The sequence below is a fragment of the Candidatus Avelusimicrobium fimicolum genome (assembly GCF_021632165.1).
Taxonomy (GTDB): Bacteria; Elusimicrobiota; Elusimicrobia; order Elusimicrobiales; family Elusimicrobiaceae; genus Avelusimicrobium; species Avelusimicrobium fimicola.
On record NZ_JAJWTS010000003.1, the window covers coordinates 26,425 to 127,210 of the forward strand.

Here is a 100,786-nt window from a genome sequence, read left to right on the forward strand (position 1 = left end):
CGGTTATTTTTTTGTTCCGGGAGAGCGGGCAAACTGCTTTGCCCGCGTTAGGACGAGAACGCCGGAGCGATGTATGAGTTTTGCCGGACAGGCAAAGGCGAATACCGCGAGGCGGGGCCGCGAGCCGCGCACGTCAGTAAGCGGACTTGTGGCCGAGTAACCACCGGAACCAGATTTGAAACCGCCTTTTTTGAGGCGGTTATTTTTTTGTTCCGGGAGAGCGGGCAAACTGCTTTGCCCGCGTTAGGACGGAAAAACACCCACACCGCGTAGCGGGGGATGACTTTTTGCCTTTTTTCTGCTACTATACGAGTATGAACCTGTTTCTGCGCGCGATGTGTGTTTTATCGTTTTTCTTTTTTGCGTCAGGTCCGCTTGTGGCGCAAAGTGTGCGCGCGTTTGTGCCCCGTGCCTTTAAAACTCCTTTTAAAGTGCCTGTCCGACCGGTGATTCAGGTTCCTTCTTTTGTTTCCGTTCCTCCTGCCAAGGTTATTTCTATGCACTTGGATGTGCAAAAGGCAATATCTTCCAGTGTGTTGAAACCGGGCATCATGACACATTTATCTAATTGGCATATTAAGGATTTGCCCGGCGGGATCACGCAAATTTCTATTCCGCAGAAATATCTTTTATTGGCGGACTCCCACGCTGCTTCCCGCGCGGTGGCAATGGTCCAAAAACATAAAAAATTATCAAAACCACAAGCGCTCTCTTGGCTGGCAGAGCACCCCGAACAGGCCGCTCTTATTTATGGGCTTCCGCGCTTTACGGGGCAGGCGTATGTTATCCGCGATTTAAAAGCCGTCCAATGGCAGGAAAACCCGTGGGAGGAAAATGCCGCCCTGCGCAATACTCCGTATCCGGCTCCGCGCTACGCGTTTGATTTACTGCGTGGAATGCGGTTGCACGCTGACGGAGAAGATTTGCGTAATATCTTTAAAAACGGGCTTGACGTTAATAAGGCTTACGATTATCAAACCGCTTGGCCTGTGCTTCACTTTTCCCAAAATCCGGATTTTGCCGTTCGTTTTGCTATGAGCGAGGAAAAGCCTATTGCTATTATGCTACACGTTGGCGGACTCCTGCCCCCGCATTACCGCACTCAAAGACTGCACATACAGGAATTTACCACGCCCAAAAGTATCCCTACCAAGCGGATTATGCAAATAAGTGCCTTTTTAAAGGTGGGGAAAACACCTTGCTGGGGACAGTTGGATTTGTTGCCTAGCGGAAACTTTTTATTCCGCCCGTATGACACTTCTCTTACGAAAAGTGAAACATTTGTAGAGCGGGATTCTCACTTGCACGAAGTCCTTTCCCCGGACCGCATTCCGCGCCGTTCCAAATAAATAGCGTTAGGGTTTTTAGCATAAAATTGGTACAATATACACATTCGGGGCATGGCTCAAGTGGTAGAGCGCCCGCTTTGGGAGCGGGAGGTTCCCGGTTCAAGTCCGGGTGCCCCGATAAAGGTTTTTATATGTCCAAGCAGCGTTCCTGTATTCTCAATCTTTTGCACTCTCCTGCCGATATAGCGGAAGAAAATTTTGCCGACGGTATCCAAACGGTTACATCACTTGTTTTTAAAACATCTTTTCCCTTTTCTTCTCTTGTGTTGTCGGCGGGGTTTCGTTCCCCTGCGGACGGTTGGCTGTTGTTGGAAGTGCAGGTATGCGTCAAAGATAAATGGAGCGGGTTTTATAAGTTAGGGCTTCTGTCCGGCAAAATGAAGAGCAGTTTCCCGGCGCAACAGGATCATTTTGCCCGTGTGGCAACGGATGAATTGGTTTTATCAGTCCCGGCAGAGGCCTACCGGTTCCGTTTAAAGTTATTCGGCGGGGCGGAGATAACCCTGCTTGCCGCAACGGCAGTGGGGGCTTCTTTCTCGTATGATGAAAAAAGTGCCTCGCGCCTGCCGGCGGGTGCATTTGCTCGCGGAATAGAACCGATTTCCCAAATGGAGCAAAATCACCCGGACCGCCGCCGTATTTGCAGTCCGACATCGCTTTGTATGGCATTAAATGCGTTGGGCTTTAAAACCGCTTTAAAAGATTTGTTGCCCGAAGTCTTTGACCAAACGGCGGGCATTTTCGGTAACTGGGTATTTAACGTAGCCGCGGCTTCGTCGCGCGGAGCGGAAGCATATGTCCGGCGGTTTAGTGTGTTGGATGAATTGAAAGATTTTGTAACGGAAAAATCTTTGGTGGTGGCCAGTATCGGCTATAACCGCGGGGAACTCGCGGGCGCGGCCATAGAGCATACTCCGGGACATTTGGTCTTAATTAGAGGCTGGAAAGACGGTAAGGTTTTGGTGGCGGACCCGGCCGCTTTAAAACAAGATTTGGTTTTACGCGCCTATGATGCGCGGGAATTTGCAAAAGCGTGGCTGTGTAATAAAAAAGGCGCCGCGTATGTGGTGAGGAAAAAATGAAGAAATGTATATTGCTTTTGTTAGCCGTGTTGTTGGTTTCGGCCTGTGCCAAACAAGATATGAAAGATACCTTAGTAGTGGCGCATAAAGGGGAAATGGAATCCCTGGACCCGGTTTATTCTTATGACGGGGTAACGCACGGTCTGCTAATTAACGTGTATGACACGCTGTTGAAATTTGACGGAGCCTCGCTGACCGATTTGCTCCCGTCCGTTTCTGCGGCGGTGCCCAGCAAAGACAACGGACTCATTTCCGCTGACGGACGCACTTATACTTTTCCCATCCGCAAAGGGATTAAATTCCAAGGCGGGGAAGACCTGACCCCCGAGGATGTGCGCTATTCCCTGTTGCGCTTTCTTCTGTCAGACGTATCCGGCGGGCCGTCCAGTTTGCTGTTGGAGCCGATTTTGGGTGTGTCCTCCACGCGTAATGACAAGGGCGAAATTGTAGTTGATTTTAAAGAGGCCGCCAATGCCGTCCGCGTGGAAGGCGATAATGTGGTGGTAACGCTCAAACGTCCGTTTGCGCCGTTTCTTTCTATTGTGGCACGGTGGGGGTACATTGTCAGCAAAGAGTGGGCGGTATCCCACGGCGCGTGGGACGGTACGGAAGAAACGTGGAAAAAGTTTAATAACTTTGCCAAAGATTCCTCCCCTTTTTTTGCTGCGGCCAACGGCTCGGGGCCGTTCAGCGTGGCGCGCTGGGATATTGCCGCCAAACGCCTGACATTGTCCGCCAACGAGAATTATTTTGCGGGCGCGCCTAAATTAAAATTTATCCATATGCTGACCGTGGACGAACCTTCCACCTTGCGCCTAATGCTGGAAACGGGCGACGCTGATGTGGCGGAAATTTCCACCAAATTTGCGGAGCAAATTAAGGGAAATCCGGAAGTAACTCTGTACGATAATTTGCCCCGTTTGCGCACGGACCCGGTCATCTTTTTTACGCTTGATATCAATATGCAGGCCAATCCGGATGTTGGTTCCGGCAAGTTGGACGGCCAGGGTATCCCAGCAGATTTTTTTGCCGATAAAAATTTGCGCCAAGCTTTTGAATATGCGTTTGACTATGAATCTTTTTTAAAGGAATCTATGGGCGGCCGCGGGGAGCGTGCTATCGGTCCGGCTCCGGCTGGACTTGTAAAATACGACAAGAATTTTAAACAGTATTCTTTTGATTTGAAAAAAGCCGAAGAACTGTTTAAAAAGGCTTGGGGCGGAGAAGTGTGGGAAAAAGGTTTTAAATTTACCATTACCTACAACACCAGCGGGGATATGCGCCAAATTGCAAGCGAAATTTTAAAACGTAATGTGGAAAGTTTAAACCCCAAATTTCAAATTGATTTGCGCGGCGTAACGTGGCCGTCGTTCTTGGAGAAAACTGCCAAACGCCAGATGCCGGTGTGGGCGCGCGGTTGGGTGGCCGATTATGCTGATGCGCACAATTTCTATTTTCCGTTCTTGCACAGCCAAGGGCGTTATGCCCTTTCGCAAGGGTACAAAAATCCGCAGGTAGATAAACTGATAGAGCAGGCCGTTTCGGAAACCAATTTTGCAAAACGCAGTGCATTGTATAAGCAAGTGCATAACCTGATGCACGAGGACGCTATGCAGATTTACACCGTCCACCCCACGGGCCTGTGGGCAATGCGCAAAAATGTAAAAGGTTTTACGGATAACCCGGTGTATATGGGTATTTATTTCTATCCGATGTTTAAAGAATAGTTATTGGTGTGAAATTTGTGATTGCGCGCGGGGCGGGGATATATTTCCGTGCCCCGCTTTTATATGTATATTTGCTTTTCTTGTCCCAAAGTGTTATAATAACATTGCGGGGTAGAGAAGCCTGGTATCTCGCAAGGCCCATAACCTTGAGATCACTGGTTCAAATCCAGTCCCCGCAATGTTTTTTATGATTACCGCCCTTTCCGGGCGGTTTTTTTATGCTCATTTTTTATGTACAATAGAAAAGAATTGCATATAGGGTTTATGTTAGGAGGAAAAAATGAACGTATTTATTTTTATTGGCGGGAATAAAAACTTTACCGCCACCCGCCTGGGGGTAAAATTAGGGGAAGAATTACAGCAAAAAGGGTTTAAGGTTTCATTAGCCTGCGTAAAGGGTAAGTTGAAAGCCGGTACGGGTTTGCCCGTTTATGAATATGCCGCATCAGCCAAGCCAAAAACTTTGGCGGGTATGCTTAAAAAAGAACACGCCGATTTTGTTATTTCTTTTATGAATTTGTCCGGCTGTGCGGCGGCGCAAGAAGCGGGGCTGCCGTTTGCTTATGCCGAAAACGAGAGTTTTAAAGAGGATAAGCCGTCCAAAGACAAAAAGAGTTTGCTCAAAAAAGCCAAACAGGTTTTTGTTATTAAAACCTCGGATAAGCCTCTTAATAAAAAAACTTATTCCGGCCTGAAAGTACACGAAGTTACCAATCCTGCCGTATGGGTGGAACATTATAATTACAACAAGCCCGCCTGCTTTAAAAAGGAAAATAACATTGTGGCTGTGGGCAAATTGGTGAAGGAAAGCGGTTTTGATAACTTACTGAAAACTTGGGCGCGCTTGGCTCCGGCGCATACCACCTGGCACTTAACGATTGTGGGCGACGGCACAGGAAAGACGGCCTTGCAAAAATTTATTACCAAAAACCATTTGCAGGCCAGTACCGAAATTGTGCCCGCGCAAACGGATGTATATAGCCTGTTGCGCAACGCAGATATTTTTGCCTATCCGGCTTTGAATCCGGCGGAAGCCGATATCTTGCTAGACGCTATGGCGAGCAAACTTCCGTGCGTGGCGTGCGAGTCAGCCCCTGTTACAGCATTGGTGTCCAATGGTATTAACGGCCTTATCGTCAACGCGGGCGAGGAAGAGCCGTTTACAGTTGCTCTGGATGAGTTAATGGTAAATTGGGGCAAGCGTGTAGGCCTGGCCGTGGAAGCCAGCAAACTAAAAGACAAATATCCGTTTGAAGATTTTGTCTGTGCGTTTGCGCAGTTGCTTTATTAATTTGTGCCCGGCGGTTTTTAAAGCCGGGCTTTTTATAAGGAGTTTACCGTGCGTATTACTTGTGTGATAGGGACCTTGGGCGGCGGCGGAGCAGAGCGCGTAATGACGTATTTGTGCGCGGGGCTTGCCTCGCGGGGACATCAAGTAACACTGCTGACATTAGATGATTCGGTGCCGGATTTTTACCAAACTCCTGCTTCTGTGCTGCGCGTGCGGGAGCATTTGGGCGCGTTTAAAGAGTCCGGATTTTGGGGCAGTTTTCCCCGCTTGTGGCGTTTGATGCGCGCGGTGGCCGATACGCGCCCGGATGTGGTCATTAGTTTTATGACAATTAGCGTGTTAGCCGCCTGTTGGCTCTTACGCGTGCCGTATATCTATGCAGACCATTTGGACGTGCGGCACTTGGAATATTCGCGTAAGTGGCAGATTTTGCGTAATTTTTTATTAGCGCGCGCCAGCCGTGTAACCGTATTATCAGAGCGGGACCGCAAGTTTTTGGCAATGTATTTTCCCAAGTGGCGCGCCAGCGTAGTTTATAATCCCGCAATGCCCGCAGATACGCAAAAATATCCGCGCCCCGCTTTTTTAGAACCCGGTAAAAAATATGTACTGGCTGTGGGCCGTCTGGTTAAACAAAAAGGGTTTGACCGCTTGTTGCAGGCTTGGCGGCGCATATGCGACGATTTTCCAAATTGGCGTTTGTGCTTAATTGGCGGCGGTCCGGACGAAGCGGAATTAAAGGGGCTGGCGGATACGCTTGATGTGCAGGCCGGTGTGCAATTTGTTCCGCCCATAAAAGGCTTGGCGTCCGTTTACCAACACGCGGACCTATATGCAATGTCTTCCCGCGCAGAGGGGTTTCCAATGGTTTTATTAGAAGCAATGGCGGCGGGACTGCCGGCGGTCAGTTTTGCCTGCACAGGGCCGGATGTTATTATCCGCAACGGCACAGACGGCTTTTTGGTCAAGCAAAACCATACCGACCAACTGGCTGCTAAACTTGCCGAACTGATGGCGGATGAAGAAATGCGGGCCGCCTTCGGGGCGCAGGCGAAGTTGGTAACGGAGCGTTTTTCGCTTGCGAACTATTTGGATGCCTACGAAAAATTATGTAAGGAAGCCGTAAAATGAATTTTGAAGAGCCGCATATTAAAATCGGTTTGTTAGATTTAAAACAGTCTCTTAATTTGCGCGGAAGGGATAGCCGCGTAGTTCGCTGGGCGATGAAATGGAGCCGGGTCAAAAAAAATTGGCTTGCTAAATACCGCCACGGCGGACGCACGGTTCAACCGGGCGATAAGTTGCGCGTACTGTTTTGGTTAGCCGGAGGCCTGGGCGACGGGGCTTGTGCTCGGCGGCTGGTGCTGGCCTACCGGGAGCAAATGCCCCACGCGGAATTTTTTATTTATGCCCAACTGCCGGATGTAGCACAAACATTGTTCGGGGCCGACAAAAAAACGACTATTTTGACAGACGGTAACATTTCTTGGGCAGATTATGATTTGTCCGTTCAGGTGTGTTTGACGGCCAAATTCTGGTACGCAGATGCGGCGCGTATTGCACAGTTGGCTCCTACCTTTCTCCCGGCATTTGAGCGCGCGCAGGAAGCCCAAAAAAATTTGGGAGAACTGCTTGAAGACCCATTTTTGACGGAAACCGCTCTGGGCCGTTGGCTATATGCCTCTGGCGGGCGGCGGTTTGATTTGCTCTCTTATACGGGCGGGCTTGCCTTGCCGCACGAAGAAACGCGCCGGTTAAAAACGGAAACTAAAATTTTGGGAAAATACGGTTTGTCCGGTGTGTCCTATGTTACATTTCACGACGGTACCAGTTCTGCACAAGTTGTGGGGAAAAACCGCCCCACGCGCGCTTGGCCGGCGGTGCGCTGGTGCGAATTTTTCCGCTTGTTTAAGCGTGCATTTCCCCAAATTAAACTCGTGCAACTGGGAGGAAAAAACAGCCCGGTGTATGAAGAAGCCGATTTTAACCTGGTGGGTAAAACAACACTTTTGGATGTTCCGTCCCTCTTGCAAGGAGCCAAAGCGCATATTGATACGGAGAGCGGACTCGTCCAACTGGCCCAGTATTTAGACGTAAAAAGTGTCGTGATTTTTGGTCCGACGAACCGGGAATTTTTCGGCTATGCTAAAAATATTAATTTGGCCGCCGGACCGTGCGGCGGATGTATGTGGAGTACGCCCGATTGGATGTTTGCTTGCCCGCTGGGGCATAAGGCGGCCCCTTGTACCGAAGCTGTGCGCGCACAAGATGTATTAAAAGCGCTTAAAAAATTGCTGGGCCCCGCTAAAAGTGGTTTTTAAATTGTCGCGTAAAAAGAGTCCAGTCTCCGCTTTTCTTGGACAAAAACCAAAGTGATGCCAAAAAGATAAGTCCGCCGAAAAGAAGTGTAAAAAAAGCATGGGTGCGCGGCCCGAAAAACGCATATAAGGCCGATGGAAAAAGGGCCAAAATATTGACGGCCGTCAAGCGCGCCGCCGCACGCAGGGAATAGATATACTCTACTTGCGGAAAATGCTTTTTAAAGAGTAAATAATTAATAAATAAACTTACCGTACAGCACCCCGCTTGCGTGTAAGGATACGCATACGCCCCAAATATCTGCATCGTAACCGGAACCAACACAATAAATAAAATAATTCCCGTGAGGGCATAGGGCAGACTTTCCTTTACCTTTCTTCCCGCCGCCACCACATTGTTTTGCATTAAAATCGGCCCCATAAACCACATCATTGCCATTAACGGGCGCAGAAAGTTGGCGGCGCTGTGGGCGTCCTGCTGCGTGAAATTTCCGCGCTCAAAGAAAAGAGAAATAATCTCCGGCGCGTAAAAGCAGGTAAATACCGCTAGCGGCGTAAGCAAAAAAAGCACAAAGTGCTGGGTGGTTAAAAAATCCCGGTTTAGTTGGGTCCAATTTTTTTGTGCGGCACTTTCAGTCAGTTGGATTTTGGAAACATTGGTAACGCGGAGCGTAAAAATTTCGGTTGGAGAATCTGCCAGTTGGCGCGCATAGTTCAGCGCGCTTACCATTCCTGCGGAAAGACCGCTTAATAAATAGAGCGGAAGAACGCTGCTGATAATGTTCGCCAGTTCAATGGCTTGGTTGCTAACGAGGTTTGCCGTCAGTTTTTTGTGCCACCCGCTTGTGCCCCACGCGGTAAAAGACCAGTGCAGTTCATTTTTGAGCACACACAAAAAAACAGCCGCTTGCACCGCATTGGCTGCCAAAAAGCCGTATATCATACTCACTACACCGCAAGTGCGCCCCCAACACAGCAGACAAACAAGAGGCAGCAGGGCATTTAACGGGGTGAAAAGGGCGGCCGTAAAGCGGCGGTACATTTCCAAAACCGCGGTCAAATAGGCCACCAACAGTTGCAGACCGAATAATAAAAAGCCAAGCGAAATCAGTCCGCGTTCTGCGGTCAGTTGGGCTAGGTCAAAACGGGAAAGCAGTTTGCCAAGAGCCACCGGACAGCAAAAACCTGCCGCCGTTAATAAAACAGCCAGCAAAATATAAAAATATAAAAAGACATTTAAAAGCGCCCTCCCGCCGTTGGGCGTTTGGGTGTCTTGCGCCATTGCTTCCGGGATAATGACGGCGGCGTTCATCCGCTGTAAAAACGTAAGGCCGAAGCCCATTATCATAATGAGGTAAAAATAAACGTCGGTCGTTTTGCCCGCACCGAAGTAGAGCGCAATCAAAAGCGCGTTGGCAAACGATACCAGTTTCCACGCCAGAGTGGCCCCCACAGCCAGCGCGGCTCCGAAAGAATAAGAAGTGGGCTTAAAAAGATGAACCATATTTGATATTATAATAATTTAGGAGAGATTATCGTGAATACTGAATTTGAACCTGTTATCGGGTTGGAAATACACGTCCAACTCGGAAGCAAAACCAAGTTGTTTTGTTCTTGCCCCAACGGTGTGGGAGATGATACGAAGCCTAACACCGCTATTTGTCCCGTTTGTGCCGGGCATCCGGGCGTGTTGCCTGTGTTAACGGAGGGTGCCTTGGAACTGGCGGTACGCGCCGGGCTGAGTATGAATTGCAAAACGAACGAGACTTCTTCGTTTTCGCGCAAACATTATTTTTACCCTGATTTGCCCAAAGGTTACCAGATTACCCAAAACGAAGAACCGATTAATGGCGCCGGCTATATTGAGATTACGTTCGGCCCCAAAGAAAATTTACAGAAAAAGCGCATCGGTATTCACCACGCCCACTTGGAAGAGGATGCCGCCAAATCTTCCCACTTTGCAGACCACTCCTTAGTGGACTACAACCGTGCGGGTTGCCCGCTTTTGGAAATCGTGTCTATGCCCGATTTGCGCTCGCCGGACGAAGCATATGCTTATTTAACCGAAATCAAACGCTTGATGCGTTGGGTAGGTGCTTCTAACTGCGATATGGAAAAAGGCGAATTGCGTGTGGACGTAAACATTTCCTTACGCCCCAAAGGGCAGGAAAAATTCGGCACGCGCGCGGAAATCAAAAATTTAAACTCGTTTAAAGCCGTTCGCGATGCGCTTAACTACGAAATTAACCGCCAGACGGAACTTTTGAACGCGGGCGGACAGGTAAAGCAGGAAACCCGTCTGTGGGATAAAGAAGAATTGGTTACCAAGCCGATGCGTTCCAAAGAGGACGCGCTTGATTACCGCTATTTTCCGGAGCCGGATTTGCCGCCGGTGGTGTTACAGCACGACTGGCTGGAAAACGTAAAGGCTAATATGCCCGAACTGCCGGCCGCCAAGGAAGCGCGCTTTATGAAGGCGGGGTTGTCCGCTTATGATGCGGGGGTGCTGACAAGTTCCCGCGAAATTGCCGCCTATTTTGAAGAAGTGGTAAAGGGCGGGAAAGTATCTTTAAAGACGGCTTCCAACTGGATTCAAACGGATTTATTAGGTGTATTAAATGCCGAAAAGAAGGAAATCCAAGATTCTCCTATTCCGGCAGCCCGCTTGGCGGAACTGTTGGAACTGGTGGAAAGCGGAAAAATCAACCGTAAACAGGGTCGCGAGGTGTTTGACGAAATTTGGAAAACAGGCGAAGCCCCGGCCGCTGTGGTGCAAAAACGCGGTATGGTGCAGGTGAGCGACGAAGGCCAATTAGAGGCTTGGGCCAAGGCCGCCATTGAGGCCAATCCCAAAGCCGTAGCGGACTATAAAAAAGGCAACAAGGCCGCTATCGGTGCGTTGGTGGGCGGAGTGATGAAACTCAGCAAAGGCAAGGCCAACCCGCGCATTATCAGCCAGTTGTTAGGCAAATTGCTCGCGTAAGTATCCGCCTTAAAAAGTTTAAAAGCCGGCCCCTTTCCCGGGCCGGCTTTTTCTGTGGTCTTATCCTGGAAAGTTGAAGCACAGGGGCTGTTGTTATTAAATGAGGAATAGATTCTGGACAGAAACCTTCCAGAATGACCTTTATTGTAGAATAGCCAAATCCTCGGGGATGATGGGTATTATTCCAAATAGCAAAAATTAGCTCCGCACAGGTTTTTGCAGAGTTTTTTGCCCCTTTCACTTACTCCCATACATGCCGTTTTGCCACCCAAATTCTCTGTATTGTGGTCGGCATATGCAAAATAGTAGAAATATATCAGGTTGTTTCCGTCAGGATTAAAGGCGCCGTTTGCGTCGGCCTTCCCGGAACGGGTTAAACTATCCCACCCGGTAAAAGAGTCCGGATTTAGGTCCCAACGGCTTTTCTGACAAGTCATATCAAATTGCGGGTTTTTTGTTTCCGTACATCCCGGTATGGTAATGTCCAAATCGGCCCAGTAGTCGGGGTATTTTCCGGTGGAAAGGTAATAGAGTTCTATCATTTCGCTTAATTTTTTACCGATTATTTGCATTTCCGTAAAGCGGGCTTTATCCACCGCCAGTTGGTATTGCGGTACGGCCACCGCGGACAAAATACCAATAATCAGTACCACTACTAATAATTCAATTAAGGTAAAGCCTTGTTTCATTGTCTGCTCCCGTTTGGCAATAAAAAACGGCTGTTATAGATGAGCTACGCTAATAACCCAAGTAAAACAGCCGTGGCCTTCCGTTTAAATAAACGGAAAGCACTCGGCACAACCCGCGCGGGTAATTAGTCCGCCCGGATTGTGCCTATAACGTGCTGCTTTTGGATTAGCGTATGCCTTTGAATGTTCAAAAGCTTACCCCTTGCGGGGCGCCAAAAACAGATTCAAAATTGTAACGGGGCTTGCAAGGCCCGTATAACAGCCCTTCTCCTTGCCGTAAAGTTATGTATTTATTATAACAAATTTATCCTGTTTGCTATCCACAACAACTAACCCAAAACAAACTGTGCCAAAAGGCGCGTAAAACGCTACCATAAAAACAACCATAAATATAGCGCACAAGAGGGGGATTTTGTTTGACCCGGGGGTTTAAAAGTTGCTATTATTTATGTGTAGAAGTAAATACCTATTAGGAGAAAGAAATGAAAAACTTACTCAGAGTTGTTTTGGTTCTGGCCTTGGCCGCCGGCTTGACCGCCTGCAAAAAGAACGTAAAAGATGACGCCAATGCCGACCTGACTGCCGGTGCCGGTACCGAAATGGTAATTGAAGAAACCGAAACGGTAACGGAAGTTCCCGCCCAGGAAGTTTCTTTGGGTGTGGTGCATTTCGCTTTGGACAAATATAACCTGTCCTCCGATGCCCGCAAAATTGTAGAAGCCAACGTGAAAGCCATTAAAGCCGCCGCGTCTGCCGCTTCCTACCAAGTAACCGTAGAAGGTAACTGCGACGACAGAGGCACTATCGCTTACAACATTGCCCTCGGACAAAAACGCGCCGACGAAGTGAAAGCGTATTATGTGCGCCTCGGTATTCCCGCCGCTAACATTACCACCGTATCTTACGGCGAAGAAAAACCGGTCTGCTACGAAGCCACCCAGTCCTGCTGGGCGCAAAACCGCAGAGCCGATACGTTGCTGAAAGTCAACTAATCGCTTGTTTTGAATAAGGAGCCCGGACCCAAAATGAAAAATGTTACAAAACTACTTTTTATGGCAGGTTCGGGCTTTTTATTGTCCGGCTGCATCGCCAGCGAGCGGGATATGAGTACGCTCAAATTGCAGTTGCAGGAACTCAACGCTACGATTGTGCAAATGCAGTCTAACCAGGCCGAACTCGCCGGGAAAATGGACGAACTCAATAGCAATTTGTCCGCTTCCAACGAAAATTTGGCCCAGGTAGATGCGCAAATTAACAAGTTGTCGGCAAAATTGGACGATTTATCCGTTTCTGTCCGCACGGCGCCTGCCGTTCAGGCGGAAAAAGCGCAAACCGCCCAGCCCGCGGCCTTGTTGCCCTCGGATTTATTTGCCGAAGCAAAAAGCCACTTGGATAAAGGCGCTTACGAACCGGCAGCTATGGGCTTTAAACTCTATACTTCCAAATATCCGGACAGCGAAAATGTTGAACAGGCCTATATGTATATGGGTGATGCGTATATTGCTGCCGGGCAGACAAAATCCGGCGCAGTAGCCTATGCTACTTTGTTGCAAAAATTTCCCAAAAGCAAGTTCATTCCGTCGGCGCGTTTGAAATATGCGCTGTCCATTGTGCCTCTTGGCAAAAAAGACGAAGCCAAACGCTATTTGTCCTCTGTTGTGCAAGATTTCCCGGCTTCTCCCGAGGCTAAAAAAGCCAAAGCCGAGTTGGCTAAAATCAAATAAAAGCGTGTAACACGCGGTGCCTTTTATTCCTATGATGAAAAAACTGTTTTCCCTTTTACTTATTGCAGGGGTTCTTATTTCTTTTGCCGGGCGCGTAATAGCGGCCCAGCCCAAGACGGATGTGTATATCGGTATTACCTCGGTGGGGGATAAACGCTTGCCCGCTATCGGTATGCCGCCTTTCCGCTTTACAGATGAAAAAGCCCAGCCGGCCGCCGTGTTAGTGCACGACGTAATGCGCGCAGATTTGCTGTTTGCCCGCTATTTTGATGTTACAGAGGACGGACCGTCCTTTAATTCCCAACATTTAAGCCAACAGTTAAACCAATGGGGCGCCGCCCACGCCAGTTATTTATTGGCGGGTGATATTACCTATGCGGCACCGTATTTTACGATTAAAATTTACGTTTACGATATTTCCACCCGCACCGCCGTATTTGCCAAGGCTTTTAAAGGCACAGAAAGCAGTCTGCGCAGGCTGGCACATATCGCTTCGGACCAAATTGTTGCCGCTTTAATGGGAAAGCGCGGTATCGCCGATACCAAAATTGCTTTTGCCAATAATTCTACCCGCCACAAAGAAATTTATGTGGTAGATTATGACGGCGAAAATTTACAAAAATTGACCAACGATAAAAGTATTGCTATTTTGCCCCGTTGGTCTAAGGACGGCAAAATCTTCTACACCACTTATAAATATAAAAACCCGGATATTTTTGCGATTGACTTGCGCGCTGGGAAAATTGCCCCGGTAATTATCCGTGGTGGATTGTCGCTTATCGGTGGTGTTTCCCCCGACGGAAAGGCCCTGGCCTTTACCAGTTCCGGCGGAACTAACCCAAGCATTTATATTTATAATTTGGAAACGCACTCCAAAACCCGCATTACCAACAAGGCCTCGGTGGACGGTTCCCCGTCCTATTCACCCGACGGAAAATATATTACTTTTGTATCTAACCGCGCGGGCAATCCGCAGATTTATGTAATGGAACTTGCCACCGGCGAAACCCGTCCCTTGACGAAAACCTTTAACTGGTCCGACAGCCCCCAATGGTCGCCTACCGGGGAGTGGATTGTTTTCACGGGCCGCGAATCGCCCTATCACCCGATGGATATTTTTTTGGTGGACTTAACCGGCACGCAAATCCGCCGCCTGACGACCGACGCCGGTTCCAACGAGGACCCGACGTGGTCTCCCGACGGACGCTTTATTGCTTTTACCACCACGCGCAACGGAAAACGCCAGTTGTATATGATGGATATGGACGGCAGCGCGCCGCACCTGCTTGCGGACTTAAAAGGCGACTCTTTTACACCCCATTGGAGTTTTTAATTTGGTTGGAAAATAATCCAAAGCCCCGGAGCCACGCCAGCCCGGGGTTTTTTATTGGTACAAAAAAACCGCCCCCAGCCAAAGAGCCGGGAGCGGTTATATCACAGCAAATATTTATTACTTACAGACGGATACTTACAGACGGAAAGTCCCGTTTCCTCGCAATCGGCGTTGGGGTAATCCTCGCAGCAAACCTCTTTGGCGCCTTTGGGCAAAAAGAGGGTGTAAGAATCGTCCCCGTTTTCAAAGGTGGCTCTAATGCCGTCTTTGTCTTGGGAGTACCAGATATCGTTGATTTCCATATCTTCCATTTCGGCATTTTCGTCAAAGGCCTGCATCATAATAACGGCTTGACCTGCTTTGGTGGCAGGATTTTCCTGCGCTAACAACCCAAGCAACATCAAGGAACCCATCCCCACAATCAGCAAAAGGCTGATAATAGCCAGCCACCACGGGTGGGACGGCGTATCGGGCAGTTCATCTCCGGGCTGAAAGTCCGCACGGACGACGTAAGTTTCCGCGATATAATCGTGCAGTGCGCGTTTGCGGTTGGTAAGCCCTGCCATAATATAGCCGATGTAAAGAGTAATATAAGACAAGATTTTGGCAAAAGTGCGGCCCGTCGCACGTCCAAAACCGATGCGCCCGCCGTCTTTTCCGATTACCTTAATGCCCATAATGCGTTTGCCGAAAGTAGCCTGTTTGGCACCGCTTTCCAACAAAGCAAAATACAGCCAATAGCAGACCATAGCCAACACTTGGTACAAAAAATAAGTGGCAAGCAACATAAAAACCGGCCCGCTGAGAGCATCAGCGCCGGTTTGGCCGATTTTTACACCTTGCCAAACCATCAACGGAATACAAATGACGGCTGGCGGAATACTAACTAAAATAGCGTCAATCACAAAGGCGACGGCGCGTTTCCAGAACCCAATATATGGTGCGTTCATAGTTTTCTCCTTTTTATGTAAGCCGCTCGCATTTAAAATGCGTTTAACGGCCACAAATCCCTTATTTGCGCGGTTTTTTGTAGCAACGGCGGCAACGGGCTTGGTAAGCATCCGTAGTGCCTACTACAATGCGCTTTTTATCCTTGCTGATACGTTGCGTAAAACTGGCCGGGTTGCCGCATTTGGTGCAGACTGCCAGGTTTTTAGTAACGTATTCGGCCTGTGCTAAAAGTGCGGCCGTTACTTCAAACGGTTCGGCGCGATAGTCGGTATCCAACCCGGCTACAATTACACGCTTGCCCGCATGAGCCAGTTTGTTACATACTTCTACAATACCAAAATCAAAGAAATTAATCTCATCTATTGCGACAACCTGCGTGTCTTTTTCTACAAGCGGCAAAATTTCCGCCGAAGATTTTACACAAGTTGCCGCTACTTTGTTTTGGTTATGACTGGTGATACTGTCAATGCCGTAGCGTGTGTCAATCTTGGAGTTAAACAATTGTACCTTTTGCCGGGCGATTAGCGCAATGCGCACGCGGCGGATGAGTTCCTCCGTCTTGCCGGAGAACATACACCCGCAGATTACTTCTATCCAACCTTGTTTGTGATATATTAACGGATTAGCCATTTTTAATCTCTTAGATCTCTCTGCCCGCGCCACGGATACCAATAGGTGTCTTCCGGCAGTTGGGCTTGGGCGCGTTTGTCGCCCCCGCACAAAATATTAATGCGGAACGCAAACGATAAGTTTTTGTTTCGGTCGCGCACGGTAAATTCTACACGCGCATCGTGAAAATCACGCGAGACGCGGACGAGTTTGTTGAAGCCGACTAAACTCCCCCGGAACAATACGGCATCAATCCCCAAATCCGCCAACCATTTCCCGCTGGCAGGACGGATGCCCCAGGTGGTAGTAACGGTGTAGCGGTCGGAATTGGTTTCATATTTGGAGCCGGGGTCAACATAGTCAGCGAAATTGTTAAGGCCAAGCCCGATTAATTGGTTTTTATAGATAAAGTTAGACTGGGCGATAAAACTGACGTTTTTTTCCTCCAAATCGTATTGGTCCTGCACAAAGAAATTTACTGTGCCGTCCGGCGAGTTGTAGCCCCACTCCAACAAGAACGGTTCCACGCGGGATTTTAAGTGGTTCCAATTCTGTTCATAACCAAATCCGTCTTTTAAACTGTATGTGTAATCGGAGAGGTCAAACCCGGTTTTAAAGCGGACATAGGTATTGAAAGTCGGGCGGTAATAGTTGGTTAAATACAGGCGGTTCTTTTCAATACCTTTATCGGGCGATATCTGGTCAGAGGATATAGTGCCCGTGGAAAGGCGTTTGGTAAATTGATAACCGAAATCTGTGGTGCCCAAAAAGGTATGGGTCTGCATATTGAGTTCCGTGCCGATTCGCCCCACCCAAGCGTCTTTGCTGTTCTTATACTGCTTATCGGAAAACGTAACGGTCTGGTCGTAAAATACCTGCGGTGTAAACGTCAGCGCGCGGGAAAGGCGCAGGGATTTTTCGGTTGTCCACTTGGCGTGTGCTTGGCGCTGGTAAGGGCCTTCTTCATTAGGGATACCGTTTTTGTATTGCAAGGTAGAAGTGTTGTTAAAATCCATTTCCAAACGGTGCGCGGCCTTTAACAACGGGTCATTAAACGGCAGCAAGGTATATTTGATTTCCGGCAGCACGCGTTTTTCCGCCATAAATTCTTTTTTATTCCAATCAAAAATATCCTTTTGCTGGTAACTCACGCGCAGGGTAGAACGGCGGGTTTGGCGCGCCAAGGAGAAGTTTGTTTCCTGGTCCGGCATAAAGATATATGGGTTGCCGCGGAAGAAAGTGTCATAAAAATACGGGTCGGACACCGTGCGGAACTGCGTCTGGAACTGGTACAACGCGCCGGTGGGGTTGTTGAAATGGTCGGAGGAATCGTACATCTCCCACCAGTAGCCGCCCTGCACCCCCCAACGCTTTGTGCTGGCAAGGTCCAAATCGGCATTATCGGCTTTGTCGTTAATATAATACGCTTCGGCACTCCCGCGCAAGGTGTCAGACTGTACAGCCGTCAGTTCACCGCCAAAGCCAAAAGAAGACTTGGTATAGTAGTCCAAATTCAGTTTGGGGCGCAGTTGCAAAAAAGGTTGGAAAACGGTGGACGTCATAATACCAAAGCCTGTTTTGTTGCTTTGGGTAAACTCTACATAAGTGGTCCAGGGTTTTTGGGAGTCCAGCGAACGCCAAAATACAGGCAGATAAAATACGGGAAATCCGTCCAAACGCAGTACGGCATTAGTGCCAAACACGCGCTTTTGCGGCGAAACCGTTAATTTCCCAACGGAAAGTGTATAGTGGGGGTCGGCCTTATCACAGCAAGTTACGGTAGCCCCGCGTAAGGTTTGTTTGCCTTTTTGCGAGGAAATTTCCTTGGCGGACAGAATACGCAAGGGGGGGTATTCCGTAGAAATATTTTCAGCGGTAAAATCCTTGGTTGTATAATTGACGGAAATGTTATTTCCTTCCAATACTCCGCCCAATCCGTCCTCTACCTTCATCGGGCCGACAGATGTAATTTGTGTATTGGCTTGGTCCAGTGAAATGTTTTCACCCGTTACGGTACGTTTTTTACCGTCTTGTGTTTTTTGAATAACGGTTACATTGCCAGAGAGATTTACCTTTTTGCTATCAGGTTCCACGGTGGCTTTATCGGCCGTAAAATAGACAAAGGCCTTGTCGTCCGGCGCGGGCAAAACATTGTCTAAGCCCCACGCGGGAACGGCATAATGCAAGCAAACGAGCAGAAAGAAAAGAGAAAAGCGTTTCATTGTAAATTTTCTTTTTGGGCGTGGTAAATGGCATACATGGCCGCTCCCACTCCGCCTATATTGGGGTTTTGCGATACGAGCAGTTTTAAACGTTTAAATGGCGTTTTGAACGGCTGGGCATCCAATACGCGTTTGACTGCGGGCATAAAATATTTGGCCGCACCGGAAACACCGCCCGTCAGGACAATAGTATCTACGTCTAATACCAGCATAAAGTTGGAAAGGCCGACACCCAAGTAATACCCGGTGTCCTCCCACACTTTTAAAGCGGCCTTACAGCCCTTTTCGGCGGCGCGTGAAACGATTTCTATTTTAAAATCACTTTCTTCTTTTACCATTTTTGCCAATATGGAATCGGGGTAATCCACAATGGCTTCATAGACCCGGCGTTTAATGCCAATCGTGCCGACAAACGCTTCCAAACAGCCGCGCGCCCCGCACCCGCATAAGGGGCCGGTGGTTAAATCGGCAATTTTCGTGTGCCCGATTTCGCCCGCCGTACCATTGGAGCCTTGATAGAGTTCTTTGTTGATAATCATCCCGCCGCCTACGCCCGTTCCCAGTGTAACAACTAAAACATTTGTTCCTTGGCGTTTTAAATCGGCTTCGTACACACCCCAAGCGGCTAATGTGGCGTCATTAGCAATAACGGGGCGGATGCCGGTATGTTTAAACAGTTGTTCCGCCATCGGCCAGTCGGCAACGTCTTTAAATTTTAAGTTAGGGTTGTAGCGCAGCACACCGTTTTGGTTATCCACGTCTCCCGGCGCGCCCACGGCTACGGCTACTCGCTGGTCGGCAAATTCCTTTTGGATACCGTTAATAAAATCGCCGATTTGGGCAATAAAGCCTTTGGAACCCTTGGAATAATCTGTTTCAACTTTTTCTTTACGGAAGATTTCCCCGTGTTCGTTCATTACGAATAATTTAACAAATGTTCCGCCGATATCTACGCCTACGCCAATCATAAATTCTCCTTGCTTTCCGGGTGCGCGTGGTTATACACGCTCTTTAATTTTTCAAGCGATACGTGGGTATAAACCTGCGTAGCCGCTAAACTTTTATGTCCTAACATTTCTTGTAAACTTCTTAAATCACAGCCATTATTGAGCAAATGGGTGGCAAACGAGTGCCTTAAACTGTGCGGAGTAACTTTGCGCGCCAAGTGCGACCGGATAGCCGTATTTTTAAAAATATACGCAAGTCCGTCGCCCGTGAGCGGTTTACCGTTTTTGTTTAAAAAGAGCGCATCATCCGGCTGTGGATTTTTGCGCTGGGCCAAATAAATTTTTAACGCATTTAACGCTTCGTCCGTTACCGGTACTAACCGTTCCTTGGCTCCCTTACCGAACACTTTAACAAGCCCGTTAAAATAGTCCACGTCTTTTATGCGCAGGCCCGTTACTTCGCTACGGCGCAAACCGCTGGAATACATTAGTTCAAAAAGTGCCTTATCCCGCGCGGCAAAATGTTTGCTGTGGGCGGCGGTGTCTAACAAGCGGTCCGTTTCCGTTAAGGATAAAAATTTGGGCAACAGTTTTTGCCGTTTGGGCGCGGGCAGCAGTTTGAACGGGTTGCGCTCCAACTTATCCTGCGCCAATAAAAAGGCCGCAAAACTGCGCAGGGATGCAATCTTGCGCAAAACGGTATTGCGGGCCGGGGCCGCATGTGTTTGTAATGCGGCTAAAAAAGAACGGATATTTGCGGAAGTAAAATATTTTAAGTCATTTTGCTTCCGCGCTTTAAAAAAGGCCAAAAACTCTTGCAAGTCCGCCTGGTACGCACGGATAGTGTGGAGCGAAAAATTTTTGTTTTCCAAGCGTTTTAAAAACGCATTAATCCACTCTTCCATAATATTGCTTACCTCATTACTTTGCCTGGGCCGTTTTGGCCGCGTGCGCCTCTTTAATCTGTGCGATTTCCTCGGGTGTTACCGTTACAATGGTTTTGCATTTTGGGTAACCGGAGCAACCTAAAAATTCCCCGCGTTTGGAAGTGCGTAAAACCATCGGCTTGCCGCATTTTTCGCACAATCGGTCCGTAACAATCGGGCCTGTGGAAGCCACCTTGTGGCCCTCGGCATCCAAGGAATATGTATTTTTGCACTTGGGGTAAGCCGAACAGGCCAAAAATTTTCCTCTTCTGCCCGTGCGGATAACCATTGGCGCACCGCATTTGTCGCAGACTTCGTCTGTCTTTTCGGGTTGGACCTTTTCGCCGGAACTAGTCAAATTAATTTTGCCCTTGCACTCCGGGTCGCTGCAAACCAGATATTCACCGAAGCGGCTTCTCTTTTTAAGCATCATTTTTCCGCAAATCGGACATTTTTCGTCCGTTTCTTTGGCGGCGGGGCGTTGCATCCCTTTGTCTGCCTCGGTCAGTTCCTGTTTAAAATTGCCGTAAAAATCAGACAGTAAATTTACCCATTTTTGGCTGCCTTCGGCTACTTTATCTAATTGTTCTTCTACTCCTGCGGTATAGGAAAGGTCCATAATTTCTTTAAAGAAATCTTTTAAACTGTCCGTAACCGTAATACCCAAGTCCGTGGCTACCAATTTACTGGTTTTGGGTTGGCGCGCAATATATTTGCGGTCCAAAATCGTTTTAATAGTTGGTGCGTAGGTGGACGGACGGCCGATACCGTGCTTTTCAAGCGTTTTAATTAAACTGGCTTCGTTATAGCACGGCGGCGGGGTGGTTTTATGGTCTTTGGTTTTAAGGTCCAGCAGGTTGAGTTCGTCGCCCTCAGCAAGCACCGGCAGCAAAGCGCTGGTACCGGTATCGTCGCCGGAGGATTCATCATCCTGGTCTTTATAAATGGATAAGTACCCCGGAAATTTGACCGTGCGGCCATTGGCGCGGAGCGTGCATTGTTTTTCTTCGCCGGAGGCGATATCAATGGAAACAGTATTAAAAACAGCATCAGCCATTTGGCTTGCCACAAAGCGCAGCCAAATCAGTTCGTACAGTTTGTACTGGTCGGCGGTTAAATAAGGCTTCATGGCTTGCGGTGTGCGGCGCACATCGGTAGGGTGGATAGCCTCGTGGGCTTCCTGTGCGCCCATTACTTTGCTTTTGTAAACGGGTTGTTTGGCAGGAACAAAAGCCGGGCCGTATTTCTCGCCGATGAACTTTTTGGTTTGCTCCTGCAACAGTTTTGAGACGTTGAAGGAGTCCGTTCTCATATAGGTAATAAGACCGATAGTCTGGCCGGAAATTTCAATGCCTTCGTAGAGATGTTGCGCCGTCATCATTGTTTTTTGGGAAGGGAATCCCAATTTGTTGTAGGCATCCTGCTGCATAGAACTGGTGATAAAGGGTGGTTTCGGCTTTTGCTTAACCTCCTTCTTTTCCACCTTGGCAACCACATTGGGGCCTTTTCTTAACAGGTCCGAAAGCGGGGCCAATTTTTCCGGCTTATCAAAAACGGTAGTTTTAACTTTATAATCTTCGGCGAAAAGTTTATAAGTGGTGGTTTGTTCCACATTTTTGCCCTGCCATTTGGTTACGCGCGCCCAAAAAGACGGAGCGGTGTTGGGCTTTTCAAACTGGGCGCCGATAGTCCAGTATTCCTGTTCTTTAAATTCGGCTATTTCTTTGGCGCGTTCAGCCAGCAAACGCACCGCCACAGATTGCACGCGTCCGGCGGATAAGCCGGAGGTAATTTTCTTCCACAGGAGGGGGGATAATTTGTATCCCACAATGCGGTCCAAAATGCGGCGCGCCTGTTGGGCATTGACGAGATTGTCGTCAATTTTACGGGCGTGTGCAAAGGACTCTTTAATGGCTGACGGCGTAATTTCGTGAAAGAAAATACGTTGGTAACGGTCTTTGGGGAGTTTTAACAGTTCTACTAAGTGCCACGCGATGGCTTCGCCCTCGCGGTCAGGGTCAGTAGCGAGATAAATTTCGCTTGCATTTTTGGCGGCGGCGGTCAGTTCCGCAATCAGCCGTTTGGCGCGTTCCACCGGTACATAAGTGGGATTAAAGCCGTGTTCAATATCTACACCGATATCCTTGGAGGGTAAATCGCGCACATGCCCAAAGGAACTGCGCACAATAAAATCGTTTCCTAGAATTTTGCTGATGGTTTTCTGTTTTGTGGGAGACTCCACAATAACCAACTTTTTACCTTTTACATTGGTGCTTGCCATAATTCACTTCCTTATAAAGTGTTAAAATTTGCTTTTACTGTACAGGCCGTTTTCGCAGGCCAAAAATCCTTTTACTTCCAATTCAAATAATAATGAGGCCGCTTCCGGCACGTCGGCATTTATTGCTTCGGCGATTTGGTCCAAACTGGCCTGTCCGCCGCCTACGGCGGTCATTACCGCGCGCTGCCGGGGTGTTAAATCTTCTTCCGGCTTTTGGGGGGAGTCGTCTTTCTTTTCAAAGAAGCGGCTGTCTAGCCCGAAGCGCAGTTGCTGTGGTATATAGTCTAGTATATCTACAACAGAGGTTACAACCCCTGCCCCGTCTTTTATTAGGTTATTTGGTCCGCCGGACTGGGGGCTGTCTATGGGGCCGGGTACGGCTAAAACGTCCTTGCCCATTTCCAGGGCGAGTTTAGCGGTAATCAGCGCGCCGGACTTAATTTCGCCTTCTACCACTACAACCGGTTGCGACAGCGCGGCAATAATGCGGTTTCTGCGCGGGAAATGAAAGGCATTGGGCGGGCGGTTAAACGGCAGTTCGCTGATGACGGCCCCGCCGTGTTCCAAAATGGCTTTTTCCAAAGCGCGGTTTTCGGGCGGATAACAACGCCCCACCCCGGTACCGATAACGGCCACGGTCGGCTTTTTAAGGCGTACGGCAGCGGCGTGGCACTCGCTGTCCACTCCCCGCGCCAGCCCGCTGACAACCGTTACTCCGCAAGCAGTCAAATCTCCCGCCAGTTTGGCTGCCACGCGGCGGCCGTAAGGGGTGATTTTGCGCGTGCCCACCATCCCCACGCAGGCTTGTTCCGGCGGGGGGAGTTTGCCCAATACATAGATAACGAGCGGGGCTTCTTTGATATTTTTTAAAGATTGCGGGTATTCTTCATCTTCCGGTACGAAAATATGTCCGCCCAAAGCGGCTGTTTTGTCCCACTCTTCTTGCGGGTCTAAGGCAAAGGCAGCCTGCAACAGATGGTTTGCGGTAGAAAGGTTTAAATTGGCTTCTTGGGATAAGGTTTGGGCATCTTGGCGCAAAATTTCCTCGGCAGACCCGAAAATTTCAATCAGCCGTTCCAGCCAATCGGCACGGAAGAATAAAAAAGCATTTAGGCGGATTCTGGCCAGCCGTTCGGCGGCGGAAACGGACGGATTCATATTAAATATCGGCCACTCCTTTGCGGTCCAACGGTCGGTATTGCATTACTTCTACCAAATGGTTGACTTCAATATTTTCTTTACCGTCTAAGTCGGCAATCGTGCGCGCGGTTTTTAAAATTTTATCCAAACTGCGTGCGCTTAGCCCAAACTTGCGCATAGCGGTTTCCAAGATGGCATCCGCGCCGGCAGGAAGCAAACAAAATTCCTTAATTTCTTTGGGCGTCATAAAGGCATTAGCCGTTGTGGCGGAGTTTTTAAAGCGGTTTCGCTGAATTTCGCGCGCCTTTAATACGCGCTCTCGGATTTGGGCGGAGGTTTCTCCCTCACTCTTTTTATTCCAGTCGGAATATTTAACAGGATTTAAATTGACGGTTAAATCAATACGGTCTAACAGCGGCCCGGAAATGCGTGATTTATAACGGTTGACCTGCATTGGCGAACAGGTGCAAGGCTTTATCGGATCGCCCAAGTGCCCGCAGGGGCAGGGATTCATCGCCGCAATTAACGTAAAGCGGGCCGGATAAGAAACGGTTTCCTTGGCGCGGGAAATGGTTACGCGGCCGTTTTCCAAAGGCTCGCGCAAGACTTCCAAGGACGAACGGGAAAATTCCGCAAATTCGTCCAAAAACAAAACGCCATTGTGCGCTAACGAAACTTCACCCGGGCGCGGAGTGGAGCCTCCGCCGATAAGAGCCACGTCCGAAATGGTGTGGTGCGGGTCCCGGAACGGGCGGCGGGTTAAAAGGCGGCTCTTGCCCATTAAGTTGCAAATGGAGTAAATTTTGGTAATTTCTAAGGATTCTTCTTGCGTTAGCGGCGGTAAAATACCCGGGAAGCGTTTGGCGAGCATACTTTTACCTGTGCCCGGTAGGCCAATCATCAGCACATTATGACCGCCAGCGGCGGCGATTTCCAAGGCGCGTTTGGCAAGTGCCTGCCCCTTTACTTCACTGAAATCCAATTCCGCTACGGGGCTTTCTTCCTCTTGGGGAACATAGGACAATTTTACATCCTGTAAGGTCAGTTTCCCTTCCAAATATCCGGCTAATTCTTTTAGTGTGTGCGGTGTGATAAACGGCGCGCCGGATACTTGCCCTTCCAATACGTTTTGCGGGGGAATAACAGCGGTTTTACCCAGTTCCTTGCAAGAAATGAGCATTGGGAGCACACCCGCGCACGGCCGGAGGGAGCCGTCCAAGGCCAGTTCGCCCAATACAAGTAAGTCTTTTATTTTGGCGGCGGCATCGGGCGAAAGTTGTTCGCTGGCCGCCAGGATGCCCAAGGCAATAGGTAAATCAAATTGTGTGCCGCTTTTGCGCAATTCTGCGGGGCTTAAATTAACGGTAATGCGTTTGGTGGGGAAATCAAACCCGCTGTTGCGCACGGCGGCTACCACGCGCTCCTTGCTTTCGCGCACTTCGGCATCAGGCAGACCAACCACGGCCAAGGTAGGCATACCGGGGGCGATATCCACTTCTACGGATACCGCAAAGCCTTCTATCCCCTTAATGGCTCCGGTGCATACATTGGCCAGCATAATCAGTTAAAACTCAGCACGATGGCATTGGGTGTAATGGTAACCACCGTGAAATTAATATTGTATTTGCGGATAATTTTGGCGGTTAATTCTTCCGGTGTGCCAATATTAGCCGATACTTCAAATTGCGCCGCCGAGTTGGCATAGCGTATCAAATTGTAATCCTCAATTTCGCGCAGGTCTTTTAAAATATCCTGTACCTGTTTTAATCGTTCAATATTTCCCACATCTTTGACGGTTAAATTAAATACTTTGGCGGAATTGATAGCCGCATTAATGGGTTCAACCAAGCGTTTGGCGGCTGCTTCGCACGCGGCGGAAATGGACTTTTGCGCCGCAATATCGTCCAGCGGGTCCAAACCGCTTAGTTGATCGGCCCCTTCTGCCACTACGGCATAGTTATTGGTGGCAAAGGTTTTAATAGCCGCACGCGCGCGGTACGATTTAAAAGGCGAAGCGGTGCCGGGCAAGGCGGAGATAGGATTGGTTTCTACGTCTGCCACAATCACAAAGCGTGCGCCTTCGGTACGGGCTTTATCTATAACCGAGTTGGGGTTTTCAATATTGTTTTGGCTTAAATTGTCGCCGTTGATTAAGGCAAAGGGTTGATTCTTTAAGGCGCGGTAAACAGCCTGTTTGCAATCTTGTTTAAGGGAGATGTCGTCGCCCACCATTTCGCGGGACGTAACCAAAATATTGGTTTTTTTGGCAAAGGAATCGGCTTCGGACTGTTTTATGATATCGCCAATGTCTTTCACCAACACCATTGCTTTGATTTTGGTGTAGTATTCATCGCCTTTGCGGTACGATTTGGTAACGTGGCTGCGACGGATGAAACCGGCGGTTTTGGATACGATTTTGTCCTCCACTAATTGCGCCTGGTCCACGGTAGTAGCCGACGAAATAAATACACCCGCCACCTTTTCCACGGCAGACTTTTGGGCGGCTAAAATACCGTCTTTTTTCATTTGTCTTAAATTATTTTCGTTATAAGGAACCAACGATTCGGCTTCCACATATTCCCCTTCTCCTTTGGGGCCGATACGAAGCGAGCCGCACGCCGATACAAAAAAAGTGCAGGCTAACAGCAGAAATAAAAGTTTCTTCATTATTTTTTGCCCTCCGGGTCCAACCCTGATGCTTTCAGGCGCGCTCTGTCCAAGCGCATAATGACGGCGCAGCCGCCGTCTTCCATATATTCGGTGGAAATAAGTTCCATTTGGCGGATAACGCCCTCGGCGGACGAGTCAATCGTGCTGCCTACGGACACGGCATCCACCACTTGCACATTGGATTCCAAATTAGCGCCGTACAATACTTCCGTAGCCCGCTGGTAGGCGTGGGCGATGGCGGCCTCGCGGCTCATAATGCGCCGCTGGGAGTCGCTTGTGTGATTGGGATTGGCGGCCCCAAATCCGCGCACCCACAGATAATTATTATCTAAAAGGGTATCGTTAAAGGCAGGGGCAATTGCACCATTTTTGACGGCGGATTTCATTGTGCCCGCACAAGCACACGCAAAAAGCGCGGCGGTGCAAAGCGTTAAAAGTTTCTTCATAAATTACCTCAACAATTCAGAAATTACCTTTACATAAGTGCTGGGGGCTTTGGTATCTTCGTAATTGATAATCCCACAGCGGATGAGCATAATTTCCAACATATGCGTAAGAATATCGTAGAAATTCTCGCGCACGGACGGGTCGCACACTTGGAGCGAGGGCCCTAAAATGACCGCCCCTTTTAATTTTTTGTTATCGCATAAGTTGGCGATTTTAAAGGCGGATGAAATAATGTTTTCCGTAGCATAAGAGGAGCGCACGGCAATATCAAATCCGCCGGAAATACCCAACTCTTTGGCGCGCTGTTCCAGGCAGAACACCATCCAATTCATCAAATGGGAACTGTTTTGCGGGTAGAAGAAGCCAATGCGGCCCCACTCGCCGTTGCCCACGGTGGATAAAGTAGTAATGCTTTCTATGTCGCGGGTTAAAATTTCGCTTGTGGCATCTTCGCCGTTGGTAGCCAGCAGTTTTTCAAAAATGGCGGCCTGGGAGCGTTCCGATTCCGGCAGATTAGGAAAAATTAAATTTTCCAATACTTTTAAGCGGCGGATGCTGCGCGTAACGGTGCCTAATGTCATATGGGCTCCGCCAAAGAAATCGGTTACTTGGGCGTCGTTTAAATCTACTCCGTTTTCCAAGAGCATTTTTTTAACGATTTTTAAATGTGCGGAACCGCCCGCCGGCTTTAATTCCGAAATCCAACCGGAATCCAATCGGAAGCGGATTAATTCTTCTAATTTTTCCAAACTTTCCGGCGGGTATTTAGAAGTAATTACAATTTGCTTTTGCTCGCGCAGAAACTTGTTAAGTAAGTTGGAAATATGCACGCGGTTTTGCTCGTTAATGGCCAATAGATGGATGTCGTCAATGAGAAGCACCTTTACGCTGCCCATAAACTTGTCAAATTTTTCAATGTTTCCTTCCATTACATAGCGTTGAATCCCGCGCGAAAGCCGCACACCGTTAGTCAAAAAGATGTTCTCCTGTCCGAATTTTTTAGAGAACGCATATGCCATAGCGTTTAAAAAGTGCGTTTTGCCCGTACCCGTTGCACCGTGCAACACCAAGGGGTTGTAGAGTTTACCCGGGTTTTCAATGACGGAAATGGCCGTCGCATGCGCAAAGCGGTTGACGGACATTACCATATTTTCAAGCGTGTAAGTGGGCACCAACGGTACTTCCAAGGGCCAATTATGCTTTTTGATTTCCGAGAGCGGAATTTCAATAGAGTGGTCAATGGTTTTGGTCTTTTCCAAAATAGTTTTGCCTGCTGCCGGGGCGGGCATAGCCGGTTTGGGCTGATGAACAGGCTGCTGTACCTGAGGCTGTTGCGGGCGCGGCTGCGGCATAGCCGGGGCCGGATGCACCGGGGCAACAGGCGCGTGCGGCACAGGCGTATGGGCCGGTGCGGGAGTTGCCGGTTCGGTATTTAATTTGCGTCTAATGCGAAAAGTGGTTTTTTCTGCGTTATGTTCTTCCATAATAGATTCCCCCGGTTTTACCGGAACAAAAGGTGTTTGTACGGCCGGCGCGGCGGTCTGTTGCGGGCGCGGAGCCTGCGGTTGGACGGGAGCCTCGGGGCGCGGTTTGGGCGCGGCGGGCGGAACGGTTTGGTGGAACGACTTTTCGTACTGGTTTTGCATTAGTTCGGTGTTAATGGTCGTTTCCAAATGGAACGTTTTGTCCAACGAGTCTATTTTTTGTCCACGGATAGTAATTTCTGGCAAATCCTCGCCGTCCTCTTGCAGAGTTGCCTGTTCAATCACAGGTGCGTGCGGCACGGTGTTAAGCAAATGTTCTTCTTCCGGAATTTGCCCGTGTATTGGTTCAGCCAGTTCCACCGAGGCCTCCTCCGGCGCAGGTCCTAAATTAAGGGGCTCGTCATCATCAGGGCGAACGGTGGATTTTTCTATATTTTCAAAGGGGTCTGCCACAGACGGATGGTCTGCGGGTTTGTTTAATAAATCAACTGGGTCCGGTGCTGTTTCTTCCTTAGCGGGAGAAACCTCGGCCGCAACAGGTTCTGTCGGTGCCGGCTCTGCCGGAATTTCCGGGACAGGTTTAGCAACTATTTCCGGCAAGGGTTGCTCTTCGGCGGAGTTTTCCGTCTGAACATTTTGCGGTTCCTCCGGGCGCACGGCGGCTTGGAGCGGAATATCTATATCCGCATTTACCTCCGGCGCGGCAACCGTTTTGGCTTCTATACCCGGGGTAGGCGGCACGGTGTTAGCGTGCTTTACAAACCCTGTATCCTTTTGGGAAATTTGCCCGGTAACTTTGTTTAAATCGTCTAAATCAATAATGCAGGTTTGGTCCTTTATTTTCTGTTCAAAAACATTAAAGGATTCTTCCAAACTGTCTTTTCCGTCGGCTAGAATATTTATTTTTTGCTCGCGTTGCTGTTGGTTGTTTTTGACTAATTTTTGGTTTTCCAAGTCCAAAAACATATCATACTTGGTTTCCGCCGAAAAGATATCCTCCAAGGGCATATTGTCCAGCATAGTGCCCTCCATATCTTTAATGAGCATATCTTTGTCGTTAATTGTCAGCGGTTCTTGCTCCGCGGCAGGTTTTTCGTCTTTGGGCATAGCAACGGCGTGCTGTTCCAAATTATCCGGCACAGGTGCGGCGGGCGGATTGGGTTTAAAGAAACTGTCCTCGGAAGCCACCTGGCCGACGGACCCGGATAAGTCCGTTTTCCCGTTAAACAGAGGGTCGCCCAACGCACCGTCCGGCGCAAATTGGTTTACTTTGTTTATTTGAGCCACCCCTTCTTCGGTTGCCGTACGGATTTTGGACAAGGTATCCTCGTTTAAATCCATAGGCAACTCAAAAGAAAAGTTAAACGGCGGCAGAGCCGTGGCGGATGCAGAAACATAACCCGCCAATTTTTTGGCGAGCAACTGCGCATCACGCTCCGTACCGTCCGTTACCAAAGTGTAACGGATGTTTTGCGTGGCTGGGTCTATACGGGAAAGGATATCCCAGTTGGTAATCATTTGTCCTCTACAATTTTTACACCGCAACTGGCACCGATACGGGTAGCCCCTGCGGCGACCATAGCATCAAAATCTTCGCGCGTGCGTACCCCGCCGGAAGCCTTTACCTGCATATGGGCGGGAATAGATTTCTTCATCAAAGCCACATCCGCCGCCGTAGCGCCGCCCCCTGTAAAGCCCGTAGAGGTTTTGACAAAGTCGGCCCCGGCTTGGGCGGAAATTTCGCACGCTTTTACTTTTTCGGCATCCGTCAGTTGGGAGGTTTCAATAATTACCTTTAAAATGTTCCCTTTGCAGGCCCCGCGGACGGACTGGATATCTTGCAAAACGGTGTCGTAATCTTTATCTTTGAGCGCGCCGATATTGATAACCATATCAATTTCGTCGGCTCCGTTTTTGATAGCGTCTTGGGTTTCGTATGTCTTGACTGCGGTGGTATTCGCCCCCAACGGGAAACCGATGACCGTGCATACTTTTACGTCCGATCCAGCCAAGAGTTCTTTGGCGTAAGGCACCCAAAACGGGTTGATGCAAACGCTGCAAAAGCCGTGCTTGCGTGCTTCGTCGCAAACGCGGAGAATATCCTCTTTCCCGGCAATCGGTTTTAAAATAGTGTGGTCAATCAGTTTAGCCAAGTTCATACGAAACCCCTTTTAAATATTATTTATTGTAGTTGATAATGCGGGCGAATTTTTCCGCGACCAAAGACTGACCGCCCACCAAGGCGCCGTCCACATCTTGTTTGGCCATAATTTCGTCCACGTTAGTATCTTTTACGCTGCCGCCGTACAAAATGCGGGTGGCACCGGAAAACGCGGCAGAGTAGGCTTTGCCCAAATAGGCGCGGATGGCGGCGTGTACTTCTTGCGCTTGGTCCGGCGTGGCGGTTTTGCCCGTGCCGATAGCCCAAACGGGTTCATAGGCGATAATAAGACCTTTTAATTGTTCTTCGGTAAAGCCGTTTAAGCCGTTTTTGAGTTGTTCTTCAATGACGGAAAGAGTTTTGCCGGCTTCGCGTTGTTCTAGTGTTTCGCCTACGCAGAAGATAACGGTCAAGCCGTGGCGCAAGGCGGCGGCTACTTTTTTGTTCAAAATTTCGTCAGTATCGCCGAAAACGCTTCTGCGTTCGCTGTGGCCGATTAAGGTATGGGTAGCACCGGCATCTTTGGCTTGTACAGGGGAAACGGCACTTGTAAAGGCGCCTTTATCTTCCCAATGTACATCTTGTGCGGCTACTTTAATTTCGGACCCGTTGGCGAGTTCCGCCACTTTGGCGAGCGACGTATAAGACGGCGCAACGATAATTTCAACGTGGTTTTTATTCCCGGCTTTGGTAAGAGCAGTAATAAGGGCGGCAGATTCCGCGAGCGTATTGTGCATCTTCCAGTTTCCGGCAATGATAGGTGTTCTTTCGGTCATTTTAATTCCTCTTTAAATACAAAATAGAACGCTCTCCCGCGTTGGGAGAGAAACTTCCTATTAAATACTATCATAAAGAAAGCGAAATGAAAAGGGGCGGCGGAATTAGTTGCGGCTAAATTAATGGCCCGCCTGAATTGCCGTCCATACCGCTAGGCGGTACCCCGTAGAGTTTCTGTGAGGGTCTATTATATAGGTTTCAGGTGGATAGTTTGTCTTTTGTATTGTAGTTGTCGTCATCCTGGACAGAGACCTTCCAGTATGCCTTTTTAGACAACAACGAACTGCCCAAGATGTAGATTCTGAAACAAGTTCAGAATGACCCCCAATTTTTATAACGGCCTTTTTTGTTGTTTTGTTCCGTAGTGTCTTTATACGGGATCTGTCGTTTGCCGCGGAGGTCATTTCCGAGTGTGGGGCGGCCCGCAGGGTTCGGGAATCTGTTTTTGCCGTTGCGGTTCTCTTACAAAACGACAGATCCCCGACTCAATTCCTCGGGGATGACGACTAAACAATGTAGTTTTTATTGATGATGTTTCGTTGGTTTGCGACATTGCAAAAAAGTATGGCTCCATTAATCAAAAGAGGGGAAAAAGGTAAGCCGTCCGCAGGACTTATTGTAAAGGGGTTGTTTCGTTTTTTTTTTTTGTTAAAATTTTGATAATTCGCAGTGGGTATACCCGGATGTATTCGTTGTGTAAAAACGCGTATAAAAGACTGTTTTGCTCAAATATAAAGGTTTTAAAAAGGAGAAAAAAATGAAAGGATTTACTTCTATGGTGTCATCCCCGAAGGGTTCTGTCGGGGATCTGTCGTTTTGTAAGAGAACCGCAACGGCGAACAGCAGATTCCCGACTACGACACTCGGGAATGACAACAATAATAACGACAGCCCCCGTATAAATACACGACGGGATGACGGTTTAACAACAAGTGGCCGCACGGCAACAGGAGGTTTTACCTTAATTGAACTATTAGTTGTTGTGCTCATTATTGGTATTTTGGCGGCGGTGGCTTTACCACAATATAATAAAGCAGTGGATAAAGCACATTATACTCAGTTACAAGCCGTGGTAAAACCTATTGCCAATGCTATGGAAGTATATTATTTGGCCAATGGAAATTATCCTTCTAGGATAGATGAAACGGATTTAACCTTGCCACAAGGCTGTTACTTAATGGGGGATAGTACAGTAGCCGTTTGCGGAGAATTTTTTATAGATATGTTTAATTATACAGAACAAAATGTGGTAGGTATTTATACCCCCGGTAACACTAAATGGGGTAATTGGACTCCTTCGGTACGCTTTGTTCAATGGCTAGACCATTCTCCAATGTACGCCGGAAAACGGGAGTGTTCCTCTATTGGCCCACGTTTTGCTACTTTTTGTGCCTCGTTGGGGGCTAAGCCAGAAAACGGGCGGTATTGGCTGTAAGCCTTATACCGCCATTAAGCAGATTTTATATTTGTCGGCCAGGGCAATAACGTCCTCTAAATCTAAAACAAGGGTTTTTTCGGCTTCAAAGGCCAATACGGAAATTCCCGCCTTGTGCAGGCTTTCCAGCGTTCCTTTGCCGATAACGGGCAAGTCAAAGCGGTTGTCTTGGTTGGGGCGGGCCACTTTCACCACCGCTACGGACGATTTTTTCTCGGCAGACTCGCGGTACAGTTCGCCCGCGCGCAAAATACAGCGGTCCGTACCTTCCATCCCTTCCACAGCGATTACGGCATTTTGGCTGACCACGCAGGTAAGCCCAATATCCAGCGCCGCAATGGCTTTGGCGGTTTTATAACCAAATTCCGCCGCTTGTTGTTCCTCCGCGGTTGGTTTTCTGGCGGACAAAACGCCTTTTTGTGGCATAAAATCTTCTAAAAACAGGGCCGAGTGTTCAAATTCAATGCCGTCCTTTTTAAATTCGTCCATTACGCGGGAGAGGATATTTTTGGTTTGCATATTCTTTAAGGAAGCCAAAAACTTTGCCCCGCGTAAATCAGGCATTAAATTAGTAAAAATAGAGGTGTGCTGTACGCGGCCGGCCATAATCACGCGGGTTACGCCGTGTTCTTTAAAAAAACGGATGCCCGCGCCCAACTGTCCCAGGCGGAAAGCCCGGAACACTTTGGCGCAGGTTTTATAATCGTTTTCTTTGGCGTTGCCTTTTGCACCGGCTACATAGACTTCATAGCCCTTTGATGTTGCTTTTTGGGCAATGTAAACGGGCATTTTCCCTTCGCCGGCGATAAGACCTATTTTATTAGTCATCATCGTGCAGTTTGGTTTTGGCTGTGGCTACACCGCGCGGGGAAGTTTTGCAAAAATCAATGATATGCTGTACTTCCTTGCAGGGGTGGGTGGCTTCCAATTCCGCCATAGCATCTTGCAGGCGTTTGCCGCTTCGGAACAAGGCTTTATAGGCACGTTTGATTTCCATAATGGTTTCGCGCGAAAGGCCTCCGCGGCGCATCCCGACAAGATTCAACCCGACCAAGCGGGCGCGCTGGCCTTGGGCAATACAGTAGGGCGGAATATCCAGCGGAAGCATTGCCCCGCCGGAGAGCATAGCCATTGTGCCCACGCGGACAAACTGGTGGATTCCCACCATACCGGACATTACCACGCGGTCCTCTACTTGGACGTGTCCCGCAATTCCCGTGCTGTTGGCTACGATAATGTGGTCGCCCAGGCGGCAATCGTGCGCAACGTGGGAGTTAGCCATTAACAGGCAGTAATTGCCGATAGTGGTCGGTTTTTCCAGGTTTGTGGAGCGGTGGATGGTTACGCACTCGCGGATTTGGTTGAAATCCCCCATTTGCACGCGGGTCGGTTCATCTTTATAAGATAAATCTTGCGGTTTTACACCGATAAAGGCACTGGCAATAATATCGTTGCCGTCGCCCATCGTTGTATTTTCAATTACGCAGAACGGACCGATTTTGTTATTTTTACCGATGATAACGCCCTTGCCAATGACGGTGTAGGGCCCAATATGGGTAGAGGGGTCAATTTGGGCGGAGGGATCAATTACCGCCGTAGGGTGTATGTTAGACATTGGGAATTTCTCCTAGAATAAAATTAAGGGTGGCCTGCGTGCACAGTTTGCCGTTGACGTAGGCTTCTGCATAGATTTTGGAAATTTTGCCCAGACGCAAGATTTCAATCGGCATTTCCAGCGTATCGCCGGGTTGTACCATCCCGCGGAATTTGGCATTTTCAATGCTTAAAAAGAGCGGCAGTCCGCCTTTTCCTTGCGTAATATAGCCCATCATGGCCCCGCCAAACGCTTGGGACATACTTTCCACTACCAATACACCCGGCATAACCGGTTTGGCGGGAAAGTGTCCTTTAAAGTAATACTCGTCGGGGCGTACAAAGTGCTTGCCGAGATATTTCTTTTTTTCTTCCAATACTTTTACTTCATCCACAAGCAGGAAAGGCTCGCGGTGCGGAATATTCTTTTTAATGCGTTCCCGGTCGTAAACATCTACGGCGGGAAGTGTTAAAAAGTCCTTTAAACTAGCGGATTTAACGCTCATTTGTCCTCCGAATTGGCCAAGAGAATCTTGGCGAAAATTACGTTGTGTTTATGCCCGCCGCAGGTGCAGGTAATTTTAAGCGGCGGCAGTTTGCGCCCGGTTAAACACAGGTCGCCAACCATATCCAAAATTTTGTGGCGGACAAGTTCGTCCGGGTAGCGCAGTTCGTTGATAAATTTATCTTTGCCGACAATGACGGCATTTTCCAAATTTCCGCCTTTTGCCAGACCGTGCGCCTTTAAAAAGGCCAGTTCTTCTTCAAAGCCGAAGGTGCGTGCGCGGGCAATTTCTTGGATATAATTGTCCGGTGTAAATTCCAAAGTAAATTCTTGGTGGCTGACCAACGGGTGTTTGTGCAAAAAGACAAAGGTAAAAGTTAATTTATCTGCTGGCTCTGCCGAGTAGGCAATACGTCCGCTTGTATAAGTGATTTTTTGCTTAATGTTTAACAGCGGTTGTTCGGCGGGCAAATCCTTTAAGCCCGCTTTTAAAAGGGCCTCTACATATACGTCGCTTGCTCCGTCGGTTACCGGCGGCTCCGGGCCGTCCATTTCTACGGTAACGTCTGTCAGCCCCAAAGCGTGCAAGGCAGACATAACGTGTTCCACTGTCCACACCTCGGCAGTTTCGTTTTTTAAATTGGTACCGCGTAAGGTGGAACTGACGTTTTGGGCCAAGGCGGCAATGGGTTTGGCACCGGGGATATCGGTGCGTAAAAAGGTAATGCCGTTGTCTGCGGGCTTAAACGTAAGTGTGGCGGGTACGCCCGTGTGTAAGCCGTTGCCTGTTACAACGGCGGTGGCAGAAAGGGTTTTTCTCATATTATAATCCTAATAATTTTTTTAGTTTTCCGAAAAACGATAAGTTTTTGGTTTCTTCCAACTGCTTTTTAAAAGTTCTAAATTCCTTGTGCATTTCGGGCAGTTTGCGCAAAATAGCCTGCAATTTGAAGGCCTCGCGTTGGGGCATAGCCGGATAGCCGAAATAGGTTTGTCCGGCGGGAATAGATGTCATTACGCCGGATTGTGCGCCGACCTGGGCGCGGTCGCCGATGGACATATGTCCGGCCAGACCCACTTGGCCTGCCAAAATGACCCCGTTGCCGATTTCCGTTGTGCCGGCCACCCCGACTTGGGCGCACATAATACTGCTCATCCCCACGTGTACGTTGTGCCCGATTTGGACGAGGTTATCAATTTTTGTATTGTCGCCAATGACCGTGCTGGAAATTTTGGCGCGGTCAATGCAGGTATTGGACTGCACTTCTACATCGTTGCCCAAAACCACATTGCCGATTTGCGGAATTTTTTGGTGGCGTCCGTCGTGAAATGTAAACCCGAAACCGTCCGAGCCGATTTTAGCCCCGGCCTGCAAAATAACGTAATCTTTCAGTATGCACTCCTCGCGGATAACGACCTGCGGGTAAATGTAGCAGTTCTTGCCGACGGATACATTTTTGCCAATGTAACATTGCGGGAAAATAACGGTATTGTCGCCGATTTGCGCACCGTCCTCAATAACGGTATAAGCCCCGACAGAAACATTTGCCCCCAGTTTGGCCGACCCGCTGATAACGGCGGTGGGGTGGATGCCGGAGGTGTGTTTTTGTTTTTGTGCATCGGCATATTTCATTAAAAGAATAAAGGCCCACTCGGGATTTTTAGCATACAAAAGCGCCCCGTTGAAAGGAATATCCTGTCCTTGGGCACTTTCGGGCACGATAAGGGCGGAGGCTTTTAAGTCTTTCAACAAGTCTGCTTTTTCCAAAGAAGTTAAATAACAAAGTCCGCCTTCGTGTGCTTCTTCCAGCGAACAAAGGGCGGTAATGGCGGTATCCGGCTTGGAAACGTCTTGTGTCCCGGTAATCTTAGCCGCTTCGGCTACGGTTAATTTCAACATATAAAAACCTCTACTTTCCGCGTTGGCGGTATTTTTTTGCCTTTTTCAGGCGGGAGATAAAATCCTTGGTAACGTTTACCGGGCGGTCTCCGTATAAAATTTCGTCTTTGCGGACCACTGCACCGATATTACGCTTTTTGGCGAAGGATTTTATTTCCGTGTAAATGTCTTGCAAAATTGCGTTTACTTCTTTCTTTTCCAACTTTAAAATTTCTTCGCGCGTGGTATATTTATAATTATCAATAAAAAAGCCGCGCTCCGCAATAATTTTTTTATTGGAAGCAATACGCGCCGTCAAATCGTCCAGTTCCGCTGGCGAGTTTAAGGGGCTGGTGGATAAAATTTCCGCACCCGAAAAAGTCAGGCGGTTTAACAAGTTGCCCAATACCAGAGAGTCCGCACTTTCTTGAATCTGCGGCTGTAATTTTGTGGGTTCCACCACAATACGTTCATAAAACGGTTTTAACTCGCGCAACTGTGCCGCTAAACGGTCGTTTTCGGCGGTCAAAACATTTATTAACTGCCGCGCGCCTTGCACTTCGTTTTCTTTGGATAAAATTTTTAAACGGATTTGCTCTTTAACGGCAATCGTGCGCGGATGTTCGTTAAAGGCCTCGTCAATATCAATAAAGGCCACCGTTAAGCATTTTTGCATTTCTTTGGGCTGTTCCTCTGCCGGCTCGTCCTGTACGGAGGGGGAGAGAGGGGCTTCTTTATCGGCGGCGGCTGCCATTTGCTCGGCGGTCATTGGCGGTTCGGGGGCATTGGTTCCCGTGTGTGTATCGGCTTGCGCAAAGGCTTCGCTCTTGGTTTCCTCCGGCAGAATAATGTTGTCGGAGGCCGGGGCCGGTTGGGCGGTTTCTTGTGCGGATTTGGCTAAGATAGAGGCCACGGCGGCGGCTTCTTTATCCGTCAAAGCAGGCTCTTTCTCCGGTGCGTTTTGCGCTTGGAGAAGTCCTGCCAGACAAGAAACCAGTAGAAACAGCCAAACTTTTTTCATACACTCCTTACATCATATTGGAAATATTGAAATAGAAATGCGACCTGTCTTGGTTCGGGCCATGATTCAAACCGTAGCCCCAGTCAATACGGATAGGCAACGACGGCGTAGTAAAGCGTAACCCTACCCCTACCCCCGCTTTAAATTGGTTTCGGTCCGGCCCTAAGGAAAAGTCCAACTCGCTAAATTTGTTCCACGAGTTGCCCATATCAAAGAAGAAGGCAAATTGAGCCATATTTCGTCTGCCTTCGCGCGCAATCGGGAAGCGCAACTCGGCATTTAATACATAGTACATATCGCCGCCGAAATCGGGGCCGATTTCGCCCGCGCGTTCGTACCCGCGAATCGTATCCGCGCCGCCCAAGAAGAATTTTTCATAAGGCGGTACTTCCGTGGTGCGCCCATAGGCCTGCACAGAGCCGAATTTATTGGACAGCACAAATACAATCGGGTAATTCCCGCCTACGTTAAGAACCGTGTAGTTGAAAATGGAGCGGGCATTTAAGTACCACAAATCCAGGTCTCCGCCAATCGGGCCGCCCGCCAAGGCCAGGCCCAAGGAGTTGCGCCAGCCCTGCGTGGGGTCCCACATATTGTCGCGGGTATCTACGGCGAAATCCGCGCTGAGGGTGGAAAGATTGGTTTTGCCTTTTTCAATGCACTCGCCCGGTTTTTTGCCCGGCGTGCAAATGAAGCGTTGGTCAATATCGTAAATATCAATGTTTTCAAACGAATAACCAAAGGACAACTGGTAAATATCATCATTAAAACGCGGACCGACTTTTACCCGTCCGCCGATACGTTTTTCCGTATAGGCCTGGTTTTCATCGGAGAACGAGCGGTAGCGGCGGGTGTTGAATAAATCCACACCCAGCGAGGTGGGCTTGTCATAAATCCACGGGGTGGACCAACTGACGGTATAATCTAAAATTTCTTTACCGAACATTGTGCGTAAGGATAACCGTTGGGCGCGGCCAAACAGGTTCATATGGTTGATAGAGAGTTCTCCGTACAAGCCGTCCATAGAACTCATCGCGAGGCCTGCCGTAAACATACCCGGTCGCCCTTCTACGACGTTAAATCCTAAATCTACTTTTTGCGGGTCGGCAGTGGGCTGCAAATCTATCTGCACGTCGTTAATAAAGCCCAAATTCATAATTTTGGTCTGGCTGCGTTTAATTTTTGCATTATCGTACAAATCGCCCGGGTGGATGGAAAGTTCGCGCGTAAAAACGTATTTTTTTGTATGTTCATAGCCGGTAACATCTACGTTATCAATGTAAAAAATGCGGCCTTCGGCAATATCAAAGGTCAAATTGAGTTTGCCGTTTTCAATATTTTTTACGGGGTTGACGCGCGCTTGCAGATAGCCTTTGTCTGCGTATTGTTCTTGGATAGCGGTAATGGTATCGTCAAAATCTTTTTGGTTATAGAGATGCCCCTCGCGGAAGAATACTTGTTTTTTAAGTTCTTCGGGTGTAAAAACATTGTTTCCCGCAAAAGAAACGGTGCCAAAGTCCACCTTTTCGCCCTCCGTTAAATCGTAGGAAATAGCGGCTTCGGTTTTGTCGTCATTTAGTTGTACTTTCGGCTCGGAAAGGGTAAATTCGCTGTACCCTTTATTGCGGCCGAAGAGCATCATTTTTACCCAGTCGCGCTGTAAATTTTGCGGTTTAAAGACCTTGCCGGGGCGGTTGGAGGCTTTTTTCAAAATTTTTTCCGACGGCAGTTCGCCGCTGCCATTAATGGTAACGTCTTTCACTCGCACGCGCTCGCCCTCGCGGATGAGGAGTTTCACAGACACTACGCCCAATTTTTCGTCGGTAGTCAGTTCGTAGGTAATTTGCGCGTTGACATATCCCTTTTCGGCATACTTGGCTTTAATGCGGTCCAAATCCGCCTGTAATTTCGCCTCGTTGAAGGGGTCTTTTAGTTTAAGCGTCATTGCTTGTGTAATGGCGCCCTTGCCCAGGTGTTTGCGCCCTTCGTAGGTCAAGCGGTCAAAAATCGGTTTTTCCTTGACAATGTAGGTCAAGCGGTGGCAAGGATAAAGTTCGGATCCGTTTTTTTCCTTCCGTGTGCCGGAAACGGGGGAAATATCTATTTCCACGCTGTCAAATGCGCCTAAGGCGGAAATATCGCGTATATCGTCGGAAACGGTGTAACGTTCGTACAGTTCGCCTTTTTTAGCGTGTCCTGTTTTGGTAATGGTTTTTTTGCGGATGTTTTTTAACCCGTCAGCCTCTATGCTGCAAATCATCCACGGCCCGTTGGGGTCTAATTCTTGGGTGTCGGCATCTTCCGCGCGCGCGTACGAAAAAGCCGTCAATGCGGTGAGTAACAAAACTGCCCAGCGTTTGGAAAATGTCATGTGGTCCTCAGGTCTGTTTTTTAATAAAAAAGCCCGCACTCATAGGAAAGCACGGGCTGGTTTTTCCAAAAAATTGGATTATTTGGTAGGTCTTTTCGCCAAACCGCTCTTGATGCAGCCAGTGCAAACATAGGCAGTTTGCGTTTTGCCTTCAAGCACTACTTTCTGCTTTTGGAGGTTCGGTTTAAAACTTCTTTTGGTTCTCATATTGGAGTGGCTGTAAGAACCGCCGGAAACCGGGGTTTTGCCACACACTGCACATTTATACGCCATAGGTTCCTTCCTTGATAACTGAATTAAATTTCGCTCTTATATTCTAGTAAATAAAGGCCGTTCTGTCTAGCCCTAGGCCGCTTTGGGCGGAAAGATTTTGCTGGCCAAAACAGACAGTGCCAAAATCCCTACGATTACCCCTAGCGAAGCCACAATCGGGATAGGGAGAAAATGCGACAGGAGCATTTTGACACCTACAAAGAATAAAATAACGGAAATGCCGTATTTGAGATACGGGAATTTGCCTGCCATACCGGAAAGCAAAAAGTACAGCGAGCGCAAACCGATAATGGCAAAAATGTTGGACGAATATACCAAAAAAGTATCCTGCGTAATGGACAAAACTGCCGGAATAGAATCCACCGCAAAAATCAGGTCGGACATTTCAATCACCATAACGGCCGCCAATAGCGGGGTGGCCATACGTTTGCCCGCTTCCAGCACAAAGAAATTTTCGCCGTGGTAATCGGTTTTGATGGGCATAACTTTTCTAAGAAGTTTTAAAATAAAAGATTGGCTGGGGTCAAAATTATCATCTTCCTTCTGCAACAGCATTTTGGCCGCCGTAAAGATAAGCAAGGCCCCGAAAACATAAATCGTCCAAGAAAAGAGCGAAATTAACTGTACGCCCAGAAAAATAAACAAAAAGCGCAAGATAACTGCCCCCAAAATACCCCACAAAAGGGCTTTGGGTTGTAAGTTGTGCGGAATAGCAAAATAACCGAAAATCATAATGAACACAAACATATTATCTACGGACAGAGAATATTCCAACACATAGCCTGTGTAAAATTCCAGTGCGTGGCGCGGGCCTTCCACCAACCAAATTGCCCCGCCAAAAAGAAGCGCAAGCGATACCCACGCGCAAACCATTAAGGCTGCTTCCTTCATACTTACTTTGCCGTGATGTTTATTTAACACGGCTAAATCAATGAACAATGCTGCCAGTACAATTACCCAAAAGGCAATCCACATAGCAACGGATACAGTAGTCGTTACAGGTTCCATTATTTCTCCAAAATATAGTTTAAGAATAATAAAAATTATAGCAATTTATGGGGATATGCTTATGCGGGTACGGCTGAAAACGCGGGGCAACACCCGAACAAGCAACAGCCGCCCGACTGCGACCTAGGAAGTGAGTGTATAACAATAAGCCGGGAAGGGAAGTCTCCTGCGGTCATTTTACTGACGTAAAATGCCTTCGGACCGGCCCTCCCGGTTTTTGCCTTGCACACAGCGGAACTGTTAGGTGTACAAACAAAAACATCGCTCCGGGCTTCGCCTCCCAACGCAAGCAAAGCAGTTGGCCTGCTTTCGCGGCATAAACGGAAAAAAAGACGAAAAAATAAGCCGAGAATGGGAGTCGAACCCACAACCTACGGTTTACAAAACCGTTGCTCTGCCAGTTGAGCTATCTCGGCGTTTTACGGATAATATATCTTATCATTTTTTTTGCTTGTATCCAACAGGTATATGATAAAATAAACGCATAGGAGAATTTATGAAAAAAACAATCGTGTTATCTCTTTCCCTGTTATTCGGGTTGTCCGCCTTTGCCCAGAATAACTGCAAAATTGCTGACGAACTTCCCATAAAATTAATGTCAGCGGAAATAAAACGCGGGTTCAAAACCTTTCAAAAGCAAAATCCGCCCCTGTATTACTTGTCCTACCAGTATTATACCAACGACCTTTCGGATATAAAGGTATCCGAGGGGAGCGTGGCGCGGGAATACTATGGTCGTTCGCTCGCCAGTGTAACCGTATTTCCCCGTGTTGGCTCACCTGCGTTGGATAATACCCGGCGTTTGACGGTGATGAGTTCTGTAAGTGACAGACTCACGAAGGAAGATATGCCGGCTGCCGAGGGCGACGGAAAGGCTTTTTCTACGGCTCTGTGGCGTGCGACGGATGCGGCTGTAAAAAAAGCGCAGGAAGACTTGGACGGCGTAAAGGCCGAAAAATTAACGGCCCCCGCACGCTTTGACGATTCCCCGGATTTTGCTTATCCTCCTGTGGAGCGCTTTTGCCGTACGGCTGAATTTGCTACATTTGACTATGATAAAATCAAGGCGATGTTAGTCAAAGCCTCTACGCTTACCAAGGGGAAAAAATTCATTTTAGCCTCCAATTTTTCTTTTGAGCGGGAAGTGGGCTACCGCTATTTTGTAGATTCCCGCGGTACGCAGTTAAAAACTCCGCACCAAGAGGTCCGCTTGTCGTATGTAGTATCGGGCAAAACGGAAAACGGACAAGAAGTATCCCGATTTAATGACTATAATGTTTTGCTCCCCGAAGAACTTCCGAGCGAGGAAAAGTTACTAGCCGATACCCGCAAGTCCATTGAAGAATTAGAGCAACTGATTAATGCGCCCGAGGGAGACCCTTTTGAAGCCCCGACCCTTTTAAAAGGCCGCGCGATGGCTGTTTTCGTGCACGAGATATTAGGGCACCGTATGGAAGGCCACCGCCAAAAAATGGAAGATTTTGGACGTACTTTTACAGATAAAATCGGCCAGCAGGTGGTTTCTCCCATCTTAACAATTATAGATGATGCCACTTTATCGTATTTTAACGGAGAAGTGATGCGCGGTTTTTACGAATATGATGATGAAGGTGTAAAGTCCCGCCCGGTTACGCTAGTGGAAAAAGGCGTGCTCAAAAACTTTTTAATGAGCAGCAGCCCGATTAAAAATTTCCCGGCTTCCAACGGGCACGGCCGCGGAAACCATTACTTTCGGCCGGTAGCCCGTATGGCTGTTACGCGTGCGCTTGCCGAGCAGACCGTTACTTATGATGAATTGGAAAAAAAGTTCTTGCAGGAAATTAAACGCCAAAACAAACCGTACGGTTTTATGATTGAAGATTTATCCGGCGGCTTTACAATGACGGCCACTTACAACCCGCAAGCCTTCAAGTTGGAACCGACATTGATGTACCGCGTATATCCGGACGGACGTAAAGAAGTTGTGCGCGGATTGGATATGGTGGGCACACCGCAGGTAAGTTTTAATAAAGTGCTTGCCGCCGCGGACGATTACCAGGTGTTTAATGGTTCGTGCGGCGCTGAATCCGGCTGGGTGCCGGTATCGGCCATTGCTCCCAGTGTGCTGTTAGAATCAATGGAAATGGAAAAGAAGCAAAAAAGCACGGAAAAGCCACCCTTGTTGCCTCCGCCGTATTCTTTGCATAAAGGAGTCTCCAAATGAAGAAATTGCTATTTGTTGTTGCTTTATTTATCACGATGCCGGTTGCCGCAGGTCAGTTGCCGGATAATATGTACTTCCGCGCCATGCAGGACGAAATGAAACGTACCGTAAAGGAACTGCGCACCAAAGAAAAGGACGGACAAAAGCCCTTTTATGTGGCCTATAAATTGACGAGAGATTTGGGCGGATATAGCGTTTCGGCCTCTATGGGAAGCCCCTTGCCTGTTTTCTCTTTTGGCAATTTTGTATTGGCAGATGTTTTGGTGGATGTAGGGTCCCGCCAACACGATAGTTTAGGTTTTGATCGTAATAGCCGGTGGGAGCCTTATGCCCCTACTAATACAAGTATTATGCCCAATGGATATGACGGTATCCGGCAAGGTTTATGGGGTGCTACCAATACGGAGTTTGTCAAAGTCAACGAAGTGTATAAAGAAAAACAAGCCTATAAACGCAAAAAGAACTTGTTAAACGAAAAAACGCCCGACTTTGCTCCGGCTGCGCAATCTTCGTATGTGGAAGAACTTAACCCGTTGCCATACCCGGATATGCAGGTTTGGCAGGAAGTGGTAAATAAGTTGTCCTCACAAGGGAAAGACTTGCCATATGTGGAAAAGTTAGAGGTGTCTGCCCAATTTTACCAAACCGGGACTTATTATCTAAACAGCGACGGCGGGTTTTATCAAACTTTCTATCCGGCGGGCAATGTCTATTGGAACGCCGTTTTGCGCACCAAAAACGGGTATAAAGATACTGAAAGCGAGTGGCTGCCTTTATCGTTTTGGAACGCCACGGATAATGAAAAACGGTTGCAAGAAAAAACGGATAAATTTTTAGAGAAAATTAAGCAGCATTACCAAGCGCAAAAAGGCACGGCTTATTTGGGGCCGGTGCTGTTTACAAAAGATGCCGCCGGGAGTTTTATGGGCCTTTTGGTGCGGGGTGTAGAAAAAAATAAGCCTTTGCTTTCTGCCGCGTTTGAAGACGACCCCGAAGCGGGGGAACTGCGTAATAAAGTAGGAATGCGCGTAATGTCTATGGTGGCGGACGTGTACGACAGACCGCACTTGCGCGAGTTTAAAGGCCGCCGATTGCCTAACTTTGCCCCGGTGGATGACGAGGGCGTAGCCACGCAGGATTTAACGCTTGTGTCCGGCGGTAAACTGGTGCAGTTGCCCTCTTCCCGCCGTTCCGTTAAAAAAGGAGAAAAGAGCAACGGGCACGCCTTCTTCCTAAATTCATACCCCCGCGAAAGGCTGACAACGGTGGTGGTGGAGCCGAAGAACCCTTTGAGCGAAAAAGAATTGGAAGCCAAACTGCTTGCGCGCTGCAAAGAGTTAGAACTTGATTACTGCTATATTGTGCCGAATATGGGCGGAACCGGGACGATGGTGCAGCGTATCTATACGGCGGACGGACGGAAAGAACCCGTAACCGGGTTGGAGGTGTCCAACCTGACGACCCGTGCCCTGCGGGATATTTTAGCCGCCGGGGACGAGAGTGATGTTTATTCTAATGTGATTACGCCTGCGCTGCTTGTAGATGAAATTGAACTCTTGCCCAGCGACCGCCGCCCGGACAGGAAACCGTTTATTGCACGTCCGTAGTGTGCGAATCCCGTTATGCGTTAAAACAATCCCCCCAGGACGAGATACTGGGGGATTGTGCTTTAAAATAGGAAATATTCCCGATAATTGCAGGCGGAAATCTGGGGGCTGTTATCTCATCAACCGGATATACCGCAGCGGTTTTACAAGGGATTATCCGCAAGCAGTTTGCTGGCTACCCGCCCGATAAAGGTTTCGGGGTTTTGCGCTTTTACGGCTTGCATATGGCGGCGGGCACTTTTGGGGTTTCCGGTGTTATATTCATCCATTGCCAAAATAAAAAAGGCCAGTTGGTTTTTAGGCGATATTTTTAGGATTTCCTTGGCGGTTTGGATAGACTCTTTGTATTGCCCGGCTTCATTTTGCCATAGGGCTTTGTTGGCCAGCAAATCTTCCCGTTTGGGTGCCAGAAACAGGGCCGCGTTAATATCCTCTAATGCTTTATGGTAGAGTTGAAGCCCGCGGGCAGCCTTGGCGCTTACCAGCCAAAAATCGGGCGAAGAATTGTCTTGCATCAACGCCATTGTAATATGGATAAAGGCTTCTTGGTAGTTGCTTTGGCTCAAAAAAGTGTTGGCATAGCGGGCGCGGTATTTCGGTGCGGCCTGCGGGTTTAAGGCAAAAAAACGGTCGTAGTAATAGCGTGCTTTGGAATAGAAGCCCAAGGTGTTGTAGTTGACGGCCTGCCCCGTAAGGGCCTCTAAATTGTTCGGCTCCCTCTGCAACACTTGGTTATACAAGTCCATAGAGCGGTTGGTAAGTTCTGTCCTTTGGTAGAGACTGGCGGCCGCCAAAAGCAAGGGGACATTGTCCGGGTGGAATTCCAAGGCTTCCAAGTAAATATCCAATGCCTTGCTTAAATTGCCCAGTTGCTCGTAACTTTTTCCTAATAAGCGGTAGGCGCGGGCCTCGCGGCGTTTGACGTTTTTGGTTTTGTAAATATAGTCGGACAATTCCGCTACGGCCTCGGTATAATGGCCTTCGTTGTACAAATCACGCGCGTGGATATAATCTTGCCTGTCTCCGCGCGGGGCCATCCCCAAAAATCCCGTTTGGGCGGTAGAGCAACCTCCCAAGCACAGGGCGGCAAATAAAAAAGATAATAAAAATTTACGGTTTAAGTACATAAGGCAACGCAAAAAGCAGGATATTCTCCTGCATTTCCCCCATATGGCGGTTGGCTTCCTGCAAGCCTACTTCGCCCGCTTTGTGTAATTTATCAAGTTCTAAGGTTCCAACGTCCAATACGCGGTTAGTAATGACAAAGTTCGCCTTGTGGGCCGATTCCTCAATCATCGCGGCACCGCGCACATCTCCTACGCGCAGTAAGTAGGCGGCAATAGACTTAGGCGTATCGGAATAAAAATCAGGTGGCGTGATGGAGGCAATAATGTAGTCCGCCCCCATAGATTTAACCGATTCTACCGGCAAATAATCTACTACGGCGCCGTCCACCAGTTCGCGGTGGCGGTATTGCACCGGGGCAAAGATACCCGGCAGGTTCATACTGGCGCGCACCGCAATAGCCAAGGGGCCTGAATCAAATACCACACGCTCTCCGGTTTTAATATCCATTGCCGCGCAGGAGAACGGAATTTGCATATCTTCAAACCGCATATCACCTACTTGTTCGTGAAAGAAATTAACCAGGTTGGAAGAAGTGGGCAGCCGTTTGGCGAATAATAAGCGAAATAGGCCGATTACGTTGAAGTCGGACGTTATTTTGTCCATTGTCATATGCTCGCCGATAGTCCACAGTTTTTCGGTCGGGAGCCCTGCCGCATAGAGAGACCCCACCACCGAACCCATAGACGTACCCGAAATCATATCCACCGGCACTTGGGCATTATTGAGGGCTTCCAATACTCCGACATGGGCAAAACCGCGCACGCCCCCCGCCGATAAAGCCACCCCTATTTTGGGGCGTTCGTTTTTTGGCAGGGCGGTAAATTTATCCCATAAAAAATGGCGCAAAATAACGTCATCGGTTTCGCGCTCTATGGCAAATGCCGTCCCCGCGGACAGCAGGCACAAGAGCACTGCGGCGGCCTGCTTGAACCGGCGCATCATTGTAAATCCTGGCCGATAGCCCACTCCAACTCGGCTTTGGCGAATTGGTTTTCTTTAACCGCCTGTAAGTAGCGTTGGGCCGTTTGCAGGTAAGCCTGCAAGGCTTCCAGGGCTTCGGCGCCGTGTTGGGGCTGGCGGGGGGATTGTTTTAACAGGGCATCCATTTCGCGGTAAGCGGTTTGGCGGTCCAATACTTCCTGTTGCCAAAAGGACATTTTCTCAAAGTTTTCAGCCACCTGTACGCGGATGGTATCTTCAATCGCGGCGCGGCTTAAAGAACTTTTTTGCTGTTGGGCTTTCTTTTCGGTAACTTGTGTGGAAAAATTATAAGAAATCGGCAAGCGGACAGCCAACGAAATTTGTCTGTTTTGGTCCTCCAAAGTGTTGGCCCCTAATTTTTCGTACGAAGCGTTTAAAATGACGTCCGGGTAGCGGCGGGATAAGGCCAGGTCAATGGCGATGTCGTCCGTTTCCAAAGCATAAATGGCGGCCTTTAATTCGGGACGGAATTCCATCGCCCATAAAGTGAGGTGCGGCAAGTCCCAATCGGTTTTAACCGGAGAAAATTCTCCGCGAATCGTAACGCGGGCATTGAGTTCTTTATTCAGGCTGACGAGCATTGCCAAATTTGCCTGTTTTAAATTGTTTTCGGCCTGTTTTTGCGCGCTTTGCAGTTGGGATAAGGCATTTTGCATACGCATTTTAGCCCAAAGGTTGCTATTGGCGGAAGTGTTCCATTTTTGCGCCAATTCCCAAACGCGTTGGGTCAGTTGGGCATTTTGCTGGGCATATAAAAGAGACGCAAAAGATTTTTTAATGTCCAGCACCACCGCATTTTTAACAGACTCGTAGCGGCTTTGGACTTGTTTTAAATTGGCCTGTGCAAAGCGCAGGGTGCTGCGGATGCGTCCGCCGGAATAAAGATATTGGGTAGCGGTAATACCCACCCCGTAGAATTGGTCTTTGTCGCCATAGTAGCCGTTGCCCGGCAGAAAGCGGTTAGCCACGGCATCGGGCAGGACCATAGGATAATCCAAGTCGTACCAGGTGGCGGTGCCTTGCAGTGAAAATTGCGGCAAATAGCGGAACTTGGCTTCGGTTACTTTTTGTTCTGCGATGATAATTTCTTGTTTGGCCGCCAAAAACTTGGAATTGTTTTCCAAGCCCAGACGGATAGCGTTTTCCAACGTCAGGTTATCATTAACCAAACTGGAAAAAGTTAGTCCGTATTCCTTTTGTGCAAAAGCGGCCTGAGCCAAAAGGCAAAGGGCCGCCATCATTAAGATTTTTTTCATACTACCCCCGGGTTACTGCTGTTTGTTTTTATTAATTTCCGCTTCTACGCGGTCCATCATTTTGTTAAATTCGTCTTGTAATTCGGTGAATTGGTCGCCCTGGCGCAAGCGTACCCGCTGGGAAAAATCCCCTTTGGCAATATCCTTACAGGTTTGCTCAATGCGGTAAACCGGCCCGGCCATTTTGTGTGATAAAATAGCGGAAATAATGATAACAAGTAATAAATAAATGGCAATTTTATAGGCAAAACCCGCCGCTAAGGGCAGAAATTGGTCATACAGCGGCTGCATTAAAACCGGGTAGTTATCAAACAGTTCGTCCAACGTGGCCGTCAGTTCAAACGTCATAATCGCAAGGCCGCACAGCACGCTTAAAATAATAAGCATCATATAGCGGATTTGCAGATTTTTTTTGATAAAAATCGTGCGGCGTTTAAACTGCGGCGGTTGTGGAGCGGTGTTCATAAAATCCCCTAAAAGGTGGTTACATAGCGCAGTTGTAAAATGCGTTCGCTTTCATCCCCGCGGCCTACGCGGCGTACAGCGCCGTCCAAGGCCAAGGAGGGGTGCAGGTAAAAGCGTGCGCCCAGGTTTAAGCGGGAATCGCGGATATTGCGCAGATTGTCCCACTCGGCCATTAAACCGATTTTGTCGCCCAGTTTATAGAATGTGCCCATAAACCAATAGAGTTCATCCCACTCAAAATCGGAGAAGTTAAGCCCGGCGGTGGCGTTTAAACCGGGAATAATAATTTCGCGCGTAAGAGTTAAATAGCCGCCTTTGCGGTCATCTAAAAATTTTTTCGTTTTCGCATACTTGCGGTGTTCGTCATAACCGTAACCATAGCGGCGGCCGTCGTAGCCGATAGCAATAGCGGGTAAATATAAATTTCCGTCGTAAATTTTCCATTTTACTTGGAAGTCCGGGTCCAGCACGCGCACGGAAGAGGACGAACCTAACAGTTCGTGCGAGGCAATGCTAAGCCCAATGTTAATGCGGGGATAGACCCCAAAATCAATGGTTTCCATTACCGTTCCGTGGTCGTAAGCGCGCGTTAAAAAAGAGGCCTGGTAACGGTCAAACACTTCGGCGGTGGGAACATCTAAAATCAAGGTTTCCAAGGAAATAGGGTCCCCTTGGGCGGCCCGGACAAAGAGCGGGGCAAATAAGCAAACGGCAAGTATGGCTAATTGTTTTAATTTCATAGTTATCCTCTAAAATAAGAAAGTGCGGACGTCTTTAATTTCAGGCTGCGTGATAAAACGTACATTGTGTAAGTACGCTCCTTCGCGTGCGGGCATAAAGTCGTTCTTGTCGCGCGGAAATTCCAAATCAATAATACCTTTATCCATACGGGCCGTACTGCTGACGACCGCCTTATGCCAACGGTCTGTTTTTTCCTGGTTGTATGGGTCAGACGGGTTCCAATAATTGCGCAACACAACGGTTCCCTTGGTAATGGCTCCGCCTTCCAACGGTTCGGTTTTTAAAATTACATCTTTGGTAAATAGCACTTTCCCCTTGCAGGGACCGTTTACAAAGGTAATTTTATAATGCGGATCTTTTTCCGTAGGACGTTTGTTAAGCGTAGCGAGCGAGTAGAGTGCGTAGGGCTTCATAATGTTTTGGCAAGCCGCAAAAACGTGCGTATTGAGCAAGCGTTCGTAATCCTGTTTGTCGTCGGTGCGATTATAAGGGGATTCTTTTTTATGGCGGCATCCGGCCGCGGCAAAGGCTACACAGCAAATGAGCAAAAGACTTACTAATTTTTTCATAAATCGGGCTCCTGATAAATAAGTTCTCCCGCGTACGGGCGCGCGTGAAACCAATATAAGAAATTATACCCGTTTTTTAGGGGAAAATAAACCACAATTCACCAAATAGGGGAAAATAAAAAGCCCCCCGTAAAAAGAGGGGCTTTTTGAGATTATTTGCGGCCGGACCGCGTTTGTCTTGCCCGGGCGGCACTTTTTTGGTTAAAATCTTTTTTTTGTTTTTCTGCGGCTTCGCGCATTTCCTGCGCGGCTGCGCTGACGGCAGGTTCCAAAATTTCCTGCGAGGTTTCCTTGTTCATTTGTTGGAGGATACCCTTGCCGAATTTGACGGCACGGATGAAGTCCCCGGTCAGTTCGGAAGAAGACTCTGCTAAGGAGCCCTTTTCCAAAATGTCGCCGTTTGCATTGTAGCCGAAATAAGGCGGCATATCGGAGGCGCCCAATGCTTGGCTGACGGCTTGCCCATCAGCGGCGGACGTAATGTACATTACGTTAAGGTCCGTTGGCGGCAAACCCTTATTGACGGCTTCTTTGGATACCTGGCGGTTCTTTTCTTGCACTTTGACAAGGTCTTTATCCGAATACACGATGTAAGGCGGCGCGGCGCGCTGCACTTGTTCTTGTAGGGCTTGAATTTCGCGTGGGTCCGCGTTGTCTCCCATTTCCTGTATTTTCTCTTGGATAAACTGCTGTTTAATTTGGTTGTATTTACCCAGCGGGTCGCCCTTAAACGTCAGATTGGCGGCTTGGACGATATTCGTTAAATCCCGTGTGTTTTGCACGCTGTTGGCTACCCAAAAGCAGTTGCCCTCGCCGCATTGGTTATGCTGCACCATAAAGGCGTAAATCTCCTTGGTTTGCTCCTGCAAGGTTTGGTCCTGCTGGTCATCGGTTGGGGTGGCCGGATAAGAATCAGCATTGGCATTTACTTGGCCCGCCACAAAGGTAACTGGCAGGGGCGGCATAGCGAAGCCTGTTTCTTGGTAGAAATTTTGGGCGTTTTGCGCGCGGGCATCTGCTACTTGCTGGGCCGTTTTTTGCGGACTGGGGTTCGGGTCGCAAGCGGTTTGCACGGCGGCCGGGGAAGGTCCATTTTCATTACAAGAACCTTGTTCTAAGTTATCCAAAATATTGGCCACTTGGTCCACGGGCTGTTTTCCCTCGGCATCAGCCGCAATTAAGCCGTTTATTTGGGCAATAATTTGGTCTTTGTGTTTGGCGTAAAAATCCCTAATAAATTGGGCCTTTTGTTCCTTTTCGTCCGCAGTTTTGGGGGTTGGGTAAAGGGCATCAGCGGTATCGTCTGCCATTTTCGCCAAGGCTTCGTCCGGCATTAAGAACGAAATGGCGCGCACCATATCGTCTTGTGTCGGTTGGGGTGCGGGACTATTGGCAGCGGCGCTGGAAGAGGGCCCTTCAAAATCTGTCATTTGTGCGCGGGCAAAGCCGGGTGCATATTTCCCGCCGTTCCCGCGGGAAATACCATCGGAAGAAGCCAGTAGAGCGGCTTCGGCATCGTCCTGCCAGATATCAGGGTTGCTCGCGGTTTGTTTGGTATCATTAAAGCCAAAGAATTTGGTAATAGGTTTAAACAGCCGCGCCAATTTGGAATCGGGCAGTTGATCTTCTTTACGTGTGGACTTGGCAGCGGGGGTAAAGCGTGCGGCGCGTTCTTGCTTTACATAGCGGTCGTAAGCGTTTTCCTGCGAGTTAATCTCGTGCATACCCGGCTCCATACCTTCGGGGGCGGTTTGGCGGATAAGCACCCAATCGCCGTCTTCGGTTTGCATAGAGGCATCCCCGTAGTTGTAGCGGCCGGAAGTAGCCACCCCGCCATCCTTTTCTGGATTGGCGGGCGTTTTATTAAGGGCGGCGCGTGCATCGGCTAACTGTTCAGGTTGGGCAGTTTCCCCGTTCTTTTGTGCGGTCTGGGCCTTTGAGTCTGCATTATTCCGGCGGAGCAAACGCGCCATACGCTGTACAAGTGCGGTTAAAGGGTTAGATGTAAAAATTTGCGGCGTGGCTTTTTGCGCAGAGGCAGAAGCCTGGGCATTTGCCGGGGCGGGGGAGGTGGTTTCTAAAAAGGGTAATAATAAAAACACAATGACCGCCACACAGGTAAAAACTAACACAATTTTGCCAATGGTTTTCTTCATAACTGGCTCCATAAATAATAATATCCCGGTTTGGGCCGCGCGTAACGCGCCTTTGCCGGTTCTTACCAATAGTTTACCCGTTTGACGGGATTTTTTCAAGGGCTATTTTGCGTGGAGAAGGCGCATTAAAATAGACCACGACTTTTTGAGGTGTGCCCAAACGGGGTTATCCGTTTGGGTTGGTTTGGCGGTCTGGGCATCTTCTTCCTCGGTGGAGGGGGGGAGTTGCAGCCCGGCGGCTTTAACCAGTTGGATAAGGTAATTAGAGGGAACGGAAAAATTGAGGTTTTGGTTTCCTTCTCCCTTGTAACTGCCGAAAACGACAGAAATGACGTTGCCGTTGTGGTCAAAAACAGGGCTGCCGCTGGAACTGGGGGAAATGGGGGCGCTGATTTGGTGCCAAAGAACCCCGTCGGCTTTTTTGCGTATTTGGCTGATAAGACCGGAGGAAATAGTATTTTGCAGGCGGCGCGGATTGCCAATGACCGTAATGGTTTGGCCGGGGAGAACTGTATCGGACGGAACGACGGTAACGTGCGGTAAATTTTTGGCGTGTATTTGCAGCAGGGCCAAATCCACATTACCTGCCTGGGCGACAGGAACAGCCTCGCCCGATACGGCACCTGTATTAAAGGTCAAATTGATATAAAGGGCATCTTTGGTAACGTGGCGCGTGGTGGCCACCAAGCCGTCCGGGGTGAGGACAAACCCTGTACCCGTAAAGGTAGAACCGTCCGCCTTGATGACATTTACGGCCACAATCGCCGGGGCGTTTTGCTCAGCGATTCGGACGTGGTCGTTTTGTGCCCGGGCGGGCACCCCGAAGATAAACAGAAAAAATAGAGCCAACAGGGCATTCCTCATATTTTTATTATAGCAAGAAAATGGTGGGAAAGTTGAAAAGCAAACGGATAAATAGTACACTAATAGGGACATCTGTTAAGGAGTTTATAGTATGGAAGAAGCATTTTATGTAAGCCGCAAAAAATATGAGGCTTTGGTTAATGAATTGAAAGATTTGAAGACTTTAAAGGCGGAACTTTCCAATGAAATCGGTGAAGCCGCCGCGCAGGGGGATTTAAAGGAAAACGCCGAATACCACGCAGCCAAGGAAAAACAGGCCGAAACGCTGATTCGCATCCAAGAGTTGGAAATGCGTTTGCGCAACGCCCAAATTACGGACGATTTGACTGTGGATAAAAGCGAAGCCCGTATTGGGGCAACGGTAACGATCCGCGATGAAGCGGCCGATATTGAATTTACCTATACTTTGGTGGGGTCTATGGAGTCTAACCCGGAAAAGGGCCTTTTGTCCGTTAAGTCGCCCTTGGCTAATGGAGTGCTGGGCAAAAAAGAAGGGGAAACCTTTGAAGCCATTTTGCCACGCGGTCCGAAAAAATACAAATTGGTAAAACTGGAATATAAATAATATTGTAGTTATCTAGTGGATAATCAAGCCGCCCGTTTTTGTAACGGGCGGCTTTTTACTCGGGAAAAAACTCCACAGGTTGATCTGCGGAGTTTTTTGTTAGCGGGTAAAAAGAACCCCCGGTTTGGGGCCGGGGGAGGAGAATTATAAACCGTTTACCATTTCATCCATTGCCGATTTGAAAGGACTGGTCCCCTTAATCAGCCAATGCATTAAGGCATCATACAAGTTGGCTTCTTCATCAGATACGCCGGGATTACCCGGGCGGGCCTGCGGAAAGCGGTGGTTCTTGTTAATAAAAGATCTTAATTGATTTAATGTTTCGGGTTCGGACGGATAGACCGGAGCGTATTGGGCAAGCAACGCCTTGATTTGTGCCGATATTTTTTCAACCGGTTCAAAGTGGTTCGCGTGGCCATCCTGCATTAAGATTTCGGTGCGGCTGTGGAGCATCAGTTCGTTGGTGTCCGTAGAGTTCCATTTAGGCAAGCGTCCGTTGGCTTTTACAAATTCTTGTAATTCGGCCAAGGTGCGGGCATAAACCGTTACGGTTTCTATGGTGCTTTCAGCCGATTTGGCCGCTTGTACGCCGCGGGCATACTGCGTGTAAGCCTCAGCCAATGCGGAACGGAATACCATTTTTTCCGCACCAGACATAGAAGCCGGTTTGGGCATATTGATAAAGTGTTGGATAACGCCCTTGGTTTCGTTGGTTACCAGCGTACTTTGCATCATATAGCGCAGTTTCCGGTTTACTTTGTGGGGGTGCATAAGCAAGTAGTTAAAAGCAGTATCTATAAAGGCTTCTTTACCGTCCAAATGAAGCAAATCCGTCATACCTGCGGTTGTTGTTAAAACCGGGGAGTGGGTCAATGTATAGTAATTGACCAAATTTTCTATCAGGGACTGTACGTCGCGCGATAATAAACTGCTGCGCAAGGAAGAACGGAGACTCTTGTTAATAACGGTCTGGTCAATAAGTTCTAATCCCTTTTTCTGGCCTGCTTCATTGGAAATATAATAGAGCGGGTCTTTCATTAAGGTATTAAGCAAGGCATAGGCCTGTCTGGTTTCTTGGGTAGTTTTGTAGACTTGATTCAAAACGACCTTTTCATCCGTGGGAATGCGCGCACGGCTGACAGCGGAAAGCGTTACACTGGGTGTCGTGTTGAAAGCGGGCACATAAATTTGAGGCAATTTTGGCCCTTTAAAACGCGGGGAAACTTTTATCCCGGCTTTGGAGGCGTTTTTAGCGACTCCGGAAGCCACTTTTTCGGCAACTTTTACGCCAGTGGCAATTTCTTTGCCTGCGTTTTGGGCAAAGGACATAGTCGTCCCGAGGGAGACTATCATTAAAGCATACATTAGGTTTTTCATACTTATAGTGTAAGAAATATTAAGATACACCGAAAGAGTCTTTGGACCTAATGAGCCCTGGGCCTTTGGACCTAGACCCGTTGGAGAAAAAAGAACCCGGCCTTTGGGGCCGGGTTCTTGGGCAAGTAAAACTGCATTATCTGTATTTCTTTAATACGGCTTCCTTGGCGGACGAGGAATAAACGTTATAGTCTATTTGCTGGAAGATAGAGTCCTTTTGTTCCAGGTCATAGACATATCCCTCGTCAATGCGGTTGCCTTGGATTTGCTCGTAGAGTTCGTTAAAGCGCTTGATGTGGTCTTTGGTGCGCTTGGTGGAATACTCTTTTGCCGTACCCGTGGTCATTAAAAATGCCCAGTCGGACGATTGCATTAATAACAGTTCGCGGGCCAGTTGGTTGAGCGCTCTGCGTAATAAACCTCCGGCGTTGGGAAATTTGTTAGCCAAGTCCATCATCCGTTCGGCGGCTTTAATCAGGTGGCGGTAAATCCAATCGTTGCCGCTGTTAAGCCACACGTCGTGGTAGCCTTTGTCTCCCCAAGAGGACATAGACGGCTGTACCACTTGGTTTTCCGGGTACATTGCCAAATATTCGCTTGGTGTAACCAGTTTGATGTCCTTTTGGTCATAGTAAATCTTCTTGAACAGATACTCCAAGAAATCAATACCTTCATACCACCAATGTCCGTAGAGCTCCGCATCATACATAGAAACCACCAACGGTTTGCGGTCAATAATCGTGCTTAAATATTCAATTTGCTTTTGGCGGTTGAACATAAAGTTCCCGGCGTGCTGGGCGGCTACTTCGCGCGCTTCCTGCGGGTTGTAGGCTTGTTTTTGGTTCAAGGCTACTTTGCCGGTAATTTTATGGTATTTCATCCCAATATTGCGCCGGACTCCGTCGGAGTGGAGGTACGGTTTGATGTAGTCGTAATCCAAATCGTAACCGAGGTCGCGGTAGAATTCGCGGTAGCGCGGGTCGCCGGGATAGCCGGATTCGGCACTCCAAACCTGTTGGGCCGATTCCATATCACGGGCAAAGGCGGCTACACCCGTCTGCGGGCAATACACAGGGGCATAAATACCATACTTGGGGCGCGGGGTACCGTGCAAGACGCCGTGTGATTCCGTAAAGAAAAAGCGGATTCCTTCGTCGCGCAAAAATTTATCGTCGCCCGGATTGTAAGCGCACTCGGCCAGCCAAATTCCGCGCGGGGAACGGCCGAAGCGGCTTCTGTAATCGTTAGCGGCAATCTTAATTTGGGCATTTACGCTTTCTTTATGTACCATTAGAGGCAAGTAACCGTGCGTGGCGCAGCAGGTAATGATTTCCAATTTGCCCATATCTTGGAATTTTTTGAAACCTTGTAAGACGTGTCCGTGATAGCGGTTTTCAAACAAGTCCTGATAGCGGCGGAATTTGTTGTAATACATACGCGCCACGCCCTCAAATTCAGTACCTTGGGTGCGATTAATTTCTTTTTGGGAAAGTTCTACGCGCTGGTTTAAATAATGGCGGAACCGGCTAATTAAAAGCGGGTCCTCCATCATATTACACAAGGGCGGCGTGAGCGACATTGTCAGGCGGAAATCGGTGCCTTCTTCGGTCAGATTTTCAAATACGTTAAGCAAGGGGATATATGTTTCCACCATTGCTTCGTAGAACCAATCTTCCTCCAAAAAGTCCGGATATTCCGGGTGTTTGATAAACGGCAGGTGCGCGTGCAGCACCAGCGCCAAATAGCCTTTTTCTTCTCCCATATTATTTTCCTTGTTCGCGCAGGGCTTTTATGTTGATTTGGCGCGTCTTATCGCCTTTGGCGTTGCGCGCTTTAATGGGCAAATCTACCACGCTTCCCGCCGGCAGATGCTGGCGGATGGAGAATTTGCCTTCTTTGAGTTCGATATCCTTCCCATTGATAGACACAATGGCATTTTTAGAGGCAGAACCGTAAATGATAATTTCGCAATCGGCATTAAGCCAAATATCTTCGTCCTCCGGTTGCACTTTATCCAAATGCAAGGCAAAGGAAGACCAGGACGATTTGGCGGCACCGGACGGCGTCAGTTCCGTGAGTTTCCAACGCTGGCCAATGACGTGCATCAGTTCGCTGGCTCCCAGACCAATGTAATCTGCGCCGGAAAGTTTTAAAAGTTTTTGGAAATCACCTTCCACCACCATCCACTTGTCGTCAATGATATCGGATACTTTTCCGGGCGGAACGGGCGTGGCGTTACTGCGGGAAACTAAAATAAATTTGCCGTCCGCCGTAACGTAGCCCAAGTCGGCCAGATAAGTACGGCCCGATTGCGGGGCATTGATGTACCAACTGCGCGCCTCAAAAATGACGGGCATATCATAATATTGTACGGAGTTGTTTCCGTCAAAAAATTCCACCCCGGTAATATCATGTAGGCGGATAACCGTGCGTGCGGATTTTAAGGTTTCCTCTCCGTATTGGCTTTTGAGATAGTCAAAAGTGTTTTGGGTTATTTCCCAAAACAGGAACATCCAAGCCGGGTCTTTGGGAAGTAAAAAACTTTCCGTTTTGCCGTAGCCGGACGGAATATCCGCTTCGGCGTGTATGTCTTTGGCCAAAGGTTTGACCAAGGCAGACGAAGATAAATTCTGCGTCATAATAAATACCTCACCCTGATTATTTGTAGAGATTTTCTCCCCCATTTTATTGTAGCATTTATCAATAGAAAAAGGGGCATTTCTTGGGTGCGGAAAAAAATTTTTGATACAATAGCAAAAAAGGAGTTTTTATGAATAAAAAAGGAATGGGGTTAATCGGGTTGTTATTGGCGGTGGTGATTGTAGCCGTTTTGACGGCGGCCCTGCTCAAACAGTATGCCCGCCAAACACAACAGGTCTTAAAGGGACCGGCTTTGCAAACGGTTGGGCCTGCTCCAAAAACAAAAGGTCAGGTGCGTGCGGTTCCTAAGTGTAAGGGGCGCTTGGTGGGGAATATTTGCGTGCCGACAGAGGTGCGCAGTTCCAGCCTGGATGCTTTTGATAAAATGTCCCAATAAAAAACCGCCCCTTGCAAAAGGGGCGGTTTTCACATAAAACCTCATTTGGTTTCGGCTTCTACTTTCTTTTGAATTAAAATCAAACTGACGAAAATCAGACACAACCCGCCGATTTCCGCTCCGGAGGGCATTCGGCCAAAGGCAATCATATCACTGGCCATCGCCACGACGGGGGTAAAATACGTTACCGAGGCCATACGGGTAGCCCCCCAACGCTTAATCAGGGCCACCATTAACAGAAAGGCAACCGCCGAAGAAAACACACCCGCGCTGATGATGGATAAAACCACTTTGGGGGTAAAGGCCGCAACTGGCGGCACCGGCTCGGCGCAGAACGCAAGAATTAGCAATACAATGGCTGCAAAAAGGTATTGGTGGAAGGTGTTGGCTTCCATCGTCATAGCATTGCTGTCCACCATAATTTTTTTAGTGAGAACATTTCCCAAACTGTAAGACCACGCCATAATCAAAAAGGCGGCACAGCCGTAGAGGGCTAATGGAGAGGCATCTAACTGGGCGGCGGCAATCATCGGGCGCATAATAACGAGTAACCCCAACATACCAATCGTTACACCGATGGCACGGCGCCAAGTAAAGCGGTCCTCACCTTTTAACAGCAGTGCGCCTGCGATAAAAGACCATATCGGCACGGTACCGTTAAAAATACCGCCAATTGTCGGGGCAACAAAGCGTTGACCCCAAGAAATTGCCGCAAATGGCAATAAAATGAGCAAAAAACCAATAGTCCACGGACGCCACAGTTGTTTAACCGGGCATTTTAAATTTTTGCGCTGGATGCCGTACAGCACGATAAAAAACAACAGCCCCGCCAATACCCGGAAAAAAGTTCCCCAGTAAGGCGGTAATACTTCCACAAAGTTTTTGGTTGCTAAAAATGCAGTGCCCCAACACAGGGCCAAACACAAGGCTAAAACATAACTCATACAAAACTCCTCCTTTTTTATATTATAGTAAATTCCGGCGGTTCGTCCGTCTTTCTGCCGGAATTCGTATAATATATGTATAAAGGAAAGCAAAATGAAAAAAATAGGAATAATCGTTTTATTTGTTCTTTTGGCGGCGGGGACTGTTTGTTTCCTGCCTAAACCTGCGGGCCCAAAAACCGGCGGGAAATTAACGGTAGTAACATCCGGTTATGTAGCCTATACGCTTACGCGGCAACTGGCGGGAGAATTTGCCGATATTGTTATGCTTTTGCCGCCAAATGCCGAGCCCCACTCCTTTGAGCCGACCCCGGGAGTGTTGGTAGCGGTGCGGCAGGCCGATTTGTTTATTTATATTTCGGACACTTTTGAACCGTGGGCCAAAGATATTGCCGCCGGAGCAGGCAAAAATACCCAAGTGGTAAAGGCCGCCGGGGCCGTGCCTGCAAGTGCGGACCCGCATGTTTGGATGGATTTTGATAATGTGCGTTTAATGGCGCAAACGGTAGAAGAAGCCTTGGTTGTGCAGTTGCCCGAGCAGGCGCAAACCTTGGCGCAGAATTTAGCCGAGTTTAACGAGCAATTAACCGCTTTGGACGACTCTTATAAAAAAGGGTTGTCCTCTTGCCAAGGGCGCGAAGTGGTGCATATTGGTCATTTAGCCTTTGGGCGGCTTGCCCAAAAATATGGGTTTACTTTAACGGCTTTGGCGGGTACGTCGCACGACGGAGAGCACTCGGTGCGCCGTTTGGCCGGGGTAGTGGATTTGATTAAACATCATCATATTCAAACCATTTTTACCGAAGAAACCCTTTCCCCGCGTTTAGCGCAAACCGTGGCCGCCGAAACGGGCGCGCAGATTTTACCGCTCTATACGGTAGAAAGCATATCCAAACAAGATTTTGATAACCATATTACTTATATTGATTTAATGAAGCGTAATTTGGACAATTTGCAAAGGGGGCTTAAATGCCAAGCGTGATAGAAGCCAAAAATTTGCGCTTTGCTTATGTGCGCGTGCCTGTGTTGGAGAAGGTATCCTTTTCCATTAACGCGGGCGATTATGTCGGGCTGATTGGCCCGAACGGCGGCGGCAAAACCACGTTACTAAAACTTTTGTTGGGGCTTGAAAAAGGCGCGGGCGAAATTAAACTTTTTGGTACGCCGATTCATACTTTTAAAGATTGGCATAAAATCGGCTATTTGGCGCAGAAAAGCCCCGTAGCCCAGAGCCATTTTCCTATTTCTGCCGAAGAAGTAGTATTAATGGGGCTGGCGCATCACCGCGGGAGCGGGGTATCTGCCGGCGAATTGAAGGAAGTCTATAACGCTATGCAAAAAACGCATACGCGCGAATATGCCGGACGCATCTTCGGCGATTTATCTATCGGCCAGCAACAGCGCGTTTTACTGGCGCGTGCATTAGTAAGCAAACCGGAACTGCTGATTTTAGACGAGCCTTCCACCGCGTTAGACCCTTCTTCGCGGGAACAGTTTTTTGCTTTATTGGGCGAACTAAACGGCAAGCACGGCGTAACTATTTTGCTTATTACGCACGATACAGGCGAGGTGGGAAAATACATTTCCAAATTTATGTATGTGGATAAGACCTTGGTGTTTTACGGCACCAAAGAAGAATTTTGCCGTTCCCGCGTGGTGGCCGAAAAAATTGGTCCCTTTGCCCAGCATACCATAGACCACTTGCATAATCACGGACATTGTCCGTTGGGCTGCGCTTGCGGGGAGGAGAAAAAATGATGAGCGGATTTTTGGCTTATGGCTTTGTGCAGCGCGGGCTGCTGGCGGGTAGTTTAGTGGCGGCGGCTTGCGCGCTTATCGGGGTGTTTTTGGTGCTAAAACGCTTGTCCTTAATAGGCGACGGGATGAGCCACGTTTGTTTGACGGGGGTTGCGGTAGCCTTGCTGACCTCGTCTAATCCTGTATATATGTCGGTGCCGGTGGTGGTTTTGTCCTCTTTGGGCATTATGAAGATTACCCAAAAATTTAAAATTTACGGTGATGCTGCTATCGGCATTGTCAGCGCGGCGGGATTGTCCGTAGGGCTTTTGATTACTGCCTTTGCGGGCGGATTTAATACGGACCTGTTAGGCTATTTATTTGGCAGTATTTTGACTGTGTCGTGGGACGAAGTTCTGCTTTGCGGAATATTGCTGGCGGCGGTGCTGGGCGGCCTGAGGTTTTTTTACCGCGATTTGACCTCTGCCTGTTTTGACGAACCGTTTGCCCGCACGCGCGGCGTGCCTGTGCGGATTGTCAATACTGCTTTGGTAGCTGTTACGTCGGTGGCGGTGGTGTTGGCCTTTAAAGTGGTGGGAATTTTCCTTATTTCGGCTATGCTTATTATTCCGCCTGTGTCGGCTTTGTTAGTATCCCATACTTTTAAACAGGTATTGGTTTGCGCGGCCTGTTTTGGGGTGGCAAGTGTATGGCTGGGAGTGTATTTATCCTTTTTGTTTAATATCCCGTCGGGGGCTACGATTATTTTAGTAAACTTACTTGTTTTGGCGGGATGTTATATATATGCCAAGGCGGGGGGAAGTGATGCCCGCTAAAAAAACAGAGGTATTGCCCCTGTTGGCACTTCTTAAAAAGTTGTACCCCGAGCATATTATTCCGCTACATCATCAAAATGCGTGGCAGTTGCTTTGTGCCGTTATTTTGTCGGCCCAATGCACAGATGCGCGCGTGAACCAAATTACGCCGCATTTGTTTAAAAAATATCCTACCGTGCAGGATTTGGCAGCCGCGGACTTAAAAGAGGTGGAAAAAATAATTCACTCTGCTGGTTTTTACCATAGCAAGGCCTTGTCTTTAATTGAAAGTTCTAAGCGTATTTGCGAAGTGTTTGGTGGCGAAGTGCCGCAAAATATGGACGATTTGCTTTCCTTGCGCGGTGTGGCGCGCAAAACGGCCAATGTGATGCTGGGCGATTACTTTAAAAAGCCTGCGGGCATTGTAGTGGATACGCACGTAAAGCGTTTGGCTTTTCGCCTGGGCCTTACCAAGCAGACGGACCCGGTAAAGGTGGAGAAAGATTTAACCAAAATTATTCCGTATGAGTATTGGGGGTGGATAGCCATTGCGCTTATTTTGCACGGGCGGCAAGTGTGTAGTGCGCGCAAACCGCTTTGTGCCCAATGTGCTTTGGAGCATTTGTGTCTTAAAAAGGGAGTAAAAATTTCCGTATGACATTTAGAGAGTGGAATAACCGTAAAAATAATTGGCTGCGTGCGCAAAAGGGCGAGTGGGCGGCGAAACTGTTGGGTCGTGCTCCTATGTCTGACGCATATAACCCGCAAAAGGTGCAGAAAATTTTGCTCTTGCGCAACGATAATAAATTGGGTGATGCGTTGGTGTCGTCCGTTTTGTTGCGCGGGCTGAAAGCGTTGTTCCCAACTGCTGATATAGATGTAGTGGCGGGTAAAAGCAATGCGACTATTTTGCGGAATAATCCGGCGGTATCTACCCTTTATTTTGCGACGGAAGGATTAGCCTCGCTAATATCGTGCGGACTAAAATTGCGGGGCAAACAATACGATTTGTATTTGGATTTGGACGAAAAACCGACGCTCGCATCACTTGCCTTTTTAAAAGTTTTACAACCGCGTTGGTCATTTGGATTTAACCGCCAACAATATCCGCTTTATAATCTGACTACAACAATGGATTTATCTGTGTGTCATATTACGGCACGATATGAAGCGTGCTTGCGTTTTTTAGGCTATCAAGGAAAGCTTGATACATCTTACGAAATAAAATTGTCGGAATCAGCGAAAGTCGCGGCAGGACAGTTTTTATCTACCTTGCAGTGGGGGGGGGGGGCGATTGATTGTAGTAAATCCGCTAGCGGCCAGCCGCCACCGCTCTTTTTCAGCGGAACAGATTTTTGGCTTGGCCACGGTTTTCCCAAATGATACTTTTGTTTTACTTGGGCAAGAGTCTAAACTAAGAAAATGGTTAAACGGGCGTGCGCTTTTACCTCGTATGGTTACCTTTACGTCGGGTATTTTTGAGTCTGCCGTACTGGCCCAACAGGCAAACGTGCTCCTTACCCCCGATACCTTTTGGGTGCATTTGGCTTGCGCTCTGCATATTTCAACAGTGGCTGTTTACCAGGGAAAAGAAGAGTTCCCCTACAAAGGCAATATTGCCGTTTGGAGACCCTTGGATCCGGCTGTCAAAATGTTATTATGGCCTGGGGAGCAGAAAGATGTTCCTGTCTATATGTTGGCCCAAGCATTGCAAGAAAAATTAAATTAAATTGTGTGGTACAAAAAACACCCCGGGTAAAAAACCGGGGTGTTTTACAACTAAAACTTATTTGCCCAGTAATGCCAGGAGTACCCCGGCGGCTACCGCGCTGCCGATTACGCCGGCCACGTTCGGCCCCATTGCGTGCATCAGCAGGTAGTTAGTTTTGTCGTATTCCAAACCAACTTTGTTGGAAACGCGGGCGGCCATCGGTACGGCGGAAACTCCCGCGGAACCGATAAGCGGATTGATTTTGGTTTTGCTGAAACAGTTCATCAGTTTCGCCAAAAGCACACCCGACGCCGTGGCTACGGAGAACGCGATAATTCCCAATACCAAGATACCCAAAGTTTCCGTGGTTAGGAATTTATCCGATTGCAATTTGGAGCCTACGGATAAACCCAGCAAAATGGTAACAATATTGCAGAATTCGTTTTGCAGGGTTTTGGATAAGCGTTCCGCTACACCAGATTCTTTTACTAAATTGCCGAACGTCAACGCGCCGATAAGCGGCGCGGCGGAGGGCAGCAGCAGCGCACACATCAAAAGAATTACGAGCGGGAACAGAATTTTTTCCCGTTTGGATACGGGGCGCAACTGTTCCATACGGATGGTGCGTTCTTCCTTGGTGGTGAGCAGTTTCATAATGGGCGGTTGGATAATCGGCACTAACGCCATATACGAATAGGCCGCCACGGCAATAGCCCCCAGTAAATCGGGTGCCAAGCGTGTGGTAAGGTAAATGGATGTCGGACCGTCCGCACCGCCGATAATACCGATAGAGGCTGCTTCTTTAAGGCCGAAGGCGAACAGTTGGCTGTCGCCGATGTGGATGTAACTCAATGCCACTGCGCCGATAAGCGTGGCAAAAATACCAAACTGCGCCGCCCCGCCGAGCAGAGCCATTTTCGGGTTGGCAATCAGCGGGCCGAAGTCTGTCATCGCGCCTACCGCCATAAAAATAAACAGCGGAAATAGCCCGGAGTTAATCCCGAAGTTGAACACAATACCCAAGAACCCGGCTGGCCCGGCGATGGCTTCGCCGGGGGGCATAGGAATATTGGCCAACAGACCGCCGAAGGCAATCGGGACGAGCAAAAGCGGTTCAAACTGCTTTTTAATCCCCAGCCACAGCAGAAAGCAGCAGACGGCAATCATTGTCAGTTGCTGCCAGGAGATAGCGTAAATCCCCGTGGTTTGCCAGATTTGGTTTAATGCTTGCAAGATATCCATAGGGAAGCCTCTTATTTAATATCGGCCAATTTGTGGCCGGTCTGCACCTGGTCGCCTTGTTTTACAGCCAAGCGGATCACGCCGGAGGCCGGAGCGGAAACAGGGGTTTCCATCTTCATTGCTTCCAGTACCAAGATTTCTTGGCCCTCGCTCACGCGGTCGCCGTCTTTTACGGACAAGCGCAACACTGCGCCCGGAAGCGGAGATTTCACTTCCGCGCCCGTACCAGCAGAAGCGGATTTTTCAGGGGCCTTGGCATCAGCGGCAGCGGTGGAAACGGCATAGCGTTTGCCGTTTACTACGGCATCATTTCCGTCAAAGACGACTTCATAGGCCTGGCCGTTTACGGTTACCTTTACCGCACCGTCTTCTTTGTTGGCGGCGGGCTTTACGTCTTTGGCCCAGCGGATACCGTTTACTTTGGCTTCGCCTTTCAAATACATAATGCCTTTGTCGGCGCAGGTGGCCACGATAAAGACATTTTCTTCCGTAACGGGCAATCCGGCTTCTTTCAGTTTGGCTTCCGCCACCTTCAAACCTTTCTTGGGGTCTGCGTCGTTGATTTCAAGCGGCGTTTTGGTGGTGGGTTGCAAGCCCAACTGTTCGCTGGCTTCCTTTACTACGGCCGGATCGGGTTCTACCGGGGTTTTGCCGAAGTAGCCCAAAACCATTTTGCCGTAGCCGGGGGTGATTTTCTTCCAGGGGCCGAACATTACATTGCTGTACGCCTGTTGGAAGTAGAACTGGGAAACGGGGGTAACGGACGTGCCGAAACCGCCCAATTTTACACATTCGCCCATTGCTTTGACTACTTCGGGGAATTTATCAAAGGTGCCGTTGTCGCGCATCATTTGGGTATTGGCCGTCAACGCGCCGCCGGGCAAGGGAGAGAACGGAATAATCGGGTTGACCTTGGTGGCTTCGGGCGGCAAGAAGTATTTGCTCATGCAATCTTGGAACACATTTTCGGCTTCGCGGATTTTTTGCGGGTCAATGTCCAAGGTGTAATCCGTGCCGCGCAAAGCGTGCCACATAGTTAAAATGTCGGGTTGGCAAGTGCCGCCGGAAACGGGTTGCATAGACAAGTCCAACTGGTCCGCTCCCGCGTGGATGGCTTCCAGACAGCAGGCAATAGCATTGCCGGCCGTTTCGTGCGTGTGGAACGCAATCGTGGTGCCTTGGGGTAAAAGTTTGCGGGCCATCGCAATCGTTTTGCCGACGGTGGCCGGAGTGGAGGTGCCGGAAGCGTCTTTAAAGCAGACGGAGTCAAACGGAACGCCGGAATCCAAAATTTGGCGGAGGATTTTTTCGTAAAATTCTTCGGTATGGATTTTGCCCGTATGGTCCCAACCCGGAGCCAAGGACATCATCGTTACGGTAACTTCGTGTTTGAGCCCCGCATTGTGGATACATTTACCCGAGTAAATGAGGTTGTTTACGTCGTTTAACGCATCAAAGTTGCGGATAGTGGTGGTGCCGTGTTTTTTAAACAATTTGGCGTGTGCATTAATCACGTCGGAGGATTGGCTTTCCAAGCCTACCACGTTTACACCGCGGGCGAGGGTTTGCAGGTTGGCGTCCGGCCCGGTTACTTTGCGGAAGGAATCCATCATATCAAAGGCATTTTCGTTGCAATAAAAGAACAATGCCTGAAAGCGCGCCCCGCCGCCAAATTCCATATGGTTAATGCCGGCGTGCTTGGCGGCTTCCACCGCAGGCAAGAAGTCTTTGGTCAGTACGCGCGCCCCATAGACGGACTGAAAGCCGTCGCGGAACGCGGTGAGCATAAAGTTTACTTTTTTCATAATAAGTCCCCTAAATTATTTAGTTTGAAATCTCTTTGCGGCGGCAATAGCCACAGCAATTAAGGCATTATCGGCCGCAGCGGCTGCGGTTTGCGGAAAATACTTTTCCATTTTTTGCACCAGCCAGCCCAGCATTTTAACAATGCCGACCAGTAAGGTGAGAAACGCCAAAACGACCAACATACCAATTATGGTAATATTGACGGATTGCATCAACAGGTTGTCTGCACTCATACAATAAGGTCTCCTATATATATTTCTTCCGGGCCTTGGGCGGTATTTAAAAGGAGTGTTCCGCGGGGGGATACTCCTTTTACCGTTCCGCTGACGGGCGCTGCGCCGTTTTTAACGGATATTTGTTTACCAATGTACGGAAATCGTTGTTCGTAGGCTTGGCGGATAACGCCAAAGCCACTTTGTACTACGGCGGGGTAGTCCCGCCAAAACAGCGTTAATACTTTTTGTAAAAAATCTTGTTTGCTGATGTTTATGCCCAGTTCCTTTAAGGAAATAGCCGGCTGCCCGACGTGCGATAAATTTTCTTGCGCAACATTTACGCCTACGCCTATAACAACGCCCTCAATGCCGGAAGATGTTACCACGGCTTCACTTAAAATGCCGCAGAGTTTTTTCCCATTGGCTAGAACATCGTTGGGCCATTTAAGCCAGGCTTTTGCGCCCAGTTCTTCGGCGGCGGTGCAAACACAAACCGCCATAAGTTGCGTGAAATTGGGTAAAAAATCGGTTCGTTGCGGTTTGACCAAAACAGAGAAATACAACCCTCCGTCTTGCGAAATCCATTTGCGGTCAAAGCGGCCCCGCCCGGCGGTTTGCCTGTCGGCGCAAACAACGGTTCCGTCTGCCAGTTGCGGGCAATTGTTTTTTAAATAGGTATTGGTGGAATCAATTTCGTCAAAATGAATAATGTGCGCCATACCTAATTGTAACAAATTTACGAGAGGAAAAGCGGGGCGGAAGTTTATATTGTGCGGAGTGCCAATTCAAGGAGACCTTTTATGAATAACGACAGATCCCCAAGCCCTGCGGACTGCCAGTTCAGAAGGAGACCCTTTTTTATGACTGTCTTGTTTTATTTATTGTTGTCGTTTCGTTGGCTTGCGACATTACAAAAACAGTGTGGCTCTGCTACTCAATTGAGGGGAAAAAGGTAAGCCGTCCGCAGGACTTATTTTTAAAGGGGTTGTTTCGTTTTTTTTTTTTGTTAAAATTTTGATATTCCATATGGGTTGTACCCGGATGTGTCCGCCGTATAAAAATGCGTATAAAAGGCTGTTTTGCGTAAATATAAAGGTTTTACAAAGGAGAAAAAATGAAAGGGTTTAGTACTGTTAGCAGTGCGGCCACTTGTGCTAGTGGTGTCATTCCCGAGTGTTTTAGTCGGGAATCTGTGGTTGCGAAACGACGAGATTCCGTACAGAAACCTTACGGAATGACGTTTGCTTGGGGTGGCCGCACCGCGAATATCTTTCGCACGGCAACCACGGGCTTTACCTTGATAGAACTTTTAGTTGTCGTTCTAATCATTGGCATTTTATCGGCGGTGGCGGTGCCACAATACGAAAAAGCCGTAGAAAAAAGCCGCGCTACCCAGGCCTTTACCCTTTTGAAATCTTTATATGCGGCCCAAGCCAGTTATTATATGGCTAATGGGCGTTATGCCACATCTTTTGATGACTTGGATGTGGAAATACCTTGGACGGGCAATGAAAAATGGTATACTGCTGACACAATGGATACTCGGTCTAATCAGGACTGGTCTTTACAAATTAGTGGGAACGCTACGGCTTTTTATCTGGGGCGTTTAAGGGGGCCTTATAAGGGAGCGGGTTGGAGTATTGGGCTTGGGACGTCTTCAAGTTGGGCTGATTCGGAAATGTATTGCGTAGAGCGCATTTCGGCTGGTGTTGTATTTACCAATATGCCGGGTTCCTATTGTGCAAATATTTTTGGCGGGAAAAATCCTACCACTCGGGGTGGCTTGCGTATTTATTCTTTATAAAATAAGCCTTATTGTAAAAATCCCCGCCGGGTTATACTGGGCGGGGATTTTTCAAAAGATTTGGGGTGGCAAATGCCGGGTGGCGGCAAATAAAATCGCGTCCGTCATACTGGACGGATTGGCAATATTTTGCTCCGCAATGTCAAAGGCCGTGCCGTGGGTGGGGGAAACCCGCAAAAATTTTAGCCCGGCTGTGATGTGGACAATCGGTTTTTTAGCGGCCAGTTTCAGGCCCAGTAAGGCTTGGTCGTGGTACATACATAAAAGCCCGTCGTATTGGCCGGATGCGTGTGCGAGCCACAAGGCATCGGCAGGTAAAGGGCCAACCGCTTTTATTTTATGGCGATGCAAGGCTTTTACCGCGGGTGCAATTACCTCATTTTCTTCTGTGCCGAATTTGCCGTTGTCGCTGGCGTGAGGATTTAAGGCGCATACGGCAATATGGGGGTTTTGAATACCCAGTTTCTTTAAGGCGCGGTTAAAATGTACTCCGGCCGCTACAATACGTTCTTGCGTCAGTAAGTGGGGTAAATCCGCAACAGCAAAATGCTCCGTTACCAACCCGCAGCGCAGGTCTCCGCTGATAAACATCATTAGCCCTTCTTTGCCTGCGTATTCGCGCAACAGTTCCGTATGACCCGTATAGGGGACGCCGTACAGAGACCAACTTTGCTTGTTAATAGGGGCCGTAACCAACGGAGTTTTGGTTTTAAGGGCCAGTTTAATACCTAGTTCAACCGCCTTAAAGGAGGTTTCTCCTCCCGCAAAAGACGGAACGGGTTTATCCGGCAGCGGGACCGAAGAATCTATGGCAATCAGGCGGGCTAATTTATCCGAAAAACCCGCACGCACCAACGAGGTAGGCTCCCCGATTACTACCGGGAAACACACGCGCTGTACGAGCGGGTTCTTTAAAGATTTTACTGTTACTTCCGGGCCAATCCCCAACGGGTCCCCGGCTGTAATCAAAACTATGGGCTTCATACCGTATTCCAAAATAAAGTTTCGGGAAAAAGCAGCAAGTTGCCCTTTTATTTTATAACTATCTGTACGGCTTTGCCAAGAATTATTTTTTCACTTCGGCTTTTTTTGCATCAGTTTGCTTGGCGGCTTCTTCTTTCAAAAGAGCATCCGATTCAAAGGTCTTCGTAATTTTTACGTCGGCCTTGTTATATAATTCTTCAATATATTTACCCATAGCGGTTTGTACGCGCTGTTGGGCCAAATACTGGGCTAAATCGCGCGAAATATCTTCGTAGGAAATGGAGCGTTCGGCGCGTTTTTCTTTAATTTTGATAATGTGTATGCCGACCTCGCTTTTAATCGGGTCGCTGACTTTTCCTACCGCCAGGGTAAAGGCTTTGTCGTCAATGGCCTTAGGAGCGATTCCTTTAATCAAAATCATATCTCCGCCGCTGGCGATGGCATTTTTATCCTCGGTGTATTTTTTGACGGCTACGGAAAAATCCATCCCGCCGTCCAATTCTTTTTTAATTTGTTTAGCCAGGGCTTCTTTTTTGGCGATTTCTTCGGGTTTCATATCTTTGGTGGTGGCCAAATAAATATGACCGATACGCACTTGCTCGCCGGTAAGTTGTTTTAGTTTTGCGGCGATGGCTTGCGCTTCTTTGAGTTTAACAGGGTTTTCTTTTTCAAGCGCCTTGATTTTTTTAGTGTTATTCTTCATGACCGCTTCTACATTAGCATAGAGGGCTTTGGCATCGGCTTCTTCCACAGGCGTAACGGTGGCTTGAAGTTTTTGTTCCATTAATTTGCGCACGGCAATATCTTTGGAAAGTTTATTTTTGTATGCCTTTAAACTCATCCCTTGTTTTTTAAGTGCTTCGGTAAAGCGTTTGTCTGCACCTTTTGTATCCGGCTTGCCGGTGGTTTCGTCAACCATAAAGCGGGCCTTGATTTCGTTCAGCCCGGCATCCAGTTCGGAGTCTTTTACTTGGATTTTGGCTTCTTCGGCGGCTTGATATAACAGTTCCTTGGAAATAAGTTCTTTTAACACTTCCCGCCCCAAAAGGTCTTGGGCATAGGGCTGTTTTAAAAAGTCCGGCGCGGCGGCTTTGTATTGTTCCACAACGCCTTCCAAGTAATTGTCATACTCCGAAGCCAGCACAGGCCGGCCGTTTACCGTGGCGACGGAAGATTCCATCACTTTGGCTTGTAAATTCATCCCCAACACCGCCAGTAAAGCGGCCAGAAACAATTTATTCGCTTTTTTCATAGATTACAACCTCGTATTTATTTTTTAAAGAGTCCAACACGTCGTCCGTTTTTTTATTTTTCAGCACTTCCCGTATGCGCGGTTCGGCATCTTTTTTGGACAAACGGCGTTCCCCTGTTTTCATTATTATATGAAATCCCTGTGCGGTTTTGAAGAAGCCTTGCGGCTTTCCCGAAGGAGAATTTGCCGCGATGACGGCAATATTATCTAGATATTCCCCCGGCATAAAGGAAAACTGTTTTAAAGCCTCCGGAGCAGTGCTGTATTGGCGTTCCATTTCTTTCCAACGGGAAGGGTAGGCTTTTAAAGTACGCAAAACTTGGTCTGCGGTTTGGGCATTATCCACGATAATTTGTTTAATTGTCATTTCATATGGATATTTTTTAAAGTAATCATCCACTTCGCTGTTGCTGACGGCGAGAGAGCCGGACTCTTCTAATTTATGATACCAAAGGCGTTCCAACGTGTCGGCGGCAAATTCATTATAAATTTGGTCCAGTTGGGCGCGTTTGTCGGCCAATAGCGAGCGGTACTCGTCCGAGTCGGCTACCCCCGTGGCGCGGGCATCGGCGGCAATTAATTTTTCGCGTGTGATGATTTGCACCAAATTTTGGTGTCCCAGCGGCGTTTTGGCAAATTCCCTGTCTTCGGCAGACAAAAACGGCAAGCGGTCGTTAATGTCTTGCTCGGTAATGGTTTGCTTGCCGATGCGGGCTGCCGGTAATGCGCGTGTAGGGGCCGAATCTTGTTGACACCCGGCGAGCACCAAGGGCAATAAAAGTAAAAACGGATATTTCATATTCATATACTATATCATTTTTTCCTATCGTAAAATGGTTTCAAAAAACGTCAGCGTTTCCTGGGTGAAAACCAATGGGTCCTTGCCCTTTGGAGCGGCTATGTGTACGCCGTCGCCGTTTTTAGATTTTACAAATTCTATGTTTCCGGGACCGAAACGGTTAAATAGTTCCCCCGGAAATGCGGGTGGCATTTTAAAACGGTGCGTAAACAGCATTTCTAATGCGCCGTCCACCCAATCTATGTGGTAGATTTCCAACTTGCCCGCACGGTTAGAAAGCAGAAATAATTTGGTTAAATTTTCCACTTCGGGCGGAACAGGACCGCAAAAATCTTGTAAGCGGGCTAAAAGACTTTTGGTTTTGGCTTCGTCCGCGCTCATAAGTTCCTTGTAATATTTTAGGCGTTCTGCGTCATCCGGCAAATAATCGGGCGGAATATAGGCGGGCAAGGGCAAATTTACCTTGGCTTGCAGGGTACGTTCTACACGCTCCCCTTTTAATTTTTTTACTTCTGCGGCTACTAAATCGCAATACAAACTAAGCCCCACTTCGTTTACATATCCGTGCTGTTTTACTCCTAATAATTCACCTGCGCCGCGGATTTCCATATCACGCAAGGCCAGGCGGAAACCGCTGCCCAAATCGCTAAATTCCATAAGAGCGGCTAACCGTTGGCGGGCTTCTTCGGTGGGGTCCTTTTCTTCTTTGGGTTTCCAATATACGGCTGCCAAGTCGGAAAAATTGTCCTCTTGTTCGGCCGGTTTTTTAAGCAGCCAATCCGGGTGGAATAAATAGCAATAGGCTTTGGTGCTGCCCCGTCCGATACGTCCGCGCAACTGGTACAACTGCGCGAGCCCAAAGTTTTGTGCATTTTCCACAATAAGCGTGTTGGCATTGGTAATGTCTATGCCTGATTCAATAATGGTAGAAGCCAGCAAAATATCGTATTTGCCCTTGTTAAAATCCCATAAGGTTTGTTCCAGTTCCTTTTCGTTCATTTGCCCGTGAGCCATACAAATACGCGCTTGCGGCACGAGTTGTTTTAGGAACAAATAGCGCGATTCCATACTTTGCACACTATTGTAAACATAGTAAATCTGCCCTCCGCGCGCCAGTTCCTGTGTAATGGCGGCGGCGGCCAAGTCGTTATTCCAAGCGGTTACTACGGTTTTGATAGGGGTGCGGCCCCGGGGCGGCGTATCAATGAGAGAAATGTCGCGCAAAGAAGCAAGCGATTGGTTTAATGTGCGCGGAATTGGTGTAGCGCTTAACATTAAGGAGTGTACGCCGGCGCTCATAGCGCGGATTTTTTCCTTTTGTTTTACACCGAAGCGGTGTTCTTCGTCAATAATTACAAGGCCTAACTGTTTGAAACGTATGTCCTTGCTCATCAGCCGGTGGGTGCCGATGATAATGTCGCATATGCCGTTTTTTAATTCCTCAATAACGGCCTTTTGCTCTTTGGCTGTTTGGAAACGGCAAAGCATACGCACTACTACGGGGAAGCCCGCCAGCCGTTTGGAAAATGTTTTATAGTGCTGGTCCGCCAAAATAGTGGTGGGAACTAAAAGCATTACTTGTTTACCCGAAAGAGCCACTTTTAAGGCGGCGCGCATCGCTACTTCGGTCTTGCCAAAGCCGACATCACCCACCAGTACGCGGTCCATCGGTTTGGAAAGGTCCAAATCGTGCAAGGTTTCGCGTATGGCTTGTTCTTGTCCCGGGGTTAAAACATAAGGGAACGAGTCGGCAAATTCTTGTTCAATGCGTTCGTCCCCTGTAATTTCGGGTGCGGGGGTGGCTTGGCGTAAGGCTTCTAATTTTAAAATCTCCTTGGCGGCTTTTTGGGCTTCTTCTTTTACGCGGTTTTTGACATCTTTCCAAGTTGCTCCGCCCAAGACAGATAAGGTGGGGCGTTTGCCTCCGGCCCCAATGTATTTTTGAACCTTTTTAAAATCATACATAGGCACATACAGGCGACTGCCTCGGCGGTATTCAATAATCAGGCAGTCGGTGGGATTTTCCTCTTTATCCATTACTTCCAATCCCAAGTAACGGCCGATGCCGTGCTCTTGGTGAACGACATAATCGCCCGCCTGTAATTCTTTAAAGCGCACGCGCTTGGCGCCTTCAATATCAAAGTGTTTCATTACGCGGGCGGCATTGTAGCGGCGGCTTAAAATTTCATTAGAGGTAATCAGCGCAAAACGCTCCTGCGGACTGCAAAAACCCTGGGTGAGCGGGGAAATTTTAAAGGCGGCTTTTTTTAAATGTTCGTAATCAGCGGCCAGTTCGCCCATACGGTCCAATTCCCCGCGGTTTAAACAGCAGATAGTTACCACGACGTTATGGGCCTGCAAATCGGCGGTCTCTTTATCTAACAGGTCCATATTGGCATTAAAGGAGATATTGGCTTTTAAGCCAAAATTTACTCCGTCTGCCGACGGAAGCAACGAAGTAACCGCGCAATTAGGATAATCGGCAAGATTAAAATCTTTATCCGGTTCGTCAAAAATAAAGGAAAATCCGGGCAGATAGTCTGCCAAAGTAGCCGGTGTGTTTTCAAATTTTAGCGGAATAATATCAGCCTTTTCCACGTGTTCTTTGGTGTTTTGCGTGTCCAGGTCGTAGGCGCTAATCATTTCCACACGGTTACCCGCAAAATACAGGCGCAAGGGTTCCGGGCGGTTTAAACAAAAGATATCCACCACGCTCCCGCGTGCGGCATATTGGCCGGGGGTTTCGGCATATTCTTCCCGCCCGTAGCCGGAATTTTCCAATCGGTCCAGCAATTCCTGGCGGCGCAAGGTGTCGCCGCGGTGGACGGTAAATAGACGGTTTGTAAAATCTTGCGGGTTTGGCAAGGGGGTGGTAAGGGTATCGTAATGCGTACTTAACAAACGCGGCCCGGCGGCGGGGGTAATTAGGGTAAAGAGTGCGCTCATCCGTCCGGTATCGGTTTCCGGCAAGGTAAGCGTTTCCGCTCCGCGAGGAGCAAATTCCTTGGCTCCGCTGTCAAAATCGTCCGTATCGTGCGCGGTAACAAATACCGCATTTTTATTATGGTTTAGATAGGTTTGGCACGCAAAATAGGCCTTAGCGGCTCCGTTGGGTAGGCCGTAGTACCGGGTAAAATTCGTTTTGGTTGCGTGGCTCATAAATACTGCCCAAGACCGCTAGAAACTTTGCGGTTCGGTGCCGGATATAAAGGCTTCCAAAAATTTATTCCGTTCGCTCGGCATAGCCAGTTTGCCGGTAATGGGATTCACATACGCAAAGGAAATACCTTCCGGCACGGCGAAATCGTCGTTAGGTTCGTCTTTTAAGATTTCCTGCATAATTTCGGTCCACCAACGGGCAGTGGTACTGCCTGTAAAGCGCGCGCCGTTTTCGTGTGAGGCGTCATCGTCGTACCCCATCCAAGCGGCGGCGGCAGTGTGAGGGGTTATCCCCACAAACCACATATCGCGGTGGCTTTGGGTGGTCCCCGTTTTGCCGGCGATATTGCGGCCCAAACGCGAAACATAGGCACCGCTCCCGCGCTGGACGACACCTTTCATCATATTGATAAGCAGGTACGAGTTTTGCGGAGAGAACGAGGCTTCTTCTATGGGAACGTGTTGTTCCAAAATGCGTCCGTTTGCATCCTCCACGCGTTCAATATAATAGTTGTTGGTGTGAATGCCGCCGTTAGCAAAGGTGGTGAGCGCGGCCAAATGTTCGTCCATTGTAAGCACGCTTACACCTAAGGCCAAGGCCGGCACGCGGGGCAATGCGGCGGTGATACCTGCTTTACGCGCCACGCGGACTACTTCGCTTACGCCGATAGCATCAATTAAGTTGACGGCTACCAGATTTTTGGATTTTTCCAAGGCTTTTCGCAGGGTAATCCAGCCCTCATTTCGCTCTCCGTAATTTTTGGGAACCCATACGTTAAAATCTTTGCTGGCGATAAAAGATTGTTTGGCTAAATCTAACGAATATAAATCGGAGTTTTCGTTAAATGTGCGCCAGTTGCGTCCGTCATAATAGAACATCGTGGGCAAATCTTTTACCAAGGTGGCGGGGGTATAGCCTTTTTGCAAGGCGGCCATCCAGACATAAGGTTTAAAAGAGGAGCCGGGCTGGCGTTTGGCTTGGGTGGCGCGGTTAAATTTGCTTTCGTCAAAGCCGCGTCCGCCAATCATCACGCGTACGGCACCTGTTTTGACGTCGCGCACCATAAAGGCTCCTTGCAAACGGGGATAGTTTTCTCTGGGGGCAGATTCTTCCTCGTCATTTGGGACATCGGCTTCTGCGTCATTAGGGTCAATTTCAATACCTAATCCTTTGGCTACCTGTTCATCGTATTCTTGGAGTTTTTTGTTCATTATTTTTTCAGCCAGGGCTTGCTCTTTGATGTCAATCGTGGTGTAAATGTTCAAGCCGGCCTTCCACAATACGTCCATCCCATATTTGGGTTCCAAAATGCGGCGGATATGCTCAATAAAATATTGTCCGGGTTGGGCTTCCTGCTGTTCCTGTTTTTCAGGCAGCGGTTCTGCTTTTGCTTTTTCCAACTCGTCCTTAGAAATGTAATTTTGCTGTTGCATCACGTCTAACACTAAGTTGCGGCGCTGGCGTGCCAGATTCGGATTGGCAAAGGGATTATAGCGCCCCGGGGCGGGAATTAAGCCTACGATAAGGGCGGCCTCGCCGGTGGTTAGGTCGGAAAGTTCTTTATTAAAATATTTTTTTGCGGCGGCTTTTACCCCATACGCTCCGCTGCCTAAATAAATTTCGTTTAAATATAACTGTAAAATCTCCCGCTTACTGAACTGATGTTCAATTTGAATAGCCAAAATGATCTCGCGGATTTTGCGGATAATTTTCTTTTCCTGCGTTAAAAAGACGCCGCGCGAAAGTTGCTGGGTAAGTGTGGACGCACCCTGTTTGGCGTGTCCGGAAATAAGGTCATATAAACCGGCGCGAAAAATACCGCGCAGGGAAATGCCGGGGTGGGAAAAAAATTCCCGGTCTTCCATGGCTACGACGGCATTTTGCAAATCCACCGGGATATCTTCCAAGGGCACCATACTGCGCTTTTCAATGGAAAACTCGTGAATTAAATTGTTGTTACGGTCAAAAACTTTGGTGGTAACAGCCGGGGTATATTCTTCCATTTCGTACACAGGCGGAAGCCCGGAAAAAATAAAACGCATAAAGACCGCGCAAACAATAATAAACAAAAACAGCCCCGCTAAGGCGGAGAAAAGAAATAATTTGGAAAAAATTAATTTTTTTAAACGTTTAGACATATACAAAATTATATCAAATATGGGTGGATTTCTCCTTTTATGCGCGCAGGAACCCTATTTATAGAAAAATACGCAAAATATAGTAGAATATCATATAGGATGTATTAGGGGACGTCTATGACAAAAAAAACGATTTCCAAAAATAAGCAGAAGCCGTCTCGCTTTTGCTTCCAATGCAAGCAACTGGCTGGCGCGGTTACTACACGCGCAACCGCTTATTGCGCCAAAGATTTGGAAAGCATTAAAAAACACGGGGTGGAAGGGTATGATGCCGTAGTGTTAATTGACGTAAAAACGCGCCAAATTACGGCCATTAGTAATGTGCTGGATTGCTCTGCCGAAGATGTACGCGGGGTGCCGCTTCATTTGCAGGCTTTGGAGCAGGCATTGAAAGGAAAAGTGCATCACTACGAGTGGGGTTTTGAAAAGGACGGAAAGCATTTCTTTTACCAGACCACCTTAATCCCCTTGCGCGGGGAAGAGCGTACGGTGGCGACGGTTCTGGCGCTCACGCGGGATATTACCCATTGGGCCCAAAATTATCACGAAGCCAATATGCTTAAAGAAGGGGTTGCCCCGCAGACTTTTGCGCAGATTTTGTTAGCGGAACGGGAAGCGGAAAAGAGGGAAATTTCCAAATCTCTGCACGATGAAATCGGATCCTCAGCAGTTATTTTAACGGCCCTTTTAAGTTTGGTAAAAGCCAGCGTAAAAGAGGGAGATACCAAACAGGCATTAGCGGAAATAGCCAAATTGGATACACAAATTAAAAATAGCATTGAGCGGGTAAAAAACATAATAGTATCACTACGTCCGCCCAGTTTGGAAAATGACGGCGCTCTTGGCGGCTCGGTGAAGGAACTGTTGGAAAATACTAGCCAAATGCTACATATTCCATACAAATTTGATTATAAATCAGCGAGCAACTCCGCCAGAGTAGCCGATAATGTAAAGATTTTGCTCTACCGTATTGTGCAGGAGGCACTTACCAATATTGCCAAATATGCACAGGCCAAGAATATCTATGTGTTGTTGAAACGTGATGCGTTTACGGTCCATTTGGTAGTGCAGGATGACGGTGTTGGTTTTAAACCGTTAAAAGGCGGCTCCATCCGCCAAGTAGGCTTGCGCGCTATGAAGGACAGCGTGCGCCTGTTGGGTGGGTCTATTTCTATTAAAAGCGCACCGGGCAAAGGTACCCGTATTGAAGTGTCGTGCCCGTGCGTGGTTTACGGGGGGAACAAATGAGTATAAAAATTGTATTGGCGGACGACCACGCCATTGTGCGCCAAGGCGTTCGTGCAGTATTGGAAAAATTAGGCAAAAATATGGAAGTAGTGGCCGAAATTGCCAATGGTAAAGATTTGGTGGACTATGCCGCAAAAACTCCGGCTGATGTGTATGTGGTGGATATTTCTATGCCGCTTTTAAACGGAATAGAAGCCACGGAACGCATTGTAAAGAACGACCCCGAAGCCAAAGTGGTTATGTTGAGTATGTATGACGACCGGGTTTCGGTGGAAAAATCGCTTAAAGCCGGGGCCAAGGGGTTTATCGTTAAGGTGTCCACAGCTGATGAAATCGTAGATGCTATTGAAGAAATAGCCGCCGGACGCTTTTATTTGTGCAGTAAAGTGTCCAAATACATTGTTCAGGGCTTTTTGGGTAAAACCTCGGCCCGCAAGCGTGATTCCACGGGCCTGACCCCGAAAGAAAAAGAAGTTTTGCAACTAATTGCCGAAGGGTACAGCAGTAAACAAATAGCCAAAACCTTTAATCTTTCTTTAAATACAATTCACGTGCACCGCAACAATATTATGAAGAAACTCGGCATTCACAAACAGGCCGAACTGGTGCGCTTTGCCTTGAAAGAAGGTATTGCACAGTTATAAAGGATTATTATGCGTATTATTGCCGGAACTGCCCGCGGGCGCAGAATTTTCTCCGTATCTAAAAATTTGCCCGTAAAACCGATTTCGGACCGTATCAAACAGTCCCTTTTTGACATTTTGCGTCCCCGCATTACGGGGGCAATGATGTTAGATTTGTTTGCCGGAACGGGCAACGTATCTTTGGAAGCACTTTCCAGAGGGGCGTTGCGTACGGTAATGCTGGATAGAGAGCCTGCCTGCATTAAAAATATCCACCGCAATTTGGAACATTTGGGGTTTACGGAGCGCGCCAAGGTCATCCGGGGCGACGTATTAAAGCCGCTTGATTTCCTGCTGGCATATAGCGACAACGAAGGCTACGACATTATTTTTATGGGCCCGCCCTACCGCGACATTAATAACAAAATGTTGGCCTTGTCCGAGCCTGCGTTAAAAAATGTAGCCGAGGCCCGTCTGTTGGCCCCCAACGGCATTATTGTCCTGCAAACACACAAGACCGAAGATTTTGCCGTGCCGGACACGCTGGAAATTTACCGTGTAGAAAAATACGGCGATACGCTCGTGCATTTCCTGCGTGCCAAGATTCAAAAGGACGAACCTGCCCATGTATAGCGACGTATATGAATTAAACTATTCCAAAATAAAAACTTATTTGGAATGTCCTGTTTTGTATAAGTACAAATATATAGAAGGCAAGCGCGAGGGATTAGTGCCCGCCTCTTCTTTGGGGGTGTCTATCCACCGTGCGTTGGAAGCGTATCACAAAGAAAGCAACGACCCCTCGGAACTGTTGTCTTATTACGACGATTGTTGGTTGGGAGCCGGATATTCTAGCGCAGGGGAGCAGATGGAGTGGTATTTAAAGGGCAAAAAAATGTTGGAAACCTATGCCCAAGCCGAATATGAACGCAAAACCACGGTGGACAGCACCGAAAGGGAATTTATCTTTCAGGAAGGACAATGGACCTTGCGCGGCAAGATTGACCGTATAGATAAACTGCCGGACGGCTCTTGGGAAGTAATTGATTACAAAACTGGAACGGATGTGGACCTATCCTTGCCGGTAACCGATTCCCTGCAAATGGGCATTTATGCCGTAGGCGCCCAACGGGCTTGGAATATGAAAAAAGGCAAAGCCACCTTTTATTTTGTGGCATTTAACAAACAGATGAGTGCGCCGTTTGAAGCCTTTGACGAAAAGAAAATTTTGGAAACTTTTATCAATATTGGCAAAAAAATTGAAGTAGCGGATTTTGAGCCTAATTTGGAGCATTGTGCCGTGTGTCCGTTTAACAACCGTTGTGAATTTTCCACGGTTAAACCCGCCGTGCAACAGTAATTTATGAAAACCCTGATTAAAAAAGCAAAACGTATTGTATTTAAATTCGGCACCAACGCATTAAGCACCGATAACGGCGACTTGGCGTTGTCGCGCCTATATTCTTTTATGGAAGATATCGCCGCCTTGCGTGCCCAAGGCAAGGAAGTAATGATTGTTACCTCCGGGGCCGTGGGTGTGGGCAAGCGCCGCCTGGGGTTGACGAGTGCGCCGGATGTGGTGTCTTTAAAGCAAGCCTGCGCGGCGGTGGGGCAGATTAGCCTAATGAAATTGTACGAGGACGGTTTTAAACAGTTGGGCGTGGTGGCGGCACAGGTGTTGCTCACCGAAGATGATTTTTCCCACAGAAGCCGCTATTTGAGTTTGCGTGATACCTTAAACCGCTTGCTTGAACTGGGTTGTATTCCGGTGATTAACCAAAATGATACCGTTTCCACCAACGAATTACGCGGCTATAAAGAAAAAGGCGTTAATGTGTGTTTTAGCGATAACGATAAACTTTCCGCATTGGTTGCCAGCGGGATGGATGCCGACTTGCTGTGCGTAATGAGTGATGTGGACGGATTGTATAATGGCGATCCGCGCAAGGATAAAAATGCCAAACTGATTGATGTGGTAAAGGGTGTTACTCCGGAAATAGAAGCCTTGGGCTTTTGCGCCTCTTCCCGCGGACGCGGCGGTATGAAAACAAAACTGGAAGCCGCCAAAGTGGTTACGCGTTCGGGTGCGGCTATGATTATTGCATATGGGAAAAAACCGGGTGCGGTTTCTGCGGTATTCGGGCCTGATTTTAAAGGAACACTTTTTTTGCCTGTGGAAGATTTGCCCGGTAAAAAGTTGTGGCTTGCCTACGCTACCAATGTGGCGGGCGGCCTTACCGTAAATGATGGCGCCAAAAAGGCAATGTGTGAAAAGGGGTCTTCGTTGCTCCCTGCCGGAATTACAGCCGTAGCGGGCGAGTTTGAAGCCGGGGATTCCATTTCCATTTTGGACGAAGCCGGGCAAGAATTTGCACGCGGCCTTGTAAACTATTCGTCCAAGGAGTGCCGCAAAATAGCCGGCCGCCGCTCGGAAGAAATCGCCAAGAAAATCGGCTATAAAAATTATGACGAAGCCGTCCACCGCGACAACATTGTTTTATTGTGAGGATTTGTATGAACGTATGTGAAATTGCCGCCAAGGCCAAAGAAGCTTCTTATGTATTGGGTGCCTTGCCGCCGGAAGCCAAAGACCGCGCCTTAAACGCAATGGCGTGTGCCTTGCGGGTGCACGCGGATGAAATCTTGCAGGCCAACCAATTAGATTTACAGGCCGCACAAGAAGCCGTGGAAGCCGGAAAAATGAAGACGGCCCTTTATGAACGCCTGAAACTGACGCGCGACAAACTGGAAACAGTTATCCGCGGAGTGGAAGAAATGGTAGAACTGCCGGACCCTGTCGGGCAAGTGTTGTCCGCCACGGAATTGGACGAGGGGCTTAATCTGTATAAAATTTCCTGTCCCATTGGTTTAATAGGTGTTATTTTTGAGGCCCGTCCCGATGTTGTGCCGCAAATTGCCGCACTTACTGCTAAGTCTGGCAATGCTGCGGTGTTAAAAGGCGGCAAAGAAGCACAATATACCAATGATGCGCTTGCCAAAGTGCTTCAAAATGCCTTGGCTACTGTGCCCGGTTATCCGCCGTATGCGCTTAATTTAATTCACTCGCGCGAGGAATCGGCGCAAATGTTGGCACTTGATCAATATTTTGATTTGATTATTCCGCGCGGTGGCAATTCGCTGTTAGCGTATGTAAAAGCCAATACCAAAATACCGGTGTTGGGGCACGCAGACGGGGTGTGCCATATTTATGTGGCGCGCTCGGCTGACGTACAAATGGCAAAGCAAATTTGCACCGATGCCAAAACGCAGTATCCTTCGGCTTGCAATACGGTAGAAACCCTGCTGATTGATGAAGCATGGCCCGAACCCTTTAAAAAGGACTTGCTGGAACATTTAGTAAAGCACGGGGTGGAACTGTTTGGCGGGGAAGATATCGCAAAACTGGCCCCGGTTGCTGGCCCGGTAGAGGAGTGGCATACCGAATACGGAGAGAAAAAACTTTCCGTTAAGCAGGTCAAAAATATTTTGGAAGCCGTGGAACATATCAACCGCTATGGCTCGCACCATACGGATTGTATTTTAACTGCCAATCACGACGAGGTCCAAATTTTTATGGATTTGGTGGATTCGGCGGGGGTCTATCACAACGCTTCCACGCGCTTTGCCGACGGCTACCGTTATGGCTTTGGTGCCGAAGTGGGTATCAGCACCGGCAAAACACACGCGCGCGGCCCGGTAGGCTTGGCCGGTTTGACGATTTATAAATATAAGTTGTACGGAAACGGGCAGATTGTGGCCGATTATGTGGGGCCGGATGCAAAACCGTTTACGCATAGAAAATTAGGGAGCAAATAATGAAATTAGGTTTTATTGGCGCCGGAGAAATGGGCGGAGCCATTATTAAAGGACTTTTAAAGCACGGTTGGGCCAAAGAGGATATTTTGGCTTCTGTTCATACGGAAGCATCCGCCGCTAAACTGCGCGGTGAACTGGGGATTGAAGCAGGCACGGACAATATGCGCGTTATTCACGATGCAAACTGGCTGTTTATTGCGGTTAAGCCAGCGCAAGTGCCGCCTGTGTTGGAGCAAATTGTGGCTAGCGGCGTAAATGCCAAGCCGCTTATTTGTATGGCCTTGGGGTGGAGTGTGGAAAAAATCCAGCAAGTGCTTCCGAAATGGCCCGTTATCCGTATTATGCCCAATACACCTTTGTCATTGGGGGAAGGGGTAACTCTTTTCCACTTTGCGCCGGAAACCCCCAAGCGCGCCCGCCGGGAAGTAATGGGCGTATTTGACGGATTGGGTAAAACCTTTGAGGTTTCTTTGCCTGTATTTAATGCGGCGACGGCGGTATCCGGTTCCGGCCCGGCGTTTGTATATTATTTTATTGATGCCTTATCGCAGGCGGGGGCTGCTTATGGGCTGCCCAAGGAACAGGCGGCGGAACTTGCGCTACAAACGGTTATCGGCGCGGCTAAAATGTTGGAAAGCACGGGGCTTTCTGCGGCGGAACTCGCCCAAAAGGTGGCTACTCCCGGCGGTTGTACTGCGGCGGGTATGGACGTTATGGCCGCCTCGGACTTAAAAAAGATTTTGGCGGACACGATTGGTGCCACGGTGGAAAAAGCCAAAGCCTTTGCCAAATAAGTTTATTTTCGCAGAGAAAAGCGGAGCAAAACTATTAAAGTTTTGCTCCGCTTTTTTGATGTTCTTTTTAAAGGGGTTGTTTCGTTTTTTTTTTTTGTTAAAATTTTGATAAATCGCGGTGGTCGTACCCGGATGTATCCGCTGTATAAAAACGCGTATAAAAGGCTGTTTCGCTCAAATATAAAGGCCTTGAAGGGAGAAAAAATGAAAGAATTTACTTCTGTTTTGTTATTGTTGTTGCCGTCATCCCCGAGGAATTTAGTCGGGGATCCGTTGTTATCAAAAAAGAAACACGACAGATTCCCGACTACAACACTCGGGAATGACATCATTAGTGCAAGTGGTCGCACGGCAACAAGTGGTTTTACCTTGATTGAACTCCTAGTTGTCGTGCTCATTATTGGCATTTTGGCAGCGGTGGCACTTCCGCAGTACGAAACGTCGGTGGCAAAAAGTCGTTTGGTGCAATTAAAAATATTGGTAAAATCGCTTAAAGATGCGGAAGAACTTTATTATATGGCTAATGGATCTTATACGCAGAATTTTGAAGATTTGGATATTTCCCTGCCAGGTAATCAGATTTCTAATCATAAGGAACTTTGGTCTATTACCAATAAAGTAACTTGTAGTTTGGGGTCAGTACCTCGCAGTTTGCATTGCATAGGTGGGCACAGTGCTTGGGAAATGTGGTTAGATCAAACCGAAAATGCACCCCAAACCTTATGCTATGCTTATGACGACGATAAAGCCGCCCAAAAAGCGTGTGTAAGTGAGGGCGGAACACGTAAAACATCTATTGGCGGAGAAAATTTCTTTTATATAATTGAGCCTTAAACTGCGCTATTTCCAAAAGTAAAACGCTATAATTACCAAGCCTAAAATCAGCCTGTAATAAACAAACGCATTAAAACTGTGCGTTTTGATATATTTCATCAACCAGCCGATAACGAGTAAGGCCCCTAAAAATGCGCTGACAAAGCCCCATAAAAGCGGCATATTAAAATCTGCCGGGGTCAAATGGCGCAATTCCAGTAAAGTGGCCCCTCCAATAATCGGGGTGGATAACAAAAAGGAAATCCGGGCACTGGTGCTTCGGGATAAACCCAGCAGGAGTGCCGCCGTAATGGTAATGCCGCTGCGTGATACGCCGGGCATAAGTGCCAGGGCTTGTGCACAGCCGATAATCATTAGCGTACTAAATAAAATGGGTGTATCGGGATTTTTGCGCCCCTTTTTATCAGCCCAACCGAGCAAGCAGGCAAACACCATTAAGCAAACGGCTATCATCAGCGGATTTCTAAAAGTGTTTTCGGCTAAATCATTTAGCAAAAGTCCGGCAACTGCGGCAGGCACTGTGGCGGCGGCTAAGTACCATAATTTGCGCCCTTCCTGGGTGGTGGGGCGGGTAAGTCCGTCCTTGATGAGCACAAACCAATCTTTGGCAAAGTACAAAAGTACGGCGAGCAGCGTGGCCGCGTGGAGCATTACGTCAAATGCCAGCCCTTGATATTCCATCCCGCGAAAATACGGCAGCAGGGCTAAATGGGCCGAACTGGAAATGGGTAAAAATTCTCCTAAGGCTTGTAAAAGGCCCAGTAAAACAGCATCAAAAATAGTCATAGATTATTCTCCGAAATAGGTTAATTGGGGGTGGTGCGGATTTTCAAAATTCAGCACGGCAAAGGAACCTGGCGCAAAATGGTGTATCTCTTTGCAAAATAAATGCAGTACATAGGCTACACTGGGGTTGTGCCCCACGGCGATTACCGTATTATGCTCCTGCATTTGGTTTGCTAAAAATTCGCACACTTCGCGGTCTGCGTGCAGGCCGTTTAAAACAGTTTCTTTGGAAATTTGTCCGCCTATGGTTTGCGATATGGTTTCAGCCGTTTGTACCGCGCGCAAAAGAGGACTTGTTAAAATGATGTCCGGCGCAATTGCTCGGGCTTTTAAGGCTTGGGCTGTTTTGCCGGCCTTTTGTATGCCTGCTGGCGAGAGCGGGCGTTCTGCGTCGGTATTTACTCGGGCTTCCCAACCGGATAACGCATTGGCGTGGCGTACGATAATAAGCGTTTTCATATTTGCTTCCAAAAATGTAAGATAAAATAATATCTCTATTTTACAATTTTATGAAACTCTTTTACGCCCATTACATTTCGTTGGAAAATGCTTTTGTCCGTTACGTCTGTGCCGAACGTGCGGATATGTTGGCACCGTGGCTGGTGATTTGTTCTTCCGGCTTGGTGGCCAACCAGTTAAAAAAACGCTTAGCGCGGGAATTTGGCGCGGCGGCTAATATTCATTTTATGACGGGTGGCGCGCTAGTATCCGTTCTGGATGGCGAGGCCCCCGGCGAAACCTTGCCGCTCCTGCCGCAAGATAATTTGCGCGATTTTTTGATTAAGAACTTATTGCAGGAGCCGGGGTTAAACCGATATCCTGCTTCGCGCGGATTTGTGCAGGCGGTTAAAAGTTCGCTTCGCGATTTGGAAGACTCCCTGGTCTGTCCGGACGTGATGGATGAGTATTTACGCACCTCGGACGACGGGGCCTTGGAAGCCGACAAGGAGCGCCTTGTTTGGTTAAACTGCCTCTACCGCCGCTATTTGCAAGCCCAACAAGAGGTGCCGGGTTACCGCCCCTATCAGGCGGCTTTTGAGCGGGCACTTTCGCAAGTGGAAAAATCCGTCTTTTTAAAAGGATTTCAGCAAATTGTATTTTATGGCTTTTATGATATGCCCGGACGGCAGTTGGAGTTGGTCAACCGTTTGCGCGGGCATTATCTGGGGGCTGTTTTTGCGCCGTATATGAACCACCCGGCATACCGCTTTGCCCGGAAATTTTTTGAAACAAACTGGTTGTCTTCCGGCGGGGAAAATGTGGAAACGGGACATTTTGGAGCATTGGGAAAAACTGCGCAGAGCATTTTTTCTGCCGGGGAAGGAGTACCCGCCCCCGGGCTGCAAATTGTCAGCGCAGGCGATGCTTCCGGCGAGTTGTTTTTTACAGCCAAGGAAATTTTACGTCTGGTGGAAAAGGACGGCTATTCTTTTGCGGATATTGCGGTTATCGCCCGCACGGTAACTCCATACCAAGATGAACTCCGCCGCGTGTTCAAGCAAAATTGTATTCCGCTAAATGCCTCTTTTTCCTATCCGGTTACGCATTATCCGCTGGGGGTTTTTTGCTTGAATTTGTTTGCTTTGGCGCAAAATGGTTTTGAACGTAATTTGGTGTTATCTTTGGTGTCCTCGCCATACTTTAAGCACACTTCCAAAAATAAATGGCGCGCGCTCATTTCGCGTTCTTTGGTCAACCGGGATTTCAGCCAATGGCAGGATTTGCTCCCGCAAACAAAAAATTATGACCCGGAGTTTTTAGCGTGGCTCACGCACATCAAAGACCGCTTGGAGCAATTAGGCCGCGCGGAGGAGTGGGGCGTTTTGTCGCAGGAAGCATTGGCCTTGCTGGAAGAACTGACTGATACAGCCGTTTTTGAAGGAAAGGATGCGGAAATTTATCACGCAGTATGCGAGCGTATTCAAAGTTTGGCCTCATACCGTGTGTTGCGTCCTCAGGCACAGGCTGGCGAGTTTTTGGAAGAATTGTCCGACGCGGTGCGCGGACTTACATTTAACGAGGCCGAAACGGTCCGCGGAGGCGTGGTGTTTACGGATGCCGTGCGTGCGCGCGGACTTTCGTTTAAGGCCGTATTTTTGCTGGGGCTAAACGATAAAGTTTTTCCGCTTTTAATGCCGGAGGACCCCGTCCTGCGTGATTATCACCGCTATATTTTGCGTGATGTGCTGGGCTATTGGATTAACCAAAGTTTAGATAGAGGAGATGAGGAAAAACTCTTCTTTTTTGCGGCGGCATCTTCGGCAAGAGAAAAACTCTATGCCCTTTATGCGCGGCGCGGTTCCGACGGCAAGGAAATTTCTCCGTCTGTTTATTTGGCTGAACTGGCCCGTGCCGCGCTTATAAACTGGCAAGGGGAAGACACCTTGCGTGTCAGCGGCCGCCTGTCTGAAAAGTTATCCGCTGTGGCAGAGACTTTTTTAACTCCGAAGGAACTTTCCTATACTTTTATTTTTACCCCGGAAAATGCGGTTAAAAAATATGCCCTTGCGCAACTGCTTACGCCTGGAATGGCAGATTCGTTGGCCGCCGCGGAAGGATTGGCTGAAAACGGTCCGTTGAATGCCTATGACGGCGTGATTACTAGCGGTGCCGATATTTTTGCGCAAGAAAACAAATTAGGATTTTCTCCTTCTACTTTGCAAAAGTTAGGCCAATGTCCGATGCGTATCTTTTTTGAAAAGGGGCTTAAACTGCGCCAAGAGGACGACCCGTTAAGCCGCCAGGAACTTCCGCCTAATATGCGCGGAACTGTTTATCACGAAATTTTAAAGGATTTTTACGAGGACCTGTATCAGCGCGGTCTCACTCACGAATTGTTTGATGAAGCCGCCTTGGAGTATTTAAACCAAGCGGTTGAAAAACATTACGGCGCGGACAGTTACCGCCAATTCGGTATTTATCCCGTAGTGTGGGAACTTTTGTTGCAAGATATTAAGGACTTACTGGGTAACTTTGTGCTGGATGATTTGCACGACCAAGGCGATTTTGTACCCGCTAAGTTTGAAATTCCCGTTTCGTTGGAGCCTTCTGCCGCATTACCTTTGCGCTTGCGCGGAATTATTGACCGTGTGGACGTGGATGAAAAGCATAAACTTTTCCGCATTGACGATTATAAATCTTCCCGCAAGGGTACGAAAGATTTGGCTTCTGATATTTTTAAGCACCTGATTTTTCAGCCCTTTGTGTATGTATTGCTTGCGCGCCAAATGCAGGAACTGAAAGGGTACGGATCGGCAGGGTCTTGCCTGTTGGCTATTGGCCCCAAATACCACCGGAGCGATTTACCTCCCGCCGCGTTTGAAGATGTTTTGCCGCGTGCGTGCCGGTTTTTGGTATTGCTGACAGATTATGTGAAAAACGGAATTTTCTTTATCAATCCGGATGATAAAGAGAAAAAATGCCAATATTGTCCGTATGCCGCGTTGTGCCGCCGCGACAGTTTCAAATCACTTTTGCGGGCGCGTAAGAGTGCGGCCTATAAATCATTACAGGAGGCGATTAAATGAGTTTTACCGAGGACCGTTTGAAAGCGCAAACGCGTATGGGCGTAAATATTGTGGTGGAGGCCGGAGCCGGTACAGGTAAAACCACGCTGCTGATTGACCGCCTGTGTTTGGCGGTGCTGGCGCAAAATACACCGGTTGAAAAATTGGTAGCGCTGACATTTACCGAAAAAGCCGCCGCCGAAATTAAAACGCGCTTTGTCGCCAAACTGCAAAATTTGGTGTCTGCCGTCAAAAAAGAAATAGCCAAAGAACAGCAAGGGTCAGAAGAAACTCCGCAAAAAACGGACGGTGTACAACCAGAAAAGCAAGACAGTACGCTGGCACTTTTGCGGAAGTATTTCCCGGAGGTGCAACGCGAAGATTTGGTACAGCGTGCCGAAGCCGCGCTCTCGCGTTTGGACAGGGCTTCTATCGGTACAATTCACGGTTTTTGCGCGGATATTTTAAAATCGTTCCCGTTGGAAGCCGGGCTTTCGCCCAATGCCCAAATAGATGCGGGGCAAAAGGCCGCACAACTGTTTAATGCCCGCTGGAACGCTTTTTTGGATAGCGAACTGGGCCTTAATGCTCCGCGTGCCGCACAATGGAAACAGGTGTTGGGGGAAATTTCCTTACCAGACTTAAAAGACTTCGCGGCGGAACTGTGCAGCGGCAAAATAGAATCTTACGATTATTATGCCCACCAAAATTTACTGGCGGCTTCGTGCTTGGAAAAATCCTCCCGCGCTAAGGAAATGGCGGAGTCCTTTTCTGCGGAAATAAAGAAACCCCGCAAAGTGGAAAAAATGCTTGTGTGGGCGGCGGAATCATTAAAAAGAACAGCCGCTTTTTTGAAAGGGGAACCCTTTTCGGACCCCGCAGGCGAATATGTGAAACTAAATTCGGGGGACCAAGCCAAAGGTTGGGATGACGAATCTTTTGAGGAGGCTTGTTCGCTTATTGATTTTGCGGGCAAAACCACACCCGAAAAACAGTATATTTTCCTGTCCGCGTATAATTTGGTCAAGGACATTACGGCCCTTATCCGCCAGGATTATGCGCGGGAAGGGTTGCTCAGTTTTGACGATTTGATTGTAAAAACCCGCAATTTACTTTTGCAAAATCCGTCTGTGCGGGAGCAGTTAAAAGCCAAATTTGATGTACTGTTTATTGATGAATTTCAAGACACCGACCCGGTTCAGGGGGAATTGTTGCTGTTTTTGGCTGAGGCTAAAAACAGGCACGCTTCCCGCTGGCAAGAGGTGCGGTTGGAGCCGGGCAAATTGTATGTAGTGGGCGACCCGAAACAATCTATTTATCGTTTTCGCGGGGCGGATATTACGGCTTACGAATTGTTTACCGATTTGATTTTGCGCCAAGGCGGCGAAAAGTGCTTTTTGCAGGAGAATTTCCGCAGCACACCCGAAATTGTGGAAACAGCCAATTCCGTTTGTTCCCGCGCGATGATTCAGCAAACGGCCTTTCAGCCTGCTTACGTGCCCATTTACACCGGCAAGACGCTGCGCAACGGGGCTGTTCAATGGATTTTTGTGCCTGCGCCCGAAGGGGAAAAGGTGCCGTCAGCGGACGACTTCCGCGATAACCAGGCCGAACGCATTGCGGATTGGATTAGTCAAAATGTAGGGGTTTTGACCTTGGCTGACGGGCACAAATTGCAGTTGAAGAATATTGCGCTGCTCACGCGGGCCGCCACCACCGCCACACCCTATACCGAGGCTCTTCGCCGCCGCGGTATTGCTTTTAATGTGGAAACGGACAAAAAGTTTTACCGCAAACAGGAGATAAGCGATTTTTTGAACTTTTTACGCGCCGTATCGGACCCGGAGGATAAAATTTCGTTAGCGGGGACCCTGCGCAGTCCGCTGTTCGGGTTTACGGATGAGGAATTGTACCAAGTTGCCAAGCGCGGGGAACTTTCCCTCTATGCGAAACCTACCGAAGAAAAACTGGCCCGCGCATTTGCCGTTTTGAACAAATTCAGCCGTTTGGCCGGGCGCCGGGGGCTAAAAGATTTTTTAACCGATATTTTGGAAGATACTTTTCTGCCCGAAGCGTGTGCGGCCGCCTACGAGGGCGAGCGGACACTGGGAAATCTAAAACGTTTGGCGGGCCTGGCGGACGGATATGCGGCGGATGGGCCTGCTTCCCTTTCGCAATTTTTGGCTGATGTGCAAACGCTGTTGGAGGAACATCCCGACCGTTTGGCTGCTTCCACCGCTGATGATGCGTTGGATGCCGTATCTGTTTTAACGGTACATAAGTCCAAGGGGTTGCAGTTTCCTGTGGTCATTTTGGCGGATATGACGAAAAAAGATTCCTCCTCGTCTGCTGATCCGGTGAAGCATATTTTTTCCTGGCAGTATAATATGCACGGCCTGCGTGTGGGAAAAATTTGTGATGTAAATTTAGCCTTTTTGGAAGAAGAACAAAAAAAGCACGGCAAGTGTGAAGAAGTCCGTGTTCTGTATGTGGCTTTAACACGTGCGCGGGAAAAAATGCTTTTAATTGCTGATGCCCGCAAAGATGCCGCCAAAGCGGCGGCTCCGTTCGTGTCGGCGGGCCTCTTCCCGGACGGGGAAACCTTGCCCAAAACATTGACGGACGGAGAATTAACCGTTCCTGTTTGCTATGAGGCATATGAACTTCCGGAAAATTTCCGTTACCGTCATAACGAAAGTGCCGCCAGCCAAGGCGCGGAGCAGGATATTGTGCGTTGGCGCGCGGCATATGACGCGCGCAAGGCCCGTTACCAAAAGTGGATAAGTGAGGACCAGTTGCGCGCTCCCAGCGAATTGGCTGACCTTAATTTGCTGACCGAGGAACAGCGCGCCGGGGCGGAGTTGGGTACGGTGTGCCACCGGGCATTGGAATTAATGCTTTCGCAAAAGCAAGTGCCCGAACAGGCTGTTGCATTGGCTTGCGTCAAATGCGCCGCACCACACAGAGCCAACGAGGCGCGGGAAGTATTGTTGCCGTTTGCGCAGAGTTCTTTATTTGCCGAACTTTCCGCGTGCCGGGTGTTGGGGTGTGAGATGCCTTTTTCGTACTTGGAAGAAAACGGCGAAGTAGAATCCGGCGTAATGGATGCCGTATTAACAACGGCAGACAACCGCGTGTGGATTGTAGATTACAAAACGGATAAGGTTAAGCCGGGGCAAGAGCCGCAGTTATTAGAAAAAAAATACCGTTTGCAGTTGGATATTTACCGCCGGGCGGCGGAAAAAATTTTCCCCGGTAGAACCGTCCGGTGCAGTGCTGTTTTTGTGCGTACGTTTGCGGCGGCGGACTTATAAAAGTTACAATATAAAAAATTAGAAGGAGAGATTATGTTTGATAAATTAGGACAATTAAAAGATTTGTGGAAACTTAAAAGCCAAATGGAAGAAATCAAAAAACGCTTGGACAATATGGTAATTAAAGTGGATAGCCCGCGCCATTTGTTTGAAGTAACCATTTCCGGCTCGCAGGAAGTAAAAGAAGTGCGCGTGGATGCGCTTATTAAAAACTTTGGAGAAGCCGAAATCGCCGAAGATTTGAAGGCCGTTATCAATAAAGCCGTACGCGATAGTCAAGGTATGGCCGCCCAGGCGATGGGCAGTTTCGGTATGCCGCAAGCATAACCGGCCGGTATTGATTGCTTTATGAAATACAACCGCTTGGGACGAACGGAGTTATCACTTTCCGCTATGGGCCTGGGCGGTTGGGCTTTTGGCGGCGGGTTAGATTGGGGGATAACGGACGAGCAAGATGTGGTAAACACCGTGTCCGCTGCGCTAGACACAGGCATTAATTGGGTGGACACCGCGCCTATTTATGGCGAAAGTGAAGTCTTGCTCGGGCGCGCATTAAAAGGGCGCAGACAGCAAGTGCTGTTGGCCAGCAAATGCGGCCTTATTAAAAACGGTTCTTGGACGGACCACGACTTATCCCCGCAAACTATTATCCGCCAATTGGAAACTTCGCTTGCCTGTTTACAGACCGATTATTTGGATTTATATCAAATCCACTATTTAGACCCAAAAATCCCGCTAGAATCGGCCCTGGAAACTTTAACTAAATTGCAAGAGCAAGGTAAAATCCGTTATATAGGCGTGTGTAATTTTTCGGCAGATGACTTGCGCCAAGCCTGTGGAAAGTTTCCACTCGCCAGCGTACAAAACGAATATTCTCTTTTGCACCCGCAAAAAGGAAAAAGCGTTTTTTCTGTTTGCCGCAAATGGGGCATAGGTTTTATCGGTTATGGCACTTTATGCGGGGGAATATTAAGCGGAAAATATAAAAAAGCCCCCAATTTTCGCCGTGCCGATGCCCGTAATTATTTTTATAAATGTTATCGTGGCCCTGCTTTTGAGGAAGCCAATAAAACTGTTTTGCGCGTAAAAAATGTAGCCCAAGAATTAGGTGTCCCGCCCGGTGCGGTGGCCGGTGCGTGGGCCTTGGCTACCGGGGCAACCAGCGTGCTTTTAGGAGCCAGAAAGCCCGAACAGGTGCGTCAAAACGTATTGGGCGCAGAGGTGTTATTATCCGCACAGCAATTATTATATTTGGAGGGAGAAACGTGTACCTGCCTGATGAAATAGAAAAATATTTACTGGCCCTTTTGCCTGCCTTGGGTGTCAATAAACTGCGAGAATTATCACGCTTGGTGTATGAAATTTGCAAAAGGGAAAATGCGGCCCCGCAAGCGGTCGTACCGGCACAAAAAAATTTAACCTTTGAAGGCGTAAAAAAGCAACTCCTGGCGCGGCGCTATCCCGTCAATTTTAAGACCGCGCAAAAAAACCGGTTTTACCTGCCTAAATTAGATTTGGATCCGGCCTTGCGTGCGGACTTAACCGTCCGTCCCTTTTATCCTAAAACCGTCTATATTGAAAAATCGGTAGCGGATAGTGAATTGTCCGACCGGGCGCGGGCCGCTTTTCCCAAGGCAAATTTTAAGGAAACGGACGGAAAAACCCAAGTGGGCAGCCCCAACTTTTCCAAGCGTTTGGAAACTTTATTTATCCACCGCGAAAAGTACGATTTTTTAAAGCCTTGTCCGTGTTCGTGTGCGGCGGCGGGGTGTGGCTACAATTTAATTAATTTGGGGTTTGGGTGCCGTTTTGAGTGTGAATATTGCTTTTTACAGCAATACCAAAATTTGCACGCAGTATTACTCCCGGCCAATGTGGAGGAATTTTTGGCAAAAATTGACGGGGCTTCTTTTAATAAAGGGCCGTTTGACCGTCCCCGTATCGGCAGTGGGGAGTTTACTGATTCCTTGGTGTTTGATGATGTAACCCGGTATTCCCAAAAAATTGTGCCGTTCTTCCGCGCGCGCCCGCACTTGCAATTTGAATTTAAAACCAAGAGTGTGAATATTGGCGGCCTGTTGCAAGCGGGCGGATGCGAAAATGTGGTTGTTTCGTGGTCGGTAAATTCCGCTAAAATTACGGACTATGCCGAACATTTTACGCCCCAATTATCCGCGCGTTTGGCGGCGGCCTGCCAAGTGGCCCGGGCCGGGTACCGGTTGGGTTTTCATTTTGACCCGGTGGTTATTTACGACGGATACCAGCCGGACTATGCCCGCACCGTACAGGAAATGGCCGATACTTTGCCTAATGACAAAGTGGCTTGGATTAGCGTGGGGACATTGCGGTTTAGCCGGGAACTTAAAAAAATGGTGGAAAACCGTTTTCCGGACAATACGATTTTGGACGGGGAATTCCTGCTGGATTTTGACGGGAAAATGCGCTATGGCGACGGTCAGCGCGTGGAAGCGTACCGCTTTTTAGTGCCGCTTTTGCGTAAGGCATTTCCCAAAGCGCACGTTTATTTGTGTATGGAAGATCCGCAAATTACCCGTGGCTTTTTGTTATAATTAAATGGTTGCACAAAGCCTGTAAAGGTTAAAAAATTTAATCTGTTTTTGGAACCGTATGCAGAATACGGCGCGCATTGAAAAATGCACATTCCGAGTCCAAAAACAGCCGATTTAGGCGCAAGATTGCCGGACTAATTACCCGGCGGTTTTGTGCTGAGTGTTTATTGCCGCCTTCGGGTGGCAATAAACCGCGGCTGTTTGTATTTGGGTTACTCGGAATGGCTCAAATATAACAGCCGTTTTTGTTATATTTTTTCCAAAAACAAAAGGAGAAAATATGAAGAAAGGTTTTACCCTCATTGAACTGTTGGTAGTGGTATTGATTATTGGTATTTTGGCGGCGGTTGCTGTGCCACAGTACGAAAAAGCCGTAGAAAAAAGCCGTTGGACGGAAGCCCTGGCGGTGGGAAAGTCTATTTATCAGGCACAGGAAGTCTATAAAATGGCAAACGGCAGTTATGCCACCAGTTATAATGATTTGGATATTACACTTCCCGGTACGGGAAATACGGCCGGAACGCAATATACTACTAAAAATTTTACATATCATTTTGGCGTGGGCGGAGTGCCGCATATTAGCCGTCGGCAATATAGCGGAAGATGGCTTATTGTTTTGCCGGGGCAAGGCCTTTATTGCCACACTCCCAAGGGCGATACGGCGGGCAATACCTTTTGCAAAGGGCTGACAAACAGCGAAGCAGAAACCTGCTCCACCGAAAGCGGTTATAATTGTTATTTGGTTAAATAATAAAAAGGCCCGGGGCATTTGCTCCGGGCCAAATTTTTAGCGGAGATTTTGTTGTTTTATTTTTAGCCGCACTTGCTGGTAGAGGAAAGACATCGCTAGCAGTACGAGTGCTACGCCAATAAGTGTGATAATCCGTGCCCCTAACGATAATTTCCACACATCGCATAAAAACAGTTTGGCTAAGGCCACACCGATAAGGATAAGGCCGGATTTGGTCAGCCAAGTGCCCTTTTGTTTAAGTGCAAAACACAAGCACAGCGCACCGCTTAACGCCCAAGCCAATGTGTAGGCCGCGGCGGCGGAAACTTCTCCAAAGAAATCAAAATGCAGGATTCCTCCGTTGGAATACGCCACTGCAATTTCTATGTTAAGCAGCGCAAATAAAATAAGTCCGCCAAGCCCTTGTAAAAGCGCGCGGGTGTGGCCCGTTTCAGGCTGTGGCCAACCCTTGGCCGCCGCAAACATAGCGGCCGCGCAAGCGCAGTAAGTAGCCAAAAACCAGTTCCAAATGTTGCTGCTCGTATAGTAATCTAATACCGCCGGGTTTAAGACCAAGCGCACAGTGGCGGCAATTAAAAGCCACTTGCCAAAGCCTATCAGGGCTTTTACATAAAGCAGGCGGTAGAGCCATATAAGCCCACACCCTTCCAAGGCAAGTACCACGGTCAGCCAGCCTTTTTCAAACTGGGAGGCAATGCCAAATGTCAAAAATAGGACAACCGTTCCTAGCATCCAAGCCAGCCGTTTGTTTTGGTGTTCGTTGCCCAGCGTGTCCCAACGCCACACATAGGCCGTTAAGCCACTATAAATGACGGCAAAAATCCACGGAATAAGTCCGTTAGACAGGTCCAAACGGTGTTGTAAAAAGCAACACAGGCAAACGCCCGCAAGCAATCCGGTTCCCCACGCCAGTTTATCCGTAGCAAAACGCTCTTTAAATGCAAAGGGCACTGCGGCAAAAAGCAGGTGGGTGATAGCGGTCCATACCACTACTGCCGAAAGGTGTGCCCCGGGTTTGTCCGGACAGGTAAACAGACAAATGGTAAGAGCGATAAAGCCCGCGGTTAAAATGCGGCTGTCTTTTAACAGCACGGCCCCAACCGTATAAAAACAGGCAAACAGCGTAATAAAGCCCGCGATTAAATTCGGTTGCGCGCCGGGAGTATCTATATCGGCAAGAACCGTCAGCAAACAGCACGCCGTAAAGATAGCGGAAACGATGAATTGCTTGTTCCATTTTTGTAAATAGGCCGTGCCCAAAGCGGCTATGTTTACACCAACAAAGTAAACAAGCAATAAGGGCAAATTGGGGTTTGATGCAGAGAATAAAAACGGCGTTAAAAACGCGCCGATTTGGGCGAGGATGCCCAAGTAGGCTGTTTTCTTATAAAAGGCGGTGCCAAAGGCCGCCAAGGAAGTAAACGCCATTAGCCCAAAGGTAAAAGGCAGCCCAAATAAATGATACAGCGCGTGCCCCGCAAAAACGATCAGGTAGCAAATGGCTAACCCACAGCCGCAAAGGGTATTGGCCGTGGTTTTATAACCTGGGTTTTTAAGGTGTAGCCCGCACACCCACAGGGTAAGCCCGCAGAGTAACCCCGCGCCGATACGCATTTGCGGCGAGATGAGGTTATTTTCCAGAGCATATTTTACCCAAAAGCCTGCCGCAAGCAGCAGGGCGAAGCCGCCAATCCAAGAAAATAGTTTTACAATGGTAAATTCACTTTGGGGTTTGGGGATTATTTCTTGCGGAGCCACCGTGTCGGTTGGCTTTTCTGCCACAGGCGCGGGCGGTAACGGAGCCGGTTGAACGGTCTCGTTACTGGTTTTGGTAAATTCTTTGTTGGTTTGTAATTCCGCCAGTTTCTTTTCCAGTTTACCGATTTTCCAAGCAAGGTCGCTTACGTTGCCCTGCACGATGGCTAACCAAATAAACAGCCCCAAGCAGGCCAGCACTAAAATAACGCACAAAATTTCCATATTGTCTCCTATAAAATACCCGCCGGATTGCGGCGGGTGAGGGTTATTTGCTGATTTTCTTTAAATAATCGTGTATTTCTTGTCCCAAACTGGGGGAAAATCCTTCCCACATTTTTACGGCATTGTGCTTTTTGTCAAATATCACTACGTGCGGGAGACCGCTTACTTCCATACTTTCGGCAATATTCCCGGCATTATAGAGTGCTTTTGTTTTAAAATTATGCTCTTTTACCGCTTTGGCTACGGGTTCGGGGGTATCATCTAAGAAAGCAGCCACAATTTCCACTTGCCCTCCAAAGTTTTCATTGGCGGCATCAATAAACGGCATAGCCATTTTGCAATACGGACACCAGGACCCCATAAATACGATTAAGACGGGTTTCCCCTCGTAATCGGTAGAGGCCCACTCGGTTTTTTGCCCGGAAATGGGTAAAGTGAACTCTCCCAGCGTCGGCACCTGCGGCAAGCGCATACAAGCGGTGGCCAAAAGGGCTGCTGCCATTACTAAAAATATCTTTTTCATCTTTTTCTCCTTAAAGCATTGAAATCTGCCCGTGCGGGCTCCGTATATGATAGAATACAAAAGATGGGTAAATTAATCAATCATTTGGTGCGTGCGCTGGGGGAACGGGTGGACATTTTGATAATGCCTCGCCTGGGGGCCTCTAAAAAATTTAAAGTGCGCGTGCTTACGCTTGTGTTGGTGTTTGTGCTGTGGCTGGTAATTACGCTGTACGGTTTTGTTTTTTTTATCCGCACATACGACTATAATATTACCAAGGCCGAAAACAATTTAATGCGTGTAAAAATGAAACTCATTGCCGACGAGTTGGAGCGCGGACGCAAATACTTGGACCTTACCCGCACGACCGATACGCAAATGCGGCAAATGCTGGGTATGCCCGGCGGGAAGTTTATCAATTTACCCAAAGGGTGGGAAGCCGCCAAAGAAAAAGAAAATGCCCGCTTTAAAGAAATGTGGGATAAAGATTTAACCGAGTTAGATGCAGATGAGTTTGGGGAATATATTGATGTGATTGAAGATGCGGCCAAAACGCGCTTGGCTTCGTTCCAAGAGATTGCTTGGTACTTTGCCAACCGCCGCGAGGGGTTGAACTCTACGCCCTCTATTCGGCCGTCTTCTGCCCGTATCAGTTCGGGCTTCGGTTACCGCTTGGACCCGTTCGGACACCGCAGTACCAAACGTCATAACGGACTTGATTTTGCGGGTAAGCCTGACAGCCCGATTGTGGTTACTGCGGACGGTGTGGTGCGCCACGCGGGGTGGGTTCCCAGTTACGGACAGGCTATTTTGGTGGACCACGGGCTTGGTTATTCCACGCTTTATGCCCACACCACGGGTATCCGCGTAAAGGCGGGTGATGTGGTCAAGCGCGGCGATAAAATCGCCACTATGGGTTCTAGCGGACGTTCCACCGGCACGCATTTGCATTACGAGGTGTGGAAAGACGGACAAGCCGTTAATCCGCGCAACTATTTTAAATAATTCTAGGAGGAGTTTATGGGGTTTTTGAAGAAGGATTCGGATTTTTCGTCCGGTGAACATTTTTCCGTTGTCAGTGCGGAGTGTTATTTTCAAGGTACGTTAAGCGTGCAGGGGTCTCTGCGCGTGGACGGCACCTTGGAAGGCTCTGTGGATAATGCCCGCCACGTTATTGTGGGTACGGACGGCAAAATTGTGGGTGATGTAACGGCGGAAATTATTGTTTGCGGCGGTGTGATTGAAGGTAATGTGTGTGCCGATATGCTGGAAATTTCTTCTGCGGCTTCTATTAAAGGAGATATCCGCGCTAAAAAAATGATTGTGGAAGAAGGCGGGCGCATTGACGGACAATGCACCATTGGCGGAGCAGAGGACGAAGCCGCCGGCAAGGACGAAGAAAACGAGGAAGAATCTAAATAACAACAGGAGTTTTGCATATGATTTCGTTTCTGATTAAGCATAAAAAAATTATTCTCATTGTTACGTTGGCTTTCTTTTTAGGAAGCATTGTGTATTTAGGGGCAGATGCCTACCGCCGCGGTAATTTCAGCAGTACCGCCGCCAAAGTCGGTTCCGAGGATATTACTTACCGCCAACTCTACCGCGTGGCGGAGGACCGCGCCCGTGCCTTGCGTAACCAAGGTATTGACGTGGACGAGGATACAATGAAATATTTGCGCCAGCAGATGTTGGCCGCGCTTATCAGCGAAGAAGTATTGAACCAGGCCGCGCAAAAATCGGGGTTGGCCGTGTCCGATTACGAAGTAGCCTACGATATTAAAAACTCTCCTTTCTTTACACAGAACGGTTATTTCAGCAAAACTGCATACGAGTATGCGCTCAAACGTACCTTGGGTTTAACCCCGGCCGAGTTTGAGGCGCAGTTGCGCAAAGGTAAAATGGCGGACCGCTTCCGCGGGGTGCTGTATTCCTTTTATAAATTAACGCCCGAAGAAATTAAATATGCTTATAAAACACAGCACGGCTCTATGAAGAATTTTGACAAGAACCGCGCCGATTTTGCCCTGCAATTAATGGAAACCAAAATGGAAACGGCCCAAAAGGCGTTTTTTGACCAGTTCAATAACGAAGTGGAAATTAAAACTTTCTTACAGGATTAACCCGTGAAAAATGATGTATTGGTAGTAGGTTCAGTAGCCTTTGATACGATAGAAAACGCCAACGGAAGCGTACAGCGCGTGTTGGGCGGGGCGGCAAGTTATGCCTCCGTCTGCGCGAGTTATTTTTCCAATCCGTCTGTGGTGGCCGTGGTGGGAACGGATTTTACTTCCACGGACCGCGCCCCTTTTGTTAAACGCGGGGTGGACCTTTCCGGTTTAGAGGTAAAAGAGGGAAAAACGTTCCATTGGGGCGGCAGTTACGATAAAGATTTTAATACGGCTGTAACCAAGTTTACCGATTTAAATGTATTCCAAAACTTTAACCCGGTATTAACCGACGAGCAAAAAAATGCCAAGGCTGTGTTTTTGGCTAATATTGACCCGGAACTCCAACTGTCTGTTTTAAAGCAGGTCAAGCACCCGCGTTTGGTGGCGTGCGATACGATGAACTATTGGATTTCGTCTAAAAAAGCGCAACTGCTGGAAGTAGTAAAAAAGATAGATATCTTCTTTTTAAACGAAACCGAAGCGCGCCAATTAACGGGCGAATACAACCTGATTAAAGCCGGCAGAATTTTGCTCTCGCAAGGGGTAAAATATGTGGTAATTAAACTGGGTTCCAACGGAGCAATGCTGGTAAGCAAAAAGGGCATTGCGCAGTTGCCGCCGTTTATCTTGGAGCACGTCCACGATACCACCGGGGCGGGCGATACCTTTGGCGGCGGTTTTACGGGCTACTTGGCGAGCCTGAAAAATTGGAATTCCTTGCAGGCCATTAAGCGCGCGATGATGATTGGCAACGTGATGGCCTCGTTTACGATAGAATCTTTCAGTGTGGATCGCCTGGCCAACTTAACCAAGCGCGACATTAACAAACGCTTAAAAGACTATGTAAAAATGTTGCAGTTCTAGTGCTTTAAATTGCGGAACTTGCGAAACGAAATCAACAAAAACATCGGCCCGAGGCTTTCCGCCCCGGGCCGGGTGTTTTTAAGAATATTATTTCAGTGTTTGACAAACATTTGTATAGTATGTGTCTATTTTTAAATACAAATCTTTCTCCTCAAAACGAATAGAGCCTTTTATATTTTCAATAGAGTGGCAATAATCTTGTAAATCTGTTGCCGTTTGCCACTTATTCATTAATTCTTCAGAAACCTCTTTGCACATATTGTATGATTTTATTG

Annotated in this window: 90 protein-coding genes and 3 tRNA genes; 42 read left to right on the forward strand and 51 right to left on the reverse strand. The window is 48.3% G+C overall.

The genetic code is table 11. From position 1 onward, the window contains the following. The first annotated feature begins 314 nt into the window (after positions 1-314). The 8 genes from ACQY2K_RS02115 to ACQY2K_RS02150 all read left to right on the forward strand — a co-directional run bounded on the left by ACQY2K_RS02115 (position 315) and on the right by ACQY2K_RS02150 (position 7,770). Positions 315-1,349, forward strand: coding sequence for a hypothetical protein (locus ACQY2K_RS02115; RefSeq protein WP_428040558.1), 1,035 nt, complete (start codon positions 315-317; stop codon positions 1,347-1,349). A gap of 45 nt (positions 1,350-1,394) precedes the next feature. Further along, a tRNA-Pro gene (locus tag ACQY2K_RS02120) sits at positions 1,395-1,467 on the forward strand. Positions 1,468-1,480: 13 nt separating this feature from the next. Continuing rightward, positions 1,481-2,431: a C39 family peptidase gene (locus ACQY2K_RS02125; RefSeq protein ID WP_428040559.1), complete on the forward strand. Its 951-nt coding sequence runs from the start codon at positions 1,481-1,483 to the stop codon at positions 2,429-2,431. Beyond that, the gene (locus ACQY2K_RS02130; RefSeq protein ID WP_428040560.1) at positions 2,428-4,158 is read left to right on the forward strand and encodes an ABC transporter substrate-binding protein; all 1,731 of its coding nucleotides are present in this window, start codon (positions 2,428-2,430) and stop codon (positions 4,156-4,158) included. Before ACQY2K_RS02125 ends, ACQY2K_RS02130 begins: the two co-directional genes overlap by 4 nt. 105 nt (positions 4,159-4,263) lie before the next feature. Continuing rightward, positions 4,264-4,337, forward strand: a tRNA-Met gene (locus ACQY2K_RS02135). 101 nt (positions 4,338-4,438) lie between these two features. Then, positions 4,439-5,449 (forward strand): glycosyltransferase, encoded by a 1,011-nt coding sequence (locus ACQY2K_RS02140; protein ID WP_428040561.1) that lies wholly within the window; start codon positions 4,439-4,441, stop codon positions 5,447-5,449. 48 nt (positions 5,450-5,497) lie between these two features. Continuing rightward, complete coding sequence (locus ACQY2K_RS02145; protein ID WP_428040562.1) at positions 5,498-6,580, forward strand: glycosyltransferase family 4 protein; 1,083 nt, start codon at positions 5,498-5,500, stop codon at positions 6,578-6,580. After that, positions 6,577-7,770: a glycosyltransferase family 9 protein gene (locus ACQY2K_RS02150; protein WP_428040563.1), complete on the forward strand. Its 1,194-nt coding sequence runs from the start codon at positions 6,577-6,579 to the stop codon at positions 7,768-7,770. The genes ACQY2K_RS02145 and ACQY2K_RS02150 overlap by 4 nt, the downstream gene beginning before the upstream one ends. Here the strand turns inward: ACQY2K_RS02150 and ACQY2K_RS02155 are convergent. Further along, entirely contained in the window at positions 7,754-9,271 is a 1,518-nt protein-coding gene (locus ACQY2K_RS02155) for a lipid II flippase MurJ (protein WP_428040564.1), read from the reverse strand. The genes ACQY2K_RS02150 and ACQY2K_RS02155 overlap by 17 nt on opposite strands. Positions 9,272-9,304: 33 nt before the next feature. Here ACQY2K_RS02155 and gatB point away from each other — a divergent pair, with 33 nt between their 5' ends. After that, positions 9,305-10,750 carry an Asp-tRNA(Asn)/Glu-tRNA(Gln) amidotransferase subunit GatB gene (gene gatB, locus ACQY2K_RS02160; protein WP_428040565.1) on the forward strand — a complete coding sequence of 482 codons (1,446 nt, stop codon included), beginning with the start codon at positions 9,305-9,307 and terminating at the stop codon, positions 10,748-10,750. A gap of 179 nt (positions 10,751-10,929) precedes the next feature. On the opposite strand, the gene ACQY2K_RS02165 is transcribed toward gatB, so the two are convergent. Further along, positions 10,930-11,439, reverse strand: a complete 510-nt coding sequence (locus ACQY2K_RS02165) for a type IV pilin protein (RefSeq protein WP_428040566.1) — start codon at positions 11,437-11,439, stop codon at positions 10,930-10,932. A gap of 482 nt (positions 11,440-11,921) precedes the next feature. On the opposite strand from ACQY2K_RS02165, the gene ACQY2K_RS02170 reads away from it, so the two are divergent. Genes ACQY2K_RS02170 through ACQY2K_RS02180 form a run of 3 tightly spaced genes read left to right on the forward strand, consistent with a single transcriptional unit; the run spans position 11,922 to position 14,496 of the window. Continuing rightward, positions 11,922-12,431 (forward strand): OmpA family protein, encoded by a 510-nt coding sequence (locus ACQY2K_RS02170; RefSeq protein ID WP_177748491.1) that lies wholly within the window; start codon positions 11,922-11,924, stop codon positions 12,429-12,431. A 33-nt stretch (positions 12,432-12,464) separates the two neighbouring features. Next, positions 12,465-13,163: a tetratricopeptide repeat protein gene (locus tag ACQY2K_RS02175; RefSeq protein WP_177748492.1), complete on the forward strand. Its 699-nt coding sequence runs from the start codon at positions 12,465-12,467 to the stop codon at positions 13,161-13,163. A gap of 31 nt (positions 13,164-13,194) precedes the next feature. Next, the gene (locus ACQY2K_RS02180; RefSeq protein ID WP_428037644.1) at positions 13,195-14,496 is read left to right on the forward strand and encodes a hypothetical protein; all 1,302 of its coding nucleotides are present in this window, start codon (positions 13,195-13,197) and stop codon (positions 14,494-14,496) included. Between the two features lie 101 nt (positions 14,497-14,597). Here the strand turns inward: ACQY2K_RS02180 and ACQY2K_RS02185 are convergent, their stop codons facing one another. The 13 genes from ACQY2K_RS02185 to tpiA form a co-directional block, all read right to left on the reverse strand. Further along, complete coding sequence (locus ACQY2K_RS02185; protein WP_428040567.1) at positions 14,598-15,446, reverse strand: RDD family protein; 849 nt, start codon at positions 15,444-15,446, stop codon at positions 14,598-14,600. 61 nt (positions 15,447-15,507) lie between these two features. Next, positions 15,508-16,077, reverse strand: a complete 570-nt coding sequence (locus ACQY2K_RS02190) for a thymidine kinase (protein WP_177748498.1) — start codon at positions 16,075-16,077, stop codon at positions 15,508-15,510. 2 nt (positions 16,078-16,079) lie between these two features. Then, a complete protein-coding gene (gene lptC, locus ACQY2K_RS02195; RefSeq protein WP_428040568.1) occupies positions 16,080-18,278 on the reverse strand; it encodes an LPS export ABC transporter periplasmic protein LptC in 2,199 nt (732 codons plus the stop codon). Continuing rightward, complete coding sequence (locus ACQY2K_RS02200) at positions 18,275-19,246, reverse strand: ROK family protein (RefSeq protein ID WP_177748502.1); 972 nt, start codon at positions 19,244-19,246, stop codon at positions 18,275-18,277. Before ACQY2K_RS02200 ends, lptC begins: the two co-directional genes overlap by 4 nt. Further along, a complete protein-coding gene (xerA, locus tag ACQY2K_RS02205; RefSeq protein WP_177748504.1) occupies positions 19,243-20,130 on the reverse strand; it encodes a site-specific tyrosine recombinase/integron integrase in 888 nt (295 codons plus the stop codon). Before xerA ends, ACQY2K_RS02200 begins: the two co-directional genes overlap by 4 nt. 16 nt (positions 20,131-20,146) lie before the next feature. Further along, on the reverse strand, positions 20,147-22,432 hold the full coding sequence (gene topA, locus ACQY2K_RS02210) for a type I DNA topoisomerase (protein ID WP_428039897.1): 2,286 nt from the start codon (positions 22,430-22,432) through the stop codon (positions 20,147-20,149). A 21-nt stretch (positions 22,433-22,453) separates the two neighbouring features. Then, positions 22,454-23,590, reverse strand: a complete 1,137-nt coding sequence (dprA, locus tag ACQY2K_RS02215; RefSeq protein WP_428040569.1) for a DNA-processing protein DprA — start codon at positions 23,588-23,590, stop codon at positions 22,454-22,456. A 1-nt stretch (position 23,591) separates the two neighbouring features. Further along, a complete protein-coding gene (locus tag ACQY2K_RS02220; RefSeq protein ID WP_428040570.1) occupies positions 23,592-25,130 on the reverse strand; it encodes a YifB family Mg chelatase-like AAA ATPase in 1,539 nt (512 codons plus the stop codon). A gap of 2 nt (positions 25,131-25,132) precedes the next feature. After that, a complete protein-coding gene (locus ACQY2K_RS02225; RefSeq protein ID WP_428040571.1) occupies positions 25,133-26,239 on the reverse strand; it encodes a hypothetical protein in 1,107 nt (368 codons plus the stop codon). Beyond that, positions 26,239-26,688, reverse strand: coding sequence for a hypothetical protein (locus ACQY2K_RS02230; protein ID WP_177748514.1), 450 nt, complete (start codon positions 26,686-26,688; stop codon positions 26,239-26,241). Before ACQY2K_RS02230 ends, ACQY2K_RS02225 begins: the two co-directional genes overlap by 1 nt. A 3-nt stretch (positions 26,689-26,691) precedes the next feature. Continuing rightward, on the reverse strand, positions 26,692-29,691 hold the full coding sequence (locus tag ACQY2K_RS02235) for a DnaA ATPase domain-containing protein (protein ID WP_428040572.1): 3,000 nt from the start codon (positions 29,689-29,691) through the stop codon (positions 26,692-26,694). Further along, positions 29,688-30,332: a deoxyribose-phosphate aldolase gene (gene deoC / locus ACQY2K_RS02240; RefSeq protein ID WP_428040573.1), complete on the reverse strand. Its 645-nt coding sequence runs from the start codon at positions 30,330-30,332 to the stop codon at positions 29,688-29,690. The genes ACQY2K_RS02235 and deoC overlap by 4 nt, the downstream gene beginning before the upstream one ends. Before the next feature lie 19 nt (positions 30,333-30,351). Then, the gene (gene tpiA, locus ACQY2K_RS02245) at positions 30,352-31,110 is read right to left on the reverse strand and encodes a triose-phosphate isomerase (protein WP_428040574.1); all 759 of its coding nucleotides are present in this window, start codon (positions 31,108-31,110) and stop codon (positions 30,352-30,354) included. Between the two features lie 758 nt (positions 31,111-31,868). Between tpiA and ACQY2K_RS02250 the strand changes: the two genes are divergently transcribed. Further along, complete coding sequence (locus ACQY2K_RS02250; RefSeq protein ID WP_428040575.1) at positions 31,869-32,546, forward strand: type IV pilin protein; 678 nt, start codon at positions 31,869-31,871, stop codon at positions 32,544-32,546. 3 nt (positions 32,547-32,549) lie between these two features. On the opposite strand, the gene ACQY2K_RS02255 is transcribed toward ACQY2K_RS02250, so the two are convergent. The 10 genes from ACQY2K_RS02255 to ACQY2K_RS02300 form a co-directional block, all read right to left on the reverse strand. Beyond that, entirely contained in the window at positions 32,550-33,377 is an 828-nt protein-coding gene (locus ACQY2K_RS02255) for an LpxI family protein (protein ID WP_428040576.1), read from the reverse strand. Continuing rightward, on the reverse strand, positions 33,367-34,161 hold the full coding sequence (gene lpxA, locus ACQY2K_RS02260) for an acyl-ACP--UDP-N-acetylglucosamine O-acyltransferase (RefSeq protein ID WP_428037655.1): 795 nt from the start codon (positions 34,159-34,161) through the stop codon (positions 33,367-33,369). The genes ACQY2K_RS02255 and lpxA overlap by 11 nt, the downstream gene beginning before the upstream one ends. Further along, the gene (gene fabZ / locus ACQY2K_RS02265; protein WP_428040577.1) at positions 34,154-34,645 is read right to left on the reverse strand and encodes a 3-hydroxyacyl-ACP dehydratase FabZ; all 492 of its coding nucleotides are present in this window, start codon (positions 34,643-34,645) and stop codon (positions 34,154-34,156) included. The genes lpxA and fabZ overlap by 8 nt, the downstream gene beginning before the upstream one ends. Further along, the gene (gene lpxC / locus ACQY2K_RS02270; RefSeq protein ID WP_428039628.1) at positions 34,642-35,466 is read right to left on the reverse strand and encodes a UDP-3-O-acyl-N-acetylglucosamine deacetylase; all 825 of its coding nucleotides are present in this window, start codon (positions 35,464-35,466) and stop codon (positions 34,642-34,644) included. The genes fabZ and lpxC overlap by 4 nt, the downstream gene beginning before the upstream one ends. A 1-nt stretch (position 35,467) precedes the next feature. After that, the gene (gene lpxD / locus ACQY2K_RS02275; RefSeq protein WP_428040578.1) at positions 35,468-36,544 is read right to left on the reverse strand and encodes a UDP-3-O-(3-hydroxymyristoyl)glucosamine N-acyltransferase; all 1,077 of its coding nucleotides are present in this window, start codon (positions 36,542-36,544) and stop codon (positions 35,468-35,470) included. 10 nt (positions 36,545-36,554) lie between these two features. Next, positions 36,555-37,544 carry a hypothetical protein gene (locus ACQY2K_RS02280; protein WP_428040579.1) on the reverse strand — a complete coding sequence of 330 codons (990 nt, stop codon included), beginning with the start codon at positions 37,542-37,544 and terminating at the stop codon, positions 36,555-36,557. Positions 37,545-37,551: 7 nt separating this feature from the next. Then, complete coding sequence (gene bamA / locus ACQY2K_RS02285) at positions 37,552-39,915, reverse strand: outer membrane protein assembly factor BamA (protein ID WP_428040580.1); 2,364 nt, start codon at positions 39,913-39,915, stop codon at positions 37,552-37,554. A gap of 78 nt (positions 39,916-39,993) precedes the next feature. Continuing rightward, positions 39,994-40,188 carry a 50S ribosomal protein L28 gene (gene rpmB / locus ACQY2K_RS02290; RefSeq protein ID WP_177748535.1) on the reverse strand — a complete coding sequence of 65 codons (195 nt, stop codon included), beginning with the start codon at positions 40,186-40,188 and terminating at the stop codon, positions 39,994-39,996. A gap of 72 nt (positions 40,189-40,260) precedes the next feature. Continuing rightward, complete coding sequence (locus tag ACQY2K_RS02295) at positions 40,261-41,196, reverse strand: TerC family protein (RefSeq protein ID WP_428040581.1); 936 nt, start codon at positions 41,194-41,196, stop codon at positions 40,261-40,263. 343 nt (positions 41,197-41,539) lie between these two features. Continuing rightward, positions 41,540-41,612 (reverse strand) — tRNA-Thr (locus ACQY2K_RS02300). An 80-nt stretch (positions 41,613-41,692) separates the two neighbouring features. Here ACQY2K_RS02300 and ACQY2K_RS02305 point away from each other — a divergent pair. Together ACQY2K_RS02305 and ACQY2K_RS02310 are read left to right on the forward strand one after the other, a co-directional pair. After that, positions 41,693-43,399 (forward strand): metallopeptidase TldD-related protein, encoded by a 1,707-nt coding sequence (locus tag ACQY2K_RS02305; RefSeq protein ID WP_428040582.1) that lies wholly within the window; start codon positions 41,693-41,695, stop codon positions 43,397-43,399. Continuing rightward, entirely contained in the window at positions 43,396-45,006 is a 1,611-nt protein-coding gene (locus tag ACQY2K_RS02310) for a metallopeptidase TldD-related protein (protein ID WP_428040583.1), read from the forward strand. Before ACQY2K_RS02305 ends, ACQY2K_RS02310 begins: the two co-directional genes overlap by 4 nt. 143 nt (positions 45,007-45,149) lie before the next feature. On the opposite strand, the gene ACQY2K_RS02315 is transcribed toward ACQY2K_RS02310, so the two are convergent. The 8 genes from ACQY2K_RS02315 to ACQY2K_RS02350 all read right to left on the reverse strand — a co-directional run bounded on the left by ACQY2K_RS02315 (position 45,150) and on the right by ACQY2K_RS02350 (position 53,166). Further along, complete coding sequence (locus ACQY2K_RS02315; protein WP_428040584.1) at positions 45,150-46,145, reverse strand: tetratricopeptide repeat protein; 996 nt, start codon at positions 46,143-46,145, stop codon at positions 45,150-45,152. Beyond that, positions 46,117-47,076: a patatin-like phospholipase family protein gene (locus tag ACQY2K_RS02320; protein ID WP_428040585.1), complete on the reverse strand. Its 960-nt coding sequence runs from the start codon at positions 47,074-47,076 to the stop codon at positions 46,117-46,119. The genes ACQY2K_RS02315 and ACQY2K_RS02320 overlap by 29 nt, the downstream gene beginning before the upstream one ends. Further along, positions 47,073-48,371: a TolC family protein gene (locus ACQY2K_RS02325; RefSeq protein WP_428040586.1), complete on the reverse strand. Its 1,299-nt coding sequence runs from the start codon at positions 48,369-48,371 to the stop codon at positions 47,073-47,075. The genes ACQY2K_RS02320 and ACQY2K_RS02325 overlap by 4 nt, the downstream gene beginning before the upstream one ends. 12 nt (positions 48,372-48,383) lie before the next feature. Further along, positions 48,384-48,836 (reverse strand): HAMP domain-containing protein, encoded by a 453-nt coding sequence (locus ACQY2K_RS02330; protein WP_177748549.1) that lies wholly within the window; start codon positions 48,834-48,836, stop codon positions 48,384-48,386. 8 nt (positions 48,837-48,844) lie between these two features. Continuing rightward, a complete protein-coding gene (locus ACQY2K_RS02335) occupies positions 48,845-49,576 on the reverse strand; it encodes a hypothetical protein (RefSeq protein ID WP_428040587.1) in 732 nt (243 codons plus the stop codon). 9 nt (positions 49,577-49,585) lie between these two features. After that, positions 49,586-50,146, reverse strand: coding sequence for a hypothetical protein (locus tag ACQY2K_RS02340; protein WP_428039617.1), 561 nt, complete (start codon positions 50,144-50,146; stop codon positions 49,586-49,588). A 152-nt stretch (positions 50,147-50,298) separates the two neighbouring features. Beyond that, the gene (locus ACQY2K_RS02345) at positions 50,299-52,302 is read right to left on the reverse strand and encodes a hypothetical protein (RefSeq protein ID WP_428040588.1); all 2,004 of its coding nucleotides are present in this window, start codon (positions 52,300-52,302) and stop codon (positions 50,299-50,301) included. Between the two features lie 102 nt (positions 52,303-52,404). Further along, positions 52,405-53,166, reverse strand: a complete 762-nt coding sequence (locus ACQY2K_RS02350; protein WP_428037670.1) for a trypsin-like peptidase domain-containing protein — start codon at positions 53,164-53,166, stop codon at positions 52,405-52,407. A gap of 91 nt (positions 53,167-53,257) precedes the next feature. On the opposite strand from ACQY2K_RS02350, the gene ACQY2K_RS02355 reads away from it, so the two are divergent. After that, positions 53,258-53,731: a transcription elongation factor GreA gene (locus tag ACQY2K_RS02355; RefSeq protein ID WP_177748559.1), complete on the forward strand. Its 474-nt coding sequence runs from the start codon at positions 53,258-53,260 to the stop codon at positions 53,729-53,731. 144 nt (positions 53,732-53,875) lie between these two features. On the opposite strand, the gene ACQY2K_RS02360 is transcribed toward ACQY2K_RS02355, so the two are convergent. The 3 genes from ACQY2K_RS02360 to ACQY2K_RS02370 form a co-directional block, all read right to left on the reverse strand. Then, positions 53,876-55,108 (reverse strand): hypothetical protein, encoded by a 1,233-nt coding sequence (locus ACQY2K_RS02360; protein WP_428040589.1) that lies wholly within the window; start codon positions 55,106-55,108, stop codon positions 53,876-53,878. Positions 55,109-55,244: 136 nt separating this feature from the next. Beyond that, positions 55,245-56,870: a 1,4-alpha-glucan branching protein domain-containing protein gene (locus ACQY2K_RS02365; protein WP_177748563.1), complete on the reverse strand. Its 1,626-nt coding sequence runs from the start codon at positions 56,868-56,870 to the stop codon at positions 55,245-55,247. A gap of 1 nt (position 56,871) precedes the next feature. Further along, the gene (locus ACQY2K_RS02370) at positions 56,872-57,747 is read right to left on the reverse strand and encodes a DUF4912 domain-containing protein (protein WP_428040590.1); all 876 of its coding nucleotides are present in this window, start codon (positions 57,745-57,747) and stop codon (positions 56,872-56,874) included. A gap of 131 nt (positions 57,748-57,878) precedes the next feature. Here ACQY2K_RS02370 and ACQY2K_RS02375 point away from each other — a divergent pair, with 131 nt between their 5' ends. After that, positions 57,879-58,145, forward strand: a complete 267-nt coding sequence (locus ACQY2K_RS02375; protein ID WP_428037673.1) for a hypothetical protein — start codon at positions 57,879-57,881, stop codon at positions 58,143-58,145. Between the two features lie 41 nt (positions 58,146-58,186). Here ACQY2K_RS02375 and ACQY2K_RS02380 read toward each other — a convergent pair whose 3' ends face one another. Further along, complete coding sequence (locus tag ACQY2K_RS02380; protein WP_428039612.1) at positions 58,187-59,089, reverse strand: DMT family transporter; 903 nt, start codon at positions 59,087-59,089, stop codon at positions 58,187-58,189. A gap of 94 nt (positions 59,090-59,183) precedes the next feature. On the opposite strand from ACQY2K_RS02380, the gene ACQY2K_RS02385 reads away from it, so the two are divergent. The 6 genes from ACQY2K_RS02385 to ACQY2K_RS02410 all read left to right on the forward strand — a co-directional run bounded on the left by ACQY2K_RS02385 (position 59,184) and on the right by ACQY2K_RS02410 (position 63,370). Then, positions 59,184-60,071: a metal ABC transporter solute-binding protein, Zn/Mn family gene (locus ACQY2K_RS02385; RefSeq protein WP_428040592.1), complete on the forward strand. Its 888-nt coding sequence runs from the start codon at positions 59,184-59,186 to the stop codon at positions 60,069-60,071. Continuing rightward, positions 60,059-60,847, forward strand: coding sequence for a metal ABC transporter ATP-binding protein (locus tag ACQY2K_RS02390; RefSeq protein WP_428040593.1), 789 nt, complete (start codon positions 60,059-60,061; stop codon positions 60,845-60,847). The genes ACQY2K_RS02385 and ACQY2K_RS02390 overlap by 13 nt, the downstream gene beginning before the upstream one ends. Continuing rightward, positions 60,844-61,662, forward strand: coding sequence for a metal ABC transporter permease (locus ACQY2K_RS02395; protein WP_428040594.1), 819 nt, complete (start codon positions 60,844-60,846; stop codon positions 61,660-61,662). The genes ACQY2K_RS02390 and ACQY2K_RS02395 overlap by 4 nt, the downstream gene beginning before the upstream one ends. Then, positions 61,652-62,299 carry an endonuclease III gene (gene nth / locus ACQY2K_RS02400; RefSeq protein WP_428040595.1) on the forward strand — a complete coding sequence of 216 codons (648 nt, stop codon included), beginning with the start codon at positions 61,652-61,654 and terminating at the stop codon, positions 62,297-62,299. The genes ACQY2K_RS02395 and nth overlap by 11 nt, the downstream gene beginning before the upstream one ends. Continuing rightward, a complete protein-coding gene (locus ACQY2K_RS02405; RefSeq protein WP_428040596.1) occupies positions 62,296-63,024 on the forward strand; it encodes a glycosyltransferase family 9 protein in 729 nt (242 codons plus the stop codon). Before nth ends, ACQY2K_RS02405 begins: the two co-directional genes overlap by 4 nt. 70 nt (positions 63,025-63,094) lie before the next feature. Further along, the gene (locus ACQY2K_RS02410) at positions 63,095-63,370 is read left to right on the forward strand and encodes a hypothetical protein (RefSeq protein ID WP_428040597.1); all 276 of its coding nucleotides are present in this window, start codon (positions 63,095-63,097) and stop codon (positions 63,368-63,370) included. A gap of 57 nt (positions 63,371-63,427) precedes the next feature. Here ACQY2K_RS02410 and ACQY2K_RS02415 read toward each other — a convergent pair whose 3' ends face one another. The 4 genes from ACQY2K_RS02415 to ACQY2K_RS02430 are packed head-to-tail and all read right to left on the reverse strand — an operon-like array spanning position 63,428 to position 67,334. After that, positions 63,428-64,594 (reverse strand): sodium ion-translocating decarboxylase subunit beta, encoded by a 1,167-nt coding sequence (locus tag ACQY2K_RS02415; RefSeq protein WP_177748581.1) that lies wholly within the window; start codon positions 64,592-64,594, stop codon positions 63,428-63,430. 11 nt (positions 64,595-64,605) lie between these two features. Further along, positions 64,606-66,399, reverse strand: coding sequence for a biotin/lipoyl-containing protein (locus tag ACQY2K_RS02420; RefSeq protein ID WP_428040598.1), 1,794 nt, complete (start codon positions 66,397-66,399; stop codon positions 64,606-64,608). 15 nt (positions 66,400-66,414) lie between these two features. Beyond that, a complete protein-coding gene (locus ACQY2K_RS02425; RefSeq protein ID WP_428040599.1) occupies positions 66,415-66,633 on the reverse strand; it encodes an OadG family protein in 219 nt (72 codons plus the stop codon). Next, entirely contained in the window at positions 66,630-67,334 is a 705-nt protein-coding gene (locus ACQY2K_RS02430) for a biotin--[acetyl-CoA-carboxylase] ligase (protein ID WP_428037681.1), read from the reverse strand. The genes ACQY2K_RS02425 and ACQY2K_RS02430 overlap by 4 nt, the downstream gene beginning before the upstream one ends. Positions 67,335-67,729: 395 nt before the next feature. Here ACQY2K_RS02430 and ACQY2K_RS02435 point away from each other — a divergent pair, with 395 nt between their 5' ends. Beyond that, positions 67,730-68,419 carry a type IV pilin protein gene (locus tag ACQY2K_RS02435; protein ID WP_428040600.1) on the forward strand — a complete coding sequence of 230 codons (690 nt, stop codon included), beginning with the start codon at positions 67,730-67,732 and terminating at the stop codon, positions 68,417-68,419. A gap of 51 nt (positions 68,420-68,470) precedes the next feature. Here ACQY2K_RS02435 and ACQY2K_RS02440 read toward each other — a convergent pair whose 3' ends face one another. From ACQY2K_RS02440 to ACQY2K_RS02460, 5 genes are all read right to left on the reverse strand, one after another. Further along, positions 68,471-69,403: a PdxA family dehydrogenase gene (locus ACQY2K_RS02440; RefSeq protein ID WP_428040601.1), complete on the reverse strand. Its 933-nt coding sequence runs from the start codon at positions 69,401-69,403 to the stop codon at positions 68,471-68,473. 82 nt (positions 69,404-69,485) lie between these two features. After that, the gene (locus tag ACQY2K_RS02445; protein ID WP_428040603.1) at positions 69,486-70,655 is read right to left on the reverse strand and encodes a peptidylprolyl isomerase; all 1,170 of its coding nucleotides are present in this window, start codon (positions 70,653-70,655) and stop codon (positions 69,486-69,488) included. Further along, entirely contained in the window at positions 70,639-71,454 is an 816-nt protein-coding gene (locus tag ACQY2K_RS02450; RefSeq protein ID WP_428040604.1) for a peptidylprolyl isomerase, read from the reverse strand. Before ACQY2K_RS02450 ends, ACQY2K_RS02445 begins: the two co-directional genes overlap by 17 nt. A gap of 24 nt (positions 71,455-71,478) precedes the next feature. Further along, positions 71,479-74,613 (reverse strand): transcription-repair coupling factor, encoded by a 3,135-nt coding sequence (locus ACQY2K_RS02455; RefSeq protein ID WP_428040605.1) that lies wholly within the window; start codon positions 74,611-74,613, stop codon positions 71,479-71,481. A gap of 18 nt (positions 74,614-74,631) precedes the next feature. Then, positions 74,632-76,752 carry a penicillin-binding protein 1A gene (locus ACQY2K_RS02460; RefSeq protein ID WP_428040606.1) on the reverse strand — a complete coding sequence of 707 codons (2,121 nt, stop codon included), beginning with the start codon at positions 76,750-76,752 and terminating at the stop codon, positions 74,632-74,634. Between the two features lie 117 nt (positions 76,753-76,869). Between ACQY2K_RS02460 and ACQY2K_RS02465 the strand changes: the two genes are divergently transcribed. From ACQY2K_RS02465 to ACQY2K_RS02500, 8 genes are all read left to right on the forward strand, one after another. After that, on the forward strand, positions 76,870-78,000 hold the full coding sequence (locus ACQY2K_RS02465; protein ID WP_428040607.1) for an ATP-binding protein: 1,131 nt from the start codon (positions 76,870-76,872) through the stop codon (positions 77,998-78,000). Further along, positions 77,997-78,644: a response regulator gene (locus ACQY2K_RS02470; RefSeq protein ID WP_177748599.1), complete on the forward strand. Its 648-nt coding sequence runs from the start codon at positions 77,997-77,999 to the stop codon at positions 78,642-78,644. The genes ACQY2K_RS02465 and ACQY2K_RS02470 overlap by 4 nt, the downstream gene beginning before the upstream one ends. Positions 78,645-78,653: 9 nt before the next feature. Next, a complete protein-coding gene (gene rsmD / locus ACQY2K_RS02475; protein WP_428040609.1) occupies positions 78,654-79,256 on the forward strand; it encodes a 16S rRNA (guanine(966)-N(2))-methyltransferase RsmD in 603 nt (200 codons plus the stop codon). Then, positions 79,249-79,983 carry a PD-(D/E)XK nuclease family protein gene (locus ACQY2K_RS02480; protein WP_177748603.1) on the forward strand — a complete coding sequence of 245 codons (735 nt, stop codon included), beginning with the start codon at positions 79,249-79,251 and terminating at the stop codon, positions 79,981-79,983. Before rsmD ends, ACQY2K_RS02480 begins: the two co-directional genes overlap by 8 nt. Positions 79,984-79,986: 3 nt before the next feature. Then, positions 79,987-81,129 carry a glutamate 5-kinase gene (gene proB, locus ACQY2K_RS02485; protein ID WP_428037690.1) on the forward strand — a complete coding sequence of 381 codons (1,143 nt, stop codon included), beginning with the start codon at positions 79,987-79,989 and terminating at the stop codon, positions 81,127-81,129. A gap of 8 nt (positions 81,130-81,137) precedes the next feature. Then, positions 81,138-82,439, forward strand: a complete 1,302-nt coding sequence (locus ACQY2K_RS02490; protein ID WP_428040610.1) for a glutamate-5-semialdehyde dehydrogenase — start codon at positions 81,138-81,140, stop codon at positions 82,437-82,439. After that, positions 82,439-83,233, forward strand: a complete 795-nt coding sequence (proC, locus tag ACQY2K_RS02495; RefSeq protein ID WP_428040611.1) for a pyrroline-5-carboxylate reductase — start codon at positions 82,439-82,441, stop codon at positions 83,231-83,233. The genes ACQY2K_RS02490 and proC overlap by 1 nt, the downstream gene beginning before the upstream one ends. Before the next feature lie 204 nt (positions 83,234-83,437). Continuing rightward, the gene (locus ACQY2K_RS02500; RefSeq protein WP_428040613.1) at positions 83,438-84,067 is read left to right on the forward strand and encodes a type IV pilin protein; all 630 of its coding nucleotides are present in this window, start codon (positions 83,438-83,440) and stop codon (positions 84,065-84,067) included. A gap of 6 nt (positions 84,068-84,073) precedes the next feature. On the opposite strand, the gene ACQY2K_RS02505 is transcribed toward ACQY2K_RS02500, so the two are convergent. Together ACQY2K_RS02505 and ACQY2K_RS02510 are read right to left on the reverse strand one after the other, a co-directional pair. Then, positions 84,074-84,853 (reverse strand): undecaprenyl-diphosphate phosphatase, encoded by a 780-nt coding sequence (locus tag ACQY2K_RS02505; protein ID WP_428040614.1) that lies wholly within the window; start codon positions 84,851-84,853, stop codon positions 84,074-84,076. A gap of 3 nt (positions 84,854-84,856) precedes the next feature. After that, positions 84,857-85,312 (reverse strand): SixA phosphatase family protein, encoded by a 456-nt coding sequence (locus ACQY2K_RS02510; protein WP_428040615.1) that lies wholly within the window; start codon positions 85,310-85,312, stop codon positions 84,857-84,859. 50 nt (positions 85,313-85,362) lie between these two features. On the opposite strand from ACQY2K_RS02510, the gene ACQY2K_RS02515 reads away from it, so the two are divergent. The 6 genes from ACQY2K_RS02515 to ACQY2K_RS02540 all read left to right on the forward strand — a co-directional run bounded on the left by ACQY2K_RS02515 (position 85,363) and on the right by ACQY2K_RS02540 (position 94,994). Next, the gene (locus ACQY2K_RS02515; RefSeq protein WP_428040616.1) at positions 85,363-88,380 is read left to right on the forward strand and encodes a PD-(D/E)XK nuclease family protein; all 3,018 of its coding nucleotides are present in this window, start codon (positions 85,363-85,365) and stop codon (positions 88,378-88,380) included. After that, positions 88,377-91,673, forward strand: coding sequence for a UvrD-helicase domain-containing protein (locus ACQY2K_RS02520; protein WP_428040617.1), 3,297 nt, complete (start codon positions 88,377-88,379; stop codon positions 91,671-91,673). Before ACQY2K_RS02515 ends, ACQY2K_RS02520 begins: the two co-directional genes overlap by 4 nt. 33 nt (positions 91,674-91,706) lie before the next feature. Further along, the gene (locus ACQY2K_RS02525; RefSeq protein ID WP_177748621.1) at positions 91,707-92,000 is read left to right on the forward strand and encodes a YbaB/EbfC family nucleoid-associated protein; all 294 of its coding nucleotides are present in this window, start codon (positions 91,707-91,709) and stop codon (positions 91,998-92,000) included. A gap of 21 nt (positions 92,001-92,021) precedes the next feature. Then, complete coding sequence (locus tag ACQY2K_RS02530) at positions 92,022-92,960, forward strand: aldo/keto reductase (protein ID WP_428040618.1); 939 nt, start codon at positions 92,022-92,024, stop codon at positions 92,958-92,960. Further along, positions 92,939-94,243 carry an SPL family radical SAM protein gene (locus tag ACQY2K_RS02535; RefSeq protein WP_428040619.1) on the forward strand — a complete coding sequence of 435 codons (1,305 nt, stop codon included), beginning with the start codon at positions 92,939-92,941 and terminating at the stop codon, positions 94,241-94,243. The genes ACQY2K_RS02530 and ACQY2K_RS02535 overlap by 22 nt, the downstream gene beginning before the upstream one ends. Positions 94,244-94,523: 280 nt before the next feature. Then, positions 94,524-94,994, forward strand: coding sequence for a type IV pilin protein (locus tag ACQY2K_RS02540; protein ID WP_428039588.1), 471 nt, complete (start codon positions 94,524-94,526; stop codon positions 94,992-94,994). A gap of 36 nt (positions 94,995-95,030) precedes the next feature. Here ACQY2K_RS02540 and ACQY2K_RS02545 read toward each other — a convergent pair whose 3' ends face one another. Together ACQY2K_RS02545 and ACQY2K_RS02550 are read right to left on the reverse strand one after the other, a co-directional pair. Next, positions 95,031-96,974 carry a DUF2339 domain-containing protein gene (locus ACQY2K_RS02545; protein ID WP_428040620.1) on the reverse strand — a complete coding sequence of 648 codons (1,944 nt, stop codon included), beginning with the start codon at positions 96,972-96,974 and terminating at the stop codon, positions 95,031-95,033. 43 nt (positions 96,975-97,017) lie between these two features. Beyond that, positions 97,018-97,497 (reverse strand): redoxin domain-containing protein, encoded by a 480-nt coding sequence (locus ACQY2K_RS02550; RefSeq protein ID WP_177748631.1) that lies wholly within the window; start codon positions 97,495-97,497, stop codon positions 97,018-97,020. A gap of 63 nt (positions 97,498-97,560) precedes the next feature. Here ACQY2K_RS02550 and ACQY2K_RS02555 point away from each other — a divergent pair, with 63 nt between their 5' ends. The 4 genes from ACQY2K_RS02555 to ACQY2K_RS02570 are packed head-to-tail and all read left to right on the forward strand — an operon-like array spanning position 97,561 to position 100,511. Then, complete coding sequence (locus ACQY2K_RS02555; RefSeq protein WP_428040622.1) at positions 97,561-98,481, forward strand: M23 family metallopeptidase; 921 nt, start codon at positions 97,561-97,563, stop codon at positions 98,479-98,481. 24 nt (positions 98,482-98,505) lie between these two features. After that, complete coding sequence (locus ACQY2K_RS02560) at positions 98,506-98,898, forward strand: polymer-forming cytoskeletal protein (RefSeq protein WP_177748635.1); 393 nt, start codon at positions 98,506-98,508, stop codon at positions 98,896-98,898. A 17-nt stretch (positions 98,899-98,915) separates the two neighbouring features. Beyond that, on the forward strand, positions 98,916-99,599 hold the full coding sequence (locus ACQY2K_RS02565; RefSeq protein ID WP_177748637.1) for a SurA N-terminal domain-containing protein: 684 nt from the start codon (positions 98,916-98,918) through the stop codon (positions 99,597-99,599). Positions 99,600-99,602: 3 nt separating this feature from the next. After that, the gene (locus ACQY2K_RS02570) at positions 99,603-100,511 is read left to right on the forward strand and encodes a PfkB family carbohydrate kinase (RefSeq protein ID WP_177748639.1); all 909 of its coding nucleotides are present in this window, start codon (positions 99,603-99,605) and stop codon (positions 100,509-100,511) included. Positions 100,512-100,598: 87 nt separating this feature from the next. Here ACQY2K_RS02570 and ACQY2K_RS02575 read toward each other — a convergent pair. Then, positions 100,599-100,786, reverse strand: a 188-nt coding sequence (locus ACQY2K_RS02575; protein WP_428040623.1) for a hypothetical protein, incomplete at its 5' end; no start/stop codon positions are given.

Coding starts and splice junctions, on each gene's coding strand:
- ACQY2K_RS02115 (WP_428040558.1), top strand. CDS start 315: ATGAACCTGTTTCTGCGCGCGATGTGTGTTTTATCGTTTTTCTTTTTT.
- ACQY2K_RS02125 (WP_428040559.1), top strand. CDS start 1,481: ATGTCCAAGCAGCGTTCCTGTATTCTCAATCTTTTGCACTCTCCTGCC.
- ACQY2K_RS02130 (WP_428040560.1), top strand. CDS start 2,428: ATGAAGAAATGTATATTGCTTTTGTTAGCCGTGTTGTTGGTTTCGGCC.
- ACQY2K_RS02140 (WP_428040561.1), top strand. CDS start 4,439: ATGAACGTATTTATTTTTATTGGCGGGAATAAAAACTTTACCGCCACC.
- ACQY2K_RS02150 (WP_428040563.1), top strand. CDS start 6,577: ATGAATTTTGAAGAGCCGCATATTAAAATCGGTTTGTTAGATTTAAAA.
- ACQY2K_RS02155 (WP_428040564.1), bottom strand. CDS start 9,271: ATGGTTCATCTTTTTAAGCCCACTTCTTATTCTTTCGGAGCCGCGCTG.
- ACQY2K_RS02165 (WP_428040566.1), bottom strand. CDS start 11,439: ATGAAACAAGGCTTTACCTTAATTGAATTATTAGTAGTGGTACTGATT.
- ACQY2K_RS02170 (WP_177748491.1), top strand. CDS start 11,922: ATGAAAAACTTACTCAGAGTTGTTTTGGTTCTGGCCTTGGCCGCCGGC.
- ACQY2K_RS02175 (WP_177748492.1), top strand. CDS start 12,465: ATGAAAAATGTTACAAAACTACTTTTTATGGCAGGTTCGGGCTTTTTA.
- ACQY2K_RS02180 (WP_428037644.1), top strand. CDS start 13,195: ATGATGAAAAAACTGTTTTCCCTTTTACTTATTGCAGGGGTTCTTATT.
- ACQY2K_RS02185 (WP_428040567.1), bottom strand. CDS start 15,446: ATGAACGCACCATATATTGGGTTCTGGAAACGCGCCGTCGCCTTTGTG.
- ACQY2K_RS02190 (WP_177748498.1), bottom strand. CDS start 16,077: ATGGCTAATCCGTTAATATATCACAAACAAGGTTGGATAGAAGTAATC.
- lptC (WP_428040568.1), bottom strand. CDS start 18,278: ATGAAACGCTTTTCTCTTTTCTTTCTGCTCGTTTGCTTGCATTATGCC.
- ACQY2K_RS02200 (WP_177748502.1), bottom strand. CDS start 19,246: ATGATTGGCGTAGGCGTAGATATCGGCGGAACATTTGTTAAATTATTC.
- xerA (WP_177748504.1), bottom strand. CDS start 20,130: ATGGAAGAGTGGATTAATGCGTTTTTAAAACGCTTGGAAAACAAAAAT.
- topA (WP_428039897.1), bottom strand. CDS start 22,432: ATGGCAAGCACCAATGTAAAAGGTAAAAAGTTGGTTATTGTGGAGTCT.
- dprA (WP_428040569.1), bottom strand. CDS start 23,590: ATGAATCCGTCCGTTTCCGCCGCCGAACGGCTGGCCAGAATCCGCCTA.
- ACQY2K_RS02220 (WP_428040570.1), bottom strand. CDS start 25,130: ATGCTGGCCAATGTATGCACCGGAGCCATTAAGGGGATAGAAGGCTTT.
- ACQY2K_RS02225 (WP_428040571.1), bottom strand. CDS start 26,239: ATGAAGAAACTTTTATTTCTGCTGTTAGCCTGCACTTTTTTTGTATCG.
- ACQY2K_RS02230 (WP_177748514.1), bottom strand. CDS start 26,688: ATGAAGAAACTTTTAACGCTTTGCACCGCCGCGCTTTTTGCGTGTGCT.
- ACQY2K_RS02235 (WP_428040572.1), bottom strand. CDS start 29,691: ATGATTACCAACTGGGATATCCTTTCCCGTATAGACCCAGCCACGCAA.
- deoC (WP_428040573.1), bottom strand. CDS start 30,332: ATGAACTTGGCTAAACTGATTGACCACACTATTTTAAAACCGATTGCC.
- tpiA (WP_428040574.1), bottom strand. CDS start 31,110: ATGACCGAAAGAACACCTATCATTGCCGGAAACTGGAAGATGCACAAT.
- ACQY2K_RS02250 (WP_428040575.1), top strand. CDS start 31,869: ATGAAAGGATTTACTTCTATGGTGTCATCCCCGAAGGGTTCTGTCGGG.
- ACQY2K_RS02255 (WP_428040576.1), bottom strand. CDS start 33,377: ATGATGACTAATAAAATAGGTCTTATCGCCGGCGAAGGGAAAATGCCC.
- lpxA (WP_428037655.1), bottom strand. CDS start 34,161: ATGTCTAACATACACCCTACGGCGGTAATTGATCCCTCCGCCCAAATT.
- fabZ (WP_428040577.1), bottom strand. CDS start 34,645: ATGAGCGTTAAATCCGCTAGTTTAAAGGACTTTTTAACACTTCCCGCC.
- lpxC (WP_428039628.1), bottom strand. CDS start 35,466: ATGAGAAAAACCCTTTCTGCCACCGCCGTTGTAACAGGCAACGGCTTA.
- lpxD (WP_428040578.1), bottom strand. CDS start 36,544: ATGTTGAAATTAACCGTAGCCGAAGCGGCTAAGATTACCGGGACACAA.
- ACQY2K_RS02280 (WP_428040579.1), bottom strand. CDS start 37,544: ATGAAAAAAGTTTGGCTGTTTCTACTGGTTTCTTGTCTGGCAGGACTT.
- bamA (WP_428040580.1), bottom strand. CDS start 39,915: ATGACATTTTCCAAACGCTGGGCAGTTTTGTTACTCACCGCATTGACG.
- rpmB (WP_177748535.1), bottom strand. CDS start 40,188: ATGGCGTATAAATGTGCAGTGTGTGGCAAAACCCCGGTTTCCGGCGGT.
- ACQY2K_RS02295 (WP_428040581.1), bottom strand. CDS start 41,196: ATGGAACCTGTAACGACTACTGTATCCGTTGCTATGTGGATTGCCTTT.
- ACQY2K_RS02305 (WP_428040582.1), top strand. CDS start 41,693: ATGAAAAAAACAATCGTGTTATCTCTTTCCCTGTTATTCGGGTTGTCC.
- ACQY2K_RS02310 (WP_428040583.1), top strand. CDS start 43,396: ATGAAGAAATTGCTATTTGTTGTTGCTTTATTTATCACGATGCCGGTT.
- ACQY2K_RS02320 (WP_428040585.1), bottom strand. CDS start 47,076: ATGATGCGCCGGTTCAAGCAGGCCGCCGCAGTGCTCTTGTGCCTGCTG.
- ACQY2K_RS02325 (WP_428040586.1), bottom strand. CDS start 48,371: ATGAAAAAAATCTTAATGATGGCGGCCCTTTGCCTTTTGGCTCAGGCC.
- ACQY2K_RS02330 (WP_177748549.1), bottom strand. CDS start 48,836: ATGAACACCGCTCCACAACCGCCGCAGTTTAAACGCCGCACGATTTTT.
- ACQY2K_RS02335 (WP_428040587.1), bottom strand. CDS start 49,576: ATGAAATTAAAACAATTAGCCATACTTGCCGTTTGCTTATTTGCCCCG.
- ACQY2K_RS02340 (WP_428039617.1), bottom strand. CDS start 50,146: ATGAAAAAATTAGTAAGTCTTTTGCTCATTTGCTGTGTAGCCTTTGCC.
- ACQY2K_RS02345 (WP_428040588.1), bottom strand. CDS start 52,302: ATGAAGAAAACCATTGGCAAAATTGTGTTAGTTTTTACCTGTGTGGCG.
- ACQY2K_RS02350 (WP_428037670.1), bottom strand. CDS start 53,166: ATGAGGAATGCCCTGTTGGCTCTATTTTTTCTGTTTATCTTCGGGGTG.
- ACQY2K_RS02355 (WP_177748559.1), top strand. CDS start 53,258: ATGGAAGAAGCATTTTATGTAAGCCGCAAAAAATATGAGGCTTTGGTT.
- ACQY2K_RS02360 (WP_428040589.1), bottom strand. CDS start 55,108: ATGAAAAACCTAATGTATGCTTTAATGATAGTCTCCCTCGGGACGACT.
- ACQY2K_RS02365 (WP_177748563.1), bottom strand. CDS start 56,870: ATGGGAGAAGAAAAAGGCTATTTGGCGCTGGTGCTGCACGCGCACCTG.
- ACQY2K_RS02370 (WP_428040590.1), bottom strand. CDS start 57,747: ATGACGCAGAATTTATCTTCGTCTGCCTTGGTCAAACCTTTGGCCAAA.
- ACQY2K_RS02375 (WP_428037673.1), top strand. CDS start 57,879: ATGAATAAAAAAGGAATGGGGTTAATCGGGTTGTTATTGGCGGTGGTG.
- ACQY2K_RS02380 (WP_428039612.1), bottom strand. CDS start 59,089: ATGAGTTATGTTTTAGCCTTGTGTTTGGCCCTGTGTTGGGGCACTGCA.
- ACQY2K_RS02385 (WP_428040592.1), top strand. CDS start 59,184: ATGAAAAAAATAGGAATAATCGTTTTATTTGTTCTTTTGGCGGCGGGG.
- ACQY2K_RS02390 (WP_428040593.1), top strand. CDS start 60,059: ATGCCAAGCGTGATAGAAGCCAAAAATTTGCGCTTTGCTTATGTGCGC.
- ACQY2K_RS02395 (WP_428040594.1), top strand. CDS start 60,844: ATGATGAGCGGATTTTTGGCTTATGGCTTTGTGCAGCGCGGGCTGCTG.
- nth (WP_428040595.1), top strand. CDS start 61,652: ATGCCCGCTAAAAAAACAGAGGTATTGCCCCTGTTGGCACTTCTTAAA.
- ACQY2K_RS02405 (WP_428040596.1), top strand. CDS start 62,296: ATGACATTTAGAGAGTGGAATAACCGTAAAAATAATTGGCTGCGTGCG.
- ACQY2K_RS02410 (WP_428040597.1), top strand. CDS start 63,095: ATGGTTACCTTTACGTCGGGTATTTTTGAGTCTGCCGTACTGGCCCAA.
- ACQY2K_RS02415 (WP_177748581.1), bottom strand. CDS start 64,594: ATGGATATCTTGCAAGCATTAAACCAAATCTGGCAAACCACGGGGATT.
- ACQY2K_RS02420 (WP_428040598.1), bottom strand. CDS start 66,399: ATGAAAAAAGTAAACTTTATGCTCACCGCGTTCCGCGACGGCTTTCAG.
- ACQY2K_RS02425 (WP_428040599.1), bottom strand. CDS start 66,633: ATGAGTGCAGACAACCTGTTGATGCAATCCGTCAATATTACCATAATT.
- ACQY2K_RS02430 (WP_428037681.1), bottom strand. CDS start 67,334: ATGGCGCACATTATTCATTTTGACGAAATTGATTCCACCAATACCTAT.
- ACQY2K_RS02435 (WP_428040600.1), top strand. CDS start 67,730: ATGAAAGGGTTTAGTACTGTTAGCAGTGCGGCCACTTGTGCTAGTGGT.
- ACQY2K_RS02440 (WP_428040601.1), bottom strand. CDS start 69,403: ATGAAGCCCATAGTTTTGATTACAGCCGGGGACCCGTTGGGGATTGGC.
- ACQY2K_RS02445 (WP_428040603.1), bottom strand. CDS start 70,655: ATGAAAAAAGCGAATAAATTGTTTCTGGCCGCTTTACTGGCGGTGTTG.
- ACQY2K_RS02450 (WP_428040604.1), bottom strand. CDS start 71,454: ATGAAATATCCGTTTTTACTTTTATTGCCCTTGGTGCTCGCCGGGTGT.
- ACQY2K_RS02455 (WP_428040605.1), bottom strand. CDS start 74,613: ATGAGCCACGCAACCAAAACGAATTTTACCCGGTACTACGGCCTACCC.
- ACQY2K_RS02460 (WP_428040606.1), bottom strand. CDS start 76,752: ATGTCTAAACGTTTAAAAAAATTAATTTTTTCCAAATTATTTCTTTTC.
- ACQY2K_RS02465 (WP_428040607.1), top strand. CDS start 76,870: ATGACAAAAAAAACGATTTCCAAAAATAAGCAGAAGCCGTCTCGCTTT.
- ACQY2K_RS02470 (WP_177748599.1), top strand. CDS start 77,997: ATGAGTATAAAAATTGTATTGGCGGACGACCACGCCATTGTGCGCCAA.
- rsmD (WP_428040609.1), top strand. CDS start 78,654: ATGCGTATTATTGCCGGAACTGCCCGCGGGCGCAGAATTTTCTCCGTA.
- ACQY2K_RS02480 (WP_177748603.1), top strand. CDS start 79,249: ATGTATAGCGACGTATATGAATTAAACTATTCCAAAATAAAAACTTAT.
- proB (WP_428037690.1), top strand. CDS start 79,987: ATGAAAACCCTGATTAAAAAAGCAAAACGTATTGTATTTAAATTCGGC.
- ACQY2K_RS02490 (WP_428040610.1), top strand. CDS start 81,138: ATGAACGTATGTGAAATTGCCGCCAAGGCCAAAGAAGCTTCTTATGTA.
- proC (WP_428040611.1), top strand. CDS start 82,439: ATGAAATTAGGTTTTATTGGCGCCGGAGAAATGGGCGGAGCCATTATT.
- ACQY2K_RS02500 (WP_428040613.1), top strand. CDS start 83,438: ATGAAAGAATTTACTTCTGTTTTGTTATTGTTGTTGCCGTCATCCCCG.
- ACQY2K_RS02505 (WP_428040614.1), bottom strand. CDS start 84,853: ATGACTATTTTTGATGCTGTTTTACTGGGCCTTTTACAAGCCTTAGGA.
- ACQY2K_RS02510 (WP_428040615.1), bottom strand. CDS start 85,312: ATGAAAACGCTTATTATCGTACGCCACGCCAATGCGTTATCCGGTTGG.
- ACQY2K_RS02515 (WP_428040616.1), top strand. CDS start 85,363: ATGAAACTCTTTTACGCCCATTACATTTCGTTGGAAAATGCTTTTGTC.
- ACQY2K_RS02520 (WP_428040617.1), top strand. CDS start 88,377: ATGAGTTTTACCGAGGACCGTTTGAAAGCGCAAACGCGTATGGGCGTA.
- ACQY2K_RS02525 (WP_177748621.1), top strand. CDS start 91,707: ATGTTTGATAAATTAGGACAATTAAAAGATTTGTGGAAACTTAAAAGC.
- ACQY2K_RS02530 (WP_428040618.1), top strand. CDS start 92,022: ATGAAATACAACCGCTTGGGACGAACGGAGTTATCACTTTCCGCTATG.
- ACQY2K_RS02540 (WP_428039588.1), top strand. CDS start 94,524: ATGAAGAAAGGTTTTACCCTCATTGAACTGTTGGTAGTGGTATTGATT.
- ACQY2K_RS02545 (WP_428040620.1), bottom strand. CDS start 96,974: ATGGAAATTTTGTGCGTTATTTTAGTGCTGGCCTGCTTGGGGCTGTTT.
- ACQY2K_RS02550 (WP_177748631.1), bottom strand. CDS start 97,497: ATGAAAAAGATATTTTTAGTAATGGCAGCAGCCCTTTTGGCCACCGCT.
- ACQY2K_RS02555 (WP_428040622.1), top strand. CDS start 97,561: ATGGGTAAATTAATCAATCATTTGGTGCGTGCGCTGGGGGAACGGGTG.
- ACQY2K_RS02565 (WP_177748637.1), top strand. CDS start 98,916: ATGATTTCGTTTCTGATTAAGCATAAAAAAATTATTCTCATTGTTACG.